The organism is Arthrobacter sp. TmtSoilC51, from assembly GCF_055388015.1.
The window spans coordinates 1,773,250-1,888,592 of record NZ_AP035877.1 but is presented as its reverse complement, the minus strand read 5'-3'; the positions used below and the strand labels follow the sequence as shown (position 1 = coordinate 1,888,592).

Sequence of the window (115,343 nt, the reverse complement as noted above, 5' to 3'; positions counted from 1 at the left end):
GCTTCCTCAGCGAGCTCCCGGGCTGCGCCCACCACGAAGTCCTCGCCCTCAACATCCAGCAAGCCTGCCGGGATTTCCCAGAGGTCCATACCAACGGGGTGCCTGTACTGCTTCAGGAGCAGGATTTCACCGTCAACGTTCATAGGCAGCACAGCCACCGCGCCAGGGTGGTCGATGTAATCACGGACCAGGGTGTCCGTATCCTCGCTGAGCTGGAAGGCGTCGCTGACCACATCCCAGATACGGCCTTCGTAGACCTTGCTGGTAGACAAAAGACGGCGCGGGCTCGGCGTATCCGAAACCTGCCTTGAGGTGCTGGGGGTTTCAGAAATGCCGGGCATCGCGCCGTCCTTCGTTAGTGGTGTTTGCGTTTAGTTGGCAGCCACCGCGTTACTTGGCAGCTACCGCGCTGGCACCGGTCTTGGTTCCCACAACGGCACCTTCACGCCGCTCCAAGGCTGCCTTCACGAGGCCCGCGAAAAGCGGGTGAGGGCGCGTCGGGCGGGAGCTAAGCTCCGGGTGTGCCTGCGTAGCAACGTAATATGGGTGCACTTCGCGGGGAAGCTCAACGTACTCAACAAGCTTGCCGTCAGGCGAGGTACCCGAGAAGACGAGGCCCTTCGCCGCGATCTGCTCACGGTACTTGTTGTTGACCTCGTAGCGGTGGCGGTGGCGTTCGCTCACTGAAGTGGTGCCGTACGTCTCTGCGACGACGGACCCCTCGTCCAGCTTGGCCTCATAGAGGCCCAGGCGCATCGTGCCGCCGAGGTCTCCCTTGCCTTCCACAATGTCCAATTGCTCTTCCATGGTGGCGATGACCGGGTACTTGGAGTCCGGCTCGAACTCGCTGGACGAGGCGCCTTCAAGGCCAACTACGTTCCGGGCGTATTCGATCACCATGCACTGCAGGCCCAGGCACAAGCCCAGAACCGGGAGCTTGGATTCACGGGCGAACTTCAACGCCCCCAGCTTGCCTTCGAGGCCGCGGATACCAAAGCCGCCCGGTACGCAAATAGCGTCGACGCCGGCAAGGGACTTGGTGGCACCGGCGAGGGTTTCGCACTCGTCCGAGGGAACCCAACGGATCTTGACCTTGGCCTCATTGGCGAACCCACCTGCGCGGAGTGCTTCGGTGACCGAGAGATACGCATCCGGGAGGTCGATGTACTTGCCCACCAGGGCGATTTCGACCTCGTGCTTAGGGTTGTGAACAGCCTCAAGCAGCTTGTCCCACTTGCTCCAGTCGACGTCTTTGAACGGCAGGTCCAGGGCGCGGACGATGTAGGAGTCCAGTCCCTGTGAGTGCAACGTCTTGGGGATGTCGTAGATGCTGGGTGCGTCGGCCGCGTTGACCACGGCGTCGATGTCGACATCGCACATGCGGCCGATTTTCTCACGCATGGCATCCGGAACTTCGCGGTCCGAACGGATCACGATGGCTTCGGGCTGGATACCAATGGAACGCAGGGCTGCCACGGAGTGCTGCGTAGGCTTGGTCTTCAGTTCCTGGGAAGGACCAATGTATGGGACCAGCGAAACGTGGAGGAAGAAGACATTGTTCCGGCCGATGTCCTGGCGCACCTGGCGGGCCGACTCAAGGAAGGGCTGCGATTCGATGTCGCCCACGGTGCCACCGATTTCGGTGATGATGACATCCGGAGCGTTCTTGCCTTCGGAGGGAAGGCGCATGCGGCGCTTGATTTCATCCGTGATGTGCGGGATGACCTGAACGGTGTCTCCGAGGTATTCACCACGGCGTTCCTTGGCGATGACCGTGGAGTAGATCTGGCCAGTTGTCACGTTGGCCGAACCTTCGAGGTTTTCATCGAGGAAGCGCTCGTAGTGTCCAATGTCGAGGTCGGTTTCGGCGCCATCATCAGTCACGAAAACTTCGCCGTGCTGGAAGGGATTCATCGTGCCCGGATCCACGTTCAAATAGGGATCGAGCTTCTGCATAGTTACAGACAAACCGCGTGCCCGCAGCAGGTGGCCGAGGCTGGAAGCCGTCAGACCCTTACCGAGCGAGGACGCCACACCACCGGTGACGAAGATGTGTTTGGTCGTCTTGGACGAGCCCGGGAACCGGGAATTTACACGGGAATTTGATCGCTGCACCACGGAATTCGAGCTTATCATCAATTACGCCTTCCAAGCGTCCGTCCGGATTCCCCAAATGGTCAATAGTTGCCCAAGACCATGCCTGCAATCAAGAGCCGGGCGGGAGCAAGTGCACCGATGTGATAGTGCTCGCAGTCCGGCACTTACTCCGATCCCACCAAAATCCTAGGCCTTCTGGGGAAGCAATTTCGCGTCGTCCAGCAACTCCTGTGCGTGTGCCTGGGCAGATTCCGAGTCCTCCTGGCCAGCCAACATGCGGGCAAGCTCCTTGACCCGCTCGTCGTCGCCCAGGAGCTGAACGTCGCTGGAGGTAAATCCGGTGGTTGTTTTACCGTCGGCGCCGCGCACCGACGTCTTGGTGACGCGGATGTGCTGATCAGCGAACGCGGCAACCTGCGGCAGGTGCGTGACCACCAGGACCTGGACATGGCGGGCCAGCATCGCCAACCTCCGGCCAATCTCGACGGCGGCACGCCCGCCGACGCCTGCGTCCACTTCATCGAAAACAAACGTAGGAACAGGATCCACGGCAGCGAGCACCACCTCGATGGCCAACATCACGCGTGAGAGCTCACCGCCGGATGCCCCCTTGCCCAGCGGACGGGCAGGAGCGCCGGAATGCGGCTGCAGGAGGAAGGCGATCTCGTCAGTGCCCCAAGGGCCCAGGGAGCCGTTGTCCTCGACGTGGATGACCAGCGTGGCGTCCGCCATGGCCAGCGCCTTCAGTTCGGCGCTCACACGGGCTGAGAGGTCCTTGGCTGCCTTGAGCCGGGCCTTGCTGATCGCGGCAGCCAGCTTGCGGAGGGTCGCCTCCGAAGACGCAACCTCAGCGTCCAGGGATTCGATGCGGCTGGAATCGTCCTGCAGTTCATCCAAGCGCAGCCGGGCGGTGGCAGCCCACTCCAGCACTTCATCGATGCTTGGGGCATACTTGCGGATCAGCTTGGCCAGGACGGCCCGGCGTTCCTCGATTTCGGAGAGCCGCTCAGGGCCTTCAGTGTCCAACGCAGCCTGGTAGCTGGACAACTCAGCAGCGATGTCGTTCAGGAGGAAACCGACCTCAGCCAGCCGGGCTGCGGCAGCACCCAACTCCTCATCGTGATCTGCAACATGCTCAAGAGTCCGCTTGGCTGCGTCGACCATTGACGTGGCATCCCCGGCATCGCCGAATTCCTCTGCAATGAGTGACTCATGTGCGGCTGCCGCTGCCAACCGGAGCTCCTCAACGTTGGCGAGCTTTACAGCCTCCGCCTTGAGGATTTCGTCCTCACCCGGCTGCGGATCCACGTCATCGATCTCTTTGAGTGCCGCGTCCAGCGACTCCGCTTCACGCAGGCGTTCCCGCGCCTCGCTGCGAAGGGTCTCCAGCTCGGCCTGAATTGACTTCCAGTGGTTGTACATGTCCTGGTACTCCCCCAGGACCTTGGCCAGCGGTGCACCAGCGAAGCGATCCAGGGCGTGCCGCTGTGCAGTCGCGCTCTTGAGCCGGATCTGGTCCGACTGGCCGTGCACCACAACCAGGCTCTCGCCAAGTTCGGCCAGGACCCCCACAGGTGCCGCCCGTCCCCCCACGTAAGCCCGGCTCCGGCCATCGGCACCAACGGTGCGCGCCAGCAAGAGCTCGGCCACGCCGTCGAACTCCTCGGCCTCACCGCCAGCCTCCTTGGCCCGCTCCACTGCGCTGTGGGCTGGATCAAGCTTCAAGACTGCCTCGGCGGAGGCCGATTTGGCGCCGCTGCGGACGGCGCCCGCGTCCGAACGGGCACCCAGGAGAAGCCCGACGGCGGTCACCACCATCGTCTTGCCGGCACCCGTTTCACCGGTAACGACGCTGAGGCCAGGACCTAGCGGCAGGGCGGCATCGGTGATGACGCCGAGATCACGGATTCGGAGTTCTTCAAGCATGCTTCACTTCGCATTCGTGGGGTCGGATGGCTCACCGTGCCCCGGGTTTTGGGAGGTTTCGGCGTCCCGGGGGCTACCCGCTTCCCGGGGAGTCGGCAAGGGCGCCGGTGAAAGGGTTCGGATCACCGGGATGGGACCGGTGTGGACTTCCCCTGACCGGGGAGCCGGACCGCGCCAGCCGTGGATGGGGAGTTGGAACTTGCGCACAAGCCGTGCCGAGAAAGGTGTCCTGTGCGTCCGTGCGAGCCGCACCGGCGTGGCAGAGCGCGTCACCTCAACACGGGCTCCAGGAGGCAAATCAACGGAGCGCCTGCCATCGCACCAAAGGACACCTAAGGCATCCGTCCGGTTCATGATTTCCACGGCGAGCTTGGAACGCGGAGAGACCACCAAAGGCTTCGCGAAAAGGGCATGGGCGCTGATCGGCACAATAACAAGCGCCTCCACCTCAGGCCACACCACCGGTCCACCTGAGGAAAACGCGTACGCTGTTGATCCTGTGGGCGTCGCAAGGACCACCCCGTCACAACCAAACGACGTCAACGGCCGTTCATCCACCTCAGTGACGACCTCAAGCATGCGTTCCCGGTTGGCCTTCTCAATAGCGGCCTCGTTCAGCGCCCACGTGTGCCAGATCTTCTGGCCCTTGATCCACACCTGGACATCGATAGTCATGCGTTCTTCAACGGTGTACTGGCGGCTCGCGATCCATTCAACCGTCTGAGCCAGGTCAGCACGTTCGCTCTCCGCAAGGAAGCCCACGTGGCCCAGGTTGACGCCAAGCAAGGGAACGTCCACCTCGCGGACCAGCTCCGCAGCGCGCAGGATTGTTCCATCGCCGCCCAGGACCATGACCAGTTCCACGTCTTCCAAACTGACGTCGTCGTGGAGGATTTCAATGGGCGTGTCCACGGCGCCAAAGAAGCGCTCAACGTCTGCCAATTCTGACTTCTGGAGGACCGGAACCAGGCCCGACGAGTGCAGTTGCGTACAGGCATCCCACGCTGCGCGGAGCGATTCCTCCCGCCCTGTGTGGGCAAGGACAAGTACATGCCTGCTCATCGGGTTCTGCTTTCTAGTCGTTCGGCCAGAGGTTCTTTATCAACGCAGCAACGTCCTCGTCCCGCTCTTCGATCTTAGGCAACACCGCGGACATCCTGCGCTTCATCCACAGGAAGTATTCAACATTTCCGTCCTGGCCCGGCAGGGGACTGGCCGCCAGGCCGTGAAGTTCCAGCCCGGCATCAACGGCACCGCGGGCCACTTGGGCCACCGCCCGGCGTCGTTCATGCTCCGATGACACGACACCTGTGCGGCTCAGCCGCTCCTTGCCCACTTCGAACTGCGGCTTGACCATCAGGACAAGGTCCCCACCAGGTTCCGTACAAGCAGCAAGCGGCCCCAGGACCAACGTCAGGGAAATGAAGGACAGGTCTGCGACGGTCAGGGCTGCGGTGCCGCCGATCTGCTCCGGCGTCATATACCTGACATTGAGCCCCTCATGGACCACCACCCTCGGATCATCCCGAAGGAGCGGCACCAGTTGGCCATGCCCGACGTCCACCGCCACCACTTGCGCGGCACCTTGGCGAAGCAGCACGTCAGTGAAGCCGCCCGTGGAGGCACCGGCGTCGAGACACCGGCGGCCGGCTACCTCGACCCCAGGAAAAGCGGCCAGCGCGCCCGCCAACTTGTGCCCGGCCCGGCTCACGTAAATGTCCTCGAGGTGGGATTGGACGTCCAGCTCCGTATCGGCGTCCACCTGCTGGGCCGCTTTGGCGAACACAACCCCACCCGAACTCACCTTGCCGTCGCTAATGAGCTTGGCAGCATGCGTCCGGGACCTCGCCAGCCCACGCGTGACGAGTTCCTGATCAAGTCTGGCCATCCGCTATTCGTCGCCTTCCGGGCGGGTAGGACTGGCATGCCGGTCCGCAGCCGGCGGCAGGCCAGGCTCAGCATCCAGCGCCTCCAGGAGAGAGTCATGAAGAGCTGAATACAGCCCCGCATGGTCTGCCACCGGAGCACCCTGAACCCCTTCCAGCAAGCTCAGGGCACGGTCCACAGGGGCATCGCCGGTGGGATCCAGAGCCTCCGGCCAGTGGACAGCAGGCCGTTCAGCCTCAGCTTCGGGCAGATTGTTGGGCTCGGTCATCGCACCAGTCTAGTGAGTTCGCCATTCCAGCTGCGGCGCTTGGGCCACAGCGGTGTCCGGAACCGCAGCCCACCATGCCGCACACGCCGCCCGCCACGCGTCGAGGTCATCCTTGTGCCCCGTGAGCGTGACCTTGCCGTCCTCGGCAATGGCTGATGCTGCACCGCAACGGTAGGTGCCGGCGTCGCTGACGATTTCCGGGTAGGGAGCGTAAAGGTCACCCAAGTCCGCCAACAAGTAGTCGGGGCGCTCTTCCGTCCGCGCAGCCAAAATCGTCAGTGTGGTATCCACCCCGGTGAGCACTGCCGCCGTCGCAAATCCAGCCCGGTTTCCGCCCAGGATGTCCGTGTCCAAGCGGTCCCCCACCACCAGCGGGCGATCAGACTTCAACCGCTTGGCAGCAGCGTGGAACAACGGCGCTTCGGGTTTACCGGCCACCAGCGGCGTCTTGCCTGTAGCGGCCGCCACGGCGGCAACTAGCGTGCCGTTACCAGGAGCCATACCGCGCGCCTGCGGGATGGACATATCCGTGTTGGTCGCGAACCATTGGGCGCCACCGGCAACAACATAGGAGGCCTCAGCGAGGTCCTTCCAACCGATCTCCGGGTTGAAGCCCTGGACAACAGCCACCGGCGACTCCGCAGCACTATGCACGGGCTTGAGGCCCACGAGTTCGATCTCGTGGGCCAACGCCGCACTGCCCGTGATGAGGACGTGAGACCCGGCAGGCAGCATGGAAGCAAGCAACTCCCCCGCGGCCTGCGAAGAGCTGACCACCTGGTGGTCCTCCGCAGGCGCGCCGAGTTCCCGCAAATGCGCGGCAACCTGGGCGGGGGTACGCGAGGCGTTGTTCGTCACATATCCCAACCCGACGCCGACTGTTTCCAGCCGCTTCAGCGACTCCACAGCCCCGGGAATAGCATGGGGACCTGCATAGACGACGCCGTCAAGATCGGAAAGAACGGCGTCAAAATACGAAACGAGTGAATCAGCCATGCTGGGAGTCAGTGCCCTGTTCCTGGGTGGGTTCCGTGTGGGTTACGGTTTCGTCAGCCTCTTCTGCTTCGTCGGCTTCGTCCGTTTCATCGGCTTCGTCGGCTGAATCAATGTCCGACTCAGCGTCGTCCGACTCGAAGTAATCCGACTCGGCATCGTCAATGTCAACGTCGTCGTGTTCGGCATCTGCAGCAGCCGCCTCGGCGATCACCGATTCGCTTTCCGGCCTCACGACGTCGGAATCCTCACCGCGCTTCTCGAAGCGCGGCTTCCGTGCAGCTGCTGCTTCTTCCTGCTCGTCCCAGCCGAGGTCAAGAATTTCCGGTTCGGCGAAGTCGCCAACACCCAGGGCATTCTCGGCTACCAGTGCCTGACGAGCCCACTTTTCGGCTTCCTCAGTCCGACCCACAGCCGTCAGTGCTTCAGCATAAGCACGGAACAGGCGGGGGCTGTAAGAGAATGCCCGGTTGATGTCCAGCTGCGGGATCTCAAGTTCGGCAACAGCAGCATCAAGCTGGTTGAGGTCCGCCCGGGCGCCCGAAGCCACGATCGCCAGCTCTACCTTGCCCGGCGCGTCCAGGTCCTGCGCTTCAGGGGACCGGACCATGTCCAGAGCACGGTCAGGGCGGCCAAGGCCACGCTCACAGTCCGCCATGACGGGCAGATGAACGTTGGATCCGCTGATGCGGCGGTACGTACGGAATTCCCGCAGAGCCTCGCCATAATGGCCAGCAGCATAAGCCGTCAGGCCAACAGCTTCCCGAACAGCCGACAGCCGGCCACCCCTACGGCTGGCAGCAAGCGCGTGCTGGAAAGCCAGCTCGGGCTCGACGTCGATCAGGCGGCCAGCCATGACCAGGTGCTTTGCAACCCAGCCTGCGCTCTGCTCTTCCAGGGTCTTGATCTGATGCCCCGTGGCGCGGTCAAGTTCCTTACCTGTGACGTCCTCATCGATCTCGGGAGAGCGTTCGCGGTCAGGGCGGTTGGCGCTGCGGATGTCCTTGGCGTTGGGAACCCGGGCCGGACGCTCTTCCCAGGAGCCGGCTCGATCGCCACGGTCGCCACCGAAGGAACGACGCTCGCCGCCGCGCTCAGGACGGTCACCAAAGGGCTTACGCTCGCCACGGTCACTGCTGTACGGACGACGTTCTTCGCCGTCACGGCGCGGACCATCGAAGTTCCGAGGACCGCGCTCAGGACGGCCACCAAAGGGCTTACGCTCGCCGCGGTCGCCACCGAAGGAACGACGCTCGCCATCACGGGCCGGACGGTCACCGAACGGCTTACGCTCGCCACGGTCGCTGTTGAACGGGCGACGCTCGCCATCGCGGGCCGGACGATCACCACGGTCACCGAAAGGCTTACGGTCACGATCGCCACCGAAGGAACGACGTTCACCATCGCGGGCCGGACGATCACCAAAGGGCTTACGCTCGCCACGGTCGCTGTTGAACGGGCGACGCTCTTCGCCGTCACGGCGCGGACCATCGAAGTTCCGCGGGCCGCGCTCAGGACGGTCACCGAACGGCTTACGCTCGCCACGGTCACTGTTGAACGGGCGACGCTCGCCATCACGGGCCGGACGATCACCACGGTCACCGAAAGGCTTACGGTCACGATCGCCACCGAAGGAACGACGCTCGCCGGCCCGCTCAGGACGGTCACCAAAGGGCTTACGCTCGCCACGGTCACTGTTGAACGGGCGACGCTCGCCATCACGGGCCGGACGATCACCACGGTCACCGAAGGGCTTGCGATCACGATCGCCACCGAATGAACGGCCTTGCTCCTTGCCGTCGCGATTCTCCCTGGAACGGAATCCCCGCGGATCCCCACCGGAGTTGTTGTTGGGGCGGAAAGACCCGCGATCGCCGCGATTCCCGCCAGAGTTCCCGCGGTTGCCGTCGCGATTGCCGCCGTTGTGCTCAGCCATGGTGGATTCCTCCTGTTGCGAGCCGACCACTGGCGCGTGCGTAGTCGCTCATAACCCTTATTTCGTTGTCACGCCGCCTGCAACACTGCGCTGCCGACTCGTATGTCTTATGCAATTCTAGGCGACGGCGCCTCAGGCACCGAACGGCTGGGCACCCGCAGAGGTGTTCCGTGGCACGTCTCACAGCCTTGTTGGCGCTGCGTTGTTTGGTGGGTTAAATGGGGCAAGCCCCGGCCGTGAGGGTCGGGGCTTGCCTGGTTTAAATGTGGGAGACCCCCCGACCTGGTGTGGGTTGGGGGGTCTCTACCTAATGTGTGTCCGGCGGTGTCCTACTCTCCCACACCCTCCCGGGTGCAGTACCATCGGCGCTGTGGGTCTTAGCTTCCGGGTTCGGAATGGGACCGGGCGTTTCCCCCACGCTATGACCGCCGTAACCTTGTTACCCGTCCCCCCGCTTGGCCGGTTGTGGTCCGGTGGGGGTGGGAAGTTTTGTGGTTACAACATTGTGGTGTTGTTATTTAGTTGTGTTTGTTCCTGTGAGCAACGGTGTTGTTGTTCGGGAACCACATAGTGGACGCGTGCAGTGTTTGTGTGTGGTGTAAGTTGTTGGCCTATTAGTACCGGTCAGCTTCACGAGTCTTTGGTCCTCGCTTCCACATCCGGCCTATCAACCCAGTGGTCTGGCTGGGGGCCTCTCACACAAATTGTGTATGGAAATCTCATCTTGAAGCGAGCTTCCCGCTTAGATGCTTTCAGCGGTTATCCCATCCGAACGTAGCTAATCAGCGGTGCACTTGGCAGTACAACTGACACACCAGAGGTTCGTCCGTCCCGGTCCTCTCGTACTAAGGACAGCCCTTCTCAAATTTCCTGCGCGCGCAGCGGATAGGGACCGAACTGTCTCACGACGTTCTAAACCCAGCTCGCGTACCGCTTTAATGGGCGAACAGCCCAACCCTTGGGACCTACTCCAGCCCCAGGATGCGACGAGCCGACATCGAGGTGCCAAACCATGCCGTCGATATGGACTCTTGGGCAAGATCAGCCTGTTATCCCCGAGGTACCTTTTATCCGTTGAGCGACGGCCATTCCACAATGTACCGCCGGATCACTAGTCCCGACTTTCGTCCCTGCTTGAGATGTCTCTCTCACAGTCAAGCTCCCTTGTGCACTTACACTCGACACCTGATTGCCAACCAGGCTGAGGGAACCTTTGGGCGCCTCCGTTACTTTTTAGGAGGCAACCGCCCCAGTTAAACTACCCATCAGGCACTGTCCCTGACCCGGATCACGGGCCGAAGTTAGATGTCCAAAGTGACCAGAGTGGTATTTCAACGATGACTCCACCCGAACTGGCGTCCGGGTTTCAACGTCTCCCACCTATCCTACACAAGCCACTCCGAACACCAATACCAAACTATAGTAAAGGTCTCGGGGTCTTTCCGTCCTGCTGCGCGTAACGAGCATCTTTACTCGTACTGCAATTTCGCCGAGTTTATGGTTGAGACAGCGGGGAAGTCGTTACTCCATTCGTGCAGGTCGGAACTTACCCGACAAGGAATTTCGCTACCTTAGGATGGTTATAGTTACCACCGCCGTTTACTGGGGCTTAAATTCTCAGCTTCGCCACACAAGGTGGCTAACCGGTCCTCTTAACCTTCCAGCACCGGGCAGGAGTCAGTCCGTATACATCGTCTTGCGACTTCGCACGGACCTGTGTTTTTAGTAAACAGTCGCTTCCCCCTGGTCTCTGCGGCCCACACCCGCTCCACAGAGCAAGTCTGTATCACGGGGCAGGCCCCCCTTCTCCCGAAGTTACGGGGGCATTTTGCCGAGTTCCTTAACCATAATTCTCTCGATCGCCTTGGTATTCTCTACCTGATCACCTGTGTCGGTTTGGGGTACGGGCGGCTAAAACCTCGCGTCGATGCTTTTCTTGGCAGCATAGGATCACCGGATCCCCCCTTACGGGAGTCCCATCAGATCTCAGGATCGTGCTCGAAACACACAGGAACGGATTTGCCTATCCCTGACCCTACATCCTTGGACCGGGGCAACCATCGCCCGGCCCGGCTACCTTCCTGCGTCACACCTGTTAATACGCTTACCTCCCGGGATCAGGTCCCGCGCTCGGCCAAAACCCACACACCACAAGGGTGATAGGGCAGGCTCCGGGCGGTTAGTATCCCCCGCTTGGCATGGGCGGTTTTTCGCCGGTACGGGAATATCAACCCGTTGTCCATCGACTACGCCTGTCGGCCTCGCCTTAGGTCCCGACTTACCCAGGGCAGATTAGCTTGACCCTGGAACCCTTGATCATTCGGCGGACGGGTTTCTCACCCGTCTTTCGCTACTCATGCCTGCATTCTCACTCGTGTAGGCTCCACCGCTGGTTTCCACCGCGACTTCACTGCCCACACGACGCTCCCCTACCACTCCACACCCCTGAACCACGAAGGCTAGGGCAATGTGTGAAATCCACAACTTCGGCGGTGTACTTGAGCCCCGCTACATTGTCGGCGCGGAATCACTTGACCAGTGAGCTATTACGCACTCTTTCAAGGATGGCTGCTTCTAAGCCAACCTCCTGGTTGTCTTCGCAACTCCACATCCTTTCCCACTTAGCACACGCTTAGGGGCCTTAGTTGGTGGTCTGGGCTGTTTCCCTCTCGACTATGAAGCTTATCCCCCACAGTCTCACTGCTGCGCTCTCACTTACCGGCATTCGGAGTTTGGCTGACGTCAGTAACCTTGTAGGGCCCATCGGCCATCCAGTAGCTCTACCTCCGGCAAGAAACACGCAACGCTGCACCTAAATGCATTTCGGGGAGAACCAGCTATCACGGAGTTTGATTGGCCTTTCACCCCTACCCACAGCTCATCCCCTCCATTTTCAACTGAAGTGGGTTCGGTCCTCCACGACGTCTTACCGTCGCTTCAACCTGGCCATGGGTAGATCACTCCGCTTCGGGTCTAGATCACGCCACTACACTCGCCCTGTTCAGACTCGCTTTCGCTACGGCTACCCCACACGGGTTAACCTCGCGACGTAACACTAACTCGCAGGCTCATTCTTCAAAAGGCACGCCGTCACCAGAATCAGACTGGCTCCGACGGATTGTAAGCACACGGTTTCAGGTACTGTTTCACTCCCCTCCCGGGGTACTTTTCACCTTTCCCTCACGGTACTGGTCCGCTATCGGTCATTAGGAAGTATTTAGGCTTATCAGGTGGTCCTGACAGATTCGCACGGGATTTCTCGGGCCCCGTGCTACTTGGGATCCTCTCCAGGCGGTACACAACATTACGGTTACGGGGCTCACACCCTCTCTGGCCGGCCTTTCAAGACCGTTCACCTATGCCTGCACTACACACCCCACCAGTCCGGCAGAACCAGTACGGAAAGTCCCACAACCCCGCCCATGCAACGCCCGCCGGCTATCACACATGGAAACGGTTTAGCCTGATCCGCGTTCGCTCGCCACTACTAACGGAATCACTCTTGTTTTCTCTTCCTGCGGGTACTGAGATGTTTCACTTCCCCGCGTTCCCCCCACGCACCCTATGTGTTCAGATGCGGGTCACACAATCACCTTGCAGCGTTGTGCGGGGTTTCCCCATTCGGACATCCTGGGATCAACGCTCGGTTATCAACTCCCCCAGGCTTATCGCAGATTCCTACGTCCTTCTTCGGCTCCTAATGCCAAGGCATCCACCGTGTGCCCTTAAAAACTTGACCACACAAGATCAATAAACTTACTCGAGAGAACCATGCGCCACTTGGGCCCAAGGTTCATTCATAAGAAATTGCTGTAAGAACACACACACACACGTGTGTGTGTCCTAGATGCTCGCGTCCACTATGTAGTTCTCAAACAACAACCCCATCAACCAGACCCCCGGACACCACAACCCACAACACGGGGCTGATAACAGTGACCGGCAATACCGGAAGCAGGAACAAGAAGAAACACCAGAACTGTGCCCCCCTGCATTGCTGCAAAAGGTCCTGTTGCCTCAGGACCCAACAGTGCGCCAAACACAACCCACACAATCCACGCCCCGGCACGTTCCTGACAACACCCCACCACCACAAAAGCAGAAAAAGGCGTTGCCGTACTGGCACCAGGACACAACCGGTAAAGGCCATGCCAAAAAACTTTGATTCGTTGATATTCCACCCATGAGCACCCACCGCAGAACAGACGCCTGCGCAATGGGCAACACTGACAACCACCACGCACCCGCATACACGGACACCAGCAGTTGTTAGCAGCTCCTTAGAAAGGAGGTGATCCAGCCGCACCTTCCGGTACGGCTACCTTGTTACGACTTAGTCCCAATCGCCGGTCCCACCTTCGACGGCTCCCCCCACAAGGGTTAGGCCACCGGCTTCGGGTGTTACCAACTTTCGTGACTTGACGGGCGGTGTGTACAAGGCCCGGGAACGTATTCACCGCAGCGTTGCTGATCTGCGATTACTAGCGACTCCGACTTCATGGGGTCGAGTTGCAGACCCCAATCCGAACTGAGACCGGCTTTTTGGGATTAGCTCCACCTCACAGTATCGCAACCCTTTGTACCGGCCATTGTAGCATGCGTGAAGCCCAAGACATAAGGGGCATGATGATTTGACGTCGTCCCCACCTTCCTCCGAGTTGACCCCGGCAGTCTCCTATGAGTCCCCGGCCGAACCGCTGGCAACATAGAACGAGGGTTGCGCTCGTTGCGGGACTTAACCCAACATCTCACGACACGAGCTGACGACAACCATGCACCACCTGTAAACCGACCGCAAGCGGGGCACCTGTTTCCAGGTCTTTCCGGTTCATGTCAAGCCTTGGTAAGGTTCTTCGCGTTGCATCGAATTAATCCGCATGCTCCGCCGCTTGTGCGGGCCCCCGTCAATTCCTTTGAGTTTTAGCCTTGCGGCCGTACTCCCCAGGCGGGGCACTTAATGCGTTAGCTACGGCGCGGAAAACGTGGAATGTCCCCCACACCTAGTGCCCAACGTTTACGGCATGGACTACCAGGGTATCTAATCCTGTTCGCTCCCCATGCTTTCGCTCCTCAGCGTCAGTTACAGCCCAGAGACCTGCCTTCGCCATCGGTGTTCCTCCTGATATCTGCGCATTTCACCGCTACACCAGGAATTCCAGTCTCCCCTACTGCACTCTAGTCTGCCCGTACCCACTGCAGAACCGGAGTTGAGCCCCGGTCTTTCACAGCAGACGCGACAAACCGCCTACGAGCTCTTTACGCCCAATAATTCCGGATAACGCTTGCGCCCTACGTATTACCGCGGCTGCTGGCACGTAGTTAGCCGGCGCTTCTTCTGCAGGTACCGTCACTTTCGCTTCTTCCCTACTGAAAGAGGTTTACAACCCGAAGGCCGTCATCCCTCACGCGGCGTCGCTGCATCAGGCTTTCGCCCATTGTGCAATATTCCCCACTGCTGCCTCCCGTAGGAGTCTGGGCCGTGTCTCAGTCCCAGTGTGGCCGGTCACCCTCTCAGGCCGGCTACCCGTCGTCGCCTTGGTAGGCCATTACCCCACCAACAAGCTGATAGGCCGCGAGTCCATCCAAAACCACAAAAGCTTTCCACCCCCCACCATGCGATGAGGAGTCATATCCGGTATTAGACCCAGTTTCCCAGGCTTATCCCAGAGTCAAGGGCAGGTTACTCACGTGTTACTCACCCGTTCGCCACTAATCCCCCCAGCAAGCTGGAGATCATCGTTCGACTTGCATGTGTTAAGCACGCCGCCAGCGTTCATCCTGAGCCAGGATCAAACTCTCCGTTGAAAACAAAAAAATCAAACAGACACAACCACACCCACCGGAAATAACGACGGACCATGGCTGCACAAAATTCGAAACCAGCTGAAAACCAGACCACCACACACGGGGGTGCGCAGCAATCCGGCCATAATTTCAACCAATCAATAAAACAATCGGCATCAACAAACTTGGCACACTATTGAGTTCTCAAACAACAGGTCACTATTCCAAAGCTGTACCACCACCAACCCAAACGGGCCACTGGATCGCTCCGGAGCAACTTTTCAAACTTACCCGAACAACCGCATCCTGGCAAATCAGCGTTCCCGCGATTCCCGATCCGATCCTCGGCCCCACCCGGCTACCCGCACGCCCAAAAGCGCACCATATTCCAGGCTGTTATCAAAGGGGGTCGGCCCCCACGGCTTCCAGCTCCAAGCTGTCTCACTCGCGGCGACTCAGAAGACATTACACGCCCACAAGCCCCCACACAAATCCACCCCAACACCACCCAAAAACCCCGCAAACACACGCCAAACACCCCCATCCAGGGCTTAGCACCAGCCCGGAATCGCCAAAACAACTACCGTGAAGCCCGTCACACGGCTCAAGCCCCACGACCCAGGCCGCCAGGCACTAACGCCAACTACCGCCGTCGAACGTTCCCAACCCCGCCACCAGAAAACCTCACGACGTGAGAGAACAACCCCCCCAAACCCGTCGCCATGTGAGAGAACGATGCTCGAAAACAACGATTACGTGAGAGAGCAACGCCCAAAACGCCTCAGGACGTGAGAGAAAAACCAAAGGCGGCGGTCACCCGGCAGGGGAGTGTCCGTTTAACGGTGGATTCGGGTGTTGGTGTTTATGTGATTCTGCCTTCGAACGTGATGGCGAAGGCATTCAGTGCCGGTTTCCATCGTGCTATCCATCGTGCTCTGCTCCGGCCGGTGGGGTCCAGTGCCCGGGTGGCCAGGTAGAGGCATTTTAAGGCGGCGGGGATGGTGGGGAAATGTCCGCGTGCTCTGACTGCCCGCCGGTATCGTGCGTTCAGGGATTCGATGGCGTTTGTGCTGCAGATGACCTTACGGATCTCCACGTCGTAGTCCAGGAACGGGATGAACTCGCTCCAGGCGTTCTCCCACAGCCGGATGATGGCCGGATACTGCTTGCCCCATTTACCGGCGAACTCTCCGAGGCGTTCTTTGGCCGCGGTCTCGGACGGTGCGGTGTATATCGGGCGGAGGTCCCGGGCCATTTCGGTCCAGCACTTCCTTGAGGCGTAACGGAAGGTGTTCCGGACCAGATGCACGATGCAGGTCTGGACTACAGCCTGGGGCCAGACGGTATTGATCGCATCCGGCAGGCCTTTGAGCCCGTCGCAAACGGTGATGCACACGTCCTCGACGCCCCGGTTCTTGATCTCGGTCAGCACCGCGAGCCAGAACTTCGCCCCTTCACCGCCGTCGCCGGCCCACAACCCAAGGACGTCACGTTCACCATTGACGGTGACACCAATGGCCACGTAGATGGGCCGGTTGGTGACTTGCCCGTCGCGGACTTTGACGTGGATAGCGTCAATGAACATCGCCGGGAACACCCTGTCCAGAGGACGGTTCTGCCATTCGGTCATTTCTCCAACGACCTTCTCGGTGATCCTGGAGATGGTGTCCTTGGAAACCCTTGCGCCGAACACGTCAGCGAAGTGGGCCGCGATTTCCCCGGTCGTGAGTCCTTTAGCGCTCAATGACAGGATGATCTCGTCCACACCGGTCAAACGGCGTTGTCGCTTCTTCACCGTCTGGGGATCAAACGTGGAACCGGTATCCCGGGGCACGTCGATCTCCACCGGCCCGATCTCCGTCAGCACTGTCTTCGAACGGGTGCCGTTGCGTGAATTCCCGCTGCCCCGCCCTGCCACTTCGTGCTTGCCGTATCCCAGATGCTCATCCATTTCCGCTTCCAGGGCGGTCTCCAGGACGTTCTTGGTCAGTTTGTTCAACAGCCCTCCCGGTCCAACAAGCTCAAACCCCTGTTCCTTGGCCTGAGACAGGAGCTGCTGCGCCAACTCTTGCTGATCCACCTCGGTCGCCATGGGGCCCATGATCTCGCTCATGATCAGTCCTCCCCGCCAAGCAACGCTTGGCGTGTCAGGCCAACCCCGGATCCACCGTTATTCCGACACTCCCCCCGGCAGCGCGCGTCAAAGCGAGGAACGAGCGAACGCGCAGAGGATGACCGCTGCCTCCGCACGGCAGGACAAGCACGCTTAAACGCAGAAAGGGCCGGCAACCATAACAGTTGCCGGCCCTTTCAGGTATGTGCGTTGAGCAGGCGAACTAGGCCGAAACCTCAATGGTCGCCAGGTTCTTCTTGCCCCGGCGAAGGAGCAGGTACCGGCCATGAAGCAGTTCGTCCTGGGCGATAACAGCCTCGGGATCGGACACCTTGGTGTTGTTCACGTAGGCGCCGCCCTCGCCGACGGTCCGGCGGGCTGCCGACTTGCTGTCGGACAAACCGGAGGCCACCAACAGGTCGATGATCCCAAGACCCTCGGCACTGATCTTGGCGGAGGGAAGTTCCGACGTCGCTGCTTCCAGGGTGCGCTCGTCCAGGACGGTGAGGTCGCCGTTTCCGAAAAGTGCTGCCGAAGCGGCGATGACCTTTTCGGTTGCATCGATGCCATGCACCAAGGAGGTGACCTCGAACGCAAGCTTCTTCTGGCCTTCCCGCGCGAAGGGACGCTCCGCTACGGCCCGGCCAAGCTCTTCAATTTCTGCGCGCGAAAGGAACGTGAAGACCTTGAGCCTGTCCACCACGTCAGCATCGGCCGTGTTCAGCCAGAACTGGTAGAACGCGTACGGGCTGCACATTTCGGGGTCCAGCCAGATGGCGTTGCCCTCGCTCTTGCCGAACTTGGTGCCGTCAGAGTTGGTGATGAGCGGCGTACCAAGGGCGTGGACGCTCTTGCCTTCCACCTTGCGGATCAGTTCCGTACCGCTGGTGAGGTTGCCCCACTGGTCCGAGCCGCCGGTCTGCAGTGCACAGCCGTAGTCACGGAACAGTTGGAGGTAGTCCATGCCCTGCAGGATCTGGTAGCTGAACTCGGTGTAGCTGATGCCCTCTTCGGAGCTCAAACGCGAGGCGACTGCATCCTTGCGCAGCATGGTGCCCACCCGGAAGTGCTTGCCGATCTCACGGAGGAAGTCGATGGCACTCAGCGGCGCCGTCCAGTCCAGGTTGTTGACCATGCGCGCCGCGTTCTCGCCCTCGAAACTGAGGAAACGGCGCACCTGGCCCTGGAGGTAGCCGACCCACTCCGCCACCGTGTCCTTGGTGTTCAAGGTGCGCTCCGCCGTCGGACGCGGATCACCGATCAGGCCCGTGGAACCCCCAACCAGGCCGAGCGGCTTGTGGCCCGCCAACTGCAGGCGCCGCATCAGCAGCAGCTGCACGAGGTTACCCAGGTGGAGGGACGGAGCAGTGGGATCGAAGCCACAGTAATACGTGATCGGGTCCCCGGCGAGCAGCTTTTCCAGTTCCGTTTCATCGGTGGAAACGTGGACCAGGCCGCGCCATTTGAGCTCCTGCCAGATGTTGGCAAAGGCGGGATCGTTGTGCTGGGACTCGATGTTGTTTACGTGTGACACGAGTTCTAAGTTAGCAGGATTGTTGAGTCCACTTTTCCTAGCGTTCGATGCCGGCAGGTAGCGGTGCCGCAGCGATGAGCCTGAGCCGCTGCGTGGGTCGGGTCATGGCGACGTACAGGTCGCCCACCTTGCCATGCTCATGATTGAGCATGGCGGCCGGTTCCAGGACGATGACGCCATCAAATTCCAGACCCTTCGCTTCCTTGGGACTGATGACCACGATGTCCTGCTCGTAGCTTCCAGCCCCCGCGCCGATGCGGCGACCGTAGATCGCGCGCAGCGCCGCAGTCGCCTGCGGCAGCAGGGGGCCGTCGGCGATCACAGCGAGCAGGCCGCCGTCGATGGCTTCCACTTCCCCGGGCAGGACCTCGACCAGGCGCGACACGATGCCGTCCGCTTCGACGCGGTCCACGATGGGTGACCATTTGCCTTCGCGGACGGCCTTCGGAGCGGAGACCACGAGGCCTGCGCGGTTGGCCATCCGGACAGCAGCTTCCGCGATCTGGGATGGCGTGCGGTAGTTCACGGTCAGCTCTTCGAGCTGCCAACGGTCACCGAACGACGGCGCCAGTGCGCTTTGCCACGAATTGGCACCGGCCGCGGCACTCGTCTGGGCGATGTCCCCCACGATCGTGAAGGACTTGAGGGGACAGCGGCGCACGAGGAGCCGCCATTGCATGGCCGAAAGTTCCTGGGCCTCATCAACCACGATGTGGCCGAAAGCCCACGAACGGTCGCTCGTGGCGCGCTCCGCTGCGGTGAGCCGGTTCTCGCGCTCCTGGTTCTGGTCTGCCAGCTCTTCCGCGCTCACCAAGACATCCACGCCCATGGCTTCCATGTTGGCCAGGGTCTGCTTGGCGTTGGCGAGATCGCGGGCGCGGTCTGCTTCCTGCTGGGCCAGTCCCCTGCCCGCGGCAGGGTCCAGCTCACCCAGCAGCTCGGCAGCTTCGTCCAGGAGCGGGACGTCGGCCTCGGTCCAGGGCGCATCGACGGGCCGCTGCAGCAGCGAACGCTGTTCCGGTGTCAGATGCGGCGTGCAGGCCTCCAGGATGGCGGGTTTGCTGAAGAGCTCGGAGATCAGCTTCTCCGGCGTCATCGGCATCCAGCAAAGGTTCAACGCGATGCGGACGTCCCTGGCAGACCGGACGTCTTCGGCGAGGTAGGCGCGATCGGCGTTATTGCCGATGTTCGATTCCTCGACGAGGTCAGTCAGTTGCTCCGTAAGCTCACGCAGGAGGATCTTGACGAACGTGAGCCGGGCTTCGTTGTGAGGCTTTCCGGTGGCCCGGGCCTTTTCCCGTGCACGGCGGACCTGGCGGACGGTCAGCGTCAGCTTGCGGGAATCGACTTCGAGAATGCGGTCTTCTGCAGGCGTACGTTGCCGGTTCGCGACGGCGTTCGCCACCACCGTGGCCATGTCGAGCTTGCCCTTGAGGGCCGCGACGTCAGCGTCTTCCTCTGGAACAGCGTGGATTCCGGGCATAAGGCGGCCCAGGCTCGCCATGACAACGCCGGTCTCGCCCAGCGATGGAAGGACGCGCTCGATGTAGTGCATGAACGACGACGACGGGCCAACGAGAAGCACACCAGCACTCTTGAGGCGGTCGCGGTGCGTGTACAGCAGATAGGCGGCGCGATGGAGTGCGACGGCCGTCTTACCCGTGCCTGGACCTCCTTGGACGACAAGCGCCCCGGAGATGGAGGAACGGATGATCCTGTCCTGCTCAGACTGGATGGTTCCCACGATGTCGGACATGCGGCCCGTGCGCTTGGAATTCAAGGCCGCGAGGAGCGCACCCTCGCCCTGCAGGGAATCGTTGTCCGCGAGCATCCCGGCGTCCAGGACGTCGTCCTCGATCGCTTTCACGTCGCGACCTTGCAGGATCAGGTGCCGACGGCGGCGCACGCCTTGGCGGTCGAACGCGGTGGCCTGGTAGAAGTGGCCGGCTTCGGGCGCACGCCAGTCAACCATGAGCCGCTGGAGATCGGACGTGGACAACCCGATGCGGCCGATGTACTGCGCCTCACCCGAATCCAGATCGAGGCGCCCGAACACCAAACGGTCGTCGACGGCGTCGAGCTGGGCAAGACGGTCCTCGTACAGAGCGGCGAACGCGTCACGTTCCGAAACGTTTTGCATGGTTCCCACTGCACCGGCCTTGCGCACCTGCGCCAGTTGGGCGCGCTTTTCTTCCCGCAGCTCATCGAGCCGGGCGTATAGCCCAGCAACGTATTCCTGCTCGTGGACCAAATCAGCGTCGTGCATCGAACCGTAACCCCTATCGCAAAAGACAGACCGTCCATTCTACAGCGATTTTGGTAAACGTGCGGGGTGCATGCCACATGGCGGACCAAGGGCCCAAAAGTTCACGCGCGGTTGCGTGGCCGCGCTGCTTTGTATCGTGACACGGTGGGATCGTCTTCGATCCAGAAGCGCCAAGGATAGTCGGTACTCCCACCGGGACCAGCCACTCCAACCCGCGGCCCGCTGGCCACGGCCGCTGCCGGAGTCTTGGGCAACCAGAGGCCCAATGGTGGGGCGAGAGCGTCACGCCCGGTGTCCGCCGTCGTGAGTCCCAGCGCGGAGGCGAGCCGTGCCGGTCCACTCGCCAAGTCCTTGTGCGTTTTGGAGGCAGGCCTGCGGACACTGGCGAGGCCCTCACCATCGACAATCTCGCCGGCCCGCAAGAGCAGCGCGGACGGTGAGCCCTCGGGACCGCACACGATATTGGCACAGTAGTGCATGCCGTAAGTGAAGTAGACGTACAGGAATCCCGGCGGTCCGAACATGGGCGCGTTCCGGGCAGTGGGACCGCCGAAGGTGTGCGACCCGGGATCGGGGTGTTCGGAATCGTGTGGACCCATATACGCCTCCACCTCCGTGAGCCTGACCGAGACCGGGCCGGCTTCGGAATGGTGGCTGAGCACGGCGCCCAGTATCAGCGGAGCGATAACACGCGGATCCCCCTCAAGGAACCTACGCACTTCTTCGGGGCCGCTGACGCCGTTGCCGTTCTCCATGGACGAGCTCATGACCAGACACTAGCAAAACAGCAGAACGGCCATGTCCGATTTCCGCTAGCAGTGGCGAGGGCCGGCTGGCAGGATGAAGGAATGGACTTCTGGCAGCGCTACAGGGCAATCGACGCCCGGGACACCCGGTTCGACGGTCAATTCTTCACGGCCGTCAGCTCCACGGGCATCTACTGCCGACCGTCGTGCCCCGCCCGGACGCCGAAGGCCGAGAACGTCACGTTCTACGAAACCTCGGCCGCTGCCCACGAAGCCGGGTACCGCGCTTGCAAGCGATGCCTCCCGGAAGCCGTCCCCGGCACGCCGGCTTGGAACATCCGCTCGGACATCGCCGGCCGCGCGATGCGCCTCATCAACGACGGCGTCATCAGCCGCGAGGGCGTCGACGGCCTCGCGCACCGCCTGGGCTACTCCGCACGGCAACTCAACCGCATCCTCAGCCATGAACTGGGTGCCGGTCCCCTCTCCTTGGCACGGGCAAGCAGGGCGCAGACGGCCAGGACGCTGCTGGTCTCGACAGATATGCTGCTCGCCGACGTCGCCTTCGCTTCCGGTTTCAACAGCGTGCGGCAATTCAACGACACCATCGCAGAGGTGTTCGCGATGACCCCGACGGCGTTGCGTGCCACGGGCGCGAAATCCGGCGTTCGCCGGGGTGCTGGGGAGGCAAGCGACGGGACGCCAGCGGCTCTGACGTTGAATCTGCCGTATCGGGAGCCCTTCGACCCGGGAATCTTCGACTTCCTGGCAGTTCGTGCGGTGCCGGGCATCGAGGCGGCAAGCACCGGACACGATGGAACCAGGACCTATGCCCGAACCCTTCGCCTTCCCCGGGGCAACGCCTCGTTCTCGGTGGCCTACAGCCCCTCAAGGCAGGGCAATCCATTGCAGTTGTCAGCCAGCGTCGTGGACCTCCACGACCTCCCGGTCTTGTTGAGTCGTGTGCGCAGGTTGTTCGATCTGGACGCCGATCCAGAAGCGATCGACGACGCCTTGGCCATGGACCCCCGGCTCACAGGGAGCATCAAGGAGATTCCTGGAATTCGCGTGCCGGGAGCCGTCGACCCCCAGGAATTGCTGGTCAGGGCAATGATCGGCCAGCAGATCACGGTTGCTGCTGCCCGAACGGCCCTGACCCAATTGTCCGCTGTCGGATCCCCGGCCGATGGCGGATTTCCCGGCTTGGAACGCCTGTTTCCGACCGCGGCGGAACTCGCCGAACACGGCCGCACCCTGCTGCGGGGACCGCAGCGCCGCATCGAGTCCATCGTTGCCGTGGCCGAAGCGATGGCCACGGGGGCCCTCGAGTTCGGCTACGGCGACGACCTTGCAGGGTTGGGGCGCATGTTGCTGCCCTTGCCAGGAGTTGGGCCCTGGACTGTAGGGTATGTCGCCATGCGGGTGCTGGGAGCGCCGGACGTTTTCCTGGGCAACGACGCCGCAGTGAGAAACGGGCTGAAAGCCCTCCCGACGGGTCCCGGCCTCAGCTCTGAATTCGGGGAAGTCAGCCCTTGGCGGTCCTACGCCACCATGCATTTGTGGCGCGCGGCAGCAAAGCCCAAGAAGGCGTAGCCCCAACGCGACAGGACGTGCGAGAGCATCACCCCAAACGCGTCAGGAAGTGCGAGAGCATCACCCCAAACGCCACAGGAAGTGCGAGAGCATCACACTAGCGGGCCGCAGGTTGTGCCGCGGGCCACGGAAGGAGCTCGGGCAGGTCGACTCCGTCGGCCGCCGCGGTGGCACGCAGGCTTCCCAGGCTTGGTTCGCGGCCAGCGAGCCATGCCGCAATGTCCGTGAGCATACCCGTGATGGCAATCGATGTGCCCCCGCTGCCGATGACTTGCTGCGGTAGTCCTGTTGGTTGGAGGACAAATTTGTAGGTCTCCGGAACCCGTGCTTCGAGGAAATTGAACAAGTGCTCGCACAGGGGGCGGCTCCACGTCTCTGGTCCGTAACCCAAACCCAGGTCAGAGGCGTGGATGACGAGCTCGCGCCACAGCGCCAGGCCGCCGTCGAGGACTGTGCCGTTCCGGTAGCTGATGCGGGCCTCCCAGTCGTCGGGTCCCAAAGCATCAAACGCCGAGAGGGCCCGCGCCAACGCGGTTTCCACGGACTCCTTGTGTTCCTGGAGGCTGTGCCCGGCGGCAAGTTCGATCGCCTTCGTACGGCCCTCCACCCCGCCGTCGTAAAGTTCCACCGTTTCGCCGCGCCGCGCGAATTCCAGTTGCCGGGCCATCGCGTTCGAGATTCCGGCGATGTGGGCAAGGACGTGGCCACGGGTCCAGCGTGGGAGCTCGGACGGTTCCGGCACGGAAGCTTCGTCCATTTTGGTGAGGAGACGGGTGACAATGTCAGCGGCTTTGTGAAGCTCTGCAGGCAGCGTCTGAGCTGTGATTGCGGTCATAGCGCCATGTTAACGCACAGCGGGACGGCACCCCGCGACAGAAATGCTTGGAGCATACCTGCGAGGTGCCGCCCCGTGGTGTTTCAGCTGGCGTAGGAGCGCGCAGCGTCCAGTTCAGCTTCGAGGGCTGCCAATTGGCGTTCGACGGCGGCTGGTGCCGTTCCGCCCTGCGAGTTGCGGCTGTTGAGCGAACCTTCAGTGCTGAGCACGCTCCGGACCTCAGGAGTCAGGTGCTCCGAAATCGCTGCGTACTCCTCGTCCGTCAGGTCCCACAGCTCCACGCCGCGGCCCTCGGCCTGCTTGACGGCAGCACCGGAGAGCTCGTGGGCCTCGCGGAAGGGCACGCCCTGGCGGACCAGCCATTCAGCGATGTCCGTGGCAAGCGCGAACCCTTGTGGGGCCAGCGACTCCATGCGTTCAGTGTTGAACTTCAGCGTCGCAATCATGCCGGAGACGGCAGGGAGCAACAGTTCCAGGGTGTCGGCGGCGTCGAACACTGGCTCCTTGTCCTCCTGGAGATCGCGGTTGTACGCGAGCGGCAGTCCCTTGAGCGTGGCGAGCAGCCCGGTGAGGTTGCCGATGAGGCGGCCTGCCTTGCCGCGCGCGAGCTCCGCAACGTCCGGGTTCTTCTTCTGCGGCATGATGGAGGACCCCGTGGAGTAGGAGTCATGCAGGGTCACGAAGGAGAATTCCTTGGTTGCCCAGAAGATGACTTCCTCGGAGATCCGTGAAAGATCCACACCGATCATCGAGCACACCCAAGCGAACTCGGCGAAGACATCGCGGGAGGCTGTGCCATCGATCGAGTTGTGGACTGCCGAGAAGAAACCGAGATCGGCTGCAACGGCCTCGGGATCAAGTCCCAGCGAAGAACCTGCCAAGGCACCCGAACCGTACGGCGAGACGCCCGCACGCTTGTCCCAGTCCTGGAGGCGCTGCACATCGCGCAGCAGTGCCCAGGCATGGGCTAGCAGGTGGTGGCTCAAGAGCACGGGCTGGGCGTGCTGCAAGTGGGTCCGGCCCGGCATGGCCACACCTTGGTGTGCCTTGGCCTGCTCGACGAGGGCATCGATGGTGGCGAGTACGCCACTGGCGATGATGCGGGCGTGGTCGCGCAGGAACATGCGGCCCAGAGTGGCTACCTGGTCATTGCGGGACCGGCCGGCGCGGAGCTTGCCGCCCAACTGTGTGCCTGCCCGTTCGATCAGGCCGCGTTCCAGCGAACCGTGCACATCTTCGTCACTCTCGGCGGGCTGGTAGGCGCCGCTCGCGACGTCCTCATCCAGCTGGGTGAGTGCGGCAAGCATGCCCTCGAGCTCTGCGTCATCCAGCAATCCGGCCTTCGCCAGCACCCGGGCGTGCGCCTTGGAACCAGCAATGTCGTAGCGGGCCAGCCGCCAGTCAAAGTGCGTGGACTTGCTCAGTGCGGCAAGCGCATCCGCGGGGCCGCCGGCGAACCGGCCGCCCCACAGTGCACCTTCATTTGTTGCGGACGTCATTACTCGCCCGAGACCCGGAGGTCGCGGCCCGAGGCGACCTTGGAGGACATGCCCCACAGCTCGATGAATCCGCGCGCCATGGACTGATCGAACGTGTCGCCGGTGTCGTACGTGGCGAGGTCGAAGTCGTACAGCGAGGTGTCCGAACGGCGTCCGTTGACGATTGCCTGTCCGCCGTGCAGCACCATGCGGATGTCGCCGGAGACGTACTTCTGGGTGTCCTCGATGAACGCGTCCAGGGAGCGCTTCAGCGGGGAGAACCACTGGCCGTCGTAGACCAGCTCGGCCCAGCGCTGGCCAACGGTGGCCTTGAAGCGGGCCTGCTCGCGCTCGATCGTGACATCCTCGAGGTGTTTGTGCGCCGTGATCAGCGCCATGGCACCCGGTGCCTCGTAGATTTCGCGGGACTTGATGCCAACGAGGCGGTCCTCGACGACGTCGATGCGGCCAACGCCCTGCGCGCCGGCACGGCGGTTCAGTTCCTGGATGGCCTGCAGCGGGGTGACCTTCACGCCGTCGATGGCAACCGGCACGCCGGCTTCGAAGGAAATGGTGACCTCGTCCGGCGCCGGCGGGAACTCCGGGGTGGCGGTGTAGTCGTAGATGTCCTTGGTGGGAGCATTCCAGATGTCCTCAAGGTAGCCGGTCTCGACGGCGCGTCCCCAGACGTTCTGGTCGATCGAGTACGGGTTCTTCTTGGTGGTCTCGATCGGCAGGCCCTTTTCCTCAGCGAAGGCAATCGCCTTGTCGCGGGTCAGGGCGAGGTCGCGGACGGGCGCGATGCACTTCAGGTCCGGGCCGAGGGTCTGGATGCCGACTTCGAAGCGGACCTGGTCGTTGCCCTTGCCGGTGCAGCCGTGAGCGACGGTGGTAGCACCGAACTCGCGGGCAGCCTTCACCAGGTGCTTGACGATCACCGGACGCGAAATGGCGGACACCAGCGGGTAGTGGCCCTGGTACAGGGCGTTGGCCTTCAGCGTCGGCATGGCGTATTCGTTGGCGAATTCGTCGCGGGCGTCGGCAACGTAGGCTTCGACGGCGCCGCAACCAAGGGCGCGCTGGCGGATGGTCTCCAGGGACTCGCCGCCCTGTCCAACGTCGACGGCCACGGCGATGACCTCGGCGCCGGTGGCTTCACCGATCCAGCCGATGGCTACGGACGTATCGAGGCCACCGGAGTAGGCCAGAACAATGCGCTCAGTCACGAGAGTGCTCCTTTGTTGTTGCTTGGTTCATTCGAATCAATGCTGTGTGAATCAATGCTGAAAAAGATCAATTAGTTGCCAGGCCCGGCTTCTTCGGCCATGCGCAGGAAACGCGCCGCCAGTTCTGCCCCGCCATCGGGATCCCGTGCGACCAGCAGCAAAGTGTCGTCGCCTGCGATCGTACCCAATACCGACGGCATCACCGAGTGGTCGATGGCGAGTGCTAGGAAGTTCGCGGCCCCAGGAGGTGTTCGCAGGACAACAATGTTGCCCGAAGCCTCAGCCGTTACGAGCAGTTCACCGCATAGCCGGGAGAGCCGCGCGTCTAGTATTTCCTGCGTGACGCCGCTTTTAGCGTTACGGTCACCGCCCTCCCCGGGAACGGCATAGACCAGTGCGCCTTCCTTGCCGCGAACCCTGACCGCGCCAAGTTCCACAAGGTCGCGGGACAGCGTGGCTTGGGTGACCTGAACGCCGTCGTCCGCCAGCAGGGCTGCAAGCTCTGCCTGGGAACGCACGGACTCACCCGTCAGGATCGCGGTGATACGCGCCTGGCGTGCGGTCTTGGTGGCCGGGCTGGCGCCCGGAACCGACGGATTCGTGGACACTAGAACGTGCTCTCCCCAGTGCCTTCAACGGGAGATAGGCCGTCCACGAACGCGAGTCCGGAACGGTGCATCAGCCAGGCCATGAGTGCCTTCTGGGCATGGAGTCGGTTTTCCGCCTCGTCCCAGACGATTGACTGCGGGCCATCGATGACGCCTGCGGATATTTCATAGCCCCGGTACGCCGGAAGGCAGTGAAGAACCACGGCGCCCGGCGCGGCCTGCGCCATGGCTGCCTCGTCCACTGAGTAGTCGCGGAAGAGCTGCATCCGGGCTTCCTTCTCCGCTTCCTGGCCCATTGACACCCAAGTGTCAGTTGCCACGACGTCGGCGCCCTTAAGTGCCTCGGCTGCATCACTCGTGACGAGGACGGAGCCGCCCGTCTCCGTTGCGCGCGCTTCAGCCGCTTCTACGATTTCCGCCGCCGGCAAGTAGCCAACGGGACCGGAAATACGGACGTGCATGCCAGCCGTTACGCCAGCAAGAAGGTAGGAATTCGCCATGTTGTTGGCGGCGTCACCGAGGTAGGCCATGGTCAGGCCCCTCAGTTCGCCTTTGTGCTCCTTGACCGTCAGCAGGTCAGCGAGGAGCTGGCATGGGTGGTAATCGTCGCACAGGGCGTTGATGACCGGTACCTTGGAGTTCTCGGCCATGGCGACCAGGCCCGAGTGGGCCCCGGTCCGCCACACGATGGTGGAGACCATACGCTCAAGGACCTTGGCAGTGTCCTCCACGGATTCCTTGTGGCCGATCTGTGCTTCGCCGGGGTTGATGATGAGCGCGCTGCCGCCCATGTCCGCAACGCCCGTGGCAAAGGAAACACGGGTTCGGGTGGAGGTCTTGTCAAAGATGACGGCGACAGTCTTGCGGCCGTTGCCTTCGCCAGCGAAGGGTTGGACGCTGTACGGAGCGGCCTTCATGCGTACCGCGAGCTCAAGGACCTCAGCTTGTTCGGCTGGGCTCAGGTCCGTGTCCTTGAGGAAGTGACGGGTGGTGGTGGATGTAGTCACTGTGAGTCCTTAGCAGTTTGGGCCGTAGCCGTTGCAATCAGCTCAGGCAGCGCAGCCAGGAAACGGTCTGCCTGCTCGATGGTGAGGATCAGCGGAGGCGCAAGCCGGATGGTCCGGGGCCCGGGGCTGTTGATTATGAAGCCTGCCTCCAACGCCGCCGTCACCATGGCAGGCGCTATATCGGCATTGACGTCGAATCCGATGAGGAGACCTTCGCCGCGTACTTCAGTGACGGAATCAAGCTCGGCCAGTCCGTCACGCAAGTGCGCTCCGACGGCCAGCACATTCTGAAGAACGCCCTGGCTCTCGATCGCATGCAGCGTGGCAAGGGCAGCCGCGGTCGCCACGGGGTTTCCACCGAAAGTGGTCCCGTGCTGTCCGGCGGTGAGCAGGGCCGACGTCGTGCTTCCGAAAGTGATCAGCGCACCAACGGGGAAGCCACCACCAAGACCCTTGGCCAGCGTGATGGCGTCCGGGACGATGCCCGCGTCTTCGCTGGCGAGCCACTTGCCGGTCCGGCCGATCCCTGTCTGGACCTCATCAAGGATCAGCAGCGCACCGGCCTTGCTGGTTGCTTCCCGGGCCGCCCGCAGGTACTCGGCGCTCAACGGCCGGACACCAGCTTCGCCCTGGATCGGCTCAAGGAAGACGGCTGCTGTGGAATCGTCGACGGCGGAGCGCAGGGCTTCGATGTCACCGAACGGGATGTGGACCACACCGCCGGGCAGCGGCTCGAAAGGAGTCCGGTAGGCCTCTTTCGCCGTGAGTGCCAAGGCACCCATGGTGCGGCCGTGGAAAGCGCCTTCGAGGGCAATGATCTTGGTGCGCTTGCCTGCGGGCCCTTCGCTGTTGCGCCTTGCGAGCTTGAATGCAGCCTCGTTGGCCTCCGTGCCGGAGTTCGCGAAGAAGACCTTGGATCCGGCCGGAGCGTTGGTGATGGCCAGAAGTTTCTCGGCCAACGCGATCTGCGTGGGGCTCGTGAAGAAATTGGAGACGTGTCCCAGGGTGGCGAGCTGGCTGGAGATCACCGAGGTGACGAACGGGTGGGCGTGGCCCAGGGCGTTCACGGCGATGCCACCGAGGAGATCCAGATACTCCTTGCCGTCGGCATCCCACACGAGGCAACCCGCACCGCGGACCAGGACCCGCTGCGGCGTGCCGAAGACGCCCATCAGCGACGTCGAATAACGTGCGAGCCAGTCACTCCCGGTGCTGTGGCCAGTGATGGCATCGGCAGGGGTTTCGACCAATTCTGCTTTGTTGGTGCTCATGCGGTCACTTCCTCATCAGGTACTACCTGGGTGCCTATGCCGGCGGTCGTAAAGGTTTCCAGCAGCATCGAGTGCGGCAGCCGGCCATCCACGATGTGCGCGCGTTCCACGCCTTCGTCGATGGCCTTCAGGCAGGCGGCCATCTTGGGGATCATGCCCGACTCAAGCTTGGGCAGCATCTCGCGGAGTTCGGACGCTGTCAGCGAAGAGATCAGCGACGATTTGTCCGGCCAGTTGGCGTAGAGGCCCTCGACGTCGGTCAGGATGACGAGCTTGGTGGCGCCCAACGCCGAGGCGACAGCTGCGGCCGCCGTGTCTGCGTTGACGTTCAGGACCTGGCCAGTAGTGGGACCGGAGCCGTTCCCGTCATCGAGGATTTCCGGAGCGACCGTGGAAATCACGGGGATGCGGCCGGCGTCGAGGATGTCCTTGATACCGGCGGGATCCACGCCCACGACTTCGCCCACCAAGCCGAGGTCCACTTCCTCGCCGTCCACAACGGTTCCGGTGCGCACGGCGCGCAACAGGCCGCCATCCTCACCAGACATGCCAACAGCATAGGGACCATGCGAATTGATCAAACCCACGAGTTCACGTCCCACCTGACCGGTGAGAACCATGCGAACCACATCCATGGCTTCCGGAGTGGTGACGCGGAGTCCGCCCTTGAACTCGGACTCGATGCCGAGGCGGCCAAGCATGGAGTTGATCTGGGGGCCGCCGCCATGAACCACCACAGGGTGGATTCCCACGTGGTGGAGGAACACGATGTCTTCGGCGAAGGCTCGGCGAAGGTCATCGTTGACCATGGCGTTGCCGCCGTACTTGATCACCATGGTGGTTCCAGCGAAACGCTGGATCCAGGGCAGTGCCTCGATGAGTGTGCCCGCTTTGTCCTGGGCATCGCTCATCGACGTGGTTTCCCGGGTGTGCGCAGTCATAGTCATCCGCTCAGCTCGAGTAAGCGCTGTTCTCATGCACGTAGTCGTGCGTGAGGTCATTGGTCCAGATGGTTGCCTCGGCGTCGCCGGCCTGCAGGTCGATGTCGACGAGCACTTCACGCGGTTCCAGGTCCACCAGGTTGCGGTCATCGCCGATGCTGCCGTTGCGGCAGATCTGCACGCCGTTCATGGAGACGTTGAGCTGGTCAGCTTCGAACACGGCATCCGTGGTACCCACTGCCGAGAGCACCCGGCCCCAGTTGGGATCCTTGCCGAAGATCGCCGCCTTGAAGAGGTTGGAGCGGGCAACAGCGCGGCTGACGATCTCTGCGTCGCGTTCGCTGGCTGCGTTGAACGTACGGATGGCGATGTCGTGGCTGGCGCCCTCGGCATCGCCGATGAGCTTACGGGCCAACTCGGCGCAGACCTTCGTGATGGCCTCGCTCAGCTGCTCCGCAGAGGGCAGCGCTTCGGAGGCACCCGAGGCCATCAGCACCACGGTGTCGTTGGTGGACATGCAACCGTCAGAGTCTGCGCGATCAAACGTGACACGCGTGGCATCGCGGAGGACGACGTCGAGTTCATCCGCCGGAACCTCGGCGTCGGTTGTGAGGACTACCAGCATCGTGGCGAGGCCGGGTGCCAGCATGCCGGCACCCTTTGCGATGCCACCAACGGTGAATTGCTTGCCTTCAGCATCGGTTCCAGTGAAGACGGCTTCCTTGGAGACGCTGTCCGTGGTCATGATCGCCGTGGCTGCGGCTGCGCCGCCGTCCTCGGACAGCTCCCGGAACGCGGCTTCGACACCCGGAAGGATCTTGTCCATGGGCAACTGCTCGCCTATGAGGCCAGTGGAACAAACCACGACGTCGGAAGCTGAGACGCCCAGCACGTCCGCCACCTTCTCGGCCGTGGCGTGGGTGTTCTGGAATCCCTGCGGACCGGTGCAGGCGTTGGCACCGCCGGAGTTCAGGATTACGGCGTCCACACGTCCATCGCTGACCACCTGGCGGGACCAATGGACGGGCGCGGCAGCCACTCGGTTGGACGTGAAAACGGCAGCAGCAGCCTTAAGCGGACCGTCATTGACCACGAGGGCCAGGTCCGGGTTGCCGGAGGCCTTGATGCCGGCCTTGACGCCTGCAGCGCGGAATCCCTTGGGGGCGGTAATGGTCACGGTGCAACTCCCTGGAGGTTCAGGCCGGCGGTTTCGTCCAGGCCGAGGGCAATGTTCATGGACTGCACGGCTCCGCCTGCGGTCCCCTTGGTGAGGTTGTCGATGGCGCACGTGACAATGACGCGGCCGGTGTGCTGGTCGAAGGCCAACTGCATGACTGCGTGGTTGGAACCCTGCACTGACTTGGTGGTAGGCCACTGGCCCTCGGGAAGGAGGTGGACGAACGGCTCGTCGTCATAGGCTTCCGTCCAGGCCTGGCGCAGTTCCGCGTAAGTAACTCCGTGCCCGACTTTTGCCGTGGCCGTGGTGAGGATGCCGCGGCCCATGGGAGCCAGGGTCGGCGTGAACGAAACGGTGACCGGCTCACCCGCGGCGTTGGAGAGTCCCTGCTCGATTTCCGGCGTGTGGCGATGACCGCCGCCAACACCGTACGGACTCATGGAACCCATGACTTCGGAGCCGATCAGGTTGACCTTTGCTGCCTTGCCAGCCCCAGAGGTACCTGACGCTGAGACAATCACGACGTCGTCCGTCAGCAGGAGATTGCTGGCGAAGCCTGGCGTCAAGGCAAGCAGGGCCGACGTCGGGTAGCAGCCGGGAACGGCGATACGTTTGGCGCCTTTGAGGGCGTCGCGCTGGCCCGGCAGCTCGGGCAGGCCGTACGGCCACGTCCCGGCGTGGGCCGAGCCGTAGAACTTTTCCCACGCAGCGGCGTCCTGCAGGCGGTGGTCCGCACCGGCGTCGATGACTACTGTGCCTTCCGGCAATTGCGCAGCGATCTCGGCAGAGGCGCCATGCGGGAGGGCCAGGAACACGACATCATGCCCGGACAGGTTCTCCACGGTGGTGTCTTCCAAAATCCGGCTGGCCAAACCGTGGAGATGCGGCTGCAACTCCCCTAGTCTTGTACCGGCGTTGCTGTGCGCAGTGATCGCACCGATAGTGACGTTCGGATGGCCTGAAAGCAGGCGCAGCACTTCTCCCCCGGCGTAGCCGCTGGCACCGGAGACGGCAACAGAAATAGTCATAGCTCCACTGTACAGCAAAACTATTCATGGTTGCCGATATTTATGCATGCCGTCTTCTGGCAAGTGCTGCTGTCTTCTGGCAGGTGCACGGCGTCACATCGGTTAGTGCGGACAGCGTATGCTTAGTGGAGGGTGATCCAGACCGTGCAGTCCGAACGTCGGCTGCAGCGTTGCCCGTTAGCGATACGGGGCACATATATGGCACCCACGTCCACCACTGAGCGCCCCAAGACACGCGCAATTCAGCCAAACCCCGTTGTTCAAAGCTATTCGGAGCTCCTTAAGAGCGTGAAGGCTGCCGGGCTCCTTGAACGGCGCAGCGGGTTCTACATCTGGCTCTTCGTAGCCCTCATGATCCTTATGGCCGCCACCTGGACAGGCTTCGCCCTCTTGGGTGATTCCTGGTTCCAGCTCCTGATCGCTGCCGCCGTGGGTATCTTCTGCACTCAGTTGAGCTTCCTTGCCCATGAGGCCGGACACAAGCAGATCTTCGCTTCCCGTCGTGCCAACGATTGGTCCGCGCGCCTTCTGGCCACAGGAATCGCGGGCATCAGCTACTCCTGGTGGGAGCAAAAGCACGGTGCCCACCACAACCATCCCAACGTCATTTCCAAGGATCCTGACATCCGGAACAATGCTCTGGTGTTTTACGAAGATGCAGCCGCGGAACGCAAGGGGCGCCTGGCCTTCCTGACCAAGAAGCAGGGCTGGTTCTTCTTCCCGCTCCTGATGCTTCTTGGCCTGAGCCTGCAATTCGATTCTCTTCGCTTTGTCTTCGGCAAGCAGAAGGTACGCCACCGCTGGGTGGAGACGCCTATCCTGGTTGCCCGTCTTACAGCACTTCCGGTCCTCGCCTTCACCTTCCTGCCCATCGGTATGGCGTTTGCGTTCCTCGGCGTCCAGATCATGGTCTACGGCTTCTACATGGGTGCTTCGTTTGCCCCCAACCACAAGGGCATGCCAGTCCTTCCCAAGGACAGCCGCGTGGACTTCCTCAACCGCCAGATCCTGACCTCGCGCAATATTTCCGGTGGCCTCTTCATGGACTTCCTCCTGGGTGGGCTCAACCGTCAAGTGGAGCACCACTTGTTCCCGGACATGGCTCGCCCCCATTTGTACAAGGCCACAAAAATCGTGCGCGAGTTCTGCGCCAAACACTCCATTACTTACACCGAAACCTCGCTGATTCAGTCCTACGGCATCGTGGTCAGGTACCTGAATGAAGTTGGCCTGGCAGCCGGACGTGGCTTCGACTGCCCCGTCGCTTCGACGCACGGACGCTTCTAGGCCTCCCCTACCCAAGGCGGCATCCTTCATAGGATGGATCCTGGAACCGGGCACCGGAAGGACCGCCCCGGAGTAAGGAGCCACCATGACGCACGCCATCGTTGCACAGCAACCCGGAGGACCCGAGGTCCTCGAATACACCTCCGTGGAGCCACCTGCACCAGGTCCCGGGCAGCTGCTGATCAAGGTCGCAGCTGCCGGGGTCAATTTCATTGAGACGTACCAGCGCCGAGGCACTTACAAGGTTGACTACCCCTTCACCCCAGGCGCGGAAGCCGCCGGAACGATCGAAGCAATCGGTGAGGGCGTGGAGGACTTCGCCGTCGGTGACAGGATTGCCACGGCCGAAGGCTCCAAGACCTACGCCGACTACACGCTGGTGGACGCCTCGAAGGCGCTCCCCGTACCGGCCGGCGTCGATGATCACACCGCAGCCGCCCTGCCGCTGCAGGGTATCACCGCCCACTACCTGATGAACTCCTCCTTCCGCGTGGAACCCGGGCACACGGTGCTGCTGCACGCGGGAGCCGGGGGTGTGGGACTGCTGCTGACCCAACTGTTGAAGGCGCGCGGGGCTCGGGTCATCACGACGGTTTCTTCCGACGAAAAGGCCGACCTCTCCAAGCTCGCCGGCGCCGACGAAGTCTTGCGCTATGAAGGCTTCGCGGACAAGGTCCGCGAACTCACCGATGGCGAGGGCGTCAATGTGGTGTATGACGGCGTAGGCAAGGATACGTTCGACGACTCCCTGCGAAGCCTGCGCATCAGGGGTGCCATGGTCCTCTTCGGCGCAGCCTCAGGCCCTGTCCCCCCGTTCGATCCCCAACGCCTGAACTCCGGCGGGTCCCTGTCGTTGACCCGCCCCACGATGGGCCATTTCGTCCAGAACACGCACGAGCGGCGTTGGCGTTCAGCTGAGATCTTCGAGGCCGCGGCGAACGGTACGCTGGCGGTTCGCGTCGGCGCTACCTACTCCTTGGCCGAAGCGGCGCAGGCGCACCGGGACCTTGAAGGACGCCTCACCACGGGGAAGGTCCTCCTGCTTCCCTGATCAGCCTGCTTCACTGATGGAGCTGCTATGTCCAGCAAGCTGTGACGGCAAAGCGAACACTCGTGCAACAAACCGTGACGGGCAGGAAACGTCAGACACCTTTTGTTCACTTTCCTGCGAAAAGCTGACCCCGTGAGCACAGAACACTCTGCCGTGGCCGGGAACATGCATGCCTTGGCCACCTACCGCCCCCAATTTCCGGGGGCGTCTGCAGCACCGGCCCAGCGGACCCTGGTGGATATCCTCGAAGCGACCGCGGCAGCTTTTCCGGAATCCTCCGCACTGGACGATGGCCGGAAGTCACTGAGCTACACCGAACTGCTTGCAGCAGTCCGCACGTTCGCGCGGGAGCTGAATATCGCTGGCCTTGGCCGAGGGCAGAGGATCGGCGTCCGCATCCCGTCGGGTACCAATGAGCTCTACATCGCCATCCTGGGGATTCTCGTGGCCGGAGCTGCCTATGTTCCGGTCGATGCGGACGACCCCGATGAGCGCGCCCGGTTGGTCTTCGGCGAAGCCAAAGTCGGAGCCGTGGTTGGTGCAGGCCTGGCCATTGAGCTCGTTGGCGTGGGACGGCAGGCTGTGGCTGCGCCGGGAAAACCCGGGCTGGATGACGACTCGTGGATCATCTTCACCTCCGGATCCACGGGCACGCCGAAGGGCGTAGCCGTCAAGCACCGCTCCTCCGCCGCTTTCGTGGACGCCGAAGCCCGTCTCTTCCAGCAGGCCGATCCGATCGGCCCGAAGGACAGGGTTCTGGCCGGCCTATCGGTTGCGTTCGACGCTTCCTGCGAAGAGATGTGGCTGGCCTGGCGGCATGGTGCCTGCCTGGTACCGGCTCCACGCGCCCTTGTACGGACCGGCATGGATCTGGGCCCATGGCTCATCAACCACGGCATCACCGTTGTTTCCACAGTGCCCACCCTCGCTGCTTTGTGGCCAGTCGAAGCCCTCGAGAATGTGCGTCTCCTCATCTTTGGTGGGGAGGCCTGCCCGCCTGAACTCGCCGAACGGCTCGCCGTCGAGGGCCGTGAAGTCTGGAACACCTACGGGCCTACCGAGGCCACTGTTGTCGCCTGTGCGGCTCCCTTGGGCGGACCCGGTCCCGTTCGAATCGGGCTGCCGCTGGACGGCTGGGACCTCGCCGTCGTCGACTCCGCCGGCGTTCCGGTGGCCGAAGGCGATATTGGGGAATTAATCATCGGCGGAGTGGGACTGGCCCGATACCTGGATCCAGGCAAGGACGCTGAGAAGTATGCAGCCATGCCGACCCTGGGCTGGGAACGCGCCTACCGGTCCGGGGACCTTGTGCGCTTCGAGGCCGAGGGGCTGGTCTTCATCGGGAGGGCCGACGAACAGGTCAAACTGGGTGGGCGACGGATCGAACTGGGCGAAATTGATGCCGCGCTGCAGTCCCTTCCTGGAGTGGCAGGTGCTGCGGCCGCTGTGCAAACGACGGCGGCAGGTAACCAAATCCTGGTGGGGTACTTGGCTCCTGCAGATAGCGTCGAGCTAAACCTCGGGGAAGTCCGTGGGATACTGGGCGAAAGCCTTCCGGCGGCGTTGATCCCCTTGCTTACCATTGTGGATTCGCTGCCCACCAAGACCAGTGGAAAAGTGGATCGACATGCTCTCCCGTGGCCGCTTGCCGGAGCTGGCGCCATGGAGGCTGGCAACGCACCACTGAATCTGCCAGATGATGCCCGCTGGATAGTGGAGCAATGGGAGTCGGTCCTCGGCAGCCCGGTGGGCTCCCTCGACGCGGACTTCTTCGCGTACGGCGGAGGCTCGTTGGCAGCAGCACAGCTTGTCTCCGCCTTGCGTCTTCGCTACCCCCTCATCACCGTGGCGGACATCTACGCCACGCCGCGGATCGGTGCACTGATAGACACTGCCCGGCAGTCGCTTCCCGACGGCGGCATGCCCGGTCCCGCTGCGGAGCGCACCGTACGGCCCACTGCGTTCAAGTCGCAGATCTTCCAGATCCTCATGGGGGTACCACTGCACATCCTGGTAGGCATGCGGTGGTTGACCTACCTCATGGCTGCCAACCAGCTGCTGGCCGATTTCGGTGGATTCACCGCGGCCCCCGTTGTTTCCTGGTGGTGGATCGCGGCGTCCTGGCTGGTCTTTGTCAGTCCGCTGGGCCGCATGGCGATCTCGGTGGTGGCTGCCCGAATCCTCTTGGGCAAGGTCGGGCCAGGAACATATCCGCGATCCGGCAAAACGCACCTAAGGCTTTGGCTGGCTGAGCAAATACAGGACCTCTCCGGTGCTATTGGCCTGGCCAGCGCACCGTTCGTTCCCTATTATGCACGTGCCCTCGGCGCAAAGATCGGCCGGGATGTCCACCTGCACTCTTTGCCGCCGGTAACCGGCCTGCTGTCCTTGGGAAGTGGCGCCAATATAGAGCCCGAAGTGGACCTCTCTGGCTGGTGGGTGGACGGCGACTCAGTCCACATCGGCCAAATACATGTTGGAGCAGGAGCAGTGGTGGGATCCAGAAGCACCCTTATGCCCGGAGCCACCATCGGCGCTGGGGCGCACGTCGAAGCAGGGTCTGCAGTGCTGGGCAAGGTGAAGGCTGGGCACCTCGTGGCTGGCTCCCCGGCAGGACGCCTCGGAAAAGCAAAACACGACTGGCCGGAGCCCAGTAGCCGACGCCCCATCGTGGCCCGCTTGTGGTTCTCGGCATTCGCCACCGGCTCCGCGGTTCTGGCCTTGATCCCTTATGTGTCCGCCTTCGCCGGTGCTTTGGTCATCCTCGCTTTTGTCCGTGGGCATGGGTCTCTCGGAGAAGCCTTGCCGCAGATCACCATGGCGTTGCCGCTTGCCGCCCTCGCATGGTTCTTCAGCAACCTCATCCTGATCCTGGTTGTTACCCGGCTTCTAGGCTTGGGACTCAAGGAAGGCTACTACCGGGTCCGAAGCCGCATTGGCTGGCAAGTTTGGGCCACCGAGCGGTTGCTGGACATGGCGAGGGATCTGCTCTTCCCCATCTACGCGAGCCTCTTCACTCCAGTGTGGCTACGCCTGCTGGGGGCCAAAGTGGGCAAGAACGTAGAGGCATCAACTGTGCTGTTGGTGCCCAGGATGACGACGATCGGCGATGGAGCTTTCCTCGCCGACGACACCATGGTGGCCTCCTACGAGCTCGGCGGCGGCTGGATGAAGATCGCGCCAGCCAAGATCGGGAAACGCTCGTTCCTGGGCAACTCGGGTATGACGGCGGCTGGCCGCAACGTGCCCAAGAACTCGCTCGTCGCCGTGTTGTCCGCTACGCCGGCCAAAGCCAAGTCCGGCACCTCATGGCTCGGCAGCCCACCTGTCAGGCTGCGCCGCACAGCCGTCGACGCCGATCAGAGCCTCACGTTCCAGCCACCCTTGAAGCTGAAGCTGGCCAGGGGTCTCTGGGAATTGTGCCGACTGGTGCCGGTCATCCTCACGGTGGCAATCGGCGTCGGCGTCATGCTGGTTCTCGACGCTATCGCCAGAGGCTGGAGTTACTGGCTGGCCGCACTTCTAGGCGGTGTGGTGGTCCTGGCTGCCGGAGCGGTGGCGGCGTTCAGTTCCATCATTGCCAAGTGGATACTGGTAGGCACCATTCGCGCCGGTGAGCACCCCTTGTGGAGCTCGTTCATTTGGCGCAACGAGGTTGTGGATACGTTCATCGAAATGGTCAGTGCACCGTGGTTCGCCCGTTCGGCCGCAGGAACCCCTGCCTTGGTGTGGTGGCTGAGCGGCCTTGGCGCAAAGATTGGCCATGGAACGTGGTGCGAAAGCTACTGGCTCCCCGAGGCCGATCTCGTAACGCTCGGCGAAAATTCCACGGTCAACCGGGGCTGTGTGGTCCAGACCCATCTTTTCCACGACCGGGTCATGAGCATCGACACCGTGACATTGGGCAACGGCGCAACCATGGGCCCGCACGGTGTCATTCTTCCTGCCGCCAGCATTGGCGACGGCGGCACCGTTGGTCCTGCGTCGTTGGTCATGCGCGGCGAAACGGTGCCGGCAGGCACCTATTGGATGGGAAACCCCGTGAGTCCTTGGGAGGGTCCGGCAGCACCGTCCGTCCGACTCAAGTAGATTGGGGCAGACCATGACGGCACCGATAACTACTACCGCGACCAACGCCGACCCATACACCTTGGACCACGGCAGCACCAGCTACCGCGTGGACAGGTACGAGTTGGACCTCGATGTCAGGCTGGGCAGCAACAAGCTGATCGGCAAAGCGGTGCTGAGTTGCACGGCTTTGGAACCATTGACGCAGATAGTCCTGGACCTGGTGGGCCTGCGGGCATCCAAAATCCAAGTGGATGGCAGGAAGGTCCAAAAGTTCAGCCAACGCGCCGAGCACCTTGTGGTCGCAACTGCGTCTCCCTTGAAGGCGGGCCAGTCCTTCGTCGTGGAGATCCGCTATGATGGCAACCCGCAACCGCGCCGGGGCTTGTGGGGCGAGGTCGGCTGGGAAGAATTGACCGACGGCGTCCTGGTGGCTGGACAGCCCAACGGCGCGGCGTCGTGGTTCCCCTGCAACGATCATCCCCGCAGTAAATCGTCGTTCCGGATCTCCGTGACCACCGATGACAATTACCGGCCTGTTTGCAACGGCCAGCTTGTGTCCCGATCACGAAAATCAAGCCGCGAGACCTGGGTCTACGAGCATTCCGAGCCCATGGCCACCTATCTCGCCACGGTGCAGATCGGCCGTTACAGCATGATTCCCCTCAACCCGGATGATACCCACCACCGCGTGCCCCAGTTCGCCGCGGTTCCGCCCGGCATGGCCGAGGACGCCAGCTGGGGCCTACGACGCCAGCCGGACATGATGCAGACCTTCGAGGACTGCTTCGGCCCCTACCCGTTCTCGGAGTACACGTCGGTGGTGACGGAAGACGTGCTGGAAATCCCCCTTGAGGCCCAGACCGTGTCCATTTTCGGACGCAACCACATGCGTGATGCCTGGGATGCGCAGCGACTGATCGCCCACGAGCTTTCCCACCAATGGTTTGGAAACTCCCTCACTGTCAGCACCTGGAAAGACATTTGGCTGCACGAGGGATTCGCCTGCTACGCCGAATGGTTGTGGTCCGAAGAGTCGGGCACGATGACGGTGGCCGATCGGGCATTGGCAGCGTGGAAAAAGCTCGACGGCGGTCCACAGGACCTGCTGGTTGGTGACCCCGGTCCGGAGCTGATGTTCGACGATCGGGTCTACAAGCGCGGGGCTTTGGCTGTTCATGCGCTGCGTATCGCGGCCGGGGATGAGGCGTTCTTCGGTTTCCTGCAGCATTGGACTGCCGTTAACCGCCACGGCTCAATTTCCACAGCGTCCTTCATCGAAGCGGCCGATTCGTTTATCCCGGGTTTCGACGCCGCCGCTCTGCTGCGCCCCTGGCTCTACGAAGCAACGCTCCCGCCTTTGCCGCAAGGCTAGGAAACCGCCACCGCCGCCACAAACCCCTCCGGCAGTTCCTGGCCGTTTTCGTGGATCCTGGGGATGTCGCAGAGGCCGGGCAGGTCCAGAACATCGAGCTCTGCCGGGTCGCGCCTCAGGCCCTCCCCGGTCATCTTCAACCAGGCTTCCTTGCGCGCCCATAAGCGTGCGCGCTGCACGGTCCATTGATTTTCCGGCATAGTCTTCAGGAAGTGCTTCTCCCCCGGGGTCAAGGCAACATCATCAAAGCCTTCGAACGCCGCTTGATTAGTCGCTTCAAGGTCCACTCCCAGCCGGAGGGCCGGCGTCGGATGCACGACGCCGGCCAGCAGCAACCAGCCCTGGGCTTTGGACGCGCTCAGCGCTAGAGGCGCGGGGGCGCCGTCGAGCATGAAGCCTGGACGTCCGTGGTCCTGGCCGTGACCGCACTGTGGGCAGACGTAGTCAGGCACGAGCCGGGCGGGATCCACGTCGAGGAGCGAAGCGGCCAAATGCCGCAGCGCAACCCGGCCAGCAATGAATTCTTCCCGATCCTTGGAACGGGCGTAATGGAGCGCCCGGTCCTGGGCGGGCCGCCCAAGCTCCTGAAGGCGGGCGCCCGAAATGAGCAGTCCGTTGAGCCTTAGCAGCTCGAACACAGGGCTCTGCATCACGCCCCACCCAGACGGACGAGGTCGTCGCCCGCTGCCATGAGATCCTCATCGTGGGTGGCTACGACGACCGTTGCGCCGCGCCGAGCCTCTTCTATGAGGAAGTTGATCACTAATTCACGATTCTTTCGATCCAACGACGCTGTTGGTTCGTCGGCAAGGACTACATCTGCCCCGCGGAACATCGCTCGGGCCAATCCAACGCGTTGCTTCTCACCACCACTTAGCCTGGCAGTCTGCTCCTTCCCCCGACCCGAAAGCAAGACGTGGTCGAGGACCTGCTCCACGCGATCGAGCTCTGGCTGACGCAGCCCGAAAAGACCCCTACGCCCGACAGTCACGTTGTAGTCAACACTGGCCTCTTCAATGAGCCCGTAGTCCTGAAAAACGAAAGCGACGTGGTCCCGCCAAAACCGGCGGCGCCGGGCATCGTTCCATGTAGTGGCGTCCTGACCGCCTACTAGTACGCTGCCCGTCCCGACTCGACCCAACAGGCCAAGAACATTCAAGAGCGTCGTCTTACCGCTGCCGCTCTTCCCAGCAAGTACGAGCATGCGGCCTGGCTCCGCTTTCACGGAAGCAGAGTTCAAAACGGCCTTTCCATCGATAACAACCGAAACACGGTCGGCGCTTAATTGCATATGATCTATCCTCTTCGTGCGAGTGTCGTGCGGAACGTCGTCGTTGCCGCCCATTGATGCAGGAACCATGCGACGGCAAGGTAGACCAGCGGGGCAAATCCGGAAATCCCAATGCTTGAAGGATCTAGTGCTGCGAACGACAGGGCCATGACGGCGCCGAACAACAAAGAGGCAGTTGCTTCCCACAACAGTCTCGGCAGGAGGATTGAACCCCACGATTTCCCGGCTGTGTGTTGTACGAACCAGCGACGTCGCCGAAGAAGGGCGAAGATCCAAGCGGTTACGCTTACGCACATAACGAGCGCAAGTACAGCGAGAGCGATGGCCCCTGCGCCGAGTTGAGCGTTGCGTTGCTTCGACTGGGCGTCATAAAGACCCAAGTCGGCTATGCGGTCAATCGACAGGACTTCCGCCCCCATGTCCCGCTCCTTCAAGAGCTCGCCCACCTGTCCGGGATCAGTGAATATTACATTTCCGCGACTCACCGCCGATGCCAGGAAGGCGTCATCGAACTGGGCCAAATCATTCACCACGAGGATCAGAGGACGCCGATTTGTGTCCAGGGTTCCTGACATACCACCTGATACGACAATCGGGACGTCGCTGGTGTTGCTGAACAGCTCAACATCTGGTCCTTGTCGGGACGTAGTCCACAGTTTCAGGTTGGGAAGAAGCTGGCGCTGGACCGAATCCGGTAGTTCATCCAGCGACTGCAGGGCACCAATGGGTTTCCAGATTGCTCCAGCGGCCCCGTTAACGGTGTCAAGGTATTGCCGATCAGTGAGGACAATACTATCGAAATCCAAATTCCGGAGGTCAACGGCCGCCAGATCGTCAACCAAATTGACTGTGTCAGAGCTCAACGACATCGAGAACATCGCAGCGTCATGCTTCGCCATGTCTCTGGTTAGGCCAGCGAATGCCGCCTCTTCGGCGTCCCCAAGCCGGTTGGCGATACGTACAGTAACGCTGTCGCCCATGGATTCCCATGTCGCGCCTTGAGATATGGCAGCCGAAGCGTTCGAAACCACGCCGGAAACGGTCGGCAATATGGCGGCAACGATGACCACTGCAACTACTTTCAGCAATTCGCTGATCACCCAGGAACCTCGCTCTGACGGTCGACGGGCTGCAATATCCCGTACAGAAGGAAGGGTGAGCGTCCCAATTAGCAGAGCCAACAAGACAGCAAACACCGCTACGGCGCCGGTAAACAGCCCAAAGGCCGAGATGAAAAACCCAAGACGGCCAAATCCTGTTGTCAGCACGACGACAACTGAGATCAATAAGGTTGCGAGGACAGGTAGCGCCATGGCTCCAAAGAACGAGCGGAGGTCAGTGAGCACAATATGCGATAGTCGCATGCCCGCCATGATCCGCAGCTCCCGGCCGCGCGCGCGCAGCACGTACCACGACATGATCGTGGCACCTAGCAGCAAGATTGCCGCTGACATCGGCACCCAAGCTCCAACAGTTAGAAGAGCATAGGAAAGCAACCCAAGAGGAGTCTTCTCGTTGAGCACCGCTTCGGCTTTGAGATCACTCATGGCCCAGGCCTGAAAGGCTACCGCTTGAGAGTCGCTCGCGTAGAGAGCGTAGACGCCATTCAGCGACGTAATGCCGAGATCGCCTGACTTCATCATCGATCCGCTCATGGTGGGCGAGAACCAGTCGATATCCATATTCTCGATATCCCCTGAGCCGAAGGCGAATGCGACGCGCTTATTCAGAAAATCATCCGGCGCACTCGCTACCCGGATGATGCCTGTACGCGAAGAGTCGGCGTAATCATCCAACCGGTCAATGATTTCCTCGCGGGATAGCGGGCTGCTGTCGAAGCGAATTGATGACACGTAGTCAGCATCGGGTAACCCATCGAGATCTGCCGCAGCTGAATAGACGCCAGCAATCAAAGCAATCAAAGCTGCTATCGCTACAGCGGCAAAGCGGACCAGGATCTTCAACATGATTCCACCCTACGGTCGTGCGCTGCACCGCATTTGCACACGGTGCAGCGCAAGAACACTTTTACTAGCAACCAGTGATGCGGTAATAGGCCCGGTTGTTCTGGAAGCTCGACGTTGCTTGGGAGTTGTTCGACCAAGTTCCAGCAGCCACGTTGGGTGAGGACGAGTAGCCCCAGTCATTCTGTGTTGACGAACCATGACACAGATTTTGCTGGAAGTAATCGGAGAAGAGGTGCACTCCCAGATAGCAGCAGGAAAAGATCAGTATTGGCGTCCATCGTTAGATCACCAGAGACTCCCCGAATGCTTGGTTTGACCTCGCCTCGCGCGACACCCCCAATGTCTGAACTAACCATAGGTGTCATTTAGTAAGGAAACCAGTTAAAAGCGACTTGCAAGACGGAAAATCAATTTAATGTCCATTCGATTTGAGATGACTGCTTAATCCGCTTTAGTGTCACTTAGGGCGAAATCGTGATGCGCCTTTTCAAATATTTCTTAAGGTTTCACAGTTGCTACAACCAGCACGGAAGCAAAGGTTACGTGTCCTGCACAGCCCGATATCTGGAACCTGGCAGCCTTCGACTCAGACCCAGGCATAGTTGCGCCAAAGACAAACCTCGCTAAAGAAAGGATCCCCGGAACCCTCAGGTTCCGGGGATCCCGCTCACAGCGGGTGGATCAGCGCTGGACTGCTCCGAAGCGCTCTGCAGCAACAGCCACGGCGCCAGCGCGGGCCTCCGATGCCTCGTCCGCAGTGAGCGTGCGGTCAGCGGCGCGGAAGCGAAGGCCGAAGGCCAAGGATTTCTTGCCTTCCTCAATGCCAGGACCGACGTAGACATCGAACAACGCTACGTCTTCAAGGAGCTCACCGGCGCCTTCACGCAACGCGGCAAGGACCTCGTCAGCCGGCACGTCCTGCGGAACAACCAGGGCAACATCCTGTGTGGCCACCGGGAATCCGGAGATGTGCTTGGCAACAATGACGTCGGCAGCAGCTTCGAACAGCGCCTCCACGTTGACCTCGAGGGCCACCGAGCGGGCGGGCATGTCATGGGCCGCCAACAGCTTCGGGTGCAGTTCGCCGGCGTAGCCCACCACGTCGCCGGATCGCAGCGCGAGCTGTGCGGCACGTCCGGGATGGAACGCCTGGTGGCTTCCCTGGCTGACTACGAGTTCAACGCCGAGAACATCAGCGATGAGCCGGGCGACATCCAAAGCATCGGCCCAGTCCCATGCACGCGGCGTGTGCGTCGCGGCTGCGGGTGAATCATGGCCAGTCAAAACGGCGGCGATGTGCAGCGGCTGGTGCGGGACGCCGTCGTACAGTGCATCCAGTACCTCGTCGGCCGGCTTGACGCCCAGCGGCGGAATGGAATCCGTGCCCAGCTTGTCGCCAGGGAGGAAGACCGAACCGGCTTCATACAATGCCAGATCGCGGAAGCCGCGTGAGTGATTGCGGCGGGCCACCTCGATCAGGCCCGGCAGGATGGACGTACGGAGGTAACCGTGCTCCTCGCTGATGGGGTTCGCCAGCTTCAGCGCGGGACGCGCCTGGCCCTCAACGGCAACGCCGAAGGTGTCGTTGGCTGCCTTGGCCACGAACGGATAGGACAGGACTTCCGTCAGTCCGGCGTCCGCGAGTGCTTGCACGACGCGGCGCTTCTGCTGCTGGCTGCGGCTCAGGCCACGGCCCGGAGGCGCCACGGGCAGCGTGGCCGGGATGTTGTCATAACCGACCAGACGGGCAATTTCCTCGGAGAGGTCTTCCTTGGTTTCAAGGTCGTTGCGCCAGCTCGGAGCTGTCACCAGATAGCCGGTGGCAGTCTTTTCCACGGCAGCACCAAGATCCACCAGGGATGTGGTGATCTGCTCTTCCGTGAAGTCGATGCCAATCCGGGCGGCAGCGAACTCTGCCGGCAGTTCAATGGTGACGGCGTCAGGAGCGGTTCCGACGTCGGTACCGGACTCGTCAGCGGTGCCACCAGCCAGTTCAACCAAGAGGTCCACCACGCGCTGAGCGGCGATATTGGCAACGTGCCAGTCAACGCCGCGCTCGAAACGCTTGGAGGCCTCGGACGGGAGCTTGTGGCGACGACGCGAACGGGCGATCGATACTTCATCGAAGTGTGCCGCTTCCACCAGGATGTTCGTGGTGGCATCCGAAACCTCGGTGTGGGCACCGCCCATCACCCCGGCGATGCCGATGGCTCCGGAGTCATCAGTGATCAGCAGGTCTTCGACGTCGAGCGTGCGCTCTTTGTCATCCAACGTGGTGATCTTCTCCCCCGCAACGGCACGTCGGACCACGATGTCGCCCGCAAGCCTGTCGAGGTCGTAGCAGTGGTTCGGCTGGCCGAGCTCAAGCATGACGTAGTTGGAGATATCAACCGGCAGGGAGATGGAACGGACGCCGGCCAGACGAAGACGCGCGGACATCCACGGCGGGGTGGGACGGGAAGCGTCCACGCCACGCACTGTGCGTGCCACGAAGCGGTCGCAGCCCGGCTTGCCATAGATGGGGGCGTCGTCGTTGAGCTTGACGCCATACCCGCCTTGGAGGCTTGCCGGAGCGTTGACCTTGGAGGCCGGGTCAACGAAGGATGTTCCGGTGGCGTGTGCATACTCGCGTGCCACACCGCGGATGGAGAAGGCGTAGCCGCGGTCCGGGGTCACGTTGATTTCTGCGGCCTGGTCATAGAGACCAAGGAGTTCCATCGCGTCCGTGCCGATTTCCGGATCCAGCCCGATCCTTGAGAGGACCAGGATTCCATCATGGTCCTCGCCGATACCCAGTTCGCGGACGGAAGCGATCATGCCCGCAGACAGGTGGCCGTAGGTCTTCCGCGCCGAGATCTTGAAGTTTCCCGGCAGCACAGCCCCGGGAAGCGTGACAACAACTTTGTCGCCTTCCACGAAGTTGTGGGCGCCGCAAATGATGCCCTGCACGCCGGAGGGATCGATTCCCTCGCCAGTCAGGGTCTGTTCCTGCCCTTCAGGGACAACACGGACCTGGCACCAGTTGATGGTCTTGCCATTGGACTGCGGTTCCTTGACCAAGCTCAGCACCTGGCCCACCACAATCGGGCCCTTGAGTTCATCCGTGGGACGGTGGACTTCTTCTTCTTCGAAACCGACCTTGACGAGGTCAGCCATGACGTCTTCGGCCGTAGCATCGGCCGGAACCTGCGCGAACTCACGCAGCCAGGAAAGTGGGATACGCACTGTTAGATCTCCATCCCGAAGTGCTCGCTGAAACGTACATCGCCCTCGATCATGTCGCGCATATCGCCGACCTCGTTGCGGAACATGAGCGTGCGCTCGATGCCCATGCCGAAGGCAAAACCTGAATAGACATCCGGATCGATGCCGGCAGCCCGGAGGACGTTGGGGTTGACCATGCCGCAGCCGCCCCATTCGATCCAGCGGGGACCGCCCTTGGCGCCAGGGTGCCAGATGTCCAGCTCAGCAGACGGCTCGGTGAACGGGAAGTAGTTGGGGCGCAGGCGGATGGAGGCTTCGTCGCCGAACATCTGCCGGGCGAAGTGCTCCAGCGTTCCACGGAGGTCGGCCATGCTCAGGTTCTTGTCAATCGCCAGGCCTTCGAACTGGTGGAAGACTGGCGTGTGCGTTGCGTCGAGTTCATCAGTGCGGAACACCTTGCCCGGGCACAGCACGTAGATGGGAACCTCGCGCTCCAGCATGGAACGGACCTGAACCGGAGAGGTGTGGGTGCGCATGAGGAGGTGCGCTTCGGGAGGCTCCACGAAGAACGTGTCCTGCATTTCGCGGGCCGGGTGGTCCGGCTTGAAGTTCAGGGCGTCGAAGTTGAACCACTCGGACTCAACCTCGGGACCTTCGGCAATTTCCCAGCCCATGCCCACGAAGATGTCCGAAACACGGTCCTGCAGCGTTGAGAGCGGGTGCCGGGCACCGGCACGGCGTCGACGCGGAGCAGCCGTGACATCAACGGTTTCCTCTACCAGGATCCGGGCATCATTCTCGGCTTCCAATACTTCGGTCCGGGCGGCGAGCGCCTGGTTGACCCGGCCGCGTGAGGATCCCATGAGCTTTCCGGCGGCAGCCTTGTGTTCCTTGGCAAGGCCACCGATTTCACGGTTGGCCAGGCTCAGGGGCGACTTCTCGCCAGTGTGGGCGAGGCGGACAGCCTTGAGTTCTTCGAGGGAGGAGGCAGCCGCAATCGCGGCGATCGCATCCTCAACGGCGGCGTTGATGGCGGCTTCATCCAGCGGATTCGGGATGGCAGCGCCTGGCAAAGTGTCAGTCATCTACTGTTCTTAGCTACGAGTCGGGAGCGGCCGGCATGGCTGGCCTGCAAAACGAAAGGGCAGTGCTCACCGCGGACGGCAAGCACTACCCTTCAGTCTAGTTGAAGCTCACAGGCGCCATCTAACCGCTGAGGCACGTCCGTGTTCTAAGTACCCGACGCCGGTGGCACGGCAGGCGGCGGAGGAACCTGGCCGTCGTCATGCTTTGGTTGTTCTGCTTGCACCTGCGTAGGCTGCGGCGCCGGGGGTTGCTGGGTTGGCTGGCTTCCAGGTGTGTAACCCTGCCCTGCCCAGTTTTGCTGGGGTGGCTGGAAACCTTGCTGGCCAGGCTGCTGGGGGTAGCCGGACTGCTGAGGCGCGTAGCCGGGCTGATTGTAAGTTGCCGCCCCTGCGAGCGCCGGCGCCTGCTGACCAGACTTCCTGCGCAGCAAGACGAAGAGGAGCACCAAGGCTGCAGCGACAACGAGTACGGCTACGAGGATCCAGATGATCCACATCGGAATGCCCGCGCCGGCCTCGGCCTTGGCCTGGACGGTGGTTTCACTGATGGAGAGCATGTCGAAGGTGGCAGTGTTGCCGTCCACCGCTGCACCCTTGGCCTCGACAACCTTGCCCGGGAACGTGAATTTGACGGTGGCTTCGTCGAAGACGGACTTGGCCATTCTGGCCGCTGACGGATCGCTGCTGTCCGAGCCCGTGACTCCGCCCATGGTGATGAAGTAGAAATCTCCATCCTTCTTCAGCTCGAAGGAGGATTCCGAACCCGATGATTCGCCAAGCTTGCCGGGGTCCAAATTAACCGCAGTGATCCGCTTCCCCTTGTACTTATCGTCCTCGTAGTCCACAACCTGGGCACCGTCGGGGATGTCCATGTCTTCACTGCCGTTGCCGTTGGTCTCCATGAATTCGTCGAAGGACTTCTCGCCCAGGACCGATTTTTGGATGGCGTAGACAACCTCGTAGTCGATGCTCTTTTCGTTGTTGACCTTCACCGCCATGTTGAGCTTGAAGCAACCGGTCAGTGCCACCATGACTGCGATCATGACACCGACGACGCCGATGGCGCGTTTGACGTTCATTTTTCCTCTTCCCCCTGGAGTGAGTACGCACCAGGCGCGCCCGGTGCGTGAACAGCGTATCGCCGCCGATCCTGCCGTGCCATACGCCACGGGTCTAGCATGGCTTCATGACTCCCGGGCAGCGCTTACGGCAAGTCGCCAACATGCTGAACCTGACCACACCGTTGGGGCTGTTGGTCGCGCGGACGTCCCGATCGCGCATTTCGCGTGGGCCCCGGGGACTGCTGATAGCAGCAGGGTATGCGTGGAAGCTCCCACACGCCGGAGCGTTTACTGTGGGCAACGTCGTCCTCTACCGCGCAGCCCACGGCCTGGCAGGACGCGATGAGCGGCTCCTTGCCCATGAGGAGCGGCACAGCACGCAGTACGCCTATTGCCTGGGGTTGCCGTTCCTCGTTTTCTATGGTGTCGCGGCCGGGTGGTCCATGCTGCGCACCGGCAATCCGGCGTCGAGGAATTTCTTTGAACGGCAGGCTGGACTGGCCGCAGGCGGCTACATTGACCATGGAATCGAGGCCGAAGCATGAAACGCACCATAACCGTCACCGGAAGTGCGAGCGCCAAGGCAGTTCCGGACCTGGTGACACTGACTTTGGGCGTCGAGACGCGACGGGAGACTGCATCCAGGGCATACGACGACGCCGGGAAGGCGGCCGCCGCCGTCGCCGCCGGTTTGCGCGCTGCAGGCGTGCATGACTCCGATCTGCGTACCAGCGCCCTGAACCTGCGGGCAGACCTGGTGTGGGTGGAGGGGCAAGGACAGAAGGTCGCCGCCTATGTGGCGACCACTAATGTTCGCGTCGGCATCCGCTCCCATACCCAGGCACCGGCCACCATAGCAGCGGCGGTGGCCGCCGGTGGGGACGACATCCGGATCAACGGCATAGAACAGGGTTTTGCAGACATGTCTCCGGTCACCAGGCAGGCGCAGGAAGCCGCATGGCAGGACGCCCTTCAGCGGGCGGAGCAGTACGCCTCCCTGGCCTCAGCCAGGTTGGGCTCCGTAGTCTCCATTTCCCAGCAACCCCTGCCGGGCTCCCCTATCCCGATGGGTGGACTCGTCAGGGCCTCTGCTGCTGACGCACTTCCTATCGAGGCCGGGGAGTCATCGGTAGCCGCAAGCGTCACCGTGGAATGGGAACTCTTGAATCCCTAGGTCCATCCACAGGCGCCTGGACTGCCGTCCTGACGACCACCGCGATGCCGGCAGCCATGGATTCCAGTGGCATGGAGGCAGTCAGGCTCCCCGCGGGCACCTGCTCCGGAAGAAAGGGAAGATGGACAAACCCTGCCCGAACGCCGGCCTTCCCTGACAGGGCGTTCATCAGCGCATAAAACACATGGTTGCAAACGTACGTACCTGCAGACTGCGAAACCTCACCCTTGATGCCGGCGATCTGCAGGTTCCGTAGGGCGGCTTTGATCGGCAGCGTCGAGAAGTACGCCGCCGGGCCGCCGGGAACCACTTCCTGGTCGATGGGCCGCTGGCCCTTGTTATCAGGGATGCGGGCGTCATCGCAGTTGATGGCAACGCGCTCCAGGGAGACCCTCTCCCTCCCTCCGGCCAATCCCGCGCACAGCACGACGTCCGGCGTTAGGGTTTTTACGGCATCGAGCAGGACAGTCACTGACTCACCGAAGACGCAGGGAAGCTCCACTGCTTGAACCTCGCGCCCCTCGGAGCGCAGGATGTCGCGTGCGCGCAGGGCAGCCGCCCAGGACGGATTGACCTCTTGATCGCCAAACGGTTCGAATCCAGCCAGCAGAATCATGGGCCAACCTTAGCAAGCTCCTGAATCGGCATTCGGGGTCCTTGACATTGGTTCGAACATACATTCGAATGGAGTGCATGAGATGGGACGCACAAGCACTTTCGCCAACCCGTGGACCGGCGTCCGAAAGCCTTGGCAGTCCGGCTCCGGGGCCCGCCCCGGCCTTGGATGCCCTGCTGCCGCTGGCCGGGCTTGTGCGTTCCATCTCAACACCCGAATTCTCCGGAGTCACCTTCCATGAGGTCACCGCAAAGTCAGTGCTCAACAAGGTGCCTTCCGGTTCCAATATGCCTTTCGAGTGGACAGTGAATCCCTATAGGGGTTGCAGCCACGCCTGCGTCTACTGCTTCGCCCGGAAGACCCACACCTACCTGGAGTTCGACGCCGGACGTGACTTCGATTCCCAGGTGGTGGTCAAGATCAACGCGGCAGAGGTCCTTCGGAGGGAACTCGCCAAACCTTCCTGGGAACGGCACCAGGTGGCCCTGGGAACCAACACAGACCCCTACCAGCGCGCCGAAGGCCGATACGCGCTGATGCCAGGGATCATCCGGGCCCTGGCAGATTCAGGCACCCCGTTTTCCATCCTGACCAAAGGCACGTTGCTTGCCCGGGACATTCCCCTGCTCAAGCACGCGGCCACCCAGGTCCCGGTGGACCTGGGGATCTCACTGGCCATGACCAACGAGGACCTTGCTGAGATTGTCGAGCCCGGGACCCCCTCGCCGAGGGCCCGCCTCAAGCTCATTGCGCGGCTACGTGAAGCAGGTCTGGGTTGCGGAGTCATGGCTATGCCCATCCTGCCTTGGCTCACGGATTCAGACGAAGCCCTTGAATCCCTTTTCTCGGAACTTTCCAAGGCCGGCGCCACGGGCGTCACTGCCGGAGCCCTCTACCTCAAGCCCGGTACGCGGGAGTGGTACATGAAGTGGCTCGCCGCCCACCATCCCGAACTCGTGGGCCGGTACCGCCGCCTGTACGGACAGGGTTCTTATGCCTCCAAGGAATACCGAACCTGGTTATCGGGCAGGGTCAATCACTTCAAGGCCAAGCACGGCTTTACCGGGACGCATGGCTTCAGCCACCGGAATGCCCGTCCAGCCACCCCTGCAACTCCGGGCGCGGATGCTGTTGTCGGCACGCCGCTGCCAGGCCAAGAGCGACTTTTCTGAACAGACGCCCAGTGAAGAAGCAGTAAACAGGCCTAGGCAGGTGCAGCCACGCGTTCCAACAGTGCCCTGACGATAGGGAAGTCCGCCGGGATCCAGGCAAGGCTAAGAGCTTCCCCGCCATCAACCAGAGATACCCAGCGCAACTCGTCGTGATCTTCAAGCGCCTGGGGTGTGCCTTCAGCGAGTTCCGCCAACCACACACGCATGGCCGCGCGCTCATTGAGGGGCCATCCCGCTGCTTCCCCGGACTCCAGCTCGGCACCCAGCCGAACAGTCACTCCCAGCTCTTCCGCGAGCTCCCGATGCAGGGCAGCCTCGGACGATTCGCCGTCCTCCACTTTTCCGCCGGGAAATTCCCACATTCCGGCGAACTGCGGCGGCGCGGTGCGACGCGCTGCAAGGAGTCGACCAGGAGCGTCCAGGGAATCGACGACGGCGGCACCCACCACGTTTATCAATCCAGTCACCGAATCAGTCTATGGGTGGTGGGGATCATGGGCATCGTCACATTGCGACGTCAAAGTGTTGGGCACCGGACTAAACTTGTAATCGGATTTTCTCCACCTTTCCCCACGCCCTCAAGGCACCTCAAGAAGCAGGCTCATGACTATCACCGTGTCCCCAACCGCCGTCGCCACAGAAAGGCGTCACCTAGGTTTGGCCATCCTCGCGCTGGCCATGGGCGGGTTCGCCATCGGCACCACAGAATTCGCCATGATGGGACTTCTCAAGGAAATCGAGGAAGGCCTGGGCATCAGCACCCCGGAGGCCGGTAACCTCATCTCCGCCTACGCCCTGGGCGTCGTTATTGGAGCGCCCATCTTCGCGGCATTTGGAGCGAAACTGCCCAGGAAGCACTTGGCGTTGGGGTTGATGCTGTTCCTATCCATCGCCAACCTGACCTCCTTCATTGCACCCGACTACGGCTTCATGCTGCTTTCGCGCTTCGCTTCCGGTTTGCCCCATGGCGCGTTCTTCGGTGTGGCTGCCGTCATCGCTGCGGGATTGGTGGCACCCACTAAACGAGGTTGGGCCATCTCCATGGTGATGGCAGGCTTGACTGTCTCCAACGTCATCGGCGTGCCCCTGGCTACCTGGGTGGGCCAGACCTTCGGCTGGAGGCTTCTCTTCATCATTGTGGGGGTCATTGGCATGCTTACCGTAGTCATGGTGTGGAAATTCGTTCCCTTCGAAGCAGCGCACCCCGAAGCCAGTATTCGGCGCGAGTTGGGAGCCCTCAAGCGGCTCCAGGTGTGGCTTGCGTTGCTGATCGGAATCATCGGCTTTGGTGGGTTCTTCGCCGTCTACACCTACATCGCCCACACTATGACCGGCGTGGCAGGGATACCCGAAGGCCTCATTCCCGCGGTGGTGGCGTTGTACGGACTGGGCATGGTGGCAGGCAACATCATCGGGGGCCGCATTGCCGATAAGTCAGTCATGGGCACCATCTATTGGGTCATGCCCGGTATCGCCGCAGCCCTGGTGGTTTACGCCATCGCGGCGCACTGGGCTTGGTCCGCCTTCATCATGGCCTTCGTCGTCGGCGGCATCGGTTCAATGCTGACGCCAGCTTTGCAGACGCGGCTCCTGGATGCTGCTCCAGGCGCAGCCTCGCTCGCTTCGTCCCTGAACCACTCCGCCCTGAACATTGCCAACGCGCTGGGCGCTTTCCTCGGCGGTACCGTGATCGCCTGGGGTTGGGGCTACGTGGCTCCGGCCCTTGTTGGTGCGGTGCTCGCAATCCTCGGCTTGGGAGTCGCCATCATCAGCGGCCTGCTGGAACGCAAGAAACCGCTGGCCACCTGACCAGCCTGCGGCTCGCTGACCAGCAGCTGTCCACTTCAACAAGAAAGGATGGGCTCCGCGAATAGCGGAGCCCATCCTTTCTTAATGCTGACCGGACTATGCCTGTACGCGCTCTACATCCGGTTCCAAGTAGATGACCCGCGCAATCGGAACAGCCGCCCGGATCCGCTGCTCGGCGTCGTCGATGACTCGTGCAATTGCCTGGCCGGTATCGGCGGCACCCATCGTGATCTTGGCAGCAACCAAGAGTTCTTCAGGCCCCAGGTGCATGGTCTTGAGATGGATGATGCGGGTTCCGTCGGCCTGCAATGCCTCAGTGATGCGCGCAACGTCGTCTTTGGTAGCCGACTCACCCAGCAGGAGCGACTTGGTTTCGACCGCAAGGATAACGGCGATGGCTACCAGGAGAAGGCCGATCATTGCGGTACCGAGCGCGTCCCAGACGCCATCCCCCGTTACGAGGGTCATGCTGACGCCGAAGAGCGCGAAAACCAAGCCCAGCAAGGCACCGAAGTCTTCAAGGAGGATGACAGGCAGTTCGGGTTGCTTGGCGTTGCGGATGAACTTGGCCCACGTCTGCTTGCCACGGATATGGTTCGATTCCACGATGGCGGTTCGGAAAGAGAACGACTCGGCAATGATGGCGCCAACCAGGACGGCCAACGGCACCCACCAGAAGTCGCCTTCGATGCCGTGCGGGTGCTGGAACTTCTCCCATGCCTCGTACAGGGCAAAGAGGCCACCCACGCTGAAGAGGACAATGGACACGATGAACGCGTAGATGTACCGCTCGCGGCCGTAGCCAAAGGGGTGCTCGGGGCTCGCCGCACGCTGCGCGCGCTTGCCACCCACCAGGAGAAGGATCTGGTTGCCGGAGTCTGCCACTGAGTGGATGGCTTCAGCGAGCATGGACGATGACATCGTCAGGACGAACGCAACGAACTTCAGGACAGCGATGGTCAGGTTCGCGGCGAGGGCCGCCACGATCGCTTTGGTACCGCCACTTGCAGCCACGAAAGCTTCACCTCTTCGGTTTTGGGAAAGTTTGGAATGGGCCAAGAAGAGTCGTCATCGTGACGATCTTGCAAGAATTACCGTACCGGGCGTCGGGTTATTTATGCATTCCCGACCCGGGCGCCCTGCTGCGAACGGGCACTTGCATAGAGGCAAACAGTGGCCGCTGTACCCAGGTTCAAGCTCTCCGCTGCCCCATAGACAGGAACAGCTACACGGTGATCCGCAAGAGCCAATTCGGCGTCGGACAACCCTTGAGCCTCGTTCCCGAACAACCATGCCGTAGGCGCCTCAAGCGCATAATCAGAGGCCACATCGCCGTTTCCAAGCCTGCGGGCAGCATTCTCGTCCTGGAGCTTGTCCAGGTTCACTGTCCCATAGCCGTCAGCGGCCAGGACGCCGATCCCCCGTTCCCGGCAACGCGCCACGAGCTCTTCAACATCAGCCCCCAGGACGACCGGGAGGTGAAACAACGAACCGGCCGTGGACCGGACCGCCTTGGGGTTGTAAATGTCCACGCTGGAGCCCGTCAGCACCACAGCATCAGCACCTGCAGCGTCGGCCGCACGCAGGACCGTGCCTGCATTGCCGGGGTCCCGGACCTGGCACATCACCGCAATCAGGCGAGGACCGGCGTCGAGCACTGATTCAAGGCTGACATCCACAAAACTACACACGGCAACAATGCCTTGCGGATTGACAGTGTCCGCCATGGCGGACAAAACCTCGTCACTGGCCAGCCGAAGCTGCGTTCCTTCTGCAAGGTCCGCGAGTTCCGGCAGCCGGTCCAGGCAGGCCTCGCTCGCAAAGACTTCATGCACGACGGCGCTACCGCCTGCCGCTATGCGCTCACGGTGAAGCGTCAAGGCCTCGCGCACCGCCTGTGGACCCTCAGCCAGGAAACGGCCGCGCTTTAAACGAGCCGGGCGCCCGGCAAGCTTGGCGACGTCCCTCACCCGATCTGCTCGGGGGTTGGTCATCGGAAAGTCTTGCGGGCGCCCGGTTTGGTTCATATAAAGAACTTTAGTGGCAGTTGCGACTAGTTCTTGATCTGCTGGCGGGCTTCGCCGCCGGCCGGCTCGAAGCCAGCAGCCTTTGCAGCCTCAACGGTGGAGAACCAGTACTCAGCAGCCGTGTTCTCGTACCAAGTGGAACCCGGTACGTGGTACTTCTTGGACTCGGCGTTGCCCTTGATGGCGTGGCCTTCCGGAGCACCTTCGCCTTCAACGGCAGCAATAGCGCCATCGATGGCCGGCTTCTCGGAAACAGCAGCCTTGACAGCCGTTGCAGAAGCAGCAGCCGGAGCAACCTTGGCAGCCTTCGGTGCAGCAACCTCAGCCTTGGCAGCCGGAGCGGACGTGTCGGCCGGGAGGGCAGCCTTGGCAATGTTCACCAGAGCGGCAAATGCGTTTGCGTCCGAGACAGCCAGTTCGGCAAGCATGCGGCGGTCAACCTCAACCTCAGCGGCCTTGAGGCCCTGGATCAAGCGGTTGTAGGTGAGGCCGTTGGCGCGGGATGCAGCGTTGATGCGCTGGATCCAGAGGCGACGGAAATCACCCTTCTTCTTGCGGCGGTCGCCGTAGCTGTACACAAACGAGTGCAGCAGCTGCTCTTTGGCCTTGCGGTACAGGCGCGAACGCTGACCGCGGTAACCCTTGGCGCGTTCGAGGATAACCCGGCGCTTCTTGTGGGCGTTTACCGCCCGCTTCACACGTGCCACGTGCGTACTCCTTCAGAAATCTTTATCCCAAGCTGCTACTGCCGGAGAACCGGCCGGCCTGAGAAGGCTTTTGGTGTAGTCGGCCGCTACCGGATGGCAGCAACCAAAGAACTTGGAACTTAGACGCCGAGCATCTTCTTGATGACCTTGGCATCGCCCTTGAAGACGATCTTGTCGCCGGCGAGGCGACGGGTCAGCGTGGAGGACTTGTGCTCCAGGTAGTGGCGGCGGTTGGCCTGCTGACGCTTCAGCTTGCCGGTGCCGGTCAGCTTGAAGCGCTTCTTAGCACCGCTGTGGGTCTTCATCTTCGGCATGGGAACCGATCTCCTTACGTGTCCACGGACAAAGTCCGCAGTTCTTTCGTGCAGCCGGCCTACGGGGGCCGGCGTGCTGGTTGCTTGCCGTTGGAGGCCAGGGCCTCCGCGGCGCTGAACTAGTTGGTCTTGCGTGATGCAGGCTTCGGCGCAGCCTTGGGGGCTGCGGGCCGAGCTGCCGGCTTGGGAGCTGCCGGCTTGGCGACGGGCTTCGGAGCCGAGGGAACTGCAGGCTTCGGGGCAGCTGCCGGAACAGCTGGCTTCGGAGCTGCCTGCGGGACCGCTGCCGGTGCGGGGGCTGCCTTGGGGGCCGGGGCTTTCTCCGCCGGTGCAGCCTTCACAGCCGGGGCTTCCGCAACCACGGGTGCTTCTTCGACTACTGGCGCCGGGGTTTCCTCAACCACGGGAGCCTCTTCAACTACCGGAGCCTCTTCAGCTACCGGAACCTCTTCAACTACCGGGGCTTCTTCAACAACCGGAGCCTCTTCAGCAACGGGAGCTTCGACCTCGGGAGCTTCCACGGCTTCCTGCTTGGGCTCTTCTTCGGAAGCAAGCAGGCCTGCCGGAAGAAGGTCACCCAGGGTCTGCGTCAGCGGAGCCTGGTCACCCGTGGTGTCCACGCGTCCGGATGCCTTGGCCTCGTTCTGCGCCTTGGCTTCTGCACGCTGGGCGGCACGCCGGGCTTCAGCCTTGGCTTCGGCCTTGTTCTTCAGCGGACCGATCACCATGACCATGTTGCGGCCATCGATGCGAGGGCTGGACTCGACAATGCCAACCTCGGCTACGTCTTCAGCAAACTTCTGAAGCAGGCGGATGCCCATCTCAGGACGCTGCTGTTCGCGGCCACGGAACTGGATCATTGCCTTGACCTTGTCCCCGGCACCGAGGAAACGAAGTGCGTGTCCGCGCTTGGTTTCGTAGTCGTGCTTGTCGATCTTCAGGCGGAAACGGATTTCCTTAAGAACCGTGTTGGTCTGGTTCTTGCGGGCCTCACGCGCCTTGACGGCAGCCTCGTACTTGTACTTGCCGAAGTCCATCAACTTGCAAACAGGAGGCTTAGCCTGCGGGGCAACTTCAACGAGATCGAGATCGGATTCGGCAGCAAGACGCAGGGCGTCCTCGATGCGGACAATTCCTACCTGTTCGCCGGCAGGGCCGACCAGCCGCACCTCGGGGACGCGGATACGCTCATTGATTCTTGGCTCGCTAATGTTAAAGCTCCTGTGGTTGTGGTGAGTTTCACCGGCAAATAGAGAAGGCCTCCAATTGCTGGTGCAATCGAAGGCCTCAAGGATCGGATGTGTTCCCTTGAAGGGGAAGCACGCACTCGGGAGGCTGCGCCTCCGTGTGTCCGACCTGTACCCGGCAACCTCTTGTTCCCTGAGGGAATCCTGTCCCCGAAGGGAAACGGCTGACGCGGGTGGGAGAGAACTCCGCTTGCAAACTGAAAATCAATTCTACAGAAATAACCCGCCGAGCGCACATTGCACGGGCGGGAGCATTTAATGCGAATAACGACTTCCAGTCGGTCTATGACAAGCTTACCAGTATGAGCACTGAAGACAGCAATCCGCGCAACTCCTACTCCGAGGACACAGCCACAGCCCCCGCCGCCGACGCCGGGGTTTCCCAGCAGATCCGCGACATCGCGGAAGTTCCGGCCGTAGAGGTCATCACCACCGGCGCGGTCCACCTGATGAGCGCCGCCGCTGTGAAAGTCGGCCTTGCCGACGACCCCAACGCAGAAGACCTCAAAGACCTCGACGAGGCCCGCAAACTCATCACCGCTTTGGCCGGCCTGGTAACGGCGGCTGCCCCCGAAATCGGCTCCCAGCATGCCGGGCCCTTGCGTGATGGGCTGCGTTCCCTCCAGCTGGCGTTCCGCGAGGCTTCCCTTATCCCCGACGCCCCTGGCAAAGGCCCAGGTGAGAAGTTCACCGGACCCGTGAACTAGCCCGGAACCGCCGCAAGAATTTCCGACGGCGGCCCAGCCACACAGGTGGCCGGGCCGCCGTCGTCGTTAATGGCAGTTGGAATATTCGCACTGGGCCACTCGCGCAGGGAATCGCGCAGGGAATATTCGCGCTGAAGAATTTCCCGACGCTGGAACTACACCCGCGCGGCGCGCCGTCGCATGGACATGAGGATGAAGCCAGCGACGCAGAGCACGACCCCTGCTGACCCGACGGCGGCAAAGCCGCCCGATGGGCCCACGGTGTCGATGAATATCCCGGCAAGAGGCGCCCCCAGCGCAATTCCGGCGGTTAGTGCGGAACCGTACCAGCCCATCGCCTCGCCGCGACGTTCCTCATCCACAAGGTCCGCCACCTTCTCCGAGGAGGCCGACAGCACGGGAGCGCAAAGAAGGCCCGGGAAAATCGAGAGCACGGCCAGGGTCCATGTGTCGTGGGCGAAACCCATCGGGATGGTGAGTGCCGCCATGCCCAACAACAGGAGCATGGGAGAGACCGGACGATTCATGGCTCCGTAGATCAGCCCGCCCACCACAGATGCCGCACACCAGAAGAAGAAGACGATGCCGATCTGGTTCTGGTGACCACCGCGCTCCAGCAGGCCAACAATACTGACGTCCGAACCGCTGAGTACCATCCCAGATCCCGCAGCGACGGCGAACAGAGCCGCAACGGAAACCGTAAACCAGGTGAAGTTACGGGCTACGCGGTTCCGGAGGCCGGCCGTGCGGGACGTGGCCGTCGGCGCCATTTCAGACGCTGCCTCCTGCACATGGCCTGGGGCAGAGGCCACCATGGCCGCCTCGGCAGCGGCAAGGTCCGCGGCGGCACGTGCCGCAGATTCCTCCGGGGTGCAGGTGCTTTCAGTCCGGGTGGGTGGATTGAACCAGATCAGGAACAGGCCAGCCACGGAGACAGAGGCCCCTACCGCCGTGAGTCCTACGGCCGAGAAGCCGCTCGTGGCAACAATCGCGCCAACAGCGGGGCCGATCATAAACACAAGCTCAGTTGCGATGGAATCGAGCGCAAACGCCGAACGCCGCTGGTCTCCATCCACCATGACGCCCAGCGACTGACGGACCACGCTGAAGATCGGCAGGGTGAACAAGCCCCCCACGAAGACCAAGGGAAGCAACCACGCATACGGGACGTGCGGAACGATCGTCCAGATGACTGTCTCCGAAACGACAGATGGGATCAGGGCCTTCCGCAGTCCTACCATGTCCACCCGCCGACCACGCCAGGGTGCCCCCAAGGCAATGCCAATTGTCATGACGGCGGCAGCAGCACCCGCGGCAGCATAGCCCTCCCCCAGCGTCAGGACGATGTGCAAAGTCAGAAGCACGCCAGCCGCCGAATGAGGAATGCGGGCAACCATTCCCACGAGCAGGAGCCGCCGGACAGGGCGGATGGACAGCATCTCTTTGTAGAGAGCGAAGTTCACTGGCTAAATCCTCTTGTTCCCCCGGGGCGGTCCCCGGTGGACGGGTACTGCCGTTAGTGCCGCCCAGGCTCCTGTGCCGCGCGGTGCAGTTTTACTTCGATGGAGTCGACGCCCTCGGCAAACGATTCCACCTGCGCCCACGCCTCATTCAAGCCAGCCACCAGCGATTGAACGGCAGCTGCGTCCAGTCCGTCCTCAAGGAAGAGCACTATCCGCAGTTCCGGGCCGGCACCTCCGCCGGGAACCGTGCGACCGTCCGCAGTCAGGGAGGCGACACCGCCACCGGGCTGCGTTTCCAACCGGCGCACCGCCGGAAAGGCCTGGGCCTGTGAAGCGAGAGCAAACTCCAGTTGATCATCAAGGTATGACGGCGTCCAGTCCCGCTGCTGGGCCAGCGCCCACATCGCGGGGCGGCGAACCACGAACGTGAACGCTGAACCGGGGTCCAGGACCAACAATTGTGCGCCTTCAGAAACGGCTGAAAGGGCCGCCCTCGCCGCATAAACAGCTACTGGCCGCGCCTCCGAATGCCATGCTTCAAGAGCAGCAGCCGTGGTGAACACGGGCATTGCCTTCCGGCCATCAGGCGCCTTAAGTGTGACCAATGCCATATCGGCCTGCTTGTCCAAGTGCAGCCCATCAACGCCTTCGGCCTCCTCTGCGAGCTGGGCCACTACGGGGACGAAGACCCTGGCCGTAGCGAGCGAGGCCACAACGTCGGCTTCACCACCGGTTCCCTCCACGAGTGCCGCAATGGCGGCGAGGTAACCGGCATCGGCAGTGCCGTCGTCGTCCTCGAAGTTGTGGATCTTGGCGTCGTCACCGCTCAGGCTGCGGCCGGCCCAAGGCTGCCCTGCAGAGTCGGTGGCTCCCCCGGCGCCGGCCAGGGCGGCGGCGATGTGCCCCGGCAGTTCACGCCGGACAGCGTTACCCTTGTCCGGGCTGTCGCCGTTGTGCGTTTCGGGCTGAGGCATCAGCGACGGCCAGCAACGTCCAGGGCTTCGGGCAGAGTGAAGGCACCGGCATAAAGCGCCTTGCCCACAATCGCGCCTTCAACGCCCAGCGGAACGAGTTCACGCAGCACCCGAAGGTCCTCCAGGCTGGAGATACCGCCCGAGGCAACAACCGGCTTGCCCGTCTTCTCAACCATCTGGCGCAGCAGGTCCACGTTCGGTCCCTGCAGCGTTCCATCCTTGGTGACATCGGTGACAACGTAGCGTGCACAGCCGGCATCCTCCAGACGGGCAAGGACCTCCCAGAGGTCCCCGCCTTCCTTCGTCCAGCCACGTCCAGCCAAGGTGGTTCCGCGAACATCAAGCCCGACGGCGATTTTGTCACCGAAGCGGTCGATCGCACGGCGGGTCCATTCCGGGTCTTCCAGTGCCGCTGTGCCCAGGTTCACCCGGGCAACCCCCAGCGCCAGGGCGCGTTCCAGCGACTCGTCATCCCGCAAACCGCCGGACAACTCCACCTTGACATTGAGCTGGGACACGACCTCGCTGATGAGGTCTGCGTTGTTGCCGCGGCCAAAGGCGGCGTCGAGGTCCACCATGTGCACCCACTCGGCACCGGCGTTCTGCCAGTTCAAGGCAGCTTCAAGGGGCGTTCCATAGCTGGTTTCCGAGCCAGCCTCACCTTGCAGCAGGCGGACTGCCTGGCCATCAACGATGTCAACGGCAGGGAGGAGTTCCAGAACGGACTGGGCGGAGGTGGTCATGTGGGTCCTAGGAGTTGATTGGGGACGCGCGGCGTTCAGTTGCCTGGAAGCGTCAGGAGATAGGCGGCCAACAGGGACATCCCCGCCAGCACATAGAAAGAAACGGAAACCCACAAGGGCTTCTTCTGTTGATGGAAGGAAATGCCTCCGCCCACCAGCACACCGGCGAGGCCCATAAGCACTACCGACCACATTTAGGCTGCGCTACTGTCGTCCGATGCCGGAGCCTGTGCCGCCTTGGATCCGGGTTTCCGGAGTCCGTCCACCCAGTTACGAAGGAGCCGCGCCCCGGCATCGCCGGATTTCTCGGGATGAAACTGGGTTGCACATAGGGGGCCGTTTTCAACGGCAGCGATAAAGCGTGCACCGTGCTCGGACCAGGTCACCAACGGTGGGGCCATCCGGGGCTGGACGACATCGAAGTTCCACTCCTGCACGCCATAGGAGTGCACGAAGTAGAAGCGTTCCTGCTCGACGCCAGCGAAAAGCTTGGATCCTTGGGGCACATCCACCGTGTTCCATCCCATGTGGGGAACCACGGGGGCCGGAAGGAGTTCAACTTTGCCCGGCCATTCGGCCATGCCCTCGGACTCGGTACCGTGCTCGACGCCGGCTTCGAAGAGGACCTGCAGGCCCACGCAGATTGCCAGGACGGGCCGTCCACCGGCGACGCGGCGGCCAATCATGCGGATGGCATCCACAGATTTGAGTTCTTTCATCACCGTCTCAAAAGCACCCACGCCCGGGACCAGCAGCCCGTCAGCGTTCAGCACGTCTTCAGGCTTGGCGCTGAGGACCACCTGGGCACCGGCACGTTCAAGGGCGCGAACGGCGGAACGAACGTTTCCCGAACCGTAGTCCAGCACGGTAACGGTGGGCTTACCCTCGGGCGACTCCGGCTTGACGGCGGCCGAAGCGTGGGTAACGGCGCCGTTCTTCAGAATTTGTCCACTCACAGCGCCCCCTTGGTTGACGGAATGCCCTCGACGCGAGGATCCGACTCAACTGCTGAGCGAAGAGCGCGCGCAAAGGCCTTGAACTGGGCTTCGACAATGTGGTGCGGATCGCGGCCAGCAAGGACATTCATGTGCAGGCAGATACCTGCGTGCAACGTGATTGCCTCAAACACGTGGCGTGTCAGCGAGCCCGTGAAGTGCCCCCCGATCAGGTGGTACTCCTGTCCCGCAGGTTCCCCTCCGTGCACCAGGTACGGGCGTCCGGAAACGTCCACGACGGCATGCGCCAGGGCCTCGTCCAAGGGAACCGTTGCTTCGCCGAAGCGGCGGATGCCGGCTTTGTTGCCCAAGGCTGTGCGCAAGACCTCACCAAAAGTAATGGCGACATCCTCCACCGTGTGATGCGCATCAATGTGGGTGTCCCCGGTGGCTTTGACGGTCATGTCAATCAGGGAGTGCTTGCACAACGCCGTCAGCATGTGGTCATAGAAGGGAACCGTGGTGCTGATATCCGAGACACCGGTGCCATCGAGGTTGATTTCCACCAGGACGGAGGATTCGCTGGTGGTGCGCTCCATGCGAGCAGTGCGGGCAGCGGACGGCGTGGCGCCGGTTTCGCTCATTGGGACGTCCTTATACACGAAGGGTGGGGTGGGTCTATTGACAAGTTTAGTTGGGCTGGGACGCCGGGCTGCCCAGGAGGGTTTCCAAGGCCTCAAGGAAGACCGTTGTTTCCTTCTCCGTTCCGGCAGTCACCCGCAAGTGTCCGGGAATTCCGACGTCGCGGATCAGGACACCCGCCTCCAGCAACCCCTGCCAAATGGCGTGCGGGTTCTCCAGACCGCCAAAGAACACATAATTGGAGTCCGAGGCCGAGGGCTTGAGTCCCATTCGAAGGAGTTCGGTCACAATGCGATCGCGTTGGACCTTGATGTCCTCGACGTCAGCCATGAGCGCTTCGCGGTGGTTGAGGGCTGCCAAAGCGGTGGCTTGCGTGACTGCTGAAAGGTGGTACGGCAGCCGGACGAGCCTAATGGCATCCGCAACCTCAGGTGCGGCGGCCATGTAACCCAGGCGGGCACCAGCCAGGGCAAAGGCTTTGCTCATGGTGCGTGAAACGATCAAGCGCTCCCGTCCGGCAAGCAGCGTCAGTGCGCTTGGTGTGTTGTCGTGCGCGAACTCGTGGTAGGCCTCGTCCACGATGACGATAGCTTGGCTCGCCTCGCCCGCCTCGTACACGGCTTCGACCACGTCCAAACCCAGTCCGGTGCCAGTGGGGTTGTTCGGAGAGCACAGGAAGACGATATTTGCGCCAGTCTCCTTCACCTGGGCAGCAGCAGAAGCTGCGTCCAGCCCATAGTCATCAGCACGAACGCCGCGGACATACTCGGTGTCGGTGCCACTGGCAAGCAACGGGTACATGGAATACGTGGGAGGGAAACCCAATGCCTTGCGCCCGGGGCCACCAAAGGCCTGCAAAATCTGTTGCAGGACCTCGTTGGAGCCGTTCGCGGCCCAGATGTTGTCCGCGGAAAGCCCGTGTCCGAGGTAATCCGCCAGGGATTCACGGAGTTCCGTGAATTCGCGGTCAGGATACCGGTTCAGGCCAGTAGCCGCGGCAGCAACGGCCTCGGTGATCGCCGCTTGCACATCTGCCGGCACGCCATGGGTGTTCTCGTTGACGTTGAGCAAAATCGGGACGTCAAGCTGCGGTGCGCCATACGGGCTCAGTCCACGCAGATTGGTCCGGAGGGGAAGTCGGTCAAGTCGCTCAAGCTGGTCACTCACCAAGACAGTTTAAGGTGCCAGTGCGACTGCGGAGTAACTGTGACGCCGGAGGCGCTTTTTGCGCACCCGGCCGACCGTTTAGTTGGCGGGAACGAAAAGCTGCTGGCCCGGCTGGATGCGTCCTCCGCGGAGGTCGTTCAACTGGATGATTTCCGCGATGACATCGCGGGGGTCGCGCTCAGGAGCGGCCGCACCAGCAATGCCCCACAGGGACTGCCCGGGCTGGACAGTAACCGTGACAGCAACGGGCGGCTGCAACTGGGCCCGCGTATCCGAGGCTTTGGCGGGAGAGTTGATGAAGCCGGCCAGGCTCAGCAGTGCGGCAAGGAGCAGCATGGCAGGGATGCCGAAGAAGACGATCCTGCCGCGCCGGGTAAGCCGGAGACGCGTAGGCGCCGGGGTGTTGCGGAATTCGTGGAACGTTGAGATTGCGGACATGAGCTGAGCCCTTCTGAGCGATTGCCTGCATCGGATGCCCGTTGCCGGCTGCCAATTCCTTGTGTTCGCTTGGATCAACGTCCGGATGTTCGAACACTTTCTTCGAACATCCAGCCGATGGTCCGCGTTTATAGAACACATATTCGAAACTTGCTATGACATTTTTAGCACTTATCAACGAACGGTGTCGAGACTCGCTAGAACGAATGTTTGATAAACGCCTGTGCCTGGCCTAGGTTTGAGTGAAGAAACAGGCACTGTTTCAGTGGAACAGGAGGGTCTGACATTTTTCAGACCCGACCATCCCCGGGCACACTTCGGATCGTGACCGGGCGGAACGGAAGGGCATTGGCGAACATGGCAGCGAAAGCCACCGGCGGCGGGGTACCCCTGCGGAGCCAGCAGCCTCAAAAGAGTCCCAAAAGCCTGACTGTCCGGCAGAAGAAAATACTGGAAACCATTCAGCGGTCCGTCAATGACAACGGGTATCCGCCGAGTATGCGCGAAATCGGGGACACCGTTGGTCTCGCAAGCCTGTCCAGCGTCACGCACCAGCTCTCGCAGTTGGAAAAGCTCGGGTACTTACGGAGGGATCCCAAGCGCCCCCGCGCCATGGAAGTCCTCATGCCATTGACGCTTGATGGCGGGACGATTCCCGGCGTGGAAGCGGCCACCACACTGCGCAGCGCAGGTGGACTCGCTGTGACGGAATTGGCCAGTGCCAGCGACACCGCAATGGTGCCCTTGGTGGGAAGGATTGCAGCCGGCGGGCCAATCCTCGCCGACCAGACCATTGAGGACGTCCTGCCCTTGCCCCGGCAGTTGGTGGGCCACGGCGAACTGTTCATGTTGAAGGTCGCTGGCGACTCAATGATCGATGCCGCCATTTGTGATGGTGACTGGGTAGTTGTCCGGCGACAGAACGACGCCATCAACGGCGACATCGTCGCCGCCCTCCTGGACGACGAAGCCACAGTGAAAACCTTCCGCCAGCGCGACGGACACACATGGCTGCTGCCCCAGAACACGCAGTACGAACCGATTCTGGGAGACCAAGCCACCATTATGGGCAAGGTCGTCTCTGTCCTGCGTTCCCTCTAAGGCGTTCGCCTACGTTTTCTTTGTGCCCAGGCGTTCCAGAACGCCGCGCACCACGTTGCGATCCGTCGTCGCCCAAAACGGTGGCAATGCGGCGCGCAGGAACCCTCCGTACCGTTCGGTGGAAAGCCGTGAGTCCAGCACCGCCACCACACCTTTGTCGGCGGTAGAGCGAATAAGGCGCCCTGCGCCTTGCGCAAGGCGAATTGCCGCGTGGGTAGCCGACACCGCCATGAACCCGTTGCCCCCGGACTGCGCAACGGCCCGCGAGCGTGCAGTCATCAGCGGATCGTCGGGCCTCGGGAACGGAATGCGGTCGATCACCACAAGGCGGCATGAACCACCAGGGACGTCAACGCCTTGCCACAGGGACATCGTGCCGAAGAGGCAGGTGTCCGGTTCATCGGCAAATTGCTTTACCAACGCTGCCATGGTGGATTCGCCCTGGCAGAGGATGTCCACATCCAGCCGCGGGCGCATGGCGTCTGCGGCTTCCTCGGCCGCCCGCCGTGAGGAAAACAGGCACAAGGCTCCCCCGCCGGATGCACGGATGAGGTCTTCGAGCTCATCGAGGGCCTCGGCCGACGTACCGCGGCCGGGCTTAGGCAGGTGTTTGGCCACGTAGAGGACGCCCTGCTTGGGATAGTCAAAGGGTGATCCGACGTCCAAGCCGGTCCAGCTCGGCGCCCCGTCCCCGATCAGTCCGAGGCCGCCCGCTGCAGGCTCAAACGCCGATCCAATTGCCAGCGTCGCGGAAGTCAGCACCACTGTGTGCCCTGCAAATAGGCCTTCCCGCAGCCTCCCCGCCACGCTGAGTGGGGCGATGTTGATCAGTGCCGGCGATGTCTCATCCGGCTGGGAGTAACCCTGCTGGGGATCGAAGGTGCTGTTTCTGGAGAACCACACCACTTCACGGTTCTCCTTGGCGGCGAGCATCCTCTCGCACAGTTCCAGAATGAGCATGAGCCGGGAGCGCGCAAGCTGCCGACCGCCGTCGACCGCGTTTGAAGAGTCAGTCTTCGAATCCGACAACGCGGCGCGGGTGGCATCCCGCAGTTGGTCCAGGCAGTCAAGTTGTTCGTCGTTGAGCCCATTGGGCAGCAAACCGTTGGGGACTCCGGCAATAGCCATATCCAGCCGGTCCGCAGCAGCATTCAGGGCGTCAACGGTGATGGCCGTGTGTTTGCGGGCGCTCGAGGCGGCCGCATGGACCATCGCCACGGACAACTGGCCCGAAACGGCCCCCGTGACCCGGTCCTGAAGCTCGTGGGCTTCGTCAACCACCACGACGTCATATTCAGGCAAGACTGCGAGTCCTTCAAACGCGCTCACGGCCAGCATGGCGTGGTTGGTGACTACGACGTCGGCTTCGGCGGCCCTGGCGCGCGCCAGCTCGCTGAAGCACTCCTCGGCAAGTGGGCACTTCTGTGCTCCCAAGCACTCCATTGACGTCACAGACACCTGCCGCCAGGCACGATCCGTGACGCCAGGCATTAGTTCATCCCGGTCCCCTGTGGGGGTCGTTTCGGCCCACTCGCGGAGCCGTACTACTTCCTTGCCCAATTGCGACGACGGGCCCCCAACGGCCGCTGCGAAATGCGGCACGCTGGTGTCCTCGCCAAGGGAAAACAGTTGGCCTTCCGACGGCTCCTCGCTGGGGAAGCCCCCTTCGAGCTTTTGCAGGCAGACATAATTTGCCCGACCCTTGACGAGAGCTACGTTCACGGGCCGTTCAAGGGCCGGGCTTATGGTTTCCAACAGCCGGGGCAGGTCCCGGCCCACAATTTGAGTCTGCAGGGCCAACGTAGCGGTGGACACGAGTGTCGGTTTGTCGCTGTCCATGGAATGCGCGATCAACGGAATCAGGTAAGCCAAGGACTTACCTGTCCCCGTTCCCGCCTGGACGAGCAAATGTTCACCGGACTCGATTGCCCTGGTGACCTGTTTTGCCATCTCGTGCTGGCCTGCACGGCTTTGACCGCCCATTCCAGCAACAGCTTTGTCCAACAGTTCGAGGGTGAACTTCTCCCCCACCGACTCGACGACGTCCGCCGCCACCTTCTCAACCATGGCTGACGAATGACTCCAGCTCGGCGGCCAATCCTTCACGGACCATGGCCACCACACGGGTTCCGCTTTCCTCGTGCTCGAGGCTCAGGATTTCCGAATCGGAGTTGTGCAGCTTGTTGATCATGTCACCGCGGTCGTACGGGATGAGCACCTCGAGGCGGACGCCCGGCCTGGGAATGGACCGGCTGATCTCTTCCAGGAGTTCCGGGATGCCTTGGCCTGTGCGGGTGGAGACCACTGCGTGCCGCGGCTCTTTCTGCTTCAGGCGTTCCACCACAAAAGGATCCGCGACGTCCACCTTGTTCAGGACGATGATTTCTGGAACCTTGCGGGCGTCCACCTCGGTGAAGACGGCACGTACTGCTGCGATCTGCCCCTCCGGGTCCGGGTGGGAGGCGTCCACGACGTGCAGGATCAGGTCTGCGTCTGCAACCTCTTCCAACGTGGAGCGGAAGGCTTCCACCAGCTGCGTAGGCAACGAGCGGACGAATCCGACGGTGTCAGCAAGGGTGTAGCCGATGCCATCCGGTGTCTGCGCCTTCCTGACCGTGGGGTCCAGGGTGGCGAACAGCGCGTTTTCCACCAGCACCCCGGCATCCGTCAGTCGGTTCAGGAGCGAAGACTTTCCGGCGTTGGTATAGCCAGCGATTGCAACTGAAGGTACGGCATTACGACGGCGGTTGGCCCGTTTGGTCTCGCGGGCCGGCTTCATCGCGGCGATCTCCCGACGCAACTTGGCCATGCGTGTACGGATCCTGCGGCGATCAAGTTCGATCTTTGTTTCACCGGGACCACGGGAACCCATGCCGGCTCCGGCGCCACCCACCTGGCCACCGGCCTGGCGGGACATGGAGTCACCCCAGCCACGGAGCCTCGGGAGCAGATACTCGAGTTGCGCGAGTTCAACCTGCGCCTTACCTTCACGGCTCTTTGCATGCTGCGCGAAGATATCCAGGATCAGCGTGGTCCTGTCCACCACCTTGACCTTGACAATGTCCTCAAGTCCGCGCCTCTGGGACGGGGAAAGCTCGGTGTCAACCACCACAGTATCGGCGCCAGTGGCGGACACGATGTCTTTGAGTTCCTGGGCCTTACCCGAGCCGAGGAACGTTCCCGGGTCCGGCTTGGTGCGGCGCTGAACCAGCCCGTCAAGGACCTCGGATCCGGCAGTCTCTGCCAAGGCCGCCAGTTCCCGAAGCGAATTCTCGGCGTCAGCCAAAGTGCCTTCTGTCCAAAGGCCGGCCAGGACAACGCGCTCCAGGCGCAGTTGCCTGTATTCAACTTCGGTGACATCTTCGAGTTCAGTGGAAAGGCCCGCGGTACGGCGGAGGGCACGGCGCTCGGCCAGGTCTTCCTGGTCGCCGTCGTAAATGCTGTGTTCGTGGTCAAGCGTGGAGATCGCTTGCGCCCTGCCGAAAACACCTTTGGCATCATTGTCATCGGATGCCACTGCGGGTACATCCTTGGAAAGAATCCGGTCAATGACGGCCTGGATTTGTTCAGGACTCATGTCCTGGGCGTCGGAATCGGATCCGGAGTGCTTCTGGGTGGTCATGGTCTCCTTAGACTGTTCGGCATATCCAGAATAGTGCTGTTTGGTGTCCAATGGGACGGTATTCGCGGTGGGCTGACGAGCTTCGGCCATAGAGGGCCTCCTGTGGTGCTGGGATCGAGCGTGTGGGTCCGCGGGAGGTCCTGTCCTGCTGGAGAATCCATTGCCACACCAGAAGCCATCAACCGAAAGACAGATGGCTGGAGCCCACTGTCTTCGAGACAGTTGGGGTGGGACATGTTCTTCTGAGCATCCGCAACACCAATAACGGGAGATGCAGATTGTGCCGGACGGAACCTGCCTGGCGGAATGGCCATGCGCTGGGCTGATGTGCCAAGCGGGGCCTGCATCGCGGGCGGGTGCCTGGCCGATGTGTTGCATCGGCTCGGGCTGATTACTCAAAGATCAAGAACATGCCCCCAACGTTAGCACCCGGTGTCAAACCACTCCGACTGGTGGCAGTTTCCCAAGCCGCCGATAGCCAACTAATCTGGCAAATTATGGAGTCTGCACACTATTTCAGCGCCCAACCGGCCGGACCGTTCACCCGCAAGCCCCTCACTGTGGAGCTCGCGGGAGCTACCCGTCACGTGCAGACGTCATCGGGCATCTTCAGCCCCGACGGTGTGGACAAGGGTACCAAGGTACTTTTGGCCGAGGTTCCACCGCCTTCGCCCCGTGGCAACCTGCTGGATATTGGGTGTGGTTGGGGCCCTATTGCCCTCACCATGGGGCTCATGGCACCCCTGGCAAAGGTCTACGCCGTGGATGTCAACGAGCGCTGCATCGCCCTGACCAACGAGAACGCGGCTGCCCTGGGCTTGGACAATGTGACTGCCAGCCACCCGCATGAAGTAGACCCCGGCGTCGAATTCGACACCATCTGGTCCAACCCGCCCATCCGCATCGGCAAGGACGAACTACATTCGCTTCTCCTGACGTGGCTGCCCCGGCTGGCACCGGGCGGCAACGCATGGATGGTGGTCCAGAAGAACCTGGGCTCGGACTCCCTTCAACGCTGGCTGGCCAACGAATTGGACAAGTCCTTCACGGTCTCCCGCGAAAGCACTTCAAAGTCCTTCAGGATCCTTCGGGTCAGGAAAGCGTCCCAGTAGCCACAATGACTGCCGGTCCGCTGAGCTCAACGTGTTCGCGGCCATCCTCACCGGGGAAGAACTTCACATCCACCACGCCACCGGGAACGTTGACATGCCAGGTATTGGGGGCGCTGCTGCCAGCCCAATGACGGATCGCGACGGCAGCGGCACACGCACCGGTGCCACACGACTGGGTTTCGCCTACTCCACGCTCGTGGACGCGCATGGTGATACTTCCCACGCCATCGTGGACCAGCGGTTCAGCGGGCACCACGAACTCGACATTGGTGCCATTGGCAGGCTTGGGATCCACTACCGGAGCGGTGAACAGTTTCGTGGCGGCGAGCTCACTGAGCTCAGCAAGCGCTACAACCGTGTGCGGGTTGCCCATGCTAACGGAGAGTCCGGGCCTTGCCACTTCCAGGCCGTCGGCGCTCACCAAGGCGTCCATGGCTTTACTTTGGGCTTCTGCCGGGAAGATGAACTCCCAAGGGCCCATATCCACGGCATAGCCGTCGGCCGTGCGCACAATCTTCTTAATGCCGCCACGCGTTCCAATGGTCAAGGACTCACCGGGTCCGAGCTCAACCAGGCCCTGGGCGAGGAGGAAATGCACGAAGACCCGGACACCGTTACCGCACATCTCCGACAACGATCCGTCGCCGTTACGGTAGTCCATAAACCATTCCGCGGAAGCATCCTGCTCCAGCAGTTCGCGGCCTTCAGGCAGGTAGCGGGATGGGACAGCGCGGATAAGGCCATCGCCACCTATCCCCCGATGCCTGTCGCACAGCTGTGCTACCTGCTCGGGAGAGATCTCGTGGACATCACCGGGATCAGCAATCAGGACGAAATCATTGCCCGTTCCATGCCCCTTGGAAAACGCCATTCCGGAAAGGCTGGCAGTGGGCGCGGAGGCACCGGCAGCGGCGGACTGCTGGGAGGGAACTGCGGCGGTTTGATCCATGGGACTAGGCTACCCGCCGGGCAGGTTCGGCCAGAAATTGCCGTATGCAGTACCAGCCCCGGCTAGGCCAGGGACACTGCCTTGGACACGAGCTCAGGATCCTGCCAATCGAGCCAGGCAATGCGGGGATCGGCCCGGAACCATGTCAATTGTCGACGCGCGAACTGCCTCGTGGCCACAATGGTCTCCTCGGCTGCTTGAGCGACACTGGCTTCAGCGTCGAGCACTTTGAGGAACTGGGCATAGCCTAAGGCGCGCGACGCCGTCTTGCCCCGCCGCAGGCCCGCTGCATCAAGCCGATCCACTTCCTGGAGCAGCCCCGCGTCCACCATCCGATGTACACGGAGTGCAAGCCGCTCCCGCAGAACTTCCCGGTCAACGGACAAACCAATCTGCACGGCTGGCTGGAAGTACTCGCGTTGGGGCATGAACGAGCTGAACGGGCGGCCCGTTATTCCATGGACCTCAAGCGCCCTGATCACTCGCCGGGCATCGCCAAGGCGGTCTGCCGAGACCGGGTCCACCTTTTCAAGCCGGGCCCGCAACGGCCCCAGACCAAACGTTTCCCATTCGTCTTCAAGCTGTTTTCGCAAGACGGGGTCCGTGCCGGGGAACTCCAGGACATCCAGGGCTGCCCGCACGTACAGACCGGAGCCGCCCACCATGATGGCCCGCTTGCCCCGTCCGTGGATGTCACTGATGACTTCGCGGCATTCCGCCTGGAAGTCCGCCACGCTGGCTTCCTCCGTGACGTCCTTTGTGTCCAGCAGATGGTGTGGCACGCCCTTGCGGTCCTCCACGGGGATCTTGGCCGTACCGATGTCCATACCCCGGTAGAACTGCAGGGCGTCAGCGTTGATGACCTCGCCATCGAGGGCCAGCGCCAACTCGACGCCCAGATCCGATTTACCGGACCCTGTTGGTCCGACGACGGCGATCACCGGCGGCGCGGCATGTGCGGGATCCATTCGATCTCTCAAGCAAACGCAGTCAGGCGCCGCGAACAGGCAGCGACGGCATGCCCAGCGACACGCCCCGCTTGCCCGAGGCCGCACCCGGCGTGGGAACACCACAGGAATCTGCCTGGGAACGATCCCAGGCGTCACCCGCCCGTGAGCGCCGCAACGTGTAATCCCCTGGGCCGGCAGGATCAGCGACCAGGTGGAACGCAGCGGCCTCGGTGATGGTCACGGTGACGAAGTCCCCGGGCCGAGGGGTTTCTGCTCCGGCAGGTACTGAGAAATGAACGAGCCGCTGATCCTTGGACCGCCCCGACAAGCGGTGCGTTTCATCCGCTTTGCGGCCAGACTGTGCTGTCACCAGAATTTCCACCCGGCGACCCAGTTGCTTGGCGTTCTCCTCGGCGGCGATACGGTCCTGCAGAGCGGTCAGCCGTTCATAGCGCTCCTGGACCACTGCCTTGGGAAGCTGCTCGGGTAGCTCGGCCGCTGGCGTCCCAGGCCGTTTGGAGTACTGGAAGGTGAAGGCTGAGGCGAACCGGGACTTCTCCACGACGTCAAGCGTCGCCTGGAAATCTTCCTCGGTCTCGCCCGGGAAGCCAACAATGATGTCTGTAGTGATGGCGGCATCGGGGATACGATCACGAACCTTGTCCAGGATGCCCAGGAACTTGCTGGACCGGTACGAGCGACGCATGTCCTTGAGGACCTTGTCCGAGCCCGACTGCAGGGGCATATGCAGCTGGGGCATCACGTTGGGAGTCTCGGCCATGGCATCAATGACGTCGTCCGTGAATGCCGCAGGGTGCGGACTGGTGAAGCGCACGCGCTCCAGGCCTTCAATTTCCCCACATGCACGCAGGAGCTTCGAGAAGGCCTGGCGGTCACCGAACTCCACGCCGTAGGAGTTGACGTTCTGGCCCAGCAACGTGACTTCCACCGCGCCGTCATCCACCAAGGCCTGAATTTCCGCCAGGATTTCCCCGGGACGACGGTCCTTCTCCTTGCCGCGAAGGGAGGGCACGATGCAGAACGTGCAGGTGTTGTTGCACCCTACTGAAATGGAGACCCAGCCCGAATAGACGGAGTCACGTTTGGTGGGAAGGGTGGAGGGGAAGACGTCCAGCGATTCGAGGATTTCGAGTTGGGCCTCGTTGTTGTGCCGTGCCCGCTTCAGCAAAGCCGGAAGCGCTCCCACGTTATGGGTGCCAAACACAGCGTCAACCCAAGGGGCCTTCTTGACGATGGTTTCCCGGTCCTTCTGGGCAAGGCAGCCGCCAACAGCAATCTGCATGCCGGGGTTGGCTGCCTTGACCTGCCGCAGCTGGCCCAGGTTTCCGTAGAGCTTGTTATCGGCATTCTCCCGAACGGCGCACGTATTGAAGACCACGATGTCCGCCACTTCGCCTTCCGCTGGCACGTAACCGGCGTCCTCAAGGAGGCCGGCCATGCGCTCGGAGTCGTGGACGTTCATCTGGCAACCGAACGTCCGGACCTGATACGTCCTCGGTTCCAACGGCGCAGGCGCATTCGTCACTTGGGCATCAGCATTGGCTGCCAATGCTGATGCTGAAGGCGTGGTTTCTGCTGAGGGGGAAGGAATGGTCAAACTCACTACTCAAGGGTACCGGCTTGGGCAAGTACCTCACCGACGATCCGAAAGGCCATGGAGGGCGCATAGCCTTTCCGGGCCAGCATTGATGCCAACCGGCGCGTGTACTTGTCACGTTCTGCGCGGTCCGAGAGATCGATGCCTGGCCTCAACTTACGCTCAACAAGCTCGCGGGCGGCGGTTTCCTCATCCTCATCGCTGAGCTGCGAGAGCGCTTCCTCGGCGTCATCCAACTCAATACCCTTCTCCGTCAGTTCACGGCGAAGAGCGCCCTTGGCCAATTTCCGGCTTTGGGACCGGCTGCGCACCCACATTCTGGCAAACTCGGCGTCATCAATGAGCTGGACTTCCTCGAAGCGGTCCAACACAGCCTCCGCAACGTCCTGGGGAACATTCCGTTCGGCCAGCTTGCGGGACAGTTGCAGCCGACTCCGTGGCGCCATCGTCAGTTGCCGCAGGACGATGGCGCGAGCCACGGATTCGGGATCAGGCTCCGGATCCCCGGAGACGGAAGACTCCGGGTCCGGCCCGGTTCTAGCCGTCAACGGCCTTCAGCTTCGGGGAATCTGCCTCCGGCTTCACACCCACGCCAAGCTTTTCCTTGATGAGGCGCTCGAGTTCCTGAGCCAGCTCCGGGTTGTCCCGCAGGAAGCGCCGTGAGTTTTCCATACCTTGGCCCAGCTGATCGCCGTCGTACGTGAACCACGAGCCGGACTTCTTGATGATGCCGTGCTCGACGCCCATGTCAATGATCCCTCCCTCACGGGAGATGCCCTGGCCGTAGATGATATCGAATTCAGCAATTTTGAAGGGGGGCGCCATCTTGTTCTTGACGATCTTTGCCTTGGTTCGGTTACCGACGGAGTCGGCACCTTCCTTCAGCGTCTGAATGCGGCGGACGTCGATGCGGACTGACGCGTAGAACTTCAGGGCCTTACCACCGGTGGTGGTTTCCGGCGATCCAAAGAAGACACCGATCTTCTCACGCAACTGGTTGATGAAGATGGCGGTGGTCTTGGTCTGACTCAGGCGACCGGTGATCTTTCGCAGGGCCTGGCTCATGAGCCGCGCCTGGAGGCCGACGTGCGAATCGCCCATCTCGCCCTCAATTTCAGCACGCGGAACCAAGGCTGCCACAGAGTCAATGACAATGACGTCGAGGGAGCCGGAGCCCACCAGCATGTCCATGATTTCGAGAGCCTGCTCACCCGTGTCCGGCTGGGACACGAGCAGGGCGTCCGTGTCCACCCCAAGCTTGGCGGCGTAGTCGGGATCAAGGGCGTGCTCAGCGTCAATGAACGCCGCGATGCCACCGTTGCGCTGCGCATTTGCTACAGCGTGCAGGGCCACGGTGGTCTTACCAGAGGATTCCGGGCCGTAGATCTCAACGACGCGGCCACGGGGCAGGCCGCCAATGCCAAGGGCGACATCCAGCGCAATGGATCCGGTAGGAATGACTTCGATCGGGGCGCGGGTGTCATCACCCAAACGCATGATGGAGCCTTTGCCGAACTGCTTGTCGATCTGGGCAAGCGCTGCTTCGAGCGCCTTCTCACGATCCGGGGTTGCCGCCATGGTTCACACCTCTGATGCTTTCTCGCTGTGGAGTGGCCTGAATGGCCGCTTTCCTGTCATGTCAGACGCTATTACGGCTCCCTGACATTTTTTGAAGCCGACGTGGGCTATGTGGATAACCATGCCCTCCGATTGCCTTTGGAACGCGTCCTCCAGGATCAATTTTCCTCTCACAGGAGCATATCCCCATCCGAACAGATATTCGAACAATGGAGCGGCGTGTCACCGCCAGGGAGCTGGAAGTCCTCGGCTAAACGTGGCCGGGCTTAGCTGGCTGCAGGCTTGATATCCCTGCCTAGCCTGCGTTCCGGAGGGACATCCTGGACTTCGCACATTGCCAGCCAGACCTCGCGTGGCTGGTAGCCAGCAGCCAGCGCCTCCACGGCAGTCCGTCCTCCCACCCCGGCGAGCACCAGGGAATTGGCCAGGACCCGGGAATAGCCCGCCCCGAATTCATCGTCCATCAAACGCCAGAAGTCACTTGCCCTCACGGATAGAGTGTCTCACGGCGCCGGACTCTAGAATGGTTGCCATGAGCAATCCTCTCCAGAGCACGCCTCCTGCGGCCGTGCCAGGCGACGACGTAGACGACGCCCTTCAGCAGGTGGAACACCAGCTGAGTCTGCTCTGGCGCCGCGCCCGTTCAATCTCGCACCAGTTGTCGCGCCAGGTCCACCCCGACATGGAGCCCGCTGCCTATGGGCTGCTGACAATCATCCGCCGCGAAGGCCCCATCCGCTTGACAGACCTCGCCTCGTGCATCGGAGTCGGCAAGCCCTCGGTGAGCCGCCAGATCGCATTCCTGGAGAGCATCGGCTTGGTCTACAAAGAAGCAGATCCACAGGACGGCAGGGCTCAATCGATTCGTCTGACGGAAAAAGGCGAAGAGAAGATGCATCAGGTCCAGGACGCCCGACGGCAGGTGTTCCGCGAGCGACTCGGTGAGTGGCCGCTGGAGGATGTCCAAACCCTGGCCGACTACATGGGCCGACTCAATGCCGTCTACGGCGAAAGTATCCTCAAGGACTCCACGCTGAAGGATCCGGAATCCGGGGACACCGCCGATCCCTCTGAAGACTGACGCCACTGCGAGGCCGGCTTTTGTCCACATAGCATCACGCACGCGAAAGGTCCCCAGCCACAGGCTGGGGACCTTTCTTGATAATAATTCCTGGTGTGACCCTTTACCGGGCTCCGGAGAGCATGCCCTGCGGGAAGTCGTCGGTAAGGTCAAGGTCGCGACCGTAGCGCTGGGAGAATTCCTGCGGAACGGTGTCCGGAACAGCTACGCCCTCCGCAACGGCCACGCGGTCGCTGACTTCGCGGAGCATGCTGGACAACGGGACGTCCAGGGCGGTGCAGATAGAGGACAGGAGCTCGGAAGAAGCCTCCTTTTGGCCGCGTTCAACCTCACTCAGGTATCCAAGTGAGACGCGGGCGCTGTGCGAGACCTCGCGGAGGGTACGGCCCTGACGCTGGCGGACATCGCGCAGTACATCACCGATTTCGTGGCGTAGTACAACCATTTTGCGCTCCTTCTGTTCGCTCTGTGCCTGATCAGCCAAGCCCACATCCTTCCAGCGGACAACGCCGTTTACGGATACGGGCTGCTTTACCATCTGTATCGCCTTGCTCCCTCGTTCATCCGGTTCGCTGGCTGGCGGACCGGTGTGGTTTCCTACATCCTAGGCGCCCCGGCTGTTCCGAAGCGACACAATGACACAACTATTGGCAATGAGTTTTTGTTCCCGGCTACTTTACGAACGGTAACCAACCCCTCCCAGTGCTTCAAGCAGACGCTCCAGCGCGGCCTCGCAGGCTTGTTGCCTGATACTCTGCCTGTCCCCCGAAAAGGTGAATTCAAACGCATTGCTGCCCATAAGGGTCGCGACGCCAACGAACACGGTTCCTACAGCTTTGCCGTCGTGGGGCTCCGGCCCAGCGACGCCGGTAGTGGAAATTCCGACGTCGGCCAAACAGGCCCGCCTGGCGCCCTCGGCCATGGCCGCAGCTACTCCCCCATCCACTGATCCAACAGCGGCAATAAGGTCGGTAGGAACGCCGAGCATGTTGGTTTTCACGGAATTCTGGTAAGCAATCACGCCGCCCTGCAGCATTCCGGACGCACCGGGCGTGTTGGCAAGGCTGGCCGCCACCATTCCTGCGGTCAGTGACTCGGCCGTAGCCACGGTAAGGCTCTTGCCGAGCGCCAGGGCGACTGCCGCCGTCGCCAGTTCTGACGCTTTGGCAGCGTCTGCGGGAAGGCTCATGCGCGGCGGCCAGCGGCACGAAGCCTGAGCGCCTGGACGACGTATTCCACTCCGGTCCACAGCGTGATGGCGAGGGCGGCCATCATGACCCAGAAGGCCACCATAACCAGCCACGGTGCGATCGCCTCGAGCGGCAGGATGTATAGGAAGATGGCCACCGTCTGGATGACTGTCTTCAGCTTTCCGCCGCGTGAGGCCGGCATGACTCCGTAGCGGATCACAAAGAACCGCAGTGCCGTGATGCCCCACTCACGGACCAGGATGAGGATAGTCACCCACCAGGGCAGTTCCCCGAGGATCGATAAGAGCACCAGGGCTGAACCGATGAGCAGCTTGTCCGCGATGGGGTCCGCGATCTTGCCGAAGTTGGTGATGAGGCCACGCGCGCGGGCGATGTCGCCGTCGAGCTTGTCCGTGTAGATCGCTACGGCGAAGGCCACAACGGCCGCCCATCGCCAAAGGCCGTGCTGGTTGTCATCGGCCACCATGAACCAGACAAAAAACGGAACCAGGACGATGCGGAGCATCGTGAGGATGTTGGGGAGGTTCCAGACGTCGGAGCTGCTGGAAGTGGCGTTGTCACCCTCGGCTGTAGTCACTCCTCTAGGCTACCGTCTCTGAAGCGACCGACTTTAGAGGCCACCGTCATTTGAAGCTATCGCCCGGTGAGGGACCACGCGTCCTCGCCGCCCTCATCCTCGTCATCCGGAGCGCCGGCGCCGTCGTAATACTCAACAGCCTGCGTCCTGTTTTCGAGGTCCGCCGCCACAAGGTCTTCGGCATAACCGCCGACGGCGATATTTGAGTTCGCGTTATCGCTCAGGGCCGCCGTGTGTGCGTCGGGCGCGGCCGGCGATTCCTGCCCCTTCATGGCCGCCAGGACAGCTGCGAGGTCGTCGGGCTTGACCAGGACGTCGCGTGCCTTGGAACCCTCCGAGGGACCCACGACTCCGCGGGACTCAAGGAGGTCCATGAGGCGACCGGCCTTGGCGAAGCCCACACGGAGCTTGCGCTGGAGCATCGAGGTTGAACCGAACTGCGTGGTGACAACGAGTTCGGTGGCCTGCAACAGCACCTCGAGATCGTCCCCGATGTCGTCGTCGATCTGTTTCTTGGGGGCCTCGGCGGCGACGTCGTCCCGGTACACGGCCTGCAGCTGGCCTTTGACGTGTTCCACAACCTTATGGATTTCAGATTCGGTCACCCAGGCACCCTGGACACGCATCGCCTTGGACGCACCCATGGGCAGGAACAAGGCGTCACCTTGTCCGATGAGCTTCTCGGCGCCCGGCTGGTCGAGCACAACGCGGGAGTCCGTGACGGACGAGGTGGCGAATGCCATGCGGGAGGGCACGTTGGCTTTGATGAGGCCGGTGACGACGTCAACGGATGGTCGCTGCGTTGCCAGTACCAGGTGGATGCCGGCGGCACGGGCGAGCTGCGTGATGCGGACGATCGAATCTTCGACGTCGCGCGGGGCCACCATCATGAGGTCGGCGAGCTCGTCCACTATCACCAGCAAGTACGGATATGGCTTGATGATGCGCTTGGAATCAACCGGAGGCGTAACCTTGCCTGCCCTGACCGCCTTGTTGAAGTCGTCGATGTGCTTGTAGCCGTAGTTGGCGAGGTCGTCGTAGCGGGCGTCCATTTCACGGACCACCCACTGCAAGGCCTCGGCGGCTTTCTTGGGGTTAGTGATGATGGGCGTGATCAGGTGCGGGACGCCTTCGTAAGCGGTGAGTTCCACACGCTTGGGGTCCACCATGACCATCCGTACTTCGTCCGGAGTGGCGCGCATCAGAATCGAGGTGATCATGGAGTTCACGAAGCTCGACTTACCGGCACCGGTAGCACCAGCAACCAGCAAGTGGGGCATCTTGGCAAGGTTTGCCACGACGTAGCCGCCCTCGACGTCCTTGCCAACACCCATCACCATGGGGTGGTCCGTGCGCCGGGCGTTCTGGCTCCGCAGGACATCGCCCAGGGACACCGTTTCGCGGTCCGTGTTGGGGATCTCGATGCCGATGGCCGACTTGCCGGGAATCGGGCTCAGGATGCGGACATCGCTGGATGCCACCGCATACGAGATGTTCTTGGACAGCGCCGTTACGCGCTCCACCTTCGTGCCGGGAGACAGTTCGATTTCATAGCGTGTCACTGTTGGGCCGCGGCTGAAGCCGGTCACCGCGGCGTCGACGTTGAACTGCGTCAGCGTGTCTGTCAGGGCGGCCACGACGGCATCGTTCGCTTCCGTGCGCTCCTTCGGAATGGAGCCGGGCGTGAGGAAGTCCGAGGCAGGCAGGGTATAAGTGACGTCCCCAGCCAAGGACAGCTGTTCAGTCCGCTGCGGGATCGGCGTGGGCGGCGGCGGAGGCGTAGCGGGCCTCGCCGGAACCTGCGCCACCGTGGGCGCAGTCATCTCCGGCGTAAGGACGGGAATTGCCTCTGTGGGGTTGTCGATTCCGGGGCTGGCGCCCAAACCCTGGGCGGCCTTGATCTTGCCGACCGCTATCTCCGCTTGGGTAGGGCGGCGTACGCCCGGCGGAACGCGGGGCACAGACGCCTTGGGGGTTTCGTCGTCGTCGACTATTGCGTGCTCAAAGGCCTCGTCACCGACGTAACCTTCCAAACCGGCGTCGGGATCCTCATCCTTGCCGAAGAAGCGCATCCGCTTCTTCTTAGGCTTTGCAACGGCCCCGTTTTCATAAAGGTAGCTGCGGTCGTGGGCATCCTTGCCGGACTCGGCGTCCATGAGGTCCACGCCCATAAGATGCTCATAGGCGGAGCGGATCCGCGAAGGAATCGCCCCAAACGGCGTTGCGGTAACGATCAGCACCGACACGAAAGCCAGCAGGCTGTACACGATCACAGGAACCGCGGCATGAATGGCAGCAAGCGGAGACGCTGCAAGGAAGCCCAGCATTCCACCCGCCCTGCGCAGCCCGTCGAAGCCATCAGCCACGGTGGGCTGTCCGCCAATGATGTGGGCCAGGCCGGAACCAGCGAAAGTCATGATCATGAAGCCGATGCCAACGCGGTTATTGCCGCGGCCATCCTGCGGTTTGCGGAAGAGGCGGAAAGCGCAGATGAAAAGCATGAAGGGCAAAACGAGCGATATCCAGCCGAAAGTGCCATTGACTACGCTGTAGACGGCATCTGGCAGCCACCCTGTCAGGCCCCACCAGGCGAAGGTGGCAATGGCGATGCCCAGCACGAGATTGAACAGGGCTGCACCGTCGCGGCGATCGGCGGGATCGAGGTCGCTGACGTCGTATCCGATCCGGCGGACTCCTGCGCCAACGACGTGGCCAATACCCTGCCAGGCACCTGCCAGCATGCGCAGGGGAAGTGGGGCATGGGGCTCGACGGCGGCCGACTGCTTGGTACGGGCAGTGCTGCCCCGACCGTTCCTGGGAGTGGAGGCGCTGCTTTTGGATGCAGCTGCGCCCCGGCCTGTGCCGCCGGATTTACTGCTGGAGCTACCTCGTGGCGTGGAGGAAGTACGGGTCGCCATGGTTGCCACGCTACCCCAAGGGGGCCCGAAATCAGCGGATTTCCGGCCCCCCAGGATGCATGTTGCCGGTGGACTACGCTTCCAGGACCACCGGGATGATCATGGGACGGCGGCGGAGCTTCCGGTTCACCCACGTTCCGATGATCCTGCGCACCACCTGCTGCAGCTGGTGGTTGGTGTGGTCGGCATGGTTGAGCACGGCTTCTTCCAATGCGGCGTTGATCTTGGGGATGATTTCGTCGAAGACGGAGTCGTCCTCCGCTACGCCACGTGCATGGATTTCCGGTCCGGAGACAATCTTGCCCGTGGTCCGGTTGATGACCGTGATGATGGAGATGAAGCCTTCGTCGCCCAGGATGCGCCGGTCCTTTAGGTCAGCATCGGTGATTTCACCAACGCTGGAACCGTCCACATAAACGAAGCCGACCTCCACCTGGCCCACGATGTTTGCCTTGTGGTCCTTCAGGTCAATGACAGTGCCGTTGTCGCTGAGGATGATGCCATCGGAGGGCACACCGGATTCCTCCGCGATATTTCCGTTGGCAATCAGGTGCCGCGTTTCACCGTGAACAGGCATCGCATTGAGGGGCTCAAGGATGTTGTAGCAATACAGCAACTCACCGGCAGCTGCGTGCCCGGAAACGTGAACCTTGGCCGTTCCCTTGTGGATGACATCGGCGCCGAGCTTCAGCAAGCCGTTGATGATGCGGAACACTGCATTCTCGTTGCCTGGAATGAGGCTGGAGGCAAGGATCACGGTGTCGCCTTGGCCAACAACCACGCGGTGGTCGCCGTTGGCCATGCGTGACAATGCCGCCATGGGCTCGCCCTGGGAGCCCGTGGACATGAGGACCACCCGGTCATCGGGGAGGTTGTCAATGTTCTTGATATCCACCAGGATCCCGTTGGGCACGTCCAGGTACCCCAGTTTGGCCGCGATGGCCATGTTCCGAACCATCGAGCGGCCTACGAAGGCAACGTTGCGGCCGTGCTTGGCTGCGGCATCGAGAACCTGCTGGACACGGTGGACGTGGGAAGAGAAGGAAGCCACGATGATGCGCTTCTTCGCCTGTCCGAACAGTCGATCAAGGGTGGGTCCGATTTCCTTCTCGGCGGTGGTGAACCCCGGAACGTCGGCATTGGTGGAGTCGGCCATGAAGAGGTCCACGCCTTCTTCACCCAAGCGGGCGAAGTGACGGAGGTCGGTGATGCGGCCGTCCAAGGGCAGTTGGTCCATCTTGAAGTCGCCCGTGTGGAGGACGGTGCCACCTTCGGTGCGGATGAAGACTGCCAAGGCGTCCGGGATCGAGTGGTTCACAGCGACGAATTCGCACTCGAACGGGCCGAACTGTTCCACCTGGCCCTCGGTAACAGTCAGCGTGTACGGCTTGATCCGATGCTCCTGGAGCTTCGCCTCCACCAAAGCCAGCGTCAATTGCGAGCCGATCAGGGGGATATCGGCTTTGAGGCGCAGCAGATAGGGAACAGCACCGATGTGGTCTTCATGGCCGTGCGTGAGCACTACGCCAACAACATCCTGCAGCCGGTCCTCAATGTAAGAGAAATCGGGAAGGATCAAATCAACGCCCGGCTGCGTTTCCTCGGGAAAAAGTACGCCGCAGTCAACGATCAGCAACTTGCCGTCGATTTCGAAGACCGCCATGTTGCGGCCTATCTCCCCCAGTCCACCTAGCGGAACAATCCGCAGTGTGCCTTTCGGCAGTTTCGGCGGAGTAACCAGTCCAGGAAGGGCTGTTTGGGTCATATTGTGCTTCTTTCCGGCGGAACCGTCCTAGACGTTGAAGTCCATTCCGGCTTCCGCCAAATCCCCGCGGATGGTTTGGATCTCGGCCTCGTCCGGCTCCACGAGGGGCAAACGGACAACCGAGTTGGGCAGGACTCCCTGCCACTTGAGAATCTGCTTGGCGGCTACCGCGCCTTGGACCCGGGTCATGGTTGCACGCACCACGGGTTCCAGTTCAAAGTTGATGGCCCGCGCCTTGGCAAGGTCATTGGCATTCACGGCGTCAATGAGTTCACGGAAACGCCGGGTGGCGACGTGGGTGGTCACGCCTACGAGGCCTACGGCTCCGAGGGCCATCCACTGCAGGGTGAGGCCGTCATCGCCGGAGTAAAACACCAAATCAGTCTCCGCCATGACGCGGGTGGCCGCTGCGAAGTCCGCTTTGGCATCCTTGACGGCCACGATGTTCGGGTGCTTCGCAAGCCCGATCATGGTCTCGGGAGCGATGGCAATGGACGAGCGGCCCGGGATGTCATACAGCATGACCGGCAAGTCCGTGGAGGACGCGATCGTCTCAAAGTGTGCCCGAACGCCGGCCTGGCTGGGCTTGTTGTAATAAGGGGTGACAATCAGGAGGCCGTCGATGCCAATCTGGGCCGCGCGCTGCGAAAGATGCACCGAGTGCGCGGTGTCGTTGGTACCGGTTCCGGCGATGATGGCGGCTTTGCCACCCACGGCCTCTTTGACCGCGCGGAACATGCCGAGGTTTTCTTCGTCAGTAAGGGTTGAGGTCTCTCCAGTGGTACCGGTGACCACGAGTCCGTCGCAACCGTCCTGGACAAGCTTCTCGGCCAGTGCCGCAGCTTGGTCGTAGTCGACCTTGCCATCCTCGGTGAACGGGGTGACCATGGCGGTCAGCAGGGTACCAAGTGCGGGAATGTGGGCGCGGGAGTCAGACATAAGAAAAACGTTACCTTGTCACGGCCATGTTCCGGGAATGGGTTCCGCGTGATGGTCGTCATCGGGGTTGCCGACTATGCGTGCTTGGGCGTCCGAGCCGTACCCTCCGAGCAATACTGCGCCACTGCTTTTTCCTTCAGCTGTTCCGCCCAGGCAACCAAGCGCTGGGAAGCGCGAACGTAGTCGAAGAGCTCCCTTGGCGTGAGGGCTTCAAGGTCGGTTTCAGCCAAACGCCGCGCAAGCTCAGCACCTGGCGCCTGCTCGACCAGGACCGTGCCCTCTCGCTGCCACTGGACGTCCTCCGGCGGTTCACCTGCCACGAGTTGCCTGAAAAGGAAATCGACCACACCCGGACTCATCGCCTTCATGGGTCCGGCGAGGCCTTCCGGCGGCTTTGGAGCATCGTTCATGCAGCCATGCTATTCGAACATATATTCGAAGACAAGGCCTGTGAGCCAGCACCGCGCGTCCTACATACTGGTTCCATGCGGGTGACGACTGTTTTGGTTGAGGGCGAAAGTGACCGGCTTGCGGTGGAAACACTGGCCGTTCGCCTTGGCCATGACCTGATGGCTGAGCGCGTCTCGGTGGTGCCGATGGGAGGGGCAACCAACATCGTCCAGTTCCTGGACCGCTTCGGCCCGAACGGCTCGGACCACCGGATACTCGGACTTTGTGATGCAGGCGAAGCACATGGCATTGCCCGCGCACTCAGCCGGGCAGGCATAGGGTCCGGTTCCTTGTCTGAGAACGGCTTCCACGTTTGCCATGCGGACCTGGAGGACGAACTAATCCGCTGCCTTGGGATCGATGCCGTGCTCAACGTGATTGCGGCCCAAGGAGAGCTTGCCTCATTCCGACTCCTCCAACGGCAGCCCTCACAGCGCGATAAGCCGACATCGGCGCAACTGCGCCGATTCTTCGGGGGACGCAGTGGTAACAAAATCCGCTACGCATCCCTGCTCGTCGACGCACTGCCGGCAGGAAAGGCACCCCCGCCGCTCGGTCGCCTCATTGAATCACTTCCGCTATGAGGCATCCGTCCGCGAAGGCTGCTTGCAGTCCGCTTCACAGCCGGACTAAAGCAGCCTGTGAGACGATCGCAGCATGACTTCGCAAGAGACGGCGCCAGCCCGGAAAGTGCCCCGGGGAGGCAAAGTCTCCACCCGCCTTACGGGCATAGATGCCGCCCGCGGCCTGGCCTTGCTGGGAATGATGGCCACCCATCTGATGCCGACGTTCGGCCCCTCCCCCCAATGGGAACCTACCTGGGTGGGACTGGTTTTCTCGGGCAGGTCCGCTGCACTGTTCGCAGTCCTGGCGGGAATTGGATTGGCACTCACCACCGGGAAACAAAAGCCGCGCCACGGCACGGACCTCTGGGCAGCGAGAAGCGGTGTTGCGATGCGTGCCTTGGTGATTGCCGTCGTCGGCCTTGCGCTTGGAGGCCTGGACGTCAACATAGCGATCATCCTGGTGCACTACGCCGTCTTGTTCGTGTGCCTCCTGCCTTTCCTGGGGTTGCGGTTGAAAGCCCTCTTGGTGTGGGCGCTCGGCTGGATATTGGTGGCTCCCCTGCTGGCCTACCTCGTCCGGCCCTGGCTGCTCGACGCGAACCCGCCCTTGCAGTTGGGACACAACCCGAACACCGAGGACCTTCAAACGCCGGGACGCCTCATCGCCGACTTGTTCTTCACGGGGTACTACCCCGTGTTCCAGTGGATCGCTTACCTGCTGATCGGACTGGCGATCGGCCGTTTGGCGCTCACGACGCCGAAGATCCAGTTGCTGGTGTTCACCTGTGGATCCGCTGTGGCGGCGTTGGCAAAAATCCTGGGAACCCTGGCCATGGAGTTATGGGGCGGCCGCGCCGCACTGGAAGCACTGCCCGGAACGCGGGGATACCCACTGGAAAGCATGCTCAAGGTAAACCTCACCGGGTTGCAGCAGGTGGATTCGTGGTGGTGGCTGGGAAGCGCGGCACCACATGCCGGCACCACCCTGGACCTGCTTCATACCGGCGGCGTGGCTGCCGCCGTCGTGGGTTTGTTCCTGATGCTCGGCACCCTGGCCGAACGCATCAAAGTCAACTTCCTCATATTCCTCAGTGGTCCGGGCGCCATGACCCTCACGTTGTATTCGACGCACGCGTGGGTGGTATCCGGTTTCCACAACAAACCACTGCCGGCCGGGTGGACTGACGAAGGAATGTATTGGACGCAGGCCCTTGCTGCAGTAGGCATCGGCGTGTGCTTTGCCCTCTTCCGGCGGCGGGGTCCACTGGAGTGGGTGGCCCACCAGGCGTCGAGGCTGGGCAGCTACCGCCCGGCAGCCGTGGGCTGAGAGCGGAAGAGCTTCACGGCGTCGCGCATTGAAGCGCGGGCACGTTTGCGATCGCCGGAGGCGTCGTAGGCGCAGCTCAAACGGAACCAGGAACGCCAATCCCCGGGTGCTGCCTCGGCCTCCGCCCGGTACTTTTCGAACTCGGCGTGCGGCAGCACGGACAATCCGACCACCGGGCGTGCGCGGCAAGGTGTCCACCGGCAGGCCACCCTCGGCCTCCAGAACCTTGGCCATCTGTTCGGTACGTGCCCCAAACAACAGCTCGCGAATGAGTGCCCAAGCGCCAATCACAGGCAGGACAAGGTAGGCGGCGCCGATGCCCTTCGCCACCAGGTTGGGATCACCAAGCAACAGGATGGATCGCTGGAGGGACACCACCAGATACAGCACCAACAGCAAGGTGATGGCACCAACCCAGATCTTGGTGCGGTTTTTCTTCACTGCAGCCCACAGAGATCCCATGGCCCTAAAGCCCCAGGTCCAGGTAGCCGTCCAGGCCCACAGTCAGGCCGGGATGGTCCGCGACTTTGCGCAGCCCGAGCAGGACACCAGGCATGAATGAGGCCCGGTCGAAGGAGTCATGGCGCAGCGTCAGCTGTTCTCCGGGACCACCAAAGAGCACCTCCTGGTGCGCAACCAGCCCTCGGAGACGCACGCTGTGGACGCGTACACCCTCAACATCGCAGCCCCGGGCTCCGTCCAAGGACGTTTGCGTGGCGTCAGGACTTGCAGGCACCCCCGCTTCCTGGCGAGCCTCCGCAATCAACTGCGCAGTGCGGACGGCCGTGCCCGAAGGTGCGTCCACTTTGTTCGGGTGGTGAAGTTCGATGATCTCCACAGACTCGAAATACTGTGAAGCCTTGGCCGCGAAGGCGGATGCCAGCACGGATCCGAGGGCAAAGTTCGGGGCGATAAGGACGCCGGTTTCCGGATTCTGTTCCAGGAGCGCGCGCAAGGATTCAAGGCGCTGCGCATCCCACCCGGTTGTTCCGACCACAGCATGGATGCCGTGCTCGACGGCGAAGCGCACGTTGGTCTCGGTGGTGTCCGGAACAGTCAAGTCCACAACGTACTTGGCACCTGTGTCCAGCAATGCCTGCAGGGAATCGCCGCGACCAAGAGCCGCCACCAGCTTCATATCGTCGGCTGCTTCAACAGCCTTTACGGCTTCAATTCCCATGCGCCCGTAAGCGCCCAGCACTGCAACAGCAAGTTGTTCGGTCATGCCTTTAACCCTACCGCCGGGCCGGGTACCGGCAGGAACCGTGACTCCGCGCCTACTCCCCCGGGCCGTTCCCGTCTACTCCCCCGCCCCGACCCATTCCACTGTGCCGTCGCTGAAGAACTGTTCCTTCCAGATGGGCACCTGGGCTTTGACGCGGTCCACGAGTTCGGCACAAACGGCAAACGCCTGACCCCGGTGGGCGGCCGCTACGGCACACACCAGCGCGGGATCCCCGATCTCCAGCATCCCGATCCTGTGTGCGGCCCAGATCCTGACTGGTTGCTGCGCTTCACCTGAGTGCTCAGCCACCAGCTCCGCAACCACGTCCGACATGATCCGGTGCGCTGTGGGGTGGGCGCTGTAACTGAGGCGGTCCACGGGCTTGCCGGAATCGTGGTTGCGCACGACGCCGCTGAAGCTGACCACCGCACCGGCGGTGTCAGACTCGACTGCCGCAATTGCCTGCTCCACGGAGATGGGCTCGGCGCTAAGGACAGCGCTAACAACTTCGAAGTCTGTTTCAGTGCCCATGGCTTCCTTCCAATTGATCGACGAGGTGCCCGATCACCGGATCCAGGACAGCCAAGCCATCCATGACGCCCTTCGGGGAACCGGGCAAGTTAATGATGAAGGTCTTTCCTGCTGCTCCGGCATGGCCGCGGCTCAGCATGGCCATGGGTGTCTTTGCGGCGCCAGCCCGGCGAATGCCCTCCATAATGCCCGGGATCTCACGGTCCAGCAGGGGCAATGTTACTTCCGGCGTCCGGTCATCCGCGCTCAGGCCCGTTCCGCCACTGGTGATGACGACGGCGGGCTGCTGCGTCAGGAGCGCCCTCAAAGCAGCGCCAACGGGCTCGCCATCGGGCACCACCATGGTGGGGAAGGCGTCAAAGCCGTGTTCCTTGAGCCAATCCAGGATGACGGGGCCGGTTTCGTCCGCGTAGATTCCCGCTGCCGCACGGGTGGAGGCGATAACGACGCCGGCCTTCCGCGGCCCGTGGGCGTTTGGTTCGCACGCACTCATGCTTGGGCTCCTTCCGGCGCCGCGCTGCCCTGGTTCCAGGCAGTGTGTTTCCAATCCCCGCTCTTACCACCGCTCTTGGCCAGCACCTGGACGTCTGTCAGTACTGCGTGCTTGTCCACGGCCTTGATCATGTCGTAGACGCTCAGGGCCGCTACGGACGCAGCGGTGAGCGCTTCCATTTCGACGCCGGTGACACCACGCGTCTTCACGGTAGCCAGTACTTCGATCGAGTCGGTTCCCAGCTTGAAATCCACGGTGACCTTGGAAATGGGCAACGGGTGGCACAAAGGGATCAGTTCGGGTGTTTTCTTAGCGGCCATAATCCCAGCCACCCGCGCCACGGCGAGCGCGTCGCCCTTGGGGAGTTCGCCGGCGCCGAGGAGAGACAGGACTTCGGCAGTGCTGCGCACAGTGGCGGTGGCAGTGGCCTCACGGGTGGTAATTGCTTTCTCGGAGACGTCCACCATTTGGGCAGTGCCGTCTTGCCGGAGATGGGTCAGCCCGCCTGCGCTGCCGGAAGTGTTCGTGGGAGTTTCATTCACAGCATCCATACTTCCACTTCACTTCCCTCCGCGAGTTCCGTGACGTCGCTGGGGATCTGCACCAGGGCGTTCGAGCGCGCCAAGGCGTGCACCAGGTGGCTTCCGGCACCACCCTCCATCCGGACAGAGCCGTCGGGCAACAGGGTGCCACGGCGGACTTGATGCTTCCCTTCGGGTGAGCGCAGGGGTTCAGCCAAGCGCGCCCTCTGGACGGGCCGAGGTGCAGGGACGCCGTGGATCACCGAAAGCGCGGGTCGCAGGAACATTTCGAAGGAGACGAGGCAGCTGACAGGGTTGCCGGGAAAGCCGAGGAACGGAACACCTTCAAAGCGGCCTATTCCTTGAGGGCCTCCGGGCTGCATGGCCACCGGCAGGAAATCCACGTGCTGGTCCGCCATGGCTTGGCGGACTACCTCGTAGGCACCTTTGCTGACGCCGCCGGTGGTGACGATCAGGTCCACACCGTGTTTGCCGTCCTCGCTTTCCACGTGGCTGTGAAGTACTGCGAGCAAACGGGCGGGATCGTCATCGGAGATTCCGCTTCTCACGACGTTGAGGCCCGCTTGACGCATGGATGCTTCCAGGAGCGTGCCGTTGGAGTCATAGATCTTGCCGGGTGTCAGGTTCTGGCCCGGTGCGAGGACTTCATCGCCCGTGGTGACCAGCAGGACGCGCCATGGCTTGCGGACTTCGACGGCGGTCAGCCCCAGCGCCGCCAACAAGCCGAGCTGCGCTGGCCCCAAATATGTCCCCGCGGGCAGGGCCAGGTCACCTTCCTTGATGTCGCTGCCGGCGTTGCGGACGTAAGTGCCGGGAGTAGTCGCGGGGACTTCAACCTCAACGTCCGTGGCCTCAGGATTTGGGAACGTGCTGGGAACCGCAAGCTCAATGGGAACAACGGCGTCGGCACCCTCTGGAATCATGGCACCGGTCATGATGGGCACGGCGAAGCCGGGCTTCAACGCGTCCGGAGCCGCCCCCGCCGGAACAGGTGCCGCCACACGTAGCTTCGCACCGCCGTCGGGAATGTCAGTGGAGTTGACGGCAAAGCCGTCCATTTGGGAGTTGGCAAACGGCGGCAGGGAAAGTGGCGCGAGGAGGTCGACGGCGAGCACCTTGCCCAACGCTTCCAGCAGCGGCAGCTGTTCAGTCGCCATGGTCGCGGCCGGACGGCTCAGTAGCTCCACTACGGCGTCGCGGTGGGCGGCAACGGATCTGGGCAAGGACATCCTCCTGTGTGGTCACGCTGTGTGGTCTGGAGATTATCCGGACGTACCCAGAGTAGGGCCTTAAGTGACCTTCACATTGATGGTGTGGTAGCCGGTGGCGCCGTCGGGAGCCACCGGGGCCCGGTCTTCGGTCTGTGGTTTGCCCGAAGAGTCAGTTGCACGCACTTGGACTTCATAGTCGCCGGGTGTGAGATCAAGGCCGAGCTGCCACTGGTACCAAGTGTCCGTGGATATTCCTGGTGCGAGCATCGCCTGCTTCCAAGGACCACGGTTGACGCGGAGTTCCACGTGGTCCACGCCACGATGCTGGGCCCAGGCCACACCTCCGAACTGAACTTTCCCCGCTTTCACCGTCCGGCCACTGCGCGGAACATCGATACGGGATTGCGTCTTGATGGGGCCATGGTCACTCCAGCCGCGGGGAGTCCAGTACGCGGTGTCGTCGGCAAAACGGGTGACCTTGAGTTCGGTGAGCCATTTTGTTGCTGAGACGAAGCCGTAAAGGCCCGGCACGATCATCCGCACTGGGAATCCATGTTCCAAGGGCAATGGCTCGCCATTCATCCCGACAGCCAGGAGGGCATCGCGGTCATCTGTGAGCGCTTCCAGGGGCGTACTTGCTGTCCATCCGTCATTGCTGGTGGACAGCACCATGTCCGCCCCGGGCTTGGGGCCCGCCATGGCCAGGAGCTCGCGCATAGGCCAGCCGAGCCAGAGTGCATTTCCGATGAGTTCGCCGCCGACTCCATTGGACACGCACGCGATAGTGATGTGCCGTTCCGTCATGGGCTTGGTGAGGAGCGTCGCGAAGTCGAGTTCGATCTCGCGGTCCACCATTCCGGTCACTTTCAATTTCCATGCCGGAGGGTCGATGGCCGGCACCGTCAAAGCAGTGTCGATCCGGTAGAAGTCGGGGTTGGGGGTGACCAAAGGGCTGATGCCTTCCAGTGGCAGCGATGCGCCGGCCGGAATGGCCTGCTGCGAGGTTGCTGGCTCCGGAAGCGTCAACGCGCTCCGAAAACCTGATGCCACGGCTGTCGCCCGCGTCAGGACAGCGGTGACCGCTCCACCGACTGCCGCCGAGAGCGAGGTGACCGCGAGCGCGTTCAGGAAGCTCCGCCTTGCGAGAGGGGCAGTTTCGGGCAGTAGTGGCGGTGTTCCGGGCGGTACCCAGGTGCCCAGCCGGCGAATCAGCATGCGGAGCAGCAGCATGGTGACGACGGCGGCCACGATGGGGGCGATGGCGGCCTGCGGTGTTGTTTGGGCCCGGGTTAGGACGGCGGTCAGGCCGGCAGCACCGGCCAGGCCCGCGAGGACAAGTCCGAGTCCTGTTTGCCGGCGCTCCAGGAACCCTGCCAGGGCGGCCAGGACCCCGGCCACAATCACGATGGTAGCGACCAGTACGATCTTGTCCGCAGTCCCGAAGAGCTGCACGGCGAGATCCTTCACTCCGGGAGGCACGGAATCGATAACTGCACCGCCCAGTGCGGTCACTGGCGAGACGAGGGGACTGAGGAAGCCCGCGCTCATCTCGCCTGCGGCAATGCCCGCTGCTCCGGCGCCCAATCCGGCAACCGCTGCCCAGAATCCAGGCCTTCTCATGCTGCGCCTCCTTGGCGATCCGCGGCAGAAGCAGGCTTATGGGCTCCATGGCCTTCCGGAGGGGAACCTGCGCCTTCCTGAGGGGAAACTGCCGGAAGGGAGCCCGCAGGAAGCGACAGCGCAAAGCGGCACCCGCCGTCGACGTTTTCCACGGTCACATCTCCCCCGTGCGCTTTTACGATGCCTGCCACCATGCTCAGTCCGATTCCTGCCCCGCTGTAGCTTCCCTGCGGTCCCGCGGAACTGCCTCTCGAGGGGTCCTTCTGCCACCCGGTTTCGAACAGATGGGGCAGGTCCTCCGCGGGGATGCCCCCGCAATGGTCTTGCACGGCGACCACGGTGTTTCCGTTGTTTCTTCCAACGCTGATAAGTACGTCGGTATCCGGCTTGCTGTAAATGATCGCGTTGAGGAGGACGTTCCGGAGAGCCCGGGCCACGCTGGGTCCGTCGGCTACTGCCATGCATTCGCGGTCTCCGCCGCCGGTGAGCGTGATGCCGCGTTGCGCTGCAAGCGGCGCCAGGTCCGACAGCGCATCACTGACAAGGTCATAGACATCCAGTGGTTCGGCGCGCAAGCGCAGGCTTCCGGCCTGGATCTTGGACAGCTCCAGGAGATCATTGACCATGGCAGTCATTTGCTCCGTCTGCCCGATGATTTTCCGGTAGTACTCCGGGATATCGGCGACCATGCCGTCCTCGAGGGCTTCGGTCATGGCACGGATGCTGGCCAGCGGAGTGCGGAGGTCGTGGGAAATCCACGATACGAGTTCGCGCCGCGCAGTTTCAATGGCTGCCTCCCGTTCGCGCGATTCCGCCAGGTTGCGGCTGCTGGCTTCCAGTTCCTGGGCCAGCTCCGCGAGTTCAGAGGTCATCGCAGGCCCGGCCCGCATTCCATCGGTACTGCTATGGTCCAGCGTTTCGCCCCGACCGAGCCTTCTGGCCGCTCCCACAAGGCGCGCCGCATTCCGGGACACGCCGGCTCCAAGCACGAGCGAGAGGGCCACTGCTACAGCCGACGCCGTCGCCAGGATGTACCACATGACCTCAAGGTCCCTGGCAGAAATGAACATGGCATTGAAAGCGCTGACCATGCCTGCCACGAGGACTGCCACTGTCGCCACTACAACCAGGCAGATCTGGGCCAGCACCGAGGCACGGCGAAGGACACGCAGCAGCCCCAGCGTGATGGCACCGATGATCACTGCCCACAAGCACACCCAGGCAAGGATGGTCGCCAGCTCAGTGCCCTGCATGGCCATCCCCTTTGGCATCGAACCTGTAGCCAACGCCCCAAACGGTCTTGAGCAGCTCTGGTTTGGTGGGATTGTCCTCGATCTTCTCGCGGAGGCGACGCACATGGACTGTCACTGTGGAAAGGTCGCCAAAGTCCCAGCCCCACACTGCCTTGATGAGTTCTTCGCGGCTGAAGACCTGGTTTGGCCTGCGCAGCAAGAAGGCCAGCAGATCGAACTCGCGCACCGTCAACGTCAGCGGGGTTCCCAGATGAGTGACGGTCCGGGATGCGGGATCAAGTTCAAAGCCTGCCAGTTCCACCGGTGGTTCAGGGGAGAATTCCTTGACGCTGCGGCGCAACACGGATTTGACGCGAAGGACAAGCTCCCGCGGCGAAAACGGCTTGGTGACGTAATCGTCCGCGCCCATCTCCAAACCCAGGATCCGGTCATCTTCGGTTCCCAAGGCAGTGACCATAATGACCGGCACGCTCATGCTTTGCCTGAGCCGCCGGCACACTTCCACTCCGTCCAGTCCCGGCAGCATGCGGTCCAGGATCACCAGGTCAGGGTGGCGCGTTGCGGCTAGTTTAAGCGCCGTGAAGCCGTCGCCTGCCACGTCCACCTGGAATCCGGCCCGCAGGAGATAGTCGCGAACAACATCAGCGATGGTCTGCTCGTCTTCGACGAGAAGAATGCGGCGATTACCGGGCTCTGCCGCTGATGATGCCGATTGCGTGGTCACGCTTTCAGCATAGGTACCGCGGCGCTGCCCGGCACCGGATCCAGGCCTCTTCCGGGCCAATGTCCGCATTCCGTAAGAACTGACCGCAGCAAGGCACCTCCCTGGGACAGGTCCTGGGCACGTCCGGGGCACCTCAACCAGGCGTCCGATGGGTGAAACGGAATGTAGCCGGTATCACTGTTCAAGCCAGTGTGGCGTAGCCTGAATTTATGAGTGTTCAGCTAGGCATGCCTGTGCCTCCTTCGGGCAGCGCTGCGGGCAGCGGCCCGGTTCCGCCGCCGCGTCCGGCTGGCACGCCCACGGGCCTGTGGGACCGCTACGGACGCCGGGCGACTGATATGCGCCTGTCCCTGACGGATAAGTGCAATCTGCGCTGTACTTATTGCATGCCTGCGGAAGGGCTGGAATGGCTCTCCAAGCCGGCAGTGATGACCAAAGACGAGATCATCCGGATTGTGCGCGTAGGCGTTAACGCCTTGGGTGTGCGGGAACTGCGCCTCACCGGCGGTGAGCCTTTGGTCCGGGCGGACCTGGTGGACGTCATAGCAGGCATCCGCAACGAGCACCCCGAACTTCCCATTTCGATGACCACCAACGGCGTTGGCCTGGACAAGAAAGCTGCTGCCCTCAAGGCCGCGGGTCTTACCCGGATCAATGTCTCCCTTGATTCGCTTCACGAAGAAACCTTCGCCAAGCTCACGCGCCGGCCTTTCCTGGACCGCGTCCTTGCCGGTGTTGACGCCGCCTGGGCTGCGGGCCTTGGTCCGGTCAAGTTGAATGCCGTGCTGATGAGGGGCATCAACGATGCCGAGTCTCCGGACCTTCTCGCTTGGGCCTTGGGCCGCGGCTACGAACTCCGTTTCATCGAACAGATGCCACTCGACGCCGACCACGGTTGGACCCGGCGCAATATGATCACTGCGGCCGAAATCCGCGAGCTCCTGTCCAAGGATTTCGTCCTCAGCCGGGATCCGCGCGAACGCGACGGCGCCCCAGCCGAACGCTTTGAAGTACGACGCCGGGACCTGGCAACCAGCCAAGCCACAGGGCCGGTCCTCGGTACTGTAGGGATCATCGCCTCGGTCACCGAACCGTTCTGTTCAGACTGCCGGCGCACCCGCATCACAGCCGAGGGCAAGATCATGAGCTGCCTGTTCTCCCGGGAGGAATTCGATCTCCTCGGGCTCCTTCGGGACGGCGCTACGGATGACGATCTTGCCCAACGCTGGCAGGACGCCATGTGGGTCAAACCCAAGGCCCACGGAATGGACCACACCGGCCTCGGCGCACCGGACTTCGTGCAGCCGGACCGCAGCATGAGCGCAATCGGAGGCTGAACCCTTGCTTGTACGTTACTTCGCTGCCGCACGCGCGGCCGCAGGAGTCGAAGAGGAGATCCACCCGCTTCCGGAAGGAACCAGCCTGGAGGCCCTGCTGGAAGCTGCCCTCGCCGTCGAACGTCCAATGCCCCCGGAGGGAACGCCAACGCTCGCCCGCATTGTTGCCCGCAGCAGCTTCCTCAGGAACGAGGTAGCGGTTCGCGATCCCTCTGTCCCACTGGGTGCGGAGGACGTCATCGACGTCCTCCCTCCATTCGCAGGCGGCTAAACGGCAGAGTCAACAAACCCGGATTCACCGGCCGCGGCGCTTCCGAGTGCCAACGCCAGGACGCCAGCACGGCTGTGCATTCCGGTTTTCGCGAAGATGCCCTTGAAATGGTCCTGTGCCGTTAGTGGCGAAATTCCCATCCGGTTGGCGAGGGACTCGTTCTCCAGGCCTGCCGCCAGCAGGGCCAACGCCTGCCTTTCGCGCGCCGTCAATCCGTAAGCCCGAACGAACACACCAAGGCGGGCTGCGGGCAGGCACTCCTGGATAGTGACAGCGATGGCCGGAGTATTTGGCGATTCAGTGGGGCTGTCCATCCGCGCGGCCCGCAACGAGGCCCACTGACCGCCACCGACGTGGATTCGGGCTGCGGACGCTCGATTGTCTATCTGTGCTTCCTTGGCCAACAGCTGCGCCACGACGTTGTATACCTCTGCCGGGATCCCGGCATGTGGACGGGGCGCCCGCTGTAGAAGGGACAACCAGTCGCTTGCGCTGCTTGTCTGTCCGAGGACCCGCATGTCTTCGTCCATCACCAGGACAGCTTGGGCGGGCATGGCCCCTTTCGGCCCAAGAGGAGCTGCGGCGAATTGCTGCGCCCGGCTGCGGCGCAGTCCAAGGGTCATCGCCGGCGCGAGCGAAACAAGGAATTCGAGTTCCTCCACGCTGAATGCAGGATCTGTGGCTTCCCGCCAGAGATCGAGCCATGACCAGATACCGTGCTGGTCCGCGAATGCCAGTGACGCGATGTCTCCCACTCCGTATCCGCGCAGGATGGTGTCCCAGAGCGGGTGTCGGGCAGGATCTCCAGCAGTGGCAGCAAAGAGTGACGCGGCCGGCCGCGCGGCTTCGGACAGGACTGTCCAGCGGTTTATTCGGCTGGCATATCTGGCCTTGATGACCAGAGGCACCTCGTTGGGGCACGGCACTGCCGCCATGGGCGCAACACCGGTTGCCGACTCGGGATCCGTCAACGGCCAAACGAAAGCGCTGAAACCCACCACGTGCCGGATCTCGGCCAAAGCCGCCTCGCGAAGGGCATGGTCATCCCCGGCGGCAAGAAACAGATCCTCAATCCGTTCCCGTGTTCGGTAGGTTGCCCACGAGCTGGCCATGGAGCAAGTATGCGCCGCCGCCGGCAGTTCCGGACCCCCATGAATCTGGGATATCCTCGCCTGTCCCCCGCTCCTAAGCTGGCAGCACCAACGTGAACTACAAGGAGGGAATGCCATGTACACCCTGTACATCGAACACGGAATCAAGGACTTCACCCAATGGAAAGCCGCCTTCGACCGTGATCCCTTGGACCGCGCCGCCTCAGGTGTACAGCAGTTCCGGGTGGGGAGGCCCTTGGAGGATCCCCGTTACGTGCTGGTTGAAATGGATTTCGAGCGTGCGGAGGAGGCTGCGGACATGGTAGAGCGGCTACAGGCATCTGTCTGGAGTTCCCCGGTCAACGCCCCGGCCCTCCAAGGCGCGCCAAAGACGCGGATTGCCGAAACGGTGTATACCGGAACGTATTGACGGAGCCCCTGCCTGACCGGAACTCTGCGCAGTTTCCCTCATGCCGCCGTCAGGTCTTCCGGAACACGCTCTTTAGGAGGGGGCTGAATTCGGTCGTGCCCTCAAGCCGCAGTTCCGCCGTGTGCACCAGGACCCCGTCCTCGACACGGAACGTGTGCCGGGCTACGCCGTCGGGTGTTCGCCGTTCCACCGTCAGAGTCCCGGAGTGCCATGTGCCGCGCACCGGGGCAGTTGGCGGGCGGCCCATGCTGTCAACGTAATACCAGAGCGTGTCCCCATGGGCGGGATCCACGGTGAACATTCCATGCCCTTCAAAGTGCGTTCCGTCGGGCTCACGGTGCCGGTAGCTCTGCACCACGGCGTATCCACCTGCGGCCTGCGTGAAAACTGCTTCGGCCTCGGCAGTCCGGGCTGCACCCCATGGTGACTGTGCTATTTCCGTGATGCCCCGCCAGTGTCCGATGAAGGCTTTCAGCAGTTCTGCGGCATGTCCGCTTGGGGGCAGGTCCATCACGACTCCAATGTGAGCAGGGCAGCATCATCGTGTGATCATGCTGCCCTGTTTACAGTGCGGGAGTCCAGAGAATATGGACGGGATGAAGACGCTGCGTCCTATAGGCCGAAGGTCTCACTTTCTTCGAAAGGCCCGACGACGGTGATGGTGCGGGGAGCTGCGGCAAGTTCCATGGCGAGTTCCTGGACTTCGTCAACAGTGACAGCCTTGATCCGGGCCAATGTCTCGTCAATATCCTGGAACTCCCCGGATACGAGTTCTGCCCGGCCCAACCGGGACATACGCGAGCCGGTGTCCTCGAGGGCGAGGACGATGCCGCCGCTGAGTTGTCCCACGGCCTTCCGGAGTTCCTCCTCGGTAATCCCATCCTTGGCAAGCATGTCCAACTCGAGACCAAGAAGAGCCAGCACTTGGCGGACCTTTGACGGAGTGCATCCCGCATACATGCCGAAATAGCCGGCATCTGCATAAGCAGCCGTGAACGAATAGGTGGAGTAGACGAGGCCGCGCTTCTCGCGGATCTCCTGGAAAAGCCTGGAAGACATTCCGCCTCCGAGCACTGCATTGAGCACGCTCATGACGAACCGGCGGTCGTCCGTGGCCACGATGGTGGGGCAACCCATGATGATATTGGCCTGCTCCACGGGACGCTTGACCACGTGGAGACCAGACGTGCCCGTGATCACGGCGCGGTTCGTAGGCCGGCGATCTACCGGGGCTGCTTCCGGAGCCAGGTGCCAGCCTGCTGCTTCCAAAGCCTTTTGGACGAGATCGCAGACGACGTCGTGATCCAAACCGCCGGCTGCGGTGATGACCAGTTCCTCCGGACGGTAGTAGCGCTGGTAGTGCTCCCAGACGGAATCCCTGGCAACCGCTTTGATGGCGTCCGGCGTTCCACCAATGGGACGCGCGAGCGGGTGGCTGCCGAGGACGGCTGCCACGAATTTCTCGTGCGCCACGTCTGTGGGGTCATCGCTGTCCATGGCGATTTCTTCAAGGATGACGTCCCGCTCCTGTTCCAGCTCCGCCGGATCCAGGACAGCACCGGTGATCATGTCCGCGATGACGTCGATGGCCATGGGCAGATCCGTGTCCAGCACCCGGGCAAAGTAGCACGTACTTTCCTTTGCAGTGGCAGCGTTGGACTCACCACCCACCTCATCAAAGGCTGAAGCGATTTCCAAGGCGGTGCGACGTTCAGTGCCCTTGAACAGGAGGTGTTCCAGGAAGTGCGTGGAACCATGCTGGCCGTCCGCCTCATCACGGGAGCCGACTGCCACCCAGAATCCGATGGTGGCCGAACGCTGCCCGGGCATTGCCTCGGTGAGGACACGCACGCCGCCGGGTAGGACCGAACGCCGTACGACGGAACCGCCCTCGGCACCATGGATCAGTTCGCCGCCGGGAAGTGTCTGCTCCAACGGCAAGGGTACGACAGTCATTAAGACCTTTCGGGTTCAGGGGCGCTGCTGGTCAGTCAAATCTGCCCTGCAATCCTATCAGCGGGAGGATCCGCCAGAGGCCCTCTTCCGAAGGGCCCCATCACAGTATGCGTTGTTAAAAGCCGGAGGGGCCTGTGGACCTTTCAGCCCACCGGCCCCTCCGGGTACTGCTTACAGACTACTCTGCGGAAACTTCGGCTTCTGACGGAGCGTCCTCGGAGGCTGCGCCTTCTTCCTCGGCAACAACCGGGGAGAGGGAAAGCTTTCCGCGGTCGTCGATCTTGGTGATCTCGACCTGGACCTTCTGGCCGACCGAGACGACGTCATCAACGTTGTCCACGCGCTTGCCGTTGGCCAGCTTGCGGAGCTCGGAGATGTGCAGCAGGCCATCCTTGCCCGGGGTAAGGGAAACGAAAGCGCCGAAGGTGGTGGTCTTGACGACCGTGCCCAAGTAGCGCTCACCGATTTCCGGTACCTGCGGGTTGGCGATGGCGTTGATAGCGGAACGTGCTGCATCAGCAGACGGACCGTTGGTGGCGCCAATGTAGACCGTGCCGTCATCTTCGATGGAGATGTCCGCGCCCGTGTCTTCCTGGATCTGGTTGATCATCTTGCCCTTGGGGCCGATGACCTCGCCGATCTTGTCAACGGGGATCTTGACGGCGATGACGCGCGGAGCGAACTCGGAGAGCTCATCCGGGGTGTCGATCGCTGCGTTGATGACCTCGAGGATGTGGAGGCGGGCTTCGCGGGCCTGCTTCAGAGCTGCTGCGAGCACCGAAGCGGGGATGCCGTCGAGCTTGGTGTCCAGCTGGATGGCCGTGACGAACTCGGACGTACCGGCAACCTTGAAGTCCATGTCGCCGAAGGCGTCTTCGGCGCCAAGGATGTCGGTCAGGGCTGCGTAGCGGGTCTGACCGTCAACCTGGTCGGAAACCAGGCCCATGGCGATACCGGCAACAGCTGCCTTCAGCGGGACACCGGCGTTGAGCATGGAGAGCGTCGAGGCACACACCGAGCCCATGGACGTCGAACCGTTGGAACCGAGGGCTTCGGATACCTGACGGATGGCGTACGGGAATTCTTCACGGGAAGGCAGAACCGGCACGAGCGCGCGCTCTGCGAGGGCGCCGTGACCGATTTCGCGGCGCTTCGGAGAACCGACGCGGCCGGTCTCACCGGTGGAGTACGGCGGGAAGTTGTAGTTGTGCATGTAGCGCTTGCGCGTTACCGGCGACAGCGAGTCGATCTGCTGCTCCATCTTGAGCATGTTCAGCGTGGTGACGCCCATGATCTGGGTCTCGCCACGTTCGAAGATGGCAGAACCGTGAACGCGGGGCAGAACCTCTACCTCGGCGGTCAGCTGGCGGATGTCCGTGAGTCCACGGCCGTCGATGCGGACCTGGTCCTTGAGGATGCGCTGGCGGACAACGTGCTTGGTGACCGAGCGGAAAGCTGCGGACAGCTCCTTTTCACGGCCTTCGAAGTTACCGGCGAGTGCACCGAGGACTTCGTCCTTGAGCTCGTCGGATGCGTTGTCGCGCTCCTGCTTGTCGGCGATCTGGAAGACTGCAGCCAGCTTGTCGGCAGCAGCGGCTTCCACAGCTGCGTAGACGTCATCCTGGTAGTCCAGGAAGACCGGGAACTCGACGGTCGGCTTCGCCGCACGGGCAGCAAGATCGGCCTGGGCTTCGCAGAGCGCCTTGATGAACGGCTTTGCGGCTTCGAGGCCCTCGGAAACAACTTCTTCGGTGGGAGCAGTTGCGCCCTGTTCCTTGATGAGGTTCCAGGAGTTGTCGGTTGCTTCGGCTTCAACCATCATGATGGCGACGTCATCACCTGCAATGCGGCCGGCAACAACCATGTTGAACACGGCGTTCTCAAGCTGCGAGTGCTTGGGGAAGGCAACCCACTGTGAACCCTGTTCGTCGGCGATGAGGGCGACGCGGACGCCACCGATCGGGCCGGAGAACGGGAGGCCGGAGAGCTGGGTGGACATGGAAGACGCGTTGATGGCTACGACGTCGTAGAGCTCGTCCGGGTTGATCGCCAGGACGGTCACGACGATCTGGACCTCGTTGCGCAGGCCCTTGACGAAGGCCGGGCGCAGCGGGCGGTCCATGAGGCGGCAAGCCAGGATCGCTTCCGTGGACGGGCGGCCTTCACGGCGGAAGAACGAACCCGGGATACGGCCGGCAGCGTACATGCGCTCCTCGACGTCAACCGTCAACGGGAAGAAGTCGAAGCCTTCGCGCGGCTGCTTGCCTGCGGTGGTTGCCGAGAGGAGTGCGGTGTCTTCGTCGATGTAGACCATCGAAGCGCCGGCGGCCTGCTTGGCAAGACGGCCGGTTTCAAAGCGGATGACACGCTTGCCAAAACGGCCGTTGTCAATAATCGCTTCGGAGAACTGGATTTCGGGACCCTCCATGAGAGTCACCTCCGTTTCTGATTTAGCGGAAGTCCGCCGCATCAACCCAGGCCTCTTCTTTATTCCTGGCCTGTACGACACCCGGTCATCGATCGAGATCCACGGGCTTCATCGTCACCGATGACCCTCCCGGGAATCACTACCGAGGACCGCGAATGCGCGATGCGGTTGATTTCCTGTTTTTTAGTTGTTTTTGAAGAAGGCGGCCCGTTCCGCGAGGGATCGGGCCGCCCCCAAAGGCAGACTAGCGGCGCAGGCCGAGGCGCTCGATGAGCGAACGGTAGCGGGCGATGTCAGTGTTCTTCAGGTAGGAAAGCATGCGCTTGCGACGACCAACCATGGCCAGCAGACCGCGCTGGGTGTGGAAGTCGTGCTTGTGCTCCTTCATGTGCTCAGTCAGATCCTTGATCCGCTGGGTCAGGACTGCAACCTGGACCTCGGGCGAACCGGTGTCGCCTTCAGAGGTTGCGTATTCCTTGATGATGGACTGCTTTACAGCGGCGTCAAGTGCCACGTGAACTCCTAGAGTTGTGCCGTGCCTCCCGGTGCAGCGCCTCGCTGACGGGTTGCTTCCGGTGCGTCTCCGCACACAAAAACAGGTCCAGCCGCCACGGACTGCAGCCGGATCCACTAATAGTTTACCGGCAGGTCAGCATTGTTGTCGAAACACGTCGTGCCGGGCTAGTGGTCCTGCTGGGGGCTAGTGGTCCTGCGGGGGCGAGTAGTCCTGCTGGGGCTAGCGCTTGGCCAGCAGTTCGTGTGCCTGGGCTACATCGAGGCACATCTGCTCCACCAGGGCCTCGGGCCCCCGATAGGCCACCATGCCGCGCAGGCGCTGGGTAAACTCGACCGCGACAGTCTGGCCGTAGAGGTCGAAGTCCTCCACGTTCTCCTCAGGACGGTCAATTACGTGGGCCTCCACCTGACGGCTGACACCATCAAAGGTGGGGTTGGAGCCGACGGAAATCGCAGCCGGCCATCGCGTTCCGGACTGGTCTACCAACCAGCCTGCGTAAATGCCATCCGCAGGAACGTAACCCGTGGAGTCGTGCGACAGGTTTGCCGTGGGGAATCCCAGGTCCCTGCCGCGGGCAGCCCCGTGGACCACTTCACCGCGCATACGGTGGGGGCGTCCGAGGACAGCGGCAGCAGTCACGACGTCGCCTTCCGACAAAGCTTCCCGCACCCAGGTTGAGGAGCAGCGGCGGTCGGTGTCGCCGTCGTCGTGGACCGGGAAGCCTCCTGCGCCAAACTCATTGACCACCTGGACGCCAAAGCCGAGCTGCTCGCCGAGCTCCTGCATGGTGACGACATCCCCCACGTTTCCAGCGCCGAAGCGGAGATCGTGGCCGACCACGACGTGCGCGGCGTGGAGGGACTCGAGGAGGACCTGCCGGACAAACTCGATGGGGGTCATGGACGCGAGATCCAGCGTGTACTTCATGACCAGGACAGCGTCCACCCCTGTTTCGCCCAGGGCGTCCAGTTTGTCCTGGAGGCCCATGATCAGCTCAGGGGCGGAGTCGGGGCGGTGGACCTGGGCGGGGTGGGGATCAAAGGTCACGGCCACTGACGGGATGTGGTGACGCCTGGCGGTGTTCGTCAGTTGTGCGAGAACATGCTGGTGGCCGCGATGGACGCCGTCAAAGTTCCCGATGGTAACGACTGTTGGTCCGAAGTCCTTGGGGACTTCGGTGGGATCGTTCCAGATGTGGACCATCAACCTCGCCTTTTACTGCAGATATTCGTTCCGCCCGGCAACCTCCCGGCGCCGGAACATTCTAAGGTTACCCGCTGTGGCTATTCGCTTTGGACGGCCGGCGCTTGTTCAGCCACAGGAGTCCGAGGACGGGTAGCACGAGCGGGACGAAACCATAACCACGTCCAAACAGCGACCACACAGTGTCATGCGGGAAGGCCACCGGATCGAACAGGCTTATGGCCCCAACCACCAGCACGCCGAGGAGTTCGACAAGTACCGCGGCCAACGACACCTTGAACCACGTGCGGCCCGGCTTTGCCAGTGAGATGGTCGCTACGACGTAGACCACGGCGGCGAACGCCGACAGGACATGCGCCAACGGAGCCTCAGCAAACTTGGTGGCAATCTGGTAACCCGCGCGGGCGGTCGCCGAGAGCGCGAAGACGGCATAGACAGCGATCAGCAAACGCCCCGGGCCGGTGTTGCGGGTGTCCTTTTGCGGGGCCCGGCTGGCGTTGGCTTCAGTCTCGGTTCCACTCATGTTTCGTTTTTCCTTCACGGTCAGTACCAGATTTGGTTCATGCGGGCGGCCATGACGAGCGCGGTCACACCCACCGCTGCGAGGACGAAGTTGCTCCAGCGGGTCCGTTCCAGGATGGCCCAGTACACCGCTCCCAACGGAATCATCAGCGCCGTGACCAGATACCCCCAGAACTCCCAGGCTTCACCGGCCATCTGTTCGCCCAGGGCCACGCGAACAATCGAACCCACCAGGTAGACCAGCAGCGCCAGCTCCACAGCCAGCACGGAGAAGATAGTGACGTCGTTCGGGGCCTTCTTCATCAAACCTGCCACGACACACATGATCGTGGAGACCAGGCCAACAATGAGGATGGAGTAGAAATAGCCGTCCATGCCTACTTTTCCCCGCCGACTGTCCCGGTTCCGGTGCCGGGGGCAAAAACCAACACAGGCTTTGCGAAGCTCCCGGTATCGGCGAGCAGGGCCACCAGCTCTCCCGACGGCGCGAACGCTGCGGCAGGATTCTCTGCCGTGGCGGCAGCCGGCGTTCCGGCGCCAGGCCCCGCGGCGATGCGTCGGCCAAATGAGATCTCGGTGGTTTCCTCGCTGCTCAACTCCCTGTTGGGCATGAGGGAACGCGCAGCCAGGGACATGTCCAGGACTTCGAGTTCTTCAGCAAGTTGTTCCAAAGTCCGCGCTTGGTCGATCGTGTACGGACCCACCTGGGTTCGCCGTAATGCGGTGAGATGGCCGCCGACGCCCAAGGCGATACCGAGGTCGCGGGCCAGGGCCCGGATGTACGTACCGGAGGAACATTCCACTGTGACATCGACGTCGACCACCCTTCCGCCGTCGATCCTGTTGATGGCGTGGATGTCGAAACGGTGGATCGTGACGGGCCGTGCTGCCAGCTTGACCTCTTCGCCGGAGCGGACACGGGCATAGGAGCGTTCACCGTTAACCTTGATGGCGCTGACGCTGCTCGGCACCTGCTGGATGGGACCGGTGAGGGCAGCGACGCCGGTTGCAATGGCGTCATCGCCGACCTCCGCAGCGCTCCGCGCCTGGGTGACTTCGCCCTCGGCGTCGTCAGTGATGGTGGTTTCGCCGAGCCTGATGGTAGCCGTATACGTCTTGGACGTTCCGACAATGTAGGTCAGCAGCCGTGTGGCCTTGTTGATACCAAGAACCAGGACGCCGGTAGCCATGGGATCGAGCGTGCCCGCGTGCCCCACTTTCCGGGTGCCTGCCAGCCGCCGCATCCGGCCAACCACATCATGGCTGGTCCATCCCTGCGGTTTGTCAACGATTACCAGTCCAGAAAGCACGCTTACCAGTATATGGGTGGCTAGGATGGCTCCCATGCCTGAGCTTGCCGCGCACGTCCGCGACGTCCCCGTAAACCAGATCCGTGAAATTACCGAGGCCGCCTGGGCCACCCCTGAAGCGATTGTGCTGAGCATCGGCGAGCCGGGCTTTGCCCTGCCACGGCACGTCCTCGACGCCGGAATAGCGTGCCTTGAGCGGGACGAAACCAACTACACACCAAACGCAGGCATCCCCGCGCTCCGCGAGGCCTTCGCCGAAAGGTTCCGTGACTATCATCACGTGGAAATAGGTGCCGAACGGGTCTACGTGGTGGACGGAGCGCAGCAGGGCCTGCACTTCGCCATGAGCCTGCTCCTCTCCCCCGGCGACGAAATACTGATCCCGAACCCCGGCTATCCCACGTTCGCAATGACCAGTCGGCTCCTCCACGCAGTGCCCGTTCGGTATCCCCTGTACCCACATAACGACTTCCAGCCGGACATTGCGGACATTGAAGCCCTCATCACGCCGCAGACCCGGGTTCTCGTGTTGAACTCGCCCTCCAACCCCCTGGGTGCCGTCATCAGCGAGGACGCCACCCGCCAACTTGTGGAACTCGCCGTCCGGCACGATCTCTGGATCCTCTCGGACGAGTGCTATGAAGCCTTCACCTTTGACGTCCCCCACGTCAGCCCGGCCCGGTTCGACAGCAACGTCCCCGGTGAGGCGCGCGTCTTCACTTCGCTGACGCTGTCAAAGACCTACGGGCTCACGGGCCTCCGGATCGGCGCCTTGATCTGCCCACCCGGTTTGGAAAAGAAGATGAACAACGTCATGGAAGCGATTGTTTCCTGCGTTGCCTCGCCCTCGCAGTATGCGGCGTTGGCGGCCTTGACCGGCCCCCAGGAGTACGTGACGGACGCGCGCAACCACTACAGGACCAACCGTGATGCCGCCTCCGCTGTTCTGCAGGGCAAGGGAATCCCCTTCCTGGGCGCCCAGGGAGCCTTCTACCTGTGGGCTGACGTGTCCCATGTGAGCGGCGGCGACGTCCGCGCATGGGTCCACGCTTTCCTGGCGGATTCCGGTGTCGCCTTCGCGCCCGGCACCGCTTTTGGGTCGATCGGCGAAGGCTGGATCCGGATTGCGCTGTGCGGCGATCAACAGGACCTGCTCGACGGCGTGCAGCGGCTTCCTGCCCGGGCGCACGTACTGTCGCCGGAGCTCGCGCAGCGATAGCTGGCGTCAGTAGTCGGTGCGTTCGGCATAGTTGCGCCATGCCTCGAAAGGCGTCTCGGAAGCAGCGACCGGCGCGTGTTCTACGGGAAGCAGCTCCGGCCGAGTGCCGGCGAAGTACTCGTAGAACACCGCATCATCGAAGCCGGCCCTGGCGGCTCCGTGCCTGTCAGCGGCGAAGTACACCCGGCCGATCCTGGCCCAGAGCGTGGCCGAGAGGCACAAGGGACATGGCTCGCAGCTGGCATAGAGCACTGAACCGCTGAGATCGAAATTGCCGATGTCGGCTGCGGCGCGGCGAATGGCAACCACTTCCGCATGCGCGGTGGGATCGTTGTCCCGTGTTACCCGGTTGACACCCTCATGGATGCGTCCATCCGGGGTGACGACAACAGCGCCAAACGGCCCACCACCGTCGGAGACGTTCTGCACGGCGAGCCGAATCGCATGGTTCAGGAATTCATCACGCTGCTGAGCACTGTGCGCCGACATGCTCCGATCTTAGCGAGCATGGACGGCAGAAAGGCCGGTTCCCCATGAGGAACCGGCCTTTCCGGCAAGAAAAACTTCTAGCGGTTGGCGTCTTCGTCGAGTTCGTCATCGTCCGCGAGGTCGATGTCTTCTTCGTCGAAGTCGTCTTCGTCGATTTCTTCGGATGGCTCGCCCTTGTAAGGGTCAGCCTCGCCTGCGTGCTTGGCGCCGGCAGCCAAAGCGGCTACCTCGGCGTCCCGACGCTTTGCCTCACGAAGCAGTTCCTCAAGGTTTGATGCGTTGACAGGGATCTGGTCCGCAACGAACTCGAGGGTCGGAGTGAGCCGGACGGTGATGTTGCGGCCAACTTCCTGTCGCAGCACACCCTTGGCCTTCTCCAATGCCCTCGCGGCATCAGCGTGGGCCACCTCGTCACCGAAGACGGTGTAGTAGATGGTGGCGTGCTGAAGGTCGTTGGTGACGCGGGCGTCGGTGATCGTAATGGACTCGACGCGCGGGTCCTTGACCCTGCGGCCGAGGGCCTCGGCAACGACGACCTTTATCCGCTGCGCCAACTTGGCAGCGCGTGCCGGATCGGCCATGACTTCCTCCTGGAAAGTAGAAACGGGTACGGAACGGGTCCGCCGGGGCTACCCGACGGACCCGCTCCAAGCGGAACCTAGACGCGCGGCTTTTCGCGCATCTCGAAGGTTTCGATGATGTCGCCTTCGGAGATGTCGTTGAACGAGCCAAGACCGATACCACACTCGAAGTCAGTACGGACTTCGGTTGCGTCATCCTTGAAGCGCTTGAGCGTCTCAACGGTGAGGTTGTCACCGATGACCTTGCCATCGCGGCTAACGCGTGCCTTGGTGTTACGACGGATGATGCCCGTGCGGACGATCGAACCGGCGATGTTTCCGAACTTGGAGGAACGGAAGACTTCGCGGACCTCGGCAGTACCGAGCTGGACCTCTTCGTACTCCGGCTTGAGCATGCCCTTGAGGGCCATCTCGATGTCATCGATTGCTGCGTAGATGACGGAGTAGAAGCGCATGTCCACGCCTTCGCGGTCAGCCAGTTCAGCGACGCGCTCAGCCGGCTTGACGTTGAAGCCGATGATGATGGCGTTGTCCACCGTTGCCAGGTTGACGTCGTTCTGCGTGATGGCACCCACACCGCGGTGGATGACACGGAGCTGAACGTCGTCGTCTCCGACATCGATCTTGAGGAGGGCGTCCTCAAGGGCTTCCACGGCACCGGAGACGTCACCCTTGAGGATGAGGTTGAGGGTGTCGATCTTGCCTTCGGCAACGGCCTGGTCAAAGTCTTCCAGGCTGATGCGCTTGCGACGCTTGGCCAGTGCGGCGTTGCGGTCGGCAGCTTCACGCTTCTCGGCGATCTGGCGGGCCGTACGCTCGTCCGGCGTCACCAGGAAGGTGTCACCAGCACGCGGCACGTTGGACAGGCCGAGGACCTGAACCGGGCGGGACGGCAGAGCGACATCCAGTGCCTCGCCGTTCTCGTCGAACATGGCGCGGACGCGGCCGTGAGCCGTACCGGCCACGATCGTGTCACCCACGGCCAGGGTACCGGACTGCACCAGGACGGTAGCCACGGAACCGCGGCCCTTGTCCAGGTTCGCTTCGATGGCAATGCCTCGAGCGTCCTTGTCCGGGTTGGCGCGCAGATCCAGTGCGGCATCGGCCGTCAGCAGGACGGCGTCGATCAGTTCATCGATGTTGAGGTTCTGGCGTGCGGAAACCTCAACGAACATGGTGTCGCCACCGTATTCTTCGGGAACCAGGCCGTACTCGGTGAGCTGACCCTTGACCTTGTCAGGGTTGGCGCCTTCCTTGTCGATCTTGTTCACTGCGACGACGATCGGCACGTTGGCTGCCTGGGCGTGGTTGAGTGCCTCCACCGTCTGCGGCATAACGCCGTCGTCGGCAGCAACAACCAGGATCGCGATGTCGGTGACCTTGGCACCACGTGCACGCATGGCCGTGAAGGCCTCGTGACCGGGGGTGTCAATGAAGGTGATGTCGCGGGCCTTGCCCTCGTGGATGTGGCTGATCTGGTAAGCACCGATGTGCTGGGTGATTCCACCGTGCTCGCCGGCCACAACGTTGGAGTTGCGGATGGCGTCAAGCAGGCGGGTCTTACCGTGGTCAACGTGACCCATGACCGTGACAACCGGCGGGCGTGCCTCGAGGACATCGTCACCCTCGGCGTCGAGCTCGTCCTGGATGTTGATGTCGAACTGGTCCAGCAGCTCGCGCTCTTCGTCTTCCGGCGAAACAACCTGGAGCTTGTAGCCAAGTTCGGCGCCAAGCAGGCCAAAGGTGTCTTCGTCGAGGGACTGCGTAGCCGTTGCCATCTCACCCAGGTGGAACAGAACGGTCACGAGCGACGCGGGGTTCGCATCGATCTTCTCGGCAAAGTCCGTGATGGATGAACCACGGCGCAGACGGATGATGGTCTCGCCATCGCCGCGGGGTACTGATACGCCGCCCAGCGACGGAGCACTCATCTGCTCCAGTTCCTGGCGCTTTGCACGCTTCGACTTGCGCTGCTTGCCACGACCGGCGCCGCCCTTGCCGAAGGCACCCTGGGTACCACCGCGACCGCGGCCACCCTTGCCGAAGCCACCGCCGGCGGGGGCGCCGCCACCGGTACCTGCACCTGGTGCGCCACCGGGACGACCCGGTCCGCCACCCGGACGGCCTGCGCCACCGGGACGGCCAGCGCCACCGGGAGCCGGACGCTCAGTGCGGTTGGGCATCATGCCCGGAGTAGGACGGTTCCCACCGGGGCCACCAGCGGGACGCGGGGCACCACCGGGACGGGGTGCACCGGGACGCGGAGCGCCCGGACGGGGACCACCGCTGCCTGCTGCGGGACGGGGACCACCGGCACCTGCTGCGGGACGGGGACCACCGGGGCGTTCGCCATCGTTGCGGCCACCTGCACGGGGCATGCCCTGTGAGGTTGCAAAGGGGTTGTTACCCGGACGCGGCGGACGTTCGCCGTCGCCACCACGGCCGCGGGGCATGCCCTGGGACGTGGCGAAGGGGTTGTTACCCGGACGGGGACCACCAGGACGCGGAGCCTGGCCGCCCTGGCGGGACGCAGCCGGAGTCTCTGCCTTGGGAGCAGGACGGGCACCTGGCTTTGCCGAAAACGGCGTGGACGCAGCGGGAGCCGCGGGCGCTGCCGGGGCAGGCGCCGCAGGAGCAGGTGCAGCGGGGGCAGGTGCCGCCGCTGCGGGCGCTGCCGGAGCAGGAGCCTTGGGTGCTGCCGGGCCCGGCGCCGGAGCGGCCGGACGGGATGTTGCGGGAGCAGCCGGAGCCTTGGGGGCGGCTGCAGGTGCGGGGGCAGCTGACTTTGCAGCGCCTGCACCCGGGTAGGCGTCGCGAAGCTTCTTCACGACGGGGGCCTCAATGGTGGAAGAGGCGGAGCGAACGAATTCGCCCAATTCCTGCAGTTTTGTTACTGCATCTTTGGAAGTAATACCGAGCTCTTTGGCGAGCTCATGTACGCGGACCTTGGCCACATTTCTCCTGTCTCGGTCCGCACCGAGCCAGGCACGAACCGTCTACTTCTTACTGCGGGCCCCTGCCGCTAGCGCGACTGAAAGGCCCATTGCAGAGCGCAACAAAGTTGTCATCGTTACGCACTCATCGCTGGGAACTCATCGGGTTTCCATCAGTTTTCTGACCCGCTTTCAGGTTTGGACGGTTTTCCTGTGGCAGCCGGGGCCTCCACAAGTGACGCGCCTGACATGAGGTAGCTTTCGACGGCGCTCGTTTCGGTAGCGCCCGCAAGGGCCCTTCCGAAAGCACGCCGCTTGATCGCCAACGCCAAGCACTTTTCGCTGGGGTGAAGCCACGCACCCCTGCCGGCCATCCGGCGTCGAACATCGACGAGGACAGTGGATGAACCACGGCCTTGGGCGACCAGCCGGACAAGCTCGGACCGGGAGCCTTGCTTCCGGCATCCGATGCACGTACGAACGGGACCATGGCCGCGTTCAAGCAGTTCAGCCACGATGTGTCCTTACCTGCCTCTGCAAACTTGCGCTGACGACCGGCCCTGCACACGCAAGTACGGCACGTCAAAGCGCGCGGATACCGGACGTAAGCCCGGTTCCATCTATTCTAGCCCCCCGGCCCCGGACAGCCGAAACCGGCCGCACAGCCAGCGCGGCGCGGAGCCCGGCGGCCAGGCCACCGGGATGGTCGCTACTCGGCCTTTGCCGGGGCGGCGTCTGACACGATATCGATCCGCCATCCGGTCAGCTTGGCAGCAAGGCGTGCGTTCTGGCCTTCCTTGCCAATCGCCAAGGAGAGCTGGTAGTCCGGAACCACTACCCGGGCCGAGCGCGTTGACTCGTCCGTGATGGTGACGGAATTCACTCGGGACGGCGACAAGGAGTTGGCGATGAAGGTCGCCGGGTCCTCGCTAAAGTCCACGATGTCGATCTTTTCGTCGTTGAGCTCAGTCATGACCGCACGGACGCGGGAACCCATTTCGCCGATGCAGGCGCCCTTGGCGTTCACGCCCGGGGTGTTCGCCTTGACGGCAATTTTGGTGCGGTGACCGGCTTCCCGGGCAAGTGCCACGATCTCCACGGAACGGTCCGCAATTTCCGGAACTTCCATTTCGAACAACTTACGGACCAAGCCCGGGTGCGAACGCGACAACGTAATGGACGGACCCTTGGCCCCACGGTGTACATCCACCACGAAAGCACGCAGCCGGCTGCCGTGGATGTACTTCTCGCCAGGAACCTGCTCGGGTGGCGGCAACAGCGCCTCCACGGATCCGAGGTTGACCTGGATCATGTGCGGGTTGTTGCCCTGCTGGATCATGCCAGCGACGAGTTCGCCTTCACGGCCCTTGAACTCACCCAACACGTTATCGTCCTCAACGTCGCGAAGACGCTGCAGGATGATCTGGCGTGCCGTGCTCGCGGCGATCCGGCCGAAACCGGCGGGGGTGTCCTCGAACTCCCCAATAGCCTCGCCCTCGTCGTCGATTTCCGTTGCCCAGATGGTCACGTGGCCGCTCTTGCGGTCCAGCTCAGCACGGGCCTTCTCGAAGGCACCGGGCGTCTTGTGATAGGCCACCAGGAGCGCTTGCTCGATGGTGGGAATCAGGAGGTCCAGCGGGATTTCACGCTCACGCTCCAGGAGTCTCAGTGCGCTCATGTCAATATCCATTAGGCCTCCTCGGAAGGTCCATTGTGTTCGTCTGCCAGCCCGGCCTCGTGGAGGTGGCTGAATTCAATCTCGACTTTTCCGTGGCGGATCCTGTCGAAAGGAATAGTGATGGGCTCGCCCTGCTTGGGCTTCATGCCCTTCTTGACCTCGTGCTCCGGAATGAGCGTCACACCAGTGTCATCGACTGACGCGATCCGGCCCAGGACGTTCTCACCTTGGATGACGTTGACCCGGACCATGCGGCCCCGGGCCCGGTGCCAGTGGCGCGGTTCCGTCAGCGGACGGCCTACGCCTGGCGAAGAAACCTCGAGGTCGTAGGGACGGCCGTCGTCGTGGGGATCGTTGTCCAGAATATCGGACAAGCCACGCGAGACGTCGGCGATGGCGTCAAGGCTGACACCTCCGGTCTCCTCCTGCGGAAGATCCACGACGACGTGGACCGTCCGGTGTGAACCGGCGACGTGGATGGAAACATCCTCGAGGTAGAGCCTGTTGGCAAGGACTGCCGGTTCGAGCAGCGCCTTTAGCCTGCGCTCTTCCGGGTTGTGGATGGTGGCCGTTGAATTCGACTCAGTACGGTCTGTTGAAGTCGTGGCTTCCGAGTCACTCACGTTGCCCGCCGCCTCCCGATAGATGTTGTTGTGACTACTAGCCTAACGATTTTCGGCAGCACATGGTGCATGGAGTTTCCCGCCCACATGACACCATGGTGTGTTGTGGACGAGCAGACAAGTGAAAAACGACGATCACCAGCGTGGGGCCGGCTCCTTCTCATTTCGGTGGTGGCACTGCTCGTTGCAGGCACTGGAATCGTGCTTCTTCCGCGGGATTCCGGGACTCCCCCGGAGCTTTCGTTTTCCGAGTCCGCCCTCGCCGACGCTTTCACCGATACCCAGAGACTGCGGGAATCGGCCGCAGGATTGTCGGCAGCCACAGGATCCGGTTCAAAAACAGCAGCCCTGGACAACGCTGTGACATTGCTGACAACGCAGTCGAGGGCCCTTCTTACGCCATCTGCCGCTACCAGCGGCCTGCCCAATACCACCGGTGGTGCTGCCTCCGCGGCAACGGGCCAAGATGACACGGCCCCGGAGGCGACCCCGGTGGTCATCGTGGCTGGATTGACCGCCAGCGGCCGGCAACGACTGGACGACGCCCGCGAGGCCGACGGCGGGACCGCAAGGCTGCTCGCCGCCGTCGGATCCGCCCAACTGCTGCAGGGCGAAAAACTGGCTGCGGCGTGGCAGCTGACGGTACCGTCGCCGACGTCGGCCGGCACCCCGCCTGCCTCAACGCCGGCTGCGCACCAATGCCCCTCCGTGAGCCCCACTCCGGATGCAACGGCTGCCACGACCGATGCTGCTTTGGCCGCCACTGTCCGCTCGGAGCAGGAAGCCGTGTACATCTACCAGGTGGCGCTGAAGCGACTGGACGCCGGGGCAACTGTCCAGGCCGCGAAGGACCTGGCGATGCACGAACGCCTCCTGCTGCAGGCGGAAGCCCTGACCCGCCTCAACTGTGGCGACGTGCCCACCCGAGAGCCCGGATACCGGCTACCTGCGCAGTTCGCTGAAAACCCGGGCGCCGGTTTAGGGACTTTGGAATGGGACTCTTTGCGGGGATTTGGCGACCTTATTGCGCTTTCCACTGGAGAGACCCGGGACTGGGCCGTCAGCAACCTGCTCGCCGCAGTGCGGAGGAGCATTGACTGGGGTGCCACTCTGGCCGCCTTGCCGGGCCTGGAGTTCGACGCCGATGACTTTCCTCCCCTGCCGACGCCCACACCCAGTCCAACCCGGGCTGAGTCCCAACCGGGCTGAGCCCAAACACCCGGGACGGGATAGGCGAGCCTAGCCATGCTGGCCAAGGCGGCCCGCTGGTGCTTGGCTTGAACCATGGCTTCCGCAGAAACTGCCACTACGCACGAGAATGAACCGCATCGTGATGATCTTGCCCACAGGTTGAACTGGCTGCGCGCCGGAGTTTTGGGCGCCAACGACGGCATCGTCTCCGTCGCCGCGATCGTGGTCGGCATGGCCGGTGCCACGACCAATACCGGCAGCATCCTGGCTGCCGGCACGGCGGGTCTGGTGGGCGGTGCCATTTCCATGGCATTGGGCGAATACGTATCCGTCAGCAGCCAGAGCGACACCCAAAAGTCGCTCATCGAGAAGGAACGCCGGGAGCTCGCAGAACAACCGGAAGAAGAACTCGAAGAGCTCGCCGCGATCTACGAGGCGAAGGGACTCACCACGCGCACCGCCCGAACAGTCGCCGAAGAATTGACGAAGCACGATGCCCTTGCGGCCCACTTGTCCGCCGAGCTCAATATTCACGAGGACGACATCGTCAGTCCGTGGAACGCCGCCTTTGCATCGGCAGCGGCATTTACCCTGGGTGCAGTGCTTCCCATGCTGGCCATCCTGCTCCCTCCTCCGGCAATGCGTGTCCCGCTGACGTTCGTTGCCGTCCTGTTGGCGCTCGCGATTACGGGAGCCGTGGGGGCATGGATTGGTGGGGCACCGAGGATCCGGGCAGCAGCCCGTGTGGTGTTGGGCGGAGCGCTGGCTCTTGCAGCCACGTTCTCGATCGGAAGCCTGTTGGGCGCCAGCGGCGTTTTCTGAGGGTACTACCGCCCGGCAGAGCTAGGCTGATCGCGTGACCCTTCACGCCATGATTCCGATTCCGGGCGACCTGCACGCCCGTTACAACCGCGACTCCGCGGGGCGGGACTGGCTGGCGAGCCTTCCGGGGCTCATCAGCGA

104 protein-coding genes, 3 rRNA genes and 1 pseudogene (2 of these 108 only partly in view) are annotated in these 115,343 nt (G+C 62.4%); 23 read left to right on the top strand and 85 right to left on the bottom strand.

Annotated elements, in window-relative coordinates:
• The 8 genes from ACZ5G6_RS08605 to ACZ5G6_RS08570 all read right to left on the bottom strand — a co-directional run.
• Positions 1–341, bottom strand: the 5' portion of a protein-coding gene (locus tag ACZ5G6_RS08605; RefSeq protein ID WP_223936636.1) for an NUDIX domain-containing protein. Its footprint begins 322 nt before the window's first position; 341 of the gene's 663 nt are visible here — the first part of the coding sequence; it begins with the start codon at positions 339–341; its stop codon lies off the left edge, out of view.
• Positions 342–390: 49 nt separating this feature from the next.
• A complete protein-coding gene (pyrG, locus tag ACZ5G6_RS08600) occupies positions 391–2,136 on the bottom strand; it encodes a CTP synthase (RefSeq protein ID WP_223936635.1) in 1,746 nt (581 codons plus the stop codon).
• 147 nt (positions 2,137–2,283) lie between these two features.
• The gene (gene recN / locus ACZ5G6_RS08595; protein ID WP_498690767.1) at positions 2,284–4,023 is read right to left on the bottom strand and encodes a DNA repair protein RecN; all 1,740 of its coding nucleotides are present in this window, start codon (positions 4,021–4,023) and stop codon (positions 2,284–2,286) included.
• Positions 4,024–4,026: 3 nt separating this feature from the next.
• Entirely contained in the window at positions 4,027–5,085 is a 1,059-nt protein-coding gene (locus ACZ5G6_RS08590) for an NAD kinase (protein WP_223936633.1), read from the bottom strand.
• Between the two features lie 13 nt (positions 5,086–5,098).
• Positions 5,099–5,911 (bottom strand): TlyA family RNA methyltransferase, encoded by an 813-nt coding sequence (locus tag ACZ5G6_RS08585; protein WP_223936632.1) that lies wholly within the window; start codon positions 5,909–5,911, stop codon positions 5,099–5,101.
• A 3-nt stretch (positions 5,912–5,914) separates the two neighbouring features.
• Complete coding sequence (locus tag ACZ5G6_RS08580) at positions 5,915–6,178, bottom strand: hypothetical protein (protein ID WP_223936631.1); 264 nt, start codon at positions 6,176–6,178, stop codon at positions 5,915–5,917.
• Positions 6,179–6,187: 9 nt separating this feature from the next.
• Positions 6,188–7,174, bottom strand: a complete 987-nt coding sequence (locus ACZ5G6_RS08575; RefSeq protein WP_498690760.1) for an HAD-IIA family hydrolase — start codon at positions 7,172–7,174, stop codon at positions 6,188–6,190.
• Positions 7,167–8,027, bottom strand: coding sequence for a hypothetical protein (locus tag ACZ5G6_RS08570; protein ID WP_498690758.1), 861 nt, complete (start codon positions 8,025–8,027; stop codon positions 7,167–7,169). The genes ACZ5G6_RS08575 and ACZ5G6_RS08570 overlap by 8 nt, the downstream gene beginning before the upstream one ends.
• On the opposite strand from ACZ5G6_RS08570, the gene ACZ5G6_RS08565 reads away from it, so the two are divergent.
• Positions 7,980–8,951: a hypothetical protein gene (locus ACZ5G6_RS08565; RefSeq protein WP_498690756.1), complete on the top strand. Its 972-nt coding sequence runs from the start codon at positions 7,980–7,982 to the stop codon at positions 8,949–8,951. The genes ACZ5G6_RS08570 and ACZ5G6_RS08565 overlap by 48 nt on opposite strands.
• 472 nt (positions 8,952–9,423) lie before the next feature.
• On the opposite strand, the gene rrf is transcribed toward ACZ5G6_RS08565, so the two are convergent.
• The 7 genes from rrf to ACZ5G6_RS08530 all read right to left on the bottom strand — a co-directional run bounded on the left by rrf (position 9,424) and on the right by ACZ5G6_RS08530 (position 21,571).
• Positions 9,424–9,540, bottom strand: a 5S ribosomal RNA gene (rrf, locus tag ACZ5G6_RS08560).
• 160 nt (positions 9,541–9,700) lie between these two features.
• Positions 9,701–12,846, bottom strand: a 23S ribosomal RNA gene (locus tag ACZ5G6_RS08555).
• Between the two features lie 545 nt (positions 12,847–13,391).
• Positions 13,392–14,912 (bottom strand): 16S ribosomal RNA (locus ACZ5G6_RS08550).
• Together the 16S, 23S and 5S rRNA genes form the textbook arrangement of a ribosomal RNA operon.
• An 841-nt stretch (positions 14,913–15,753) precedes the next feature.
• Entirely contained in the window at positions 15,754–16,992 is a 1,239-nt protein-coding gene (locus ACZ5G6_RS08545; RefSeq protein WP_498691724.1) for an IS256 family transposase, read from the bottom strand.
• A gap of 235 nt (positions 16,993–17,227) precedes the next feature.
• Complete coding sequence (gene tyrS / locus ACZ5G6_RS08540; protein ID WP_498690754.1) at positions 17,228–18,538, bottom strand: tyrosine--tRNA ligase; 1,311 nt, start codon at positions 18,536–18,538, stop codon at positions 17,228–17,230.
• 37 nt (positions 18,539–18,575) lie between these two features.
• Positions 18,576–20,804 (bottom strand): HelD family protein, encoded by a 2,229-nt coding sequence (locus tag ACZ5G6_RS08535; RefSeq protein ID WP_498690750.1) that lies wholly within the window; start codon positions 20,802–20,804, stop codon positions 18,576–18,578.
• A 101-nt stretch (positions 20,805–20,905) separates the two neighbouring features.
• A complete protein-coding gene (locus ACZ5G6_RS08530) occupies positions 20,906–21,571 on the bottom strand; it encodes a DNA-3-methyladenine glycosylase (RefSeq protein ID WP_498690748.1) in 666 nt (221 codons plus the stop codon).
• Between the two features lie 81 nt (positions 21,572–21,652).
• On the opposite strand from ACZ5G6_RS08530, the gene ACZ5G6_RS08525 reads away from it, so the two are divergent.
• A complete protein-coding gene (locus ACZ5G6_RS08525; protein ID WP_498690746.1) occupies positions 21,653–23,143 on the top strand; it encodes a DNA-3-methyladenine glycosylase 2 family protein in 1,491 nt (496 codons plus the stop codon).
• Positions 23,144–23,240: 97 nt separating this feature from the next.
• Here ACZ5G6_RS08525 and ACZ5G6_RS08520 read toward each other — a convergent pair whose 3' ends face one another.
• From ACZ5G6_RS08520 to argC, 9 genes are all read right to left on the bottom strand, one after another.
• The gene (locus ACZ5G6_RS08520) at positions 23,241–23,978 is read right to left on the bottom strand and encodes a maleylpyruvate isomerase family mycothiol-dependent enzyme (RefSeq protein WP_223936624.1); all 738 of its coding nucleotides are present in this window, start codon (positions 23,976–23,978) and stop codon (positions 23,241–23,243) included.
• A gap of 83 nt (positions 23,979–24,061) precedes the next feature.
• The gene (gene argH, locus ACZ5G6_RS08515) at positions 24,062–25,477 is read right to left on the bottom strand and encodes an argininosuccinate lyase (protein WP_223936623.1); all 1,416 of its coding nucleotides are present in this window, start codon (positions 25,475–25,477) and stop codon (positions 24,062–24,064) included.
• The gene (locus tag ACZ5G6_RS08510; RefSeq protein WP_223936622.1) at positions 25,477–26,682 is read right to left on the bottom strand and encodes an argininosuccinate synthase; all 1,206 of its coding nucleotides are present in this window, start codon (positions 26,680–26,682) and stop codon (positions 25,477–25,479) included. Before ACZ5G6_RS08510 ends, argH begins: the two co-directional genes overlap by 1 nt.
• A 71-nt stretch (positions 26,683–26,753) precedes the next feature.
• Positions 26,754–27,290, bottom strand: a complete 537-nt coding sequence (locus ACZ5G6_RS08505; protein ID WP_223936621.1) for an arginine repressor — start codon at positions 27,288–27,290, stop codon at positions 26,754–26,756.
• Positions 27,290–28,297, bottom strand: coding sequence for an ornithine carbamoyltransferase (gene argF, locus ACZ5G6_RS08500; RefSeq protein ID WP_223936620.1), 1,008 nt, complete (start codon positions 28,295–28,297; stop codon positions 27,290–27,292). The genes ACZ5G6_RS08505 and argF overlap by 1 nt, the downstream gene beginning before the upstream one ends.
• Positions 28,294–29,568, bottom strand: a complete 1,275-nt coding sequence (locus tag ACZ5G6_RS08495) for an acetylornithine transaminase (protein WP_223936619.1) — start codon at positions 29,566–29,568, stop codon at positions 28,294–28,296. Before ACZ5G6_RS08495 ends, argF begins: the two co-directional genes overlap by 4 nt.
• Positions 29,565–30,509, bottom strand: a complete 945-nt coding sequence (gene argB / locus ACZ5G6_RS08490) for an acetylglutamate kinase (RefSeq protein WP_223936618.1) — start codon at positions 30,507–30,509, stop codon at positions 29,565–29,567. The genes ACZ5G6_RS08495 and argB overlap by 4 nt, the downstream gene beginning before the upstream one ends.
• 10 nt (positions 30,510–30,519) lie before the next feature.
• Positions 30,520–31,686: a bifunctional glutamate N-acetyltransferase/amino-acid acetyltransferase ArgJ gene (argJ, locus tag ACZ5G6_RS08485; protein WP_223936617.1), complete on the bottom strand. Its 1,167-nt coding sequence runs from the start codon at positions 31,684–31,686 to the stop codon at positions 30,520–30,522.
• Positions 31,683–32,714 (bottom strand): N-acetyl-gamma-glutamyl-phosphate reductase, encoded by a 1,032-nt coding sequence (gene argC / locus ACZ5G6_RS08480; RefSeq protein WP_223936616.1) that lies wholly within the window; start codon positions 32,712–32,714, stop codon positions 31,683–31,685. The genes argJ and argC overlap by 4 nt, the downstream gene beginning before the upstream one ends.
• Positions 32,715–32,912: 198 nt before the next feature.
• Here argC and ACZ5G6_RS08475 point away from each other — a divergent pair, with 198 nt between their 5' ends.
• The 4 genes from ACZ5G6_RS08475 to ACZ5G6_RS08460 all read left to right on the top strand — a co-directional run bounded on the left by ACZ5G6_RS08475 (position 32,913) and on the right by ACZ5G6_RS08460 (position 40,495).
• Positions 32,913–34,001: a fatty acid desaturase family protein gene (locus tag ACZ5G6_RS08475; RefSeq protein WP_223936615.1), complete on the top strand. Its 1,089-nt coding sequence runs from the start codon at positions 32,913–32,915 to the stop codon at positions 33,999–34,001.
• A gap of 85 nt (positions 34,002–34,086) precedes the next feature.
• A complete protein-coding gene (locus tag ACZ5G6_RS08470) occupies positions 34,087–35,052 on the top strand; it encodes a quinone oxidoreductase family protein (RefSeq protein WP_223936614.1) in 966 nt (321 codons plus the stop codon).
• Between the two features lie 165 nt (positions 35,053–35,217).
• Positions 35,218–39,141, top strand: coding sequence for a Pls/PosA family non-ribosomal peptide synthetase (locus ACZ5G6_RS08465; RefSeq protein ID WP_498691813.1), 3,924 nt, complete (start codon positions 35,218–35,220; stop codon positions 39,139–39,141).
• A gap of 13 nt (positions 39,142–39,154) precedes the next feature.
• Positions 39,155–40,495, top strand: a complete 1,341-nt coding sequence (locus tag ACZ5G6_RS08460) for a M1 family metallopeptidase (protein WP_223936613.1) — start codon at positions 39,155–39,157, stop codon at positions 40,493–40,495.
• Here ACZ5G6_RS08460 and ACZ5G6_RS08455 read toward each other — a convergent pair.
• The 7 genes from ACZ5G6_RS08455 to ACZ5G6_RS08425 all read right to left on the bottom strand — a co-directional run bounded on the left by ACZ5G6_RS08455 (position 40,492) and on the right by ACZ5G6_RS08425 (position 49,121).
• Positions 40,492–41,145, bottom strand: coding sequence for a 4'-phosphopantetheinyl transferase family protein (locus tag ACZ5G6_RS08455; protein ID WP_498691811.1), 654 nt, complete (start codon positions 41,143–41,145; stop codon positions 40,492–40,494). The genes ACZ5G6_RS08460 and ACZ5G6_RS08455 overlap by 4 nt on opposite strands.
• Complete coding sequence (locus ACZ5G6_RS08450; protein WP_223936612.1) at positions 41,145–41,786, bottom strand: ABC transporter ATP-binding protein; 642 nt, start codon at positions 41,784–41,786, stop codon at positions 41,145–41,147. The genes ACZ5G6_RS08455 and ACZ5G6_RS08450 overlap by 1 nt, the downstream gene beginning before the upstream one ends.
• Positions 41,787–41,791: 5 nt before the next feature.
• Positions 41,792–43,753: a bacteriocin-associated integral membrane family protein gene (locus ACZ5G6_RS08445; RefSeq protein WP_223936611.1), complete on the bottom strand. Its 1,962-nt coding sequence runs from the start codon at positions 43,751–43,753 to the stop codon at positions 41,792–41,794.
• A 64-nt stretch (positions 43,754–43,817) separates the two neighbouring features.
• Positions 43,818–43,991: a lactococcin 972 family bacteriocin gene (locus ACZ5G6_RS08440; protein ID WP_498690735.1), complete on the bottom strand. Its 174-nt coding sequence runs from the start codon at positions 43,989–43,991 to the stop codon at positions 43,818–43,820.
• A 443-nt stretch (positions 43,992–44,434) separates the two neighbouring features.
• Positions 44,435–46,978 carry a phenylalanine--tRNA ligase subunit beta gene (pheT, locus tag ACZ5G6_RS08435; RefSeq protein WP_223936609.1) on the bottom strand — a complete coding sequence of 848 codons (2,544 nt, stop codon included), beginning with the start codon at positions 46,976–46,978 and terminating at the stop codon, positions 44,435–44,437.
• Positions 46,979–46,980: 2 nt separating this feature from the next.
• The gene (gene pheS, locus ACZ5G6_RS08430; protein ID WP_223936608.1) at positions 46,981–48,042 is read right to left on the bottom strand and encodes a phenylalanine--tRNA ligase subunit alpha; all 1,062 of its coding nucleotides are present in this window, start codon (positions 48,040–48,042) and stop codon (positions 46,981–46,983) included.
• Between the two features lie 146 nt (positions 48,043–48,188).
• The gene (locus tag ACZ5G6_RS08425) at positions 48,189–49,121 is read right to left on the bottom strand and encodes an LppM family (lipo)protein (protein ID WP_498690732.1); all 933 of its coding nucleotides are present in this window, start codon (positions 49,119–49,121) and stop codon (positions 48,189–48,191) included.
• A 107-nt stretch (positions 49,122–49,228) separates the two neighbouring features.
• Between ACZ5G6_RS08425 and ACZ5G6_RS08420 the strand changes: the two genes are divergently transcribed.
• On the top strand, positions 49,229–49,648 hold the full coding sequence (locus ACZ5G6_RS08420; protein WP_498690730.1) for a hypothetical protein: 420 nt from the start codon (positions 49,229–49,231) through the stop codon (positions 49,646–49,648).
• Positions 49,645–50,277, top strand: a complete 633-nt coding sequence (locus tag ACZ5G6_RS08415; protein WP_498690728.1) for an SIMPL domain-containing protein — start codon at positions 49,645–49,647, stop codon at positions 50,275–50,277. Before ACZ5G6_RS08420 ends, ACZ5G6_RS08415 begins: the two co-directional genes overlap by 4 nt.
• Here ACZ5G6_RS08415 and pcp read toward each other — a convergent pair.
• On the bottom strand, positions 50,246–50,893 hold the full coding sequence (pcp, locus tag ACZ5G6_RS08410) for a pyroglutamyl-peptidase I (RefSeq protein ID WP_498690726.1): 648 nt from the start codon (positions 50,891–50,893) through the stop codon (positions 50,246–50,248). The two genes, ACZ5G6_RS08415 and pcp, sit on opposite strands and share 32 nt — an antisense overlap.
• Before the next feature lie 77 nt (positions 50,894–50,970).
• Between pcp and ACZ5G6_RS08405 the strand changes: the two genes are divergently transcribed.
• Positions 50,971–52,065 (top strand): Rv2578c family radical SAM protein, encoded by a 1,095-nt coding sequence (locus ACZ5G6_RS08405; protein ID WP_498690724.1) that lies wholly within the window; start codon positions 50,971–50,973, stop codon positions 52,063–52,065.
• Between the two features lie 32 nt (positions 52,066–52,097).
• Here the strand turns inward: ACZ5G6_RS08405 and ACZ5G6_RS08400 are convergent, their stop codons facing one another.
• Positions 52,098–52,532, bottom strand: coding sequence for a (deoxy)nucleoside triphosphate pyrophosphohydrolase (locus ACZ5G6_RS08400; RefSeq protein ID WP_223936602.1), 435 nt, complete (start codon positions 52,530–52,532; stop codon positions 52,098–52,100).
• A gap of 136 nt (positions 52,533–52,668) precedes the next feature.
• On the opposite strand from ACZ5G6_RS08400, the gene ACZ5G6_RS08395 reads away from it, so the two are divergent.
• The gene (locus ACZ5G6_RS08395; RefSeq protein ID WP_223936601.1) at positions 52,669–53,874 is read left to right on the top strand and encodes an MFS transporter; all 1,206 of its coding nucleotides are present in this window, start codon (positions 52,669–52,671) and stop codon (positions 53,872–53,874) included.
• Between the two features lie 96 nt (positions 53,875–53,970).
• Here ACZ5G6_RS08395 and ACZ5G6_RS08390 read toward each other — a convergent pair whose 3' ends face one another.
• From ACZ5G6_RS08390 to infC, 5 genes are all read right to left on the bottom strand, one after another.
• Positions 53,971–54,888, bottom strand: a complete 918-nt coding sequence (locus ACZ5G6_RS08390) for a cation diffusion facilitator family transporter (RefSeq protein ID WP_223936600.1) — start codon at positions 54,886–54,888, stop codon at positions 53,971–53,973.
• A gap of 101 nt (positions 54,889–54,989) precedes the next feature.
• Positions 54,990–55,901, bottom strand: a complete 912-nt coding sequence (locus ACZ5G6_RS08385) for a TrmH family RNA methyltransferase (RefSeq protein ID WP_223936599.1) — start codon at positions 55,899–55,901, stop codon at positions 54,990–54,992.
• 26 nt (positions 55,902–55,927) lie between these two features.
• Positions 55,928–56,608, bottom strand: coding sequence for a 50S ribosomal protein L20, sunset domain variant (gene rplT / locus ACZ5G6_RS08380; protein ID WP_223936598.1), 681 nt, complete (start codon positions 56,606–56,608; stop codon positions 55,928–55,930).
• A 119-nt stretch (positions 56,609–56,727) separates the two neighbouring features.
• On the bottom strand, positions 56,728–56,922 hold the full coding sequence (gene rpmI / locus ACZ5G6_RS08375) for a 50S ribosomal protein L35 (RefSeq protein WP_059387794.1): 195 nt from the start codon (positions 56,920–56,922) through the stop codon (positions 56,728–56,730).
• Positions 56,923–57,041: 119 nt separating this feature from the next.
• Complete coding sequence (gene infC / locus ACZ5G6_RS08370) at positions 57,042–58,091, bottom strand: translation initiation factor IF-3 (protein WP_263422352.1); 1,050 nt, start codon at positions 58,089–58,091, stop codon at positions 57,042–57,044.
• Between the two features lie 380 nt (positions 58,092–58,471).
• Here infC and ACZ5G6_RS08365 point away from each other — a divergent pair, with 380 nt between their 5' ends.
• Positions 58,472–58,876 carry a DUF1844 domain-containing protein gene (locus ACZ5G6_RS08365; RefSeq protein ID WP_223936597.1) on the top strand — a complete coding sequence of 135 codons (405 nt, stop codon included), beginning with the start codon at positions 58,472–58,474 and terminating at the stop codon, positions 58,874–58,876.
• A 155-nt stretch (positions 58,877–59,031) separates the two neighbouring features.
• On the opposite strand, the gene ACZ5G6_RS08360 is transcribed toward ACZ5G6_RS08365, so the two are convergent.
• The 8 genes from ACZ5G6_RS08360 to ACZ5G6_RS08325 form a co-directional block, all read right to left on the bottom strand.
• Positions 59,032–60,339, bottom strand: a complete 1,308-nt coding sequence (locus ACZ5G6_RS08360; protein ID WP_498690717.1) for an MFS transporter — start codon at positions 60,337–60,339, stop codon at positions 59,032–59,034.
• 53 nt (positions 60,340–60,392) lie between these two features.
• Positions 60,393–61,313, bottom strand: coding sequence for an SseB family protein (locus ACZ5G6_RS08355; protein ID WP_498690716.1), 921 nt, complete (start codon positions 61,311–61,313; stop codon positions 60,393–60,395).
• Positions 61,313–62,056, bottom strand: coding sequence for a bifunctional 1-(5-phosphoribosyl)-5-((5-phosphoribosylamino)methylideneamino)imidazole-4-carboxamide isomerase/phosphoribosylanthranilate isomerase PriA (priA, locus tag ACZ5G6_RS08350; RefSeq protein ID WP_498690714.1), 744 nt, complete (start codon positions 62,054–62,056; stop codon positions 61,313–61,315). Before priA ends, ACZ5G6_RS08355 begins: the two co-directional genes overlap by 1 nt.
• A gap of 35 nt (positions 62,057–62,091) precedes the next feature.
• Positions 62,092–62,250, bottom strand: a complete 159-nt coding sequence (locus ACZ5G6_RS08345) for a CG2302 family histidine operon protein (RefSeq protein ID WP_216925244.1) — start codon at positions 62,248–62,250, stop codon at positions 62,092–62,094.
• Complete coding sequence (gene hisH / locus ACZ5G6_RS08340; protein ID WP_223936593.1) at positions 62,251–63,012, bottom strand: imidazole glycerol phosphate synthase subunit HisH; 762 nt, start codon at positions 63,010–63,012, stop codon at positions 62,251–62,253.
• Positions 63,009–63,635 (bottom strand): imidazoleglycerol-phosphate dehydratase HisB, encoded by a 627-nt coding sequence (gene hisB / locus ACZ5G6_RS08335; protein WP_223936592.1) that lies wholly within the window; start codon positions 63,633–63,635, stop codon positions 63,009–63,011. The genes hisH and hisB overlap by 4 nt, the downstream gene beginning before the upstream one ends.
• Before the next feature lie 46 nt (positions 63,636–63,681).
• The gene (locus ACZ5G6_RS08330; RefSeq protein WP_498690710.1) at positions 63,682–64,800 is read right to left on the bottom strand and encodes a histidinol-phosphate transaminase; all 1,119 of its coding nucleotides are present in this window, start codon (positions 64,798–64,800) and stop codon (positions 63,682–63,684) included.
• 78 nt (positions 64,801–64,878) lie between these two features.
• On the bottom strand, positions 64,879–65,238 hold the full coding sequence (locus tag ACZ5G6_RS08325; RefSeq protein ID WP_223936590.1) for a LysM peptidoglycan-binding domain-containing protein: 360 nt from the start codon (positions 65,236–65,238) through the stop codon (positions 64,879–64,881).
• 357 nt (positions 65,239–65,595) lie between these two features.
• Between ACZ5G6_RS08325 and lexA the strand changes: the two genes are divergently transcribed.
• Entirely contained in the window at positions 65,596–66,339 is a 744-nt protein-coding gene (gene lexA / locus ACZ5G6_RS08320) for a transcriptional repressor LexA (RefSeq protein WP_223936589.1), read from the top strand.
• A gap of 9 nt (positions 66,340–66,348) precedes the next feature.
• On the opposite strand, the gene ACZ5G6_RS08315 is transcribed toward lexA, so the two are convergent.
• Together ACZ5G6_RS08315 and hflX are read right to left on the bottom strand one after the other, a co-directional pair.
• Complete coding sequence (locus ACZ5G6_RS08315; protein ID WP_498690708.1) at positions 66,349–68,406, bottom strand: ATP-dependent DNA helicase; 2,058 nt, start codon at positions 68,404–68,406, stop codon at positions 66,349–66,351.
• Positions 68,399–69,961 (bottom strand): GTPase HflX, encoded by a 1,563-nt coding sequence (gene hflX, locus ACZ5G6_RS08310; protein ID WP_498690706.1) that lies wholly within the window; start codon positions 69,959–69,961, stop codon positions 68,399–68,401. The genes ACZ5G6_RS08315 and hflX overlap by 8 nt, the downstream gene beginning before the upstream one ends.
• A gap of 497 nt (positions 69,962–70,458) precedes the next feature.
• Between hflX and ACZ5G6_RS08305 the strand changes: the two genes are divergently transcribed.
• Positions 70,459–71,073 (top strand): class I SAM-dependent methyltransferase, encoded by a 615-nt coding sequence (locus ACZ5G6_RS08305; protein WP_498690705.1) that lies wholly within the window; start codon positions 70,459–70,461, stop codon positions 71,071–71,073.
• On the opposite strand, the gene dapF is transcribed toward ACZ5G6_RS08305, so the two are convergent.
• The 6 genes from dapF to ACZ5G6_RS08275 form a co-directional block, all read right to left on the bottom strand.
• A complete protein-coding gene (dapF, locus tag ACZ5G6_RS08300; RefSeq protein ID WP_498690703.1) occupies positions 71,054–72,022 on the bottom strand; it encodes a diaminopimelate epimerase in 969 nt (322 codons plus the stop codon). The two genes, ACZ5G6_RS08305 and dapF, sit on opposite strands and share 20 nt — an antisense overlap.
• Positions 72,023–72,084: 62 nt before the next feature.
• Positions 72,085–72,990: a tRNA (adenosine(37)-N6)-dimethylallyltransferase MiaA gene (gene miaA, locus ACZ5G6_RS08295; RefSeq protein WP_498690701.1), complete on the bottom strand. Its 906-nt coding sequence runs from the start codon at positions 72,988–72,990 to the stop codon at positions 72,085–72,087.
• 22 nt (positions 72,991–73,012) lie between these two features.
• On the bottom strand, positions 73,013–74,596 hold the full coding sequence (miaB, locus tag ACZ5G6_RS08290) for a tRNA (N6-isopentenyl adenosine(37)-C2)-methylthiotransferase MiaB (RefSeq protein ID WP_223936583.1): 1,584 nt from the start codon (positions 74,594–74,596) through the stop codon (positions 73,013–73,015).
• Positions 74,596–75,138, bottom strand: a complete 543-nt coding sequence (locus ACZ5G6_RS08285; protein WP_223936582.1) for a regulatory protein RecX — start codon at positions 75,136–75,138, stop codon at positions 74,596–74,598. The genes miaB and ACZ5G6_RS08285 overlap by 1 nt, the downstream gene beginning before the upstream one ends.
• A complete protein-coding gene (recA, locus tag ACZ5G6_RS08280; protein ID WP_223936581.1) occupies positions 75,128–76,168 on the bottom strand; it encodes a recombinase RecA in 1,041 nt (346 codons plus the stop codon). Before recA ends, ACZ5G6_RS08285 begins: the two co-directional genes overlap by 11 nt.
• A gap of 266 nt (positions 76,169–76,434) precedes the next feature.
• On the bottom strand, positions 76,435–76,659 hold the full coding sequence (locus ACZ5G6_RS08275; protein WP_223936580.1) for a DUF3046 domain-containing protein: 225 nt from the start codon (positions 76,657–76,659) through the stop codon (positions 76,435–76,437).
• 32 nt (positions 76,660–76,691) lie between these two features.
• Here ACZ5G6_RS08275 and ACZ5G6_RS08270 point away from each other — a divergent pair, with 32 nt between their 5' ends.
• On the top strand, positions 76,692–77,249 hold the full coding sequence (locus ACZ5G6_RS08270) for a MarR family winged helix-turn-helix transcriptional regulator (protein WP_498690696.1): 558 nt from the start codon (positions 76,692–76,694) through the stop codon (positions 77,247–77,249).
• Between the two features lie 103 nt (positions 77,250–77,352).
• Here ACZ5G6_RS08270 and ACZ5G6_RS08265 read toward each other — a convergent pair whose 3' ends face one another.
• From ACZ5G6_RS08265 to ACZ5G6_RS08235, 7 genes are all read right to left on the bottom strand, one after another.
• The gene (locus ACZ5G6_RS08265; protein WP_223936578.1) at positions 77,353–77,787 is read right to left on the bottom strand and encodes a helix-turn-helix domain-containing protein; all 435 of its coding nucleotides are present in this window, start codon (positions 77,785–77,787) and stop codon (positions 77,353–77,355) included.
• A 138-nt stretch (positions 77,788–77,925) separates the two neighbouring features.
• Entirely contained in the window at positions 77,926–78,438 is a 513-nt protein-coding gene (locus ACZ5G6_RS08260; protein WP_223936577.1) for a CinA family protein, read from the bottom strand.
• Complete coding sequence (gene pgsA / locus ACZ5G6_RS08255) at positions 78,435–79,037, bottom strand: CDP-diacylglycerol--glycerol-3-phosphate 3-phosphatidyltransferase (protein ID WP_223936576.1); 603 nt, start codon at positions 79,035–79,037, stop codon at positions 78,435–78,437. Before pgsA ends, ACZ5G6_RS08260 begins: the two co-directional genes overlap by 4 nt.
• A gap of 56 nt (positions 79,038–79,093) precedes the next feature.
• Positions 79,094–81,955, bottom strand: coding sequence for an FtsK/SpoIIIE family DNA translocase (locus ACZ5G6_RS08250; protein ID WP_498690694.1), 2,862 nt, complete (start codon positions 81,953–81,955; stop codon positions 79,094–79,096).
• A 73-nt stretch (positions 81,956–82,028) separates the two neighbouring features.
• The gene (locus ACZ5G6_RS08245) at positions 82,029–83,720 is read right to left on the bottom strand and encodes a ribonuclease J (RefSeq protein ID WP_223936574.1); all 1,692 of its coding nucleotides are present in this window, start codon (positions 83,718–83,720) and stop codon (positions 82,029–82,031) included.
• A 27-nt stretch (positions 83,721–83,747) separates the two neighbouring features.
• Positions 83,748–84,659, bottom strand: coding sequence for a 4-hydroxy-tetrahydrodipicolinate synthase (dapA, locus tag ACZ5G6_RS08240; RefSeq protein ID WP_223936573.1), 912 nt, complete (start codon positions 84,657–84,659; stop codon positions 83,748–83,750).
• 74 nt (positions 84,660–84,733) lie between these two features.
• Entirely contained in the window at positions 84,734–85,069 is a 336-nt protein-coding gene (locus ACZ5G6_RS08235; RefSeq protein WP_498690693.1) for a hypothetical protein, read from the bottom strand.
• A gap of 75 nt (positions 85,070–85,144) precedes the next feature.
• Here ACZ5G6_RS08235 and ACZ5G6_RS08230 point away from each other — a divergent pair, with 75 nt between their 5' ends.
• Both ACZ5G6_RS08230 and ACZ5G6_RS08225 read left to right on the top strand, forming a co-directional pair.
• A complete protein-coding gene (locus tag ACZ5G6_RS08230; RefSeq protein ID WP_498690691.1) occupies positions 85,145–85,693 on the top strand; it encodes a TOPRIM nucleotidyl transferase/hydrolase domain-containing protein in 549 nt (182 codons plus the stop codon).
• 73 nt (positions 85,694–85,766) lie between these two features.
• Positions 85,767–87,002: a heparan-alpha-glucosaminide N-acetyltransferase domain-containing protein gene (locus ACZ5G6_RS08225; protein ID WP_498690689.1), complete on the top strand. Its 1,236-nt coding sequence runs from the start codon at positions 85,767–85,769 to the stop codon at positions 87,000–87,002.
• On the opposite strand, the pseudogene ACZ5G6_RS08220 reads toward ACZ5G6_RS08225, so the two are convergent.
• The 9 genes and pseudogenes from ACZ5G6_RS08220 to ACZ5G6_RS08180 form a co-directional block, all read right to left on the bottom strand.
• A pseudogene (locus ACZ5G6_RS08220) lies at positions 86,978–87,464 on the bottom strand (hypothetical protein). The gene ACZ5G6_RS08225 and the pseudogene ACZ5G6_RS08220 sit on opposite strands and share 25 nt — an antisense overlap.
• 4 nt (positions 87,465–87,468) lie before the next feature.
• Entirely contained in the window at positions 87,469–88,227 is a 759-nt protein-coding gene (gene dapB, locus ACZ5G6_RS08215) for a 4-hydroxy-tetrahydrodipicolinate reductase (RefSeq protein ID WP_223936568.1), read from the bottom strand.
• A 75-nt stretch (positions 88,228–88,302) separates the two neighbouring features.
• A complete protein-coding gene (locus ACZ5G6_RS08210) occupies positions 88,303–88,758 on the bottom strand; it encodes a molybdenum cofactor biosynthesis protein MoaE (RefSeq protein WP_223936567.1) in 456 nt (151 codons plus the stop codon).
• Positions 88,748–89,251 carry a MogA/MoaB family molybdenum cofactor biosynthesis protein gene (locus tag ACZ5G6_RS08205; protein ID WP_223936566.1) on the bottom strand — a complete coding sequence of 168 codons (504 nt, stop codon included), beginning with the start codon at positions 89,249–89,251 and terminating at the stop codon, positions 88,748–88,750. The genes ACZ5G6_RS08210 and ACZ5G6_RS08205 overlap by 11 nt, the downstream gene beginning before the upstream one ends.
• Positions 89,248–89,802, bottom strand: a complete 555-nt coding sequence (gene moaC, locus ACZ5G6_RS08200; RefSeq protein WP_498690684.1) for a cyclic pyranopterin monophosphate synthase MoaC — start codon at positions 89,800–89,802, stop codon at positions 89,248–89,250. The genes ACZ5G6_RS08205 and moaC overlap by 4 nt, the downstream gene beginning before the upstream one ends.
• On the bottom strand, positions 89,790–91,022 hold the full coding sequence (locus ACZ5G6_RS08195; protein ID WP_498690681.1) for a molybdopterin molybdotransferase MoeA: 1,233 nt from the start codon (positions 91,020–91,022) through the stop codon (positions 89,790–89,792). The genes moaC and ACZ5G6_RS08195 overlap by 13 nt, the downstream gene beginning before the upstream one ends.
• A gap of 60 nt (positions 91,023–91,082) precedes the next feature.
• Complete coding sequence (locus ACZ5G6_RS08190; protein ID WP_498690679.1) at positions 91,083–92,624, bottom strand: molybdopterin-dependent oxidoreductase; 1,542 nt, start codon at positions 92,622–92,624, stop codon at positions 91,083–91,085.
• Entirely contained in the window at positions 92,621–93,877 is a 1,257-nt protein-coding gene (locus ACZ5G6_RS08185; RefSeq protein WP_498690677.1) for a sensor histidine kinase, read from the bottom strand. The genes ACZ5G6_RS08190 and ACZ5G6_RS08185 overlap by 4 nt, the downstream gene beginning before the upstream one ends.
• Positions 93,864–94,601 (bottom strand): response regulator transcription factor, encoded by a 738-nt coding sequence (locus ACZ5G6_RS08180; RefSeq protein WP_223936561.1) that lies wholly within the window; start codon positions 94,599–94,601, stop codon positions 93,864–93,866. The genes ACZ5G6_RS08185 and ACZ5G6_RS08180 overlap by 14 nt, the downstream gene beginning before the upstream one ends.
• 209 nt (positions 94,602–94,810) lie before the next feature.
• On the opposite strand from ACZ5G6_RS08180, the gene moaA reads away from it, so the two are divergent.
• Both moaA and ACZ5G6_RS08170 read left to right on the top strand, forming a co-directional pair.
• Entirely contained in the window at positions 94,811–95,938 is a 1,128-nt protein-coding gene (gene moaA, locus ACZ5G6_RS08175) for a GTP 3',8-cyclase MoaA (RefSeq protein ID WP_498690674.1), read from the top strand.
• A 4-nt stretch (positions 95,939–95,942) separates the two neighbouring features.
• On the top strand, positions 95,943–96,209 hold the full coding sequence (locus ACZ5G6_RS08170; protein ID WP_223936559.1) for a MoaD/ThiS family protein: 267 nt from the start codon (positions 95,943–95,945) through the stop codon (positions 96,207–96,209).
• Here ACZ5G6_RS08170 and ACZ5G6_RS08165 read toward each other — a convergent pair.
• Complete coding sequence (locus tag ACZ5G6_RS08165; protein WP_498690672.1) at positions 96,206–97,321, bottom strand: helix-turn-helix transcriptional regulator; 1,116 nt, start codon at positions 97,319–97,321, stop codon at positions 96,206–96,208. The genes ACZ5G6_RS08170 and ACZ5G6_RS08165 overlap by 4 nt on opposite strands.
• 115 nt (positions 97,322–97,436) lie before the next feature.
• Between ACZ5G6_RS08165 and ACZ5G6_RS08160 the strand changes: the two genes are divergently transcribed.
• Entirely contained in the window at positions 97,437–97,730 is a 294-nt protein-coding gene (locus ACZ5G6_RS08160) for a hypothetical protein (RefSeq protein WP_223936557.1), read from the top strand.
• A gap of 49 nt (positions 97,731–97,779) precedes the next feature.
• On the opposite strand, the gene ACZ5G6_RS08155 is transcribed toward ACZ5G6_RS08160, so the two are convergent.
• The 8 genes from ACZ5G6_RS08155 to truB form a co-directional block, all read right to left on the bottom strand.
• A complete protein-coding gene (locus ACZ5G6_RS08155) occupies positions 97,780–98,241 on the bottom strand; it encodes a DUF1579 family protein (protein WP_223936556.1) in 462 nt (153 codons plus the stop codon).
• Between the two features lie 101 nt (positions 98,242–98,342).
• Entirely contained in the window at positions 98,343–99,686 is a 1,344-nt protein-coding gene (locus ACZ5G6_RS08150) for a M16 family metallopeptidase (protein WP_498690669.1), read from the bottom strand.
• A gap of 178 nt (positions 99,687–99,864) precedes the next feature.
• Positions 99,865–102,114 (bottom strand): polyribonucleotide nucleotidyltransferase, encoded by a 2,250-nt coding sequence (locus ACZ5G6_RS08145; protein WP_223937522.1) that lies wholly within the window; start codon positions 102,112–102,114, stop codon positions 99,865–99,867.
• A 244-nt stretch (positions 102,115–102,358) separates the two neighbouring features.
• On the bottom strand, positions 102,359–102,628 hold the full coding sequence (gene rpsO, locus ACZ5G6_RS08140) for a 30S ribosomal protein S15 (RefSeq protein ID WP_144652206.1): 270 nt from the start codon (positions 102,626–102,628) through the stop codon (positions 102,359–102,361).
• 222 nt (positions 102,629–102,850) lie between these two features.
• Complete coding sequence (locus ACZ5G6_RS08135; RefSeq protein WP_498690666.1) at positions 102,851–103,834, bottom strand: bifunctional riboflavin kinase/FAD synthetase; 984 nt, start codon at positions 103,832–103,834, stop codon at positions 102,851–102,853.
• Between the two features lie 67 nt (positions 103,835–103,901).
• A complete protein-coding gene (locus tag ACZ5G6_RS08130) occupies positions 103,902–104,357 on the bottom strand; it encodes a hypothetical protein (RefSeq protein ID WP_223936552.1) in 456 nt (151 codons plus the stop codon).
• A gap of 20 nt (positions 104,358–104,377) precedes the next feature.
• Positions 104,378–104,731, bottom strand: a complete 354-nt coding sequence (locus ACZ5G6_RS08125) for a hypothetical protein (RefSeq protein ID WP_223936551.1) — start codon at positions 104,729–104,731, stop codon at positions 104,378–104,380.
• A gap of 2 nt (positions 104,732–104,733) precedes the next feature.
• Positions 104,734–105,666, bottom strand: coding sequence for a tRNA pseudouridine(55) synthase TruB (gene truB / locus ACZ5G6_RS08120; protein ID WP_498690664.1), 933 nt, complete (start codon positions 105,664–105,666; stop codon positions 104,734–104,736).
• 34 nt (positions 105,667–105,700) lie between these two features.
• Here truB and ACZ5G6_RS08115 point away from each other — a divergent pair, with 34 nt between their 5' ends.
• On the top strand, positions 105,701–106,885 hold the full coding sequence (locus ACZ5G6_RS08115) for a pyridoxal phosphate-dependent aminotransferase (RefSeq protein WP_498690662.1): 1,185 nt from the start codon (positions 105,701–105,703) through the stop codon (positions 106,883–106,885).
• A gap of 6 nt (positions 106,886–106,891) precedes the next feature.
• On the opposite strand, the gene ACZ5G6_RS08110 is transcribed toward ACZ5G6_RS08115, so the two are convergent.
• The 6 genes from ACZ5G6_RS08110 to rimP form a co-directional block, all read right to left on the bottom strand.
• Entirely contained in the window at positions 106,892–107,374 is a 483-nt protein-coding gene (locus ACZ5G6_RS08110) for a nucleoside deaminase (protein ID WP_498690659.1), read from the bottom strand.
• 77 nt (positions 107,375–107,451) lie between these two features.
• Positions 107,452–107,955 carry a 30S ribosome-binding factor RbfA gene (rbfA, locus tag ACZ5G6_RS08105; protein ID WP_498690656.1) on the bottom strand — a complete coding sequence of 168 codons (504 nt, stop codon included), beginning with the start codon at positions 107,953–107,955 and terminating at the stop codon, positions 107,452–107,454.
• A 77-nt stretch (positions 107,956–108,032) separates the two neighbouring features.
• Complete coding sequence (gene infB, locus ACZ5G6_RS08100; protein WP_498690654.1) at positions 108,033–110,909, bottom strand: translation initiation factor IF-2; 2,877 nt, start codon at positions 110,907–110,909, stop codon at positions 108,033–108,035.
• Between the two features lie 152 nt (positions 110,910–111,061).
• Positions 111,062–111,403, bottom strand: coding sequence for a YlxR family protein (locus ACZ5G6_RS08095; RefSeq protein WP_498690652.1), 342 nt, complete (start codon positions 111,401–111,403; stop codon positions 111,062–111,064).
• Between the two features lie 194 nt (positions 111,404–111,597).
• Entirely contained in the window at positions 111,598–112,578 is a 981-nt protein-coding gene (nusA, locus tag ACZ5G6_RS08090; protein WP_223936545.1) for a transcription termination factor NusA, read from the bottom strand.
• Positions 112,578–113,189, bottom strand: a complete 612-nt coding sequence (gene rimP, locus ACZ5G6_RS08085; RefSeq protein ID WP_223936544.1) for a ribosome maturation factor RimP — start codon at positions 113,187–113,189, stop codon at positions 112,578–112,580. Before rimP ends, nusA begins: the two co-directional genes overlap by 1 nt.
• A gap of 30 nt (positions 113,190–113,219) precedes the next feature.
• Here rimP and ACZ5G6_RS08080 point away from each other — a divergent pair, with 30 nt between their 5' ends.
• The 3 genes from ACZ5G6_RS08080 to ACZ5G6_RS08070 form a co-directional block, all read left to right on the top strand.
• On the top strand, positions 113,220–114,398 hold the full coding sequence (locus ACZ5G6_RS08080) for a DUF4439 domain-containing protein (protein WP_498690649.1): 1,179 nt from the start codon (positions 113,220–113,222) through the stop codon (positions 114,396–114,398).
• Between the two features lie 75 nt (positions 114,399–114,473).
• Positions 114,474–115,202 carry a VIT1/CCC1 transporter family protein gene (locus ACZ5G6_RS08075; RefSeq protein WP_498690647.1) on the top strand — a complete coding sequence of 243 codons (729 nt, stop codon included), beginning with the start codon at positions 114,474–114,476 and terminating at the stop codon, positions 115,200–115,202.
• A 49-nt stretch (positions 115,203–115,251) separates the two neighbouring features.
• Positions 115,252–115,343, top strand: the beginning of a protein-coding gene (locus ACZ5G6_RS08070) for an aminoglycoside phosphotransferase family protein (RefSeq protein ID WP_498691810.1). 907 nt of this gene lie beyond the right edge of the window; only the first 92 of its 999 coding nucleotides appear in the window; its start codon is at positions 115,252–115,254; the stop codon falls past the right edge of the window.

Bases quoted from the DNA above. Each gene is read 5' to 3' on its own strand.
- pyrG (WP_223936635.1), bottom strand. From the start codon at position 2,136: ATGATAAGCTCGAATTCCGTGGTGCAGCGATCAAATTCCCGTGTAAAT.
- recN (WP_498690767.1), bottom strand. From the start codon at position 4,023: ATGCTTGAAGAACTCCGAATCCGTGATCTCGGCGTCATCACCGATGCC.
- ACZ5G6_RS08590 (WP_223936633.1), bottom strand. From the start codon at position 5,085: ATGAGCAGGCATGTACTTGTCCTTGCCCACACAGGGCGGGAGGAATCG.
- ACZ5G6_RS08585 (WP_223936632.1), bottom strand. From the start codon at position 5,911: ATGGCCAGACTTGATCAGGAACTCGTCACGCGTGGGCTGGCGAGGTCC.
- ACZ5G6_RS08580 (WP_223936631.1), bottom strand. From the start codon at position 6,178: ATGACCGAGCCCAACAATCTGCCCGAAGCTGAGGCTGAACGGCCTGCT.
- ACZ5G6_RS08575 (WP_498690760.1), bottom strand. From the start codon at position 7,174: ATGGCTGATTCACTCGTTTCGTATTTTGACGCCGTTCTTTCCGATCTT.
- ACZ5G6_RS08570 (WP_498690758.1), bottom strand. From the start codon at position 8,027: ATGGCTGGCCGCCTGATCGACGTCGAGCCCGAGCTGGCTTTCCAGCAC.
- ACZ5G6_RS08545 (WP_498691724.1), bottom strand. From the start codon at position 16,992: ATGGGCCCCATGGCGACCGAGGTGGATCAGCAAGAGTTGGCGCAGCAG.
- ACZ5G6_RS08535 (WP_498690750.1), bottom strand. From the start codon at position 20,804: ATGCACGACGCTGATTTGGTCCACGAGCAGGAATACGTTGCTGGGCTA.
- ACZ5G6_RS08530 (WP_498690748.1), bottom strand. From the start codon at position 21,571: ATGAGCTCGTCCATGGAGAACGGCAACGGCGTCAGCGGCCCCGAAGAA.
- ACZ5G6_RS08525 (WP_498690746.1), top strand. From the start codon at position 21,653: ATGGACTTCTGGCAGCGCTACAGGGCAATCGACGCCCGGGACACCCGG.
- ACZ5G6_RS08520 (WP_223936624.1), bottom strand. From the start codon at position 23,978: ATGACCGCAATCACAGCTCAGACGCTGCCTGCAGAGCTTCACAAAGCC.
- argH (WP_223936623.1), bottom strand. From the start codon at position 25,477: ATGACGTCCGCAACAAATGAAGGTGCACTGTGGGGCGGCCGGTTCGCC.
- ACZ5G6_RS08495 (WP_223936619.1), bottom strand. From the start codon at position 29,568: ATGAGCACCAACAAAGCAGAATTGGTCGAAACCCCTGCCGATGCCATC.
- argB (WP_223936618.1), bottom strand. From the start codon at position 30,509: ATGACTGCGCACACCCGGGAAACCACGTCGATGAGCGATGCCCAGGAC.
- argC (WP_223936616.1), bottom strand. From the start codon at position 32,714: ATGACTATTTCTGTTGCCGTCTCCGGTGCCAGCGGCTACGCCGGGGGA.
- ACZ5G6_RS08475 (WP_223936615.1), top strand. From the start codon at position 32,913: ATGGCACCCACGTCCACCACTGAGCGCCCCAAGACACGCGCAATTCAG.
- ACZ5G6_RS08470 (WP_223936614.1), top strand. From the start codon at position 34,087: ATGACGCACGCCATCGTTGCACAGCAACCCGGAGGACCCGAGGTCCTC.
- ACZ5G6_RS08465 (WP_498691813.1), top strand. From the start codon at position 35,218: ATGCATGCCTTGGCCACCTACCGCCCCCAATTTCCGGGGGCGTCTGCA.
- ACZ5G6_RS08460 (WP_223936613.1), top strand. From the start codon at position 39,155: ATGACGGCACCGATAACTACTACCGCGACCAACGCCGACCCATACACC.
- ACZ5G6_RS08455 (WP_498691811.1), bottom strand. From the start codon at position 41,145: ATGCAGAGCCCTGTGTTCGAGCTGCTAAGGCTCAACGGACTGCTCATT.
- ACZ5G6_RS08450 (WP_223936612.1), bottom strand. From the start codon at position 41,786: ATGCAATTAAGCGCCGACCGTGTTTCGGTTGTTATCGATGGAAAGGCC.
- ACZ5G6_RS08445 (WP_223936611.1), bottom strand. From the start codon at position 43,753: ATGTTGAAGATCCTGGTCCGCTTTGCCGCTGTAGCGATAGCAGCTTTG.
- pheS (WP_223936608.1), bottom strand. From the start codon at position 48,042: ATGACTGACACTTTGCCAGGCGCTGCCATCCCGAATCCGCTGGATGAA.
- ACZ5G6_RS08425 (WP_498690732.1), bottom strand. From the start codon at position 49,121: ATGAACGTCAAACGCGCCATCGGCGTCGTCGGTGTCATGATCGCAGTC.
- ACZ5G6_RS08420 (WP_498690730.1), top strand. From the start codon at position 49,229: ATGACTCCCGGGCAGCGCTTACGGCAAGTCGCCAACATGCTGAACCTG.
- ACZ5G6_RS08415 (WP_498690728.1), top strand. From the start codon at position 49,645: ATGAAACGCACCATAACCGTCACCGGAAGTGCGAGCGCCAAGGCAGTT.
- pcp (WP_498690726.1), bottom strand. From the start codon at position 50,893: ATGATTCTGCTGGCTGGATTCGAACCGTTTGGCGATCAAGAGGTCAAT.
- ACZ5G6_RS08405 (WP_498690724.1), top strand. From the start codon at position 50,971: ATGAGATGGGACGCACAAGCACTTTCGCCAACCCGTGGACCGGCGTCC.
- ACZ5G6_RS08395 (WP_223936601.1), top strand. From the start codon at position 52,669: ATGACTATCACCGTGTCCCCAACCGCCGTCGCCACAGAAAGGCGTCAC.
- ACZ5G6_RS08385 (WP_223936599.1), bottom strand. From the start codon at position 55,901: ATGAACCAAACCGGGCGCCCGCAAGACTTTCCGATGACCAACCCCCGA.
- rpmI (WP_059387794.1), bottom strand. From the start codon at position 56,922: ATGCCGAAGATGAAGACCCACAGCGGTGCTAAGAAGCGCTTCAAGCTG.
- ACZ5G6_RS08365 (WP_223936597.1), top strand. From the start codon at position 58,472: ATGAGCACTGAAGACAGCAATCCGCGCAACTCCTACTCCGAGGACACA.
- ACZ5G6_RS08355 (WP_498690716.1), bottom strand. From the start codon at position 61,313: ATGCCTCAGCCCGAAACGCACAACGGCGACAGCCCGGACAAGGGTAAC.
- priA (WP_498690714.1), bottom strand. From the start codon at position 62,056: ATGACCACCTCCGCCCAGTCCGTTCTGGAACTCCTCCCTGCCGTTGAC.
- ACZ5G6_RS08345 (WP_216925244.1), bottom strand. From the start codon at position 62,250: ATGTGGTCGGTAGTGCTTATGGGCCTCGCCGGTGTGCTGGTGGGCGGA.
- hisB (WP_223936592.1), bottom strand. From the start codon at position 63,635: ATGAGCGAAACCGGCGCCACGCCGTCCGCTGCCCGCACTGCTCGCATG.
- ACZ5G6_RS08325 (WP_223936590.1), bottom strand. From the start codon at position 65,238: ATGTCCGCAATCTCAACGTTCCACGAATTCCGCAACACCCCGGCGCCT.
- lexA (WP_223936589.1), top strand. From the start codon at position 65,596: ATGGCAGCGAAAGCCACCGGCGGCGGGGTACCCCTGCGGAGCCAGCAG.
- ACZ5G6_RS08315 (WP_498690708.1), bottom strand. From the start codon at position 68,406: ATGGTTGAGAAGGTGGCGGCGGACGTCGTCGAGTCGGTGGGGGAGAAG.
- hflX (WP_498690706.1), bottom strand. From the start codon at position 69,961: ATGACCACCCAGAAGCACTCCGGATCCGATTCCGACGCCCAGGACATG.
- ACZ5G6_RS08305 (WP_498690705.1), top strand. From the start codon at position 70,459: ATGGAGTCTGCACACTATTTCAGCGCCCAACCGGCCGGACCGTTCACC.
- dapF (WP_498690703.1), bottom strand. From the start codon at position 72,022: ATGGATCAAACCGCCGCAGTTCCCTCCCAGCAGTCCGCCGCTGCCGGT.
- miaA (WP_498690701.1), bottom strand. From the start codon at position 72,990: ATGGATCCCGCACATGCCGCGCCGCCGGTGATCGCCGTCGTCGGACCA.
- recA (WP_223936581.1), bottom strand. From the start codon at position 76,168: ATGGCGGCAACCCCGGATCGTGAGAAGGCGCTCGAAGCAGCGCTTGCC.
- ACZ5G6_RS08270 (WP_498690696.1), top strand. From the start codon at position 76,692: ATGGTTGCCATGAGCAATCCTCTCCAGAGCACGCCTCCTGCGGCCGTG.
- ACZ5G6_RS08265 (WP_223936578.1), bottom strand. From the start codon at position 77,787: ATGGTAAAGCAGCCCGTATCCGTAAACGGCGTTGTCCGCTGGAAGGAT.
- ACZ5G6_RS08260 (WP_223936577.1), bottom strand. From the start codon at position 78,438: ATGAGCCTTCCCGCAGACGCTGCCAAAGCGTCAGAACTGGCGACGGCG.
- ACZ5G6_RS08250 (WP_498690694.1), bottom strand. From the start codon at position 81,955: ATGGCGACCCGTACTTCCTCCACGCCACGAGGTAGCTCCAGCAGTAAA.
- ACZ5G6_RS08245 (WP_223936574.1), bottom strand. From the start codon at position 83,720: ATGACCCAAACAGCCCTTCCTGGACTGGTTACTCCGCCGAAACTGCCG.
- dapA (WP_223936573.1), bottom strand. From the start codon at position 84,659: ATGTCTGACTCCCGCGCCCACATTCCCGCACTTGGTACCCTGCTGACC.
- ACZ5G6_RS08235 (WP_498690693.1), bottom strand. From the start codon at position 85,069: ATGAACGATGCTCCAAAGCCGCCGGAAGGCCTCGCCGGACCCATGAAG.
- ACZ5G6_RS08230 (WP_498690691.1), top strand. From the start codon at position 85,145: ATGCGGGTGACGACTGTTTTGGTTGAGGGCGAAAGTGACCGGCTTGCG.
- ACZ5G6_RS08225 (WP_498690689.1), top strand. From the start codon at position 85,767: ATGACTTCGCAAGAGACGGCGCCAGCCCGGAAAGTGCCCCGGGGAGGC.
- dapB (WP_223936568.1), bottom strand. From the start codon at position 88,227: ATGACCGAACAACTTGCTGTTGCAGTGCTGGGCGCTTACGGGCGCATG.
- ACZ5G6_RS08210 (WP_223936567.1), bottom strand. From the start codon at position 88,758: ATGGGCACTGAAACAGACTTCGAAGTTGTTAGCGCTGTCCTTAGCGCC.
- ACZ5G6_RS08205 (WP_223936566.1), bottom strand. From the start codon at position 89,251: ATGAGTGCGTGCGAACCAAACGCCCACGGGCCGCGGAAGGCCGGCGTC.
- moaC (WP_498690684.1), bottom strand. From the start codon at position 89,802: ATGGATGCTGTGAATGAAACTCCCACGAACACTTCCGGCAGCGCAGGC.
- ACZ5G6_RS08195 (WP_498690681.1), bottom strand. From the start codon at position 91,022: ATGTCCTTGCCCAGATCCGTTGCCGCCCACCGCGACGCCGTAGTGGAG.
- ACZ5G6_RS08190 (WP_498690679.1), bottom strand. From the start codon at position 92,624: ATGAGAAGGCCTGGATTCTGGGCAGCGGTTGCCGGATTGGGCGCCGGA.
- ACZ5G6_RS08185 (WP_498690677.1), bottom strand. From the start codon at position 93,877: ATGCAGGGCACTGAGCTGGCGACCATCCTTGCCTGGGTGTGCTTGTGG.
- moaA (WP_498690674.1), top strand. From the start codon at position 94,811: ATGAGTGTTCAGCTAGGCATGCCTGTGCCTCCTTCGGGCAGCGCTGCG.
- ACZ5G6_RS08165 (WP_498690672.1), bottom strand. From the start codon at position 97,321: ATGGCCAGCTCGTGGGCAACCTACCGAACACGGGAACGGATTGAGGAT.
- ACZ5G6_RS08160 (WP_223936557.1), top strand. From the start codon at position 97,437: ATGTACACCCTGTACATCGAACACGGAATCAAGGACTTCACCCAATGG.
- ACZ5G6_RS08155 (WP_223936556.1), bottom strand. From the start codon at position 98,241: ATGGACCTGCCCCCAAGCGGACATGCCGCAGAACTGCTGAAAGCCTTC.
- ACZ5G6_RS08150 (WP_498690669.1), bottom strand. From the start codon at position 99,686: ATGACTGTCGTACCCTTGCCGTTGGAGCAGACACTTCCCGGCGGCGAA.
- ACZ5G6_RS08145 (WP_223937522.1), bottom strand. From the start codon at position 102,114: ATGGAGGGTCCCGAAATCCAGTTCTCCGAAGCGATTATTGACAACGGC.
- ACZ5G6_RS08135 (WP_498690666.1), bottom strand. From the start codon at position 103,834: ATGGTCCACATCTGGAACGATCCCACCGAAGTCCCCAAGGACTTCGGA.
- ACZ5G6_RS08130 (WP_223936552.1), bottom strand. From the start codon at position 104,357: ATGAGTGGAACCGAGACTGAAGCCAACGCCAGCCGGGCCCCGCAAAAG.
- ACZ5G6_RS08125 (WP_223936551.1), bottom strand. From the start codon at position 104,731: ATGGACGGCTATTTCTACTCCATCCTCATTGTTGGCCTGGTCTCCACG.
- ACZ5G6_RS08115 (WP_498690662.1), top strand. From the start codon at position 105,701: ATGCCTGAGCTTGCCGCGCACGTCCGCGACGTCCCCGTAAACCAGATC.
- ACZ5G6_RS08110 (WP_498690659.1), bottom strand. From the start codon at position 107,374: ATGTCGGCGCACAGTGCTCAGCAGCGTGATGAATTCCTGAACCATGCG.
- rbfA (WP_498690656.1), bottom strand. From the start codon at position 107,955: ATGGCCGATCCGGCACGCGCTGCCAAGTTGGCGCAGCGGATAAAGGTC.
- nusA (WP_223936545.1), bottom strand. From the start codon at position 112,578: ATGGATATTGACATGAGCGCACTGAGACTCCTGGAGCGTGAGCGTGAA.
- ACZ5G6_RS08075 (WP_498690647.1), top strand. From the start codon at position 114,474: ATGGCTTCCGCAGAAACTGCCACTACGCACGAGAATGAACCGCATCGT.